The sequence below is a fragment of the Micromonospora gifhornensis genome (assembly GCF_016863515.1).
GTDB lineage: Bacteria > Actinomycetota > Actinomycetes > Mycobacteriales > Micromonosporaceae > Micromonospora > Micromonospora gifhornensis.
In genome coordinates this window covers 1-112,003 of sequence record NZ_BOPA01000028.1, presented here as the reverse complement: position 1 = coordinate 112,003, position 112,003 = coordinate 1, and the positions used below count along the sequence as shown (strand labels likewise).

General features: G+C 71.1%; 111 protein-coding genes, 1 tRNA gene and 1 riboswitch (1 of these 113 cut by a window edge). Of the genes, 66 read left to right on the top strand and 46 right to left on the bottom strand.

All coding sequences use genetic code 11. From position 1 onward, the window contains the following. From Vgi01_RS20670 to sftH, 4 genes are all read right to left on the bottom strand, one after another. Positions 1–309, bottom strand: the 5' portion of a protein-coding gene (locus Vgi01_RS20670) for a hypothetical protein (protein WP_239089087.1). Its footprint begins 108 nt before the window's first position; the window shows 309 of its 417 coding nt (coding positions 1–309); the start codon lies at positions 307–309; its stop codon lies beyond the left edge, outside the window. 187 nt (positions 310–496) lie between these two features. Beyond that, complete coding sequence (locus Vgi01_RS20665) at positions 497–1,075, bottom strand: LURP-one-related family protein (protein ID WP_204292084.1); 579 nt, start codon at positions 1,073–1,075, stop codon at positions 497–499. 91 nt (positions 1,076–1,166) lie between these two features. Continuing rightward, the gene (locus Vgi01_RS20660) at positions 1,167–1,373 is read right to left on the bottom strand and encodes a hypothetical protein (protein ID WP_013731062.1); all 207 of its coding nucleotides are present in this window, start codon (positions 1,371–1,373) and stop codon (positions 1,167–1,169) included. A gap of 131 nt (positions 1,374–1,504) precedes the next feature. After that, a complete protein-coding gene (gene sftH / locus Vgi01_RS20655) occupies positions 1,505–3,955 on the bottom strand; it encodes a DEAD/DEAH box helicase (protein WP_204292083.1) in 2,451 nt (816 codons plus the stop codon). A 133-nt stretch (positions 3,956–4,088) separates the two neighbouring features. Here sftH and Vgi01_RS20650 point away from each other — a divergent pair, with 133 nt between their 5' ends. From Vgi01_RS20650 to topA, 6 genes are all read left to right on the top strand, one after another. After that, positions 4,089–4,430, top strand: a complete 342-nt coding sequence (locus Vgi01_RS20650; RefSeq protein ID WP_013731064.1) for an STAS domain-containing protein — start codon at positions 4,089–4,091, stop codon at positions 4,428–4,430. Next, the gene (locus tag Vgi01_RS20645) at positions 4,430–4,864 is read left to right on the top strand and encodes an ATP-binding protein (protein WP_204292082.1); all 435 of its coding nucleotides are present in this window, start codon (positions 4,430–4,432) and stop codon (positions 4,862–4,864) included. The genes Vgi01_RS20650 and Vgi01_RS20645 overlap by 1 nt, the downstream gene beginning before the upstream one ends. Positions 4,865–5,188: 324 nt before the next feature. Then, entirely contained in the window at positions 5,189–7,570 is a 2,382-nt protein-coding gene (locus tag Vgi01_RS20640) for a sodium-translocating pyrophosphatase (RefSeq protein WP_204292081.1), read from the top strand. Between the two features lie 120 nt (positions 7,571–7,690). Continuing rightward, a complete protein-coding gene (locus Vgi01_RS20635) occupies positions 7,691–8,233 on the top strand; it encodes a hypothetical protein (protein ID WP_204292080.1) in 543 nt (180 codons plus the stop codon). After that, positions 8,224–8,976 carry a hypothetical protein gene (locus Vgi01_RS20630; protein WP_204292079.1) on the top strand — a complete coding sequence of 251 codons (753 nt, stop codon included), beginning with the start codon at positions 8,224–8,226 and terminating at the stop codon, positions 8,974–8,976. The genes Vgi01_RS20635 and Vgi01_RS20630 overlap by 10 nt, the downstream gene beginning before the upstream one ends. A 376-nt stretch (positions 8,977–9,352) precedes the next feature. Next, positions 9,353–12,172, top strand: a complete 2,820-nt coding sequence (gene topA / locus Vgi01_RS20625) for a type I DNA topoisomerase (protein WP_204292078.1) — start codon at positions 9,353–9,355, stop codon at positions 12,170–12,172. 61 nt (positions 12,173–12,233) lie between these two features. Here the strand turns inward: topA and Vgi01_RS20620 are convergent, their stop codons facing one another. Beyond that, on the bottom strand, positions 12,234–13,154 hold the full coding sequence (locus Vgi01_RS20620) for a DUF559 domain-containing protein (RefSeq protein ID WP_204292077.1): 921 nt from the start codon (positions 13,152–13,154) through the stop codon (positions 12,234–12,236). Between the two features lie 292 nt (positions 13,155–13,446). Continuing rightward, complete coding sequence (locus tag Vgi01_RS20615; RefSeq protein WP_204292076.1) at positions 13,447–14,760, bottom strand: D-arabinono-1,4-lactone oxidase; 1,314 nt, start codon at positions 14,758–14,760, stop codon at positions 13,447–13,449. Positions 14,761–14,982: 222 nt separating this feature from the next. Here Vgi01_RS20615 and Vgi01_RS20610 point away from each other — a divergent pair, with 222 nt between their 5' ends. Then, complete coding sequence (locus Vgi01_RS20610; RefSeq protein ID WP_204292075.1) at positions 14,983–15,627, top strand: TetR/AcrR family transcriptional regulator; 645 nt, start codon at positions 14,983–14,985, stop codon at positions 15,625–15,627. 91 nt (positions 15,628–15,718) lie between these two features. Here the strand turns inward: Vgi01_RS20610 and Vgi01_RS20605 are convergent, their stop codons facing one another. Then, positions 15,719–16,927, bottom strand: a complete 1,209-nt coding sequence (locus Vgi01_RS20605; RefSeq protein WP_204292074.1) for an amino acid deaminase/aldolase — start codon at positions 16,925–16,927, stop codon at positions 15,719–15,721. A gap of 313 nt (positions 16,928–17,240) precedes the next feature. Between Vgi01_RS20605 and tmk the strand changes: the two genes are divergently transcribed. The 7 genes from tmk to Vgi01_RS20570 all read left to right on the top strand — a co-directional run bounded on the left by tmk (position 17,241) and on the right by Vgi01_RS20570 (position 23,467). Beyond that, positions 17,241–19,337, top strand: coding sequence for a dTMP kinase (tmk, locus tag Vgi01_RS20600; RefSeq protein ID WP_204292116.1), 2,097 nt, complete (start codon positions 17,241–17,243; stop codon positions 19,335–19,337). After that, the gene (locus Vgi01_RS20595; protein ID WP_102657932.1) at positions 19,337–20,545 is read left to right on the top strand and encodes a DNA polymerase III subunit delta'; all 1,209 of its coding nucleotides are present in this window, start codon (positions 19,337–19,339) and stop codon (positions 20,543–20,545) included. The genes tmk and Vgi01_RS20595 overlap by 1 nt, the downstream gene beginning before the upstream one ends. A gap of 132 nt (positions 20,546–20,677) precedes the next feature. After that, a complete protein-coding gene (locus tag Vgi01_RS20590; RefSeq protein ID WP_013731077.1) occupies positions 20,678–21,007 on the top strand; it encodes a YbaB/EbfC family nucleoid-associated protein in 330 nt (109 codons plus the stop codon). Position 21,008: 1 nt separating this feature from the next. Beyond that, on the top strand, positions 21,009–21,311 hold the full coding sequence (locus tag Vgi01_RS20585) for a hypothetical protein (RefSeq protein ID WP_102657931.1): 303 nt from the start codon (positions 21,009–21,011) through the stop codon (positions 21,309–21,311). Beyond that, entirely contained in the window at positions 21,311–22,006 is a 696-nt protein-coding gene (locus Vgi01_RS20580) for a hypothetical protein (RefSeq protein WP_204292073.1), read from the top strand. The genes Vgi01_RS20585 and Vgi01_RS20580 overlap by 1 nt, the downstream gene beginning before the upstream one ends. A 105-nt stretch (positions 22,007–22,111) precedes the next feature. Then, a complete protein-coding gene (locus tag Vgi01_RS20575) occupies positions 22,112–22,978 on the top strand; it encodes a PSP1 domain-containing protein (RefSeq protein WP_102657929.1) in 867 nt (288 codons plus the stop codon). Positions 22,979–23,026: 48 nt separating this feature from the next. Beyond that, positions 23,027–23,467, top strand: coding sequence for an Rv0361 family membrane protein (locus Vgi01_RS20570; RefSeq protein ID WP_204292072.1), 441 nt, complete (start codon positions 23,027–23,029; stop codon positions 23,465–23,467). A 42-nt stretch (positions 23,468–23,509) separates the two neighbouring features. On the opposite strand, the gene Vgi01_RS20565 is transcribed toward Vgi01_RS20570, so the two are convergent. Continuing rightward, positions 23,510–25,360, bottom strand: a complete 1,851-nt coding sequence (locus tag Vgi01_RS20565) for a metallophosphoesterase family protein (RefSeq protein WP_239089086.1) — start codon at positions 25,358–25,360, stop codon at positions 23,510–23,512. A gap of 125 nt (positions 25,361–25,485) precedes the next feature. On the opposite strand from Vgi01_RS20565, the gene Vgi01_RS20560 reads away from it, so the two are divergent. Continuing rightward, positions 25,486–25,559 (top strand) — tRNA-Thr (locus Vgi01_RS20560). 17 nt (positions 25,560–25,576) lie between these two features. On the opposite strand, the gene Vgi01_RS20555 is transcribed toward Vgi01_RS20560, so the two are convergent. Next, a complete protein-coding gene (locus Vgi01_RS20555) occupies positions 25,577–25,771 on the bottom strand; it encodes a hypothetical protein (RefSeq protein WP_199180186.1) in 195 nt (64 codons plus the stop codon). Positions 25,772–26,131: 360 nt separating this feature from the next. Here Vgi01_RS20555 and Vgi01_RS20545 point away from each other — a divergent pair, with 360 nt between their 5' ends. Next, on the top strand, positions 26,132–26,572 hold the full coding sequence (locus tag Vgi01_RS20545; RefSeq protein WP_146017525.1) for a DUF6228 family protein: 441 nt from the start codon (positions 26,132–26,134) through the stop codon (positions 26,570–26,572). Between the two features lie 709 nt (positions 26,573–27,281). Next, positions 27,282–28,247, top strand: a complete 966-nt coding sequence (locus tag Vgi01_RS20540) for a hypothetical protein (protein ID WP_204292071.1) — start codon at positions 27,282–27,284, stop codon at positions 28,245–28,247. A 197-nt stretch (positions 28,248–28,444) separates the two neighbouring features. On the opposite strand, the gene Vgi01_RS20535 is transcribed toward Vgi01_RS20540, so the two are convergent. Further along, positions 28,445–28,645: a hypothetical protein gene (locus Vgi01_RS20535; protein WP_146017523.1), complete on the bottom strand. Its 201-nt coding sequence runs from the start codon at positions 28,643–28,645 to the stop codon at positions 28,445–28,447. On the opposite strand from Vgi01_RS20535, the gene Vgi01_RS20530 reads away from it, so the two are divergent. The 6 genes from Vgi01_RS20530 (at position 28,644) to Vgi01_RS20505 (ending at position 32,724) form a co-directional block, all read left to right on the top strand. Continuing rightward, complete coding sequence (locus Vgi01_RS20530; protein WP_204292070.1) at positions 28,644–28,844, top strand: hypothetical protein; 201 nt, start codon at positions 28,644–28,646, stop codon at positions 28,842–28,844. The genes Vgi01_RS20535 and Vgi01_RS20530 overlap by 2 nt on opposite strands. 78 nt (positions 28,845–28,922) lie before the next feature. After that, a complete protein-coding gene (locus tag Vgi01_RS20525; RefSeq protein ID WP_204292069.1) occupies positions 28,923–29,570 on the top strand; it encodes a 2'-5' RNA ligase family protein in 648 nt (215 codons plus the stop codon). A gap of 248 nt (positions 29,571–29,818) precedes the next feature. After that, complete coding sequence (locus Vgi01_RS20520) at positions 29,819–30,424, top strand: MFS transporter (RefSeq protein ID WP_204292068.1); 606 nt, start codon at positions 29,819–29,821, stop codon at positions 30,422–30,424. A gap of 165 nt (positions 30,425–30,589) precedes the next feature. Beyond that, the gene (locus tag Vgi01_RS20515) at positions 30,590–31,075 is read left to right on the top strand and encodes a DUF2231 domain-containing protein (RefSeq protein WP_102657923.1); all 486 of its coding nucleotides are present in this window, start codon (positions 30,590–30,592) and stop codon (positions 31,073–31,075) included. A 14-nt stretch (positions 31,076–31,089) separates the two neighbouring features. Continuing rightward, complete coding sequence (locus Vgi01_RS20510; protein ID WP_204292067.1) at positions 31,090–31,608, top strand: Hsp20/alpha crystallin family protein; 519 nt, start codon at positions 31,090–31,092, stop codon at positions 31,606–31,608. Positions 31,609–31,614: 6 nt separating this feature from the next. Further along, positions 31,615–32,724 carry a glycosyltransferase family 9 protein gene (locus tag Vgi01_RS20505; RefSeq protein WP_204292066.1) on the top strand — a complete coding sequence of 370 codons (1,110 nt, stop codon included), beginning with the start codon at positions 31,615–31,617 and terminating at the stop codon, positions 32,722–32,724. 45 nt (positions 32,725–32,769) lie between these two features. Here Vgi01_RS20505 and Vgi01_RS20500 read toward each other — a convergent pair whose 3' ends face one another. Beyond that, a complete protein-coding gene (locus Vgi01_RS20500) occupies positions 32,770–33,639 on the bottom strand; it encodes a glycosyltransferase (protein ID WP_204292065.1) in 870 nt (289 codons plus the stop codon). Next, a complete protein-coding gene (gene rfaE2 / locus Vgi01_RS20495) occupies positions 33,636–35,522 on the bottom strand; it encodes a D-glycero-beta-D-manno-heptose 1-phosphate adenylyltransferase (RefSeq protein ID WP_204292064.1) in 1,887 nt (628 codons plus the stop codon). Before rfaE2 ends, Vgi01_RS20500 begins: the two co-directional genes overlap by 4 nt. Before the next feature lie 156 nt (positions 35,523–35,678). Here rfaE2 and Vgi01_RS20490 point away from each other — a divergent pair, with 156 nt between their 5' ends. Continuing rightward, positions 35,679–36,227, top strand: a complete 549-nt coding sequence (locus Vgi01_RS20490; RefSeq protein ID WP_013731092.1) for a type 1 glutamine amidotransferase domain-containing protein — start codon at positions 35,679–35,681, stop codon at positions 36,225–36,227. Positions 36,228–36,353: 126 nt separating this feature from the next. Further along, a complete protein-coding gene (locus Vgi01_RS20485; protein WP_204292063.1) occupies positions 36,354–38,030 on the top strand; it encodes an MDR family MFS transporter in 1,677 nt (558 codons plus the stop codon). A 51-nt stretch (positions 38,031–38,081) separates the two neighbouring features. On the opposite strand, the gene Vgi01_RS20480 is transcribed toward Vgi01_RS20485, so the two are convergent. From Vgi01_RS20480 to ku, 6 genes are all read right to left on the bottom strand, one after another. Further along, on the bottom strand, positions 38,082–38,573 hold the full coding sequence (locus tag Vgi01_RS20480) for an NUDIX domain-containing protein (protein WP_102657916.1): 492 nt from the start codon (positions 38,571–38,573) through the stop codon (positions 38,082–38,084). A gap of 284 nt (positions 38,574–38,857) precedes the next feature. Beyond that, positions 38,858–39,868: an NADPH:quinone reductase gene (locus tag Vgi01_RS20475; protein ID WP_102657915.1), complete on the bottom strand. Its 1,011-nt coding sequence runs from the start codon at positions 39,866–39,868 to the stop codon at positions 38,858–38,860. A gap of 80 nt (positions 39,869–39,948) precedes the next feature. After that, positions 39,949–40,602, bottom strand: coding sequence for an HAD family hydrolase (locus Vgi01_RS20470; protein WP_204292114.1), 654 nt, complete (start codon positions 40,600–40,602; stop codon positions 39,949–39,951). 93 nt (positions 40,603–40,695) lie between these two features. Continuing rightward, a complete protein-coding gene (locus Vgi01_RS20465) occupies positions 40,696–41,559 on the bottom strand; it encodes an SCO6745 family protein (RefSeq protein WP_204292113.1) in 864 nt (287 codons plus the stop codon). 48 nt (positions 41,560–41,607) lie between these two features. Beyond that, a complete protein-coding gene (locus Vgi01_RS20460) occupies positions 41,608–42,252 on the bottom strand; it encodes an FKBP-type peptidyl-prolyl cis-trans isomerase (protein WP_239089085.1) in 645 nt (214 codons plus the stop codon). 172 nt (positions 42,253–42,424) lie between these two features. Next, the gene (ku, locus tag Vgi01_RS20455) at positions 42,425–43,444 is read right to left on the bottom strand and encodes a non-homologous end joining protein Ku (protein ID WP_204292061.1); all 1,020 of its coding nucleotides are present in this window, start codon (positions 43,442–43,444) and stop codon (positions 42,425–42,427) included. An 85-nt stretch (positions 43,445–43,529) separates the two neighbouring features. Between ku and ligD (Vgi01_RS20450) the strand changes: the two genes are divergently transcribed. The 3 genes from ligD (Vgi01_RS20450) (at position 43,530) to Vgi01_RS20440 (ending at position 46,219) form a co-directional block, all read left to right on the top strand. Further along, entirely contained in the window at positions 43,530–44,471 is a 942-nt protein-coding gene (gene ligD, locus Vgi01_RS20450) for a non-homologous end-joining DNA ligase (RefSeq protein WP_102660497.1), read from the top strand. After that, the gene (gene ligD, locus Vgi01_RS20445) at positions 44,461–45,375 is read left to right on the top strand and encodes a non-homologous end-joining DNA ligase (RefSeq protein WP_204292060.1); all 915 of its coding nucleotides are present in this window, start codon (positions 44,461–44,463) and stop codon (positions 45,373–45,375) included. Before ligD (Vgi01_RS20450) ends, ligD (Vgi01_RS20445) begins: the two co-directional genes overlap by 11 nt. Before the next feature lie 91 nt (positions 45,376–45,466). Beyond that, positions 45,467–46,219: a TIGR03089 family protein gene (locus Vgi01_RS20440; RefSeq protein ID WP_102660482.1), complete on the top strand. Its 753-nt coding sequence runs from the start codon at positions 45,467–45,469 to the stop codon at positions 46,217–46,219. 180 nt (positions 46,220–46,399) lie between these two features. On the opposite strand, the gene Vgi01_RS20435 is transcribed toward Vgi01_RS20440, so the two are convergent. Continuing rightward, entirely contained in the window at positions 46,400–47,503 is a 1,104-nt protein-coding gene (locus tag Vgi01_RS20435; protein WP_275412575.1) for an esterase-like activity of phytase family protein, read from the bottom strand. 84 nt (positions 47,504–47,587) lie between these two features. Between Vgi01_RS20435 and Vgi01_RS20430 the strand changes: the two genes are divergently transcribed. Continuing rightward, a complete protein-coding gene (locus Vgi01_RS20430) occupies positions 47,588–47,833 on the top strand; it encodes a toxin HicA (RefSeq protein ID WP_233197040.1) in 246 nt (81 codons plus the stop codon). Then, positions 47,833–48,177 (top strand): type II toxin-antitoxin system HicB family antitoxin, encoded by a 345-nt coding sequence (locus tag Vgi01_RS20425; RefSeq protein ID WP_204292059.1) that lies wholly within the window; start codon positions 47,833–47,835, stop codon positions 48,175–48,177. The genes Vgi01_RS20430 and Vgi01_RS20425 overlap by 1 nt, the downstream gene beginning before the upstream one ends. A gap of 18 nt (positions 48,178–48,195) precedes the next feature. On the opposite strand, the gene Vgi01_RS20420 is transcribed toward Vgi01_RS20425, so the two are convergent. After that, a complete protein-coding gene (locus Vgi01_RS20420; RefSeq protein WP_204292058.1) occupies positions 48,196–49,875 on the bottom strand; it encodes a DNA repair helicase XPB in 1,680 nt (559 codons plus the stop codon). 429 nt (positions 49,876–50,304) lie between these two features. Between Vgi01_RS20420 and Vgi01_RS20415 the strand changes: the two genes are divergently transcribed. Further along, a complete protein-coding gene (locus Vgi01_RS20415; RefSeq protein WP_204292057.1) occupies positions 50,305–50,544 on the top strand; it encodes a hypothetical protein in 240 nt (79 codons plus the stop codon). 15 nt (positions 50,545–50,559) lie between these two features. Here the strand turns inward: Vgi01_RS20415 and Vgi01_RS20410 are convergent, their stop codons facing one another. Then, positions 50,560–53,034, bottom strand: a complete 2,475-nt coding sequence (locus Vgi01_RS20410) for a helicase-associated domain-containing protein (protein ID WP_204292056.1) — start codon at positions 53,032–53,034, stop codon at positions 50,560–50,562. An 87-nt stretch (positions 53,035–53,121) separates the two neighbouring features. On the opposite strand from Vgi01_RS20410, the gene Vgi01_RS20405 reads away from it, so the two are divergent. After that, positions 53,122–53,745, top strand: coding sequence for an HAD family hydrolase (locus Vgi01_RS20405; protein ID WP_102660487.1), 624 nt, complete (start codon positions 53,122–53,124; stop codon positions 53,743–53,745). Positions 53,746–53,773: 28 nt separating this feature from the next. Further along, entirely contained in the window at positions 53,774–54,160 is a 387-nt protein-coding gene (locus Vgi01_RS20400) for a cold-shock protein (RefSeq protein ID WP_013731110.1), read from the top strand. Here the strand turns inward: Vgi01_RS20400 and Vgi01_RS20395 are convergent. The 3 genes from Vgi01_RS20395 to Vgi01_RS20385 all read right to left on the bottom strand — a co-directional run bounded on the left by Vgi01_RS20395 (position 54,121) and on the right by Vgi01_RS20385 (position 57,434). Further along, positions 54,121–54,969 (bottom strand): 1,4-dihydroxy-6-naphtoate synthase, encoded by an 849-nt coding sequence (locus Vgi01_RS20395; RefSeq protein WP_204292055.1) that lies wholly within the window; start codon positions 54,967–54,969, stop codon positions 54,121–54,123. The two genes, Vgi01_RS20400 and Vgi01_RS20395, sit on opposite strands and share 40 nt — an antisense overlap. A gap of 168 nt (positions 54,970–55,137) precedes the next feature. Continuing rightward, positions 55,138–55,791, bottom strand: coding sequence for a futalosine hydrolase (locus Vgi01_RS20390; protein ID WP_102660489.1), 654 nt, complete (start codon positions 55,789–55,791; stop codon positions 55,138–55,140). Further along, positions 55,788–57,434 (bottom strand): MFS transporter, encoded by a 1,647-nt coding sequence (locus Vgi01_RS20385; protein WP_204292054.1) that lies wholly within the window; start codon positions 57,432–57,434, stop codon positions 55,788–55,790. Before Vgi01_RS20385 ends, Vgi01_RS20390 begins: the two co-directional genes overlap by 4 nt. Before the next feature lie 87 nt (positions 57,435–57,521). Between Vgi01_RS20385 and Vgi01_RS20380 the strand changes: the two genes are divergently transcribed. Then, entirely contained in the window at positions 57,522–58,358 is an 837-nt protein-coding gene (locus Vgi01_RS20380; protein ID WP_102660490.1) for a DUF3027 domain-containing protein, read from the top strand. 37 nt (positions 58,359–58,395) lie between these two features. On the opposite strand, the gene Vgi01_RS20375 is transcribed toward Vgi01_RS20380, so the two are convergent. Continuing rightward, positions 58,396–58,680 (bottom strand): DUF2530 domain-containing protein, encoded by a 285-nt coding sequence (locus Vgi01_RS20375; RefSeq protein WP_102660491.1) that lies wholly within the window; start codon positions 58,678–58,680, stop codon positions 58,396–58,398. A 47-nt stretch (positions 58,681–58,727) separates the two neighbouring features. Between Vgi01_RS20375 and Vgi01_RS20370 the strand changes: the two genes are divergently transcribed. The 5 genes from Vgi01_RS20370 to thpR all read left to right on the top strand — a co-directional run bounded on the left by Vgi01_RS20370 (position 58,728) and on the right by thpR (position 63,442). Next, positions 58,728–60,203, top strand: a complete 1,476-nt coding sequence (locus Vgi01_RS20370; RefSeq protein ID WP_102660492.1) for an NCS2 family permease — start codon at positions 58,728–58,730, stop codon at positions 60,201–60,203. A gap of 109 nt (positions 60,204–60,312) precedes the next feature. Further along, positions 60,313–60,762 carry a MarR family winged helix-turn-helix transcriptional regulator gene (locus Vgi01_RS20365; RefSeq protein WP_043719449.1) on the top strand — a complete coding sequence of 150 codons (450 nt, stop codon included), beginning with the start codon at positions 60,313–60,315 and terminating at the stop codon, positions 60,760–60,762. A gap of 78 nt (positions 60,763–60,840) precedes the next feature. Next, the gene (locus tag Vgi01_RS20360) at positions 60,841–62,118 is read left to right on the top strand and encodes an MFS transporter (RefSeq protein WP_204292053.1); all 1,278 of its coding nucleotides are present in this window, start codon (positions 60,841–60,843) and stop codon (positions 62,116–62,118) included. A gap of 96 nt (positions 62,119–62,214) precedes the next feature. Continuing rightward, on the top strand, positions 62,215–62,718 hold the full coding sequence (locus Vgi01_RS20355) for a hypothetical protein (protein WP_204292052.1): 504 nt from the start codon (positions 62,215–62,217) through the stop codon (positions 62,716–62,718). Between the two features lie 151 nt (positions 62,719–62,869). Beyond that, positions 62,870–63,442: an RNA 2',3'-cyclic phosphodiesterase gene (gene thpR, locus Vgi01_RS20350; protein ID WP_204292051.1), complete on the top strand. Its 573-nt coding sequence runs from the start codon at positions 62,870–62,872 to the stop codon at positions 63,440–63,442. 331 nt (positions 63,443–63,773) lie between these two features. Here the strand turns inward: thpR and sepH are convergent, their stop codons facing one another. The 3 genes from sepH to Vgi01_RS20335 all read right to left on the bottom strand — a co-directional run bounded on the left by sepH (position 63,774) and on the right by Vgi01_RS20335 (position 67,722). After that, the gene (sepH, locus tag Vgi01_RS20345) at positions 63,774–64,856 is read right to left on the bottom strand and encodes a septation protein SepH (protein ID WP_102660389.1); all 1,083 of its coding nucleotides are present in this window, start codon (positions 64,854–64,856) and stop codon (positions 63,774–63,776) included. A gap of 291 nt (positions 64,857–65,147) precedes the next feature. Next, positions 65,148–66,275 (bottom strand): phosphoserine transaminase, encoded by a 1,128-nt coding sequence (serC, locus tag Vgi01_RS20340; RefSeq protein ID WP_102660388.1) that lies wholly within the window; start codon positions 66,273–66,275, stop codon positions 65,148–65,150. Between the two features lie 340 nt (positions 66,276–66,615). After that, positions 66,616–67,722, bottom strand: a complete 1,107-nt coding sequence (locus Vgi01_RS20335) for a citrate synthase 2 (protein WP_102660387.1) — start codon at positions 67,720–67,722, stop codon at positions 66,616–66,618. Positions 67,723–68,001: 279 nt separating this feature from the next. Between Vgi01_RS20335 and pdxH the strand changes: the two genes are divergently transcribed. The 6 genes from pdxH (at position 68,002) to Vgi01_RS20305 (ending at position 72,969) form a co-directional block, all read left to right on the top strand. Continuing rightward, entirely contained in the window at positions 68,002–68,628 is a 627-nt protein-coding gene (gene pdxH / locus Vgi01_RS20330; RefSeq protein ID WP_102660386.1) for a pyridoxamine 5'-phosphate oxidase, read from the top strand. A 2-nt stretch (positions 68,629–68,630) separates the two neighbouring features. Next, the gene (locus Vgi01_RS20325) at positions 68,631–69,920 is read left to right on the top strand and encodes an MFS transporter (RefSeq protein ID WP_204292112.1); all 1,290 of its coding nucleotides are present in this window, start codon (positions 68,631–68,633) and stop codon (positions 69,918–69,920) included. A 38-nt stretch (positions 69,921–69,958) separates the two neighbouring features. After that, on the top strand, positions 69,959–70,885 hold the full coding sequence (locus Vgi01_RS20320) for an aldose 1-epimerase family protein (RefSeq protein WP_102660384.1): 927 nt from the start codon (positions 69,959–69,961) through the stop codon (positions 70,883–70,885). A gap of 98 nt (positions 70,886–70,983) precedes the next feature. Beyond that, positions 70,984–71,586: a nitroreductase family protein gene (locus Vgi01_RS20315; RefSeq protein ID WP_102660383.1), complete on the top strand. Its 603-nt coding sequence runs from the start codon at positions 70,984–70,986 to the stop codon at positions 71,584–71,586. Positions 71,587–71,775: 189 nt separating this feature from the next. Next, the gene (locus Vgi01_RS20310; RefSeq protein WP_093404142.1) at positions 71,776–72,081 is read left to right on the top strand and encodes a type II toxin-antitoxin system VapB family antitoxin; all 306 of its coding nucleotides are present in this window, start codon (positions 71,776–71,778) and stop codon (positions 72,079–72,081) included. A 144-nt stretch (positions 72,082–72,225) separates the two neighbouring features. Then, positions 72,226–72,969, top strand: a complete 744-nt coding sequence (locus tag Vgi01_RS20305; protein ID WP_102660382.1) for a DUF4230 domain-containing protein — start codon at positions 72,226–72,228, stop codon at positions 72,967–72,969. A 311-nt stretch (positions 72,970–73,280) separates the two neighbouring features. On the opposite strand, the gene Vgi01_RS20300 is transcribed toward Vgi01_RS20305, so the two are convergent. After that, the gene (locus tag Vgi01_RS20300) at positions 73,281–73,487 is read right to left on the bottom strand and encodes a PspC domain-containing protein (protein WP_043719459.1); all 207 of its coding nucleotides are present in this window, start codon (positions 73,485–73,487) and stop codon (positions 73,281–73,283) included. Between the two features lie 475 nt (positions 73,488–73,962). Here Vgi01_RS20300 and Vgi01_RS20295 point away from each other — a divergent pair, with 475 nt between their 5' ends. The 9 genes from Vgi01_RS20295 (at position 73,963) to Vgi01_RS20255 (ending at position 87,057) form a co-directional block, all read left to right on the top strand. Next, positions 73,963–75,390, top strand: a complete 1,428-nt coding sequence (locus tag Vgi01_RS20295) for an L-serine ammonia-lyase (protein WP_204292050.1) — start codon at positions 73,963–73,965, stop codon at positions 75,388–75,390. A gap of 59 nt (positions 75,391–75,449) precedes the next feature. After that, a complete protein-coding gene (locus Vgi01_RS20290) occupies positions 75,450–76,277 on the top strand; it encodes an ABC transporter permease (RefSeq protein ID WP_043719464.1) in 828 nt (275 codons plus the stop codon). Continuing rightward, positions 76,277–77,023: an ABC transporter ATP-binding protein gene (locus Vgi01_RS20285; protein ID WP_013731133.1), complete on the top strand. Its 747-nt coding sequence runs from the start codon at positions 76,277–76,279 to the stop codon at positions 77,021–77,023. The genes Vgi01_RS20290 and Vgi01_RS20285 overlap by 1 nt, the downstream gene beginning before the upstream one ends. Then, entirely contained in the window at positions 77,020–79,017 is a 1,998-nt protein-coding gene (locus Vgi01_RS20280; protein WP_373307004.1) for a DUF5941 domain-containing protein, read from the top strand. Before Vgi01_RS20285 ends, Vgi01_RS20280 begins: the two co-directional genes overlap by 4 nt. Positions 79,018–79,031: 14 nt before the next feature. After that, positions 79,032–81,221: a bifunctional glycosyltransferase/CDP-glycerol:glycerophosphate glycerophosphotransferase gene (locus Vgi01_RS20275; RefSeq protein ID WP_204292049.1), complete on the top strand. Its 2,190-nt coding sequence runs from the start codon at positions 79,032–79,034 to the stop codon at positions 81,219–81,221. Positions 81,222–81,369: 148 nt separating this feature from the next. Beyond that, positions 81,370–82,671 (top strand): ABC transporter ATP-binding protein, encoded by a 1,302-nt coding sequence (locus Vgi01_RS20270; protein ID WP_102660390.1) that lies wholly within the window; start codon positions 81,370–81,372, stop codon positions 82,669–82,671. Between the two features lie 135 nt (positions 82,672–82,806). Further along, positions 82,807–83,559 (top strand): HAD family hydrolase, encoded by a 753-nt coding sequence (locus Vgi01_RS20265; protein WP_204292048.1) that lies wholly within the window; start codon positions 82,807–82,809, stop codon positions 83,557–83,559. Then, a complete protein-coding gene (locus tag Vgi01_RS20260; protein WP_102660377.1) occupies positions 83,556–85,934 on the top strand; it encodes a glycoside hydrolase family 65 protein in 2,379 nt (792 codons plus the stop codon). The genes Vgi01_RS20265 and Vgi01_RS20260 overlap by 4 nt, the downstream gene beginning before the upstream one ends. Positions 85,935–86,388: 454 nt before the next feature. Further along, entirely contained in the window at positions 86,389–87,057 is a 669-nt protein-coding gene (locus tag Vgi01_RS20255) for a dienelactone hydrolase family protein (protein ID WP_204292110.1), read from the top strand. Between the two features lie 80 nt (positions 87,058–87,137). On the opposite strand, the gene Vgi01_RS20250 is transcribed toward Vgi01_RS20255, so the two are convergent. The 4 genes from Vgi01_RS20250 to Vgi01_RS20235 form a co-directional block, all read right to left on the bottom strand. Then, positions 87,138–88,319, bottom strand: a complete 1,182-nt coding sequence (locus tag Vgi01_RS20250; protein ID WP_204292047.1) for an AI-2E family transporter — start codon at positions 88,317–88,319, stop codon at positions 87,138–87,140. Positions 88,320–88,619: 300 nt separating this feature from the next. Next, a complete protein-coding gene (locus Vgi01_RS20245; protein ID WP_239089082.1) occupies positions 88,620–89,441 on the bottom strand; it encodes a hypothetical protein in 822 nt (273 codons plus the stop codon). A 204-nt stretch (positions 89,442–89,645) separates the two neighbouring features. Continuing rightward, positions 89,646–90,143, bottom strand: coding sequence for a hypothetical protein (locus tag Vgi01_RS20240; protein ID WP_204292045.1), 498 nt, complete (start codon positions 90,141–90,143; stop codon positions 89,646–89,648). 101 nt (positions 90,144–90,244) lie between these two features. Further along, entirely contained in the window at positions 90,245–90,577 is a 333-nt protein-coding gene (locus tag Vgi01_RS20235; RefSeq protein ID WP_102656764.1) for a helix-turn-helix transcriptional regulator, read from the bottom strand. 201 nt (positions 90,578–90,778) lie between these two features. On the opposite strand from Vgi01_RS20235, the gene Vgi01_RS20230 reads away from it, so the two are divergent. Then, the gene (locus tag Vgi01_RS20230; RefSeq protein WP_199180090.1) at positions 90,779–91,477 is read left to right on the top strand and encodes a carbonic anhydrase; all 699 of its coding nucleotides are present in this window, start codon (positions 90,779–90,781) and stop codon (positions 91,475–91,477) included. Between the two features lie 93 nt (positions 91,478–91,570). Here Vgi01_RS20230 and Vgi01_RS20225 read toward each other — a convergent pair whose 3' ends face one another. The 3 genes from Vgi01_RS20225 to Vgi01_RS20215 form a co-directional block, all read right to left on the bottom strand. Next, positions 91,571–92,584, bottom strand: a complete 1,014-nt coding sequence (locus Vgi01_RS20225) for a coiled-coil domain-containing protein (protein ID WP_204292044.1) — start codon at positions 92,582–92,584, stop codon at positions 91,571–91,573. 4 nt (positions 92,585–92,588) lie between these two features. Further along, positions 92,589–92,719: riboswitch (cyclic di-AMP (ydaO/yuaA leader) on the bottom strand. Between the two features lie 166 nt (positions 92,720–92,885). Next, a complete protein-coding gene (locus Vgi01_RS20220) occupies positions 92,886–94,247 on the bottom strand; it encodes a YibE/F family protein (RefSeq protein WP_102656766.1) in 1,362 nt (453 codons plus the stop codon). A gap of 331 nt (positions 94,248–94,578) precedes the next feature. Next, positions 94,579–94,875, bottom strand: a complete 297-nt coding sequence (locus tag Vgi01_RS20215; RefSeq protein ID WP_043719477.1) for a metal-sensitive transcriptional regulator — start codon at positions 94,873–94,875, stop codon at positions 94,579–94,581. A gap of 120 nt (positions 94,876–94,995) precedes the next feature. On the opposite strand from Vgi01_RS20215, the gene Vgi01_RS20210 reads away from it, so the two are divergent. The 4 genes from Vgi01_RS20210 to Vgi01_RS20195 all read left to right on the top strand — a co-directional run bounded on the left by Vgi01_RS20210 (position 94,996) and on the right by Vgi01_RS20195 (position 98,699). Next, on the top strand, positions 94,996–95,205 hold the full coding sequence (locus Vgi01_RS20210; RefSeq protein ID WP_102656767.1) for a heavy-metal-associated domain-containing protein: 210 nt from the start codon (positions 94,996–94,998) through the stop codon (positions 95,203–95,205). Between the two features lie 32 nt (positions 95,206–95,237). Then, the gene (locus Vgi01_RS20205; RefSeq protein WP_204292043.1) at positions 95,238–96,197 is read left to right on the top strand and encodes a DUF8832 domain-containing protein; all 960 of its coding nucleotides are present in this window, start codon (positions 95,238–95,240) and stop codon (positions 96,195–96,197) included. Positions 96,198–96,208: 11 nt separating this feature from the next. Beyond that, a complete protein-coding gene (locus Vgi01_RS20200; protein WP_204292042.1) occupies positions 96,209–98,455 on the top strand; it encodes a heavy metal translocating P-type ATPase in 2,247 nt (748 codons plus the stop codon). Positions 98,456–98,525: 70 nt separating this feature from the next. Next, the gene (locus tag Vgi01_RS20195) at positions 98,526–98,699 is read left to right on the top strand and encodes a CsbD family protein (RefSeq protein WP_204292041.1); all 174 of its coding nucleotides are present in this window, start codon (positions 98,526–98,528) and stop codon (positions 98,697–98,699) included. Here Vgi01_RS20195 and Vgi01_RS20190 read toward each other — a convergent pair. Beyond that, on the bottom strand, positions 98,677–99,723 hold the full coding sequence (locus Vgi01_RS20190; protein ID WP_204292040.1) for an anti-sigma factor RsbA family regulatory protein: 1,047 nt from the start codon (positions 99,721–99,723) through the stop codon (positions 98,677–98,679). The genes Vgi01_RS20195 and Vgi01_RS20190 overlap by 23 nt on opposite strands. Beyond that, positions 99,720–100,547, bottom strand: coding sequence for an MEDS and STAS domain-containing protein (locus Vgi01_RS20185; RefSeq protein ID WP_204292039.1), 828 nt, complete (start codon positions 100,545–100,547; stop codon positions 99,720–99,722). Before Vgi01_RS20185 ends, Vgi01_RS20190 begins: the two co-directional genes overlap by 4 nt. 105 nt (positions 100,548–100,652) lie before the next feature. Between Vgi01_RS20185 and Vgi01_RS20180 the strand changes: the two genes are divergently transcribed. Then, complete coding sequence (locus tag Vgi01_RS20180; protein WP_102656854.1) at positions 100,653–101,231, top strand: sigma-70 family RNA polymerase sigma factor; 579 nt, start codon at positions 100,653–100,655, stop codon at positions 101,229–101,231. Between the two features lie 41 nt (positions 101,232–101,272). On the opposite strand, the gene Vgi01_RS20175 is transcribed toward Vgi01_RS20180, so the two are convergent. Next, on the bottom strand, positions 101,273–102,109 hold the full coding sequence (locus Vgi01_RS20175) for a zf-HC2 domain-containing protein (RefSeq protein ID WP_204292038.1): 837 nt from the start codon (positions 102,107–102,109) through the stop codon (positions 101,273–101,275). 58 nt (positions 102,110–102,167) lie between these two features. Then, complete coding sequence (locus Vgi01_RS20170; RefSeq protein WP_204292037.1) at positions 102,168–103,967, bottom strand: glycoside hydrolase family 15 protein; 1,800 nt, start codon at positions 103,965–103,967, stop codon at positions 102,168–102,170. Between the two features lie 90 nt (positions 103,968–104,057). Here Vgi01_RS20170 and Vgi01_RS20165 point away from each other — a divergent pair, with 90 nt between their 5' ends. Together Vgi01_RS20165 and Vgi01_RS20160 are read left to right on the top strand one after the other, a co-directional pair. Further along, complete coding sequence (locus Vgi01_RS20165) at positions 104,058–105,278, top strand: D-arabinono-1,4-lactone oxidase (protein WP_204292036.1); 1,221 nt, start codon at positions 104,058–104,060, stop codon at positions 105,276–105,278. After that, on the top strand, positions 105,275–105,673 hold the full coding sequence (locus Vgi01_RS20160) for a sensory rhodopsin transducer (protein WP_204292035.1): 399 nt from the start codon (positions 105,275–105,277) through the stop codon (positions 105,671–105,673). The genes Vgi01_RS20165 and Vgi01_RS20160 overlap by 4 nt, the downstream gene beginning before the upstream one ends. A 34-nt stretch (positions 105,674–105,707) precedes the next feature. Here the strand turns inward: Vgi01_RS20160 and crcB (Vgi01_RS20155) are convergent, their stop codons facing one another. Beyond that, entirely contained in the window at positions 105,708–106,082 is a 375-nt protein-coding gene (gene crcB / locus Vgi01_RS20155; protein ID WP_204292034.1) for a fluoride efflux transporter CrcB, read from the bottom strand. Then, the gene (gene crcB, locus Vgi01_RS20150; RefSeq protein WP_204292033.1) at positions 106,079–106,567 is read right to left on the bottom strand and encodes a fluoride efflux transporter CrcB; all 489 of its coding nucleotides are present in this window, start codon (positions 106,565–106,567) and stop codon (positions 106,079–106,081) included. The genes crcB (Vgi01_RS20155) and crcB (Vgi01_RS20150) overlap by 4 nt, the downstream gene beginning before the upstream one ends. 76 nt (positions 106,568–106,643) lie before the next feature. On the opposite strand from crcB (Vgi01_RS20150), the gene Vgi01_RS20145 reads away from it, so the two are divergent. From Vgi01_RS20145 to Vgi01_RS20130, 4 genes are all read left to right on the top strand, one after another. Then, a complete protein-coding gene (locus Vgi01_RS20145) occupies positions 106,644–106,979 on the top strand; it encodes a YnfA family protein (protein ID WP_102656857.1) in 336 nt (111 codons plus the stop codon). 120 nt (positions 106,980–107,099) lie between these two features. Then, positions 107,100–107,414 (top strand): DUF998 domain-containing protein, encoded by a 315-nt coding sequence (locus tag Vgi01_RS20140; RefSeq protein ID WP_239089081.1) that lies wholly within the window; start codon positions 107,100–107,102, stop codon positions 107,412–107,414. Positions 107,415–107,437: 23 nt separating this feature from the next. Continuing rightward, positions 107,438–107,809 carry a YciI family protein gene (locus Vgi01_RS20135; RefSeq protein ID WP_204292032.1) on the top strand — a complete coding sequence of 124 codons (372 nt, stop codon included), beginning with the start codon at positions 107,438–107,440 and terminating at the stop codon, positions 107,807–107,809. A 22-nt stretch (positions 107,810–107,831) separates the two neighbouring features. Further along, positions 107,832–109,115: an RNA polymerase sigma factor gene (locus tag Vgi01_RS20130; RefSeq protein ID WP_204292031.1), complete on the top strand. Its 1,284-nt coding sequence runs from the start codon at positions 107,832–107,834 to the stop codon at positions 109,113–109,115. A 71-nt stretch (positions 109,116–109,186) separates the two neighbouring features. On the opposite strand, the gene Vgi01_RS20125 is transcribed toward Vgi01_RS20130, so the two are convergent. From Vgi01_RS20125 to Vgi01_RS20110, 4 genes are read right to left on the bottom strand one after another with little or no spacing between them, the layout of a single operon-like run. Then, complete coding sequence (locus Vgi01_RS20125) at positions 109,187–109,816, bottom strand: copper resistance CopC family protein (RefSeq protein ID WP_204292030.1); 630 nt, start codon at positions 109,814–109,816, stop codon at positions 109,187–109,189. 17 nt (positions 109,817–109,833) lie between these two features. Beyond that, entirely contained in the window at positions 109,834–111,054 is a 1,221-nt protein-coding gene (locus Vgi01_RS20120; RefSeq protein WP_204292029.1) for a Dyp-type peroxidase, read from the bottom strand. Continuing rightward, positions 111,051–111,674, bottom strand: coding sequence for a copper chaperone PCu(A)C (locus Vgi01_RS20115; protein ID WP_102656781.1), 624 nt, complete (start codon positions 111,672–111,674; stop codon positions 111,051–111,053). The genes Vgi01_RS20120 and Vgi01_RS20115 overlap by 4 nt, the downstream gene beginning before the upstream one ends. A gap of 52 nt (positions 111,675–111,726) precedes the next feature. Then, complete coding sequence (locus Vgi01_RS20110) at positions 111,727–111,984, bottom strand: hypothetical protein (protein ID WP_204292109.1); 258 nt, start codon at positions 111,982–111,984, stop codon at positions 111,727–111,729. Positions 111,985–112,003: the final 19 nt, after the last annotated feature.

Genomic DNA, 112,003 nt, shown 5'->3' with positions numbered 1-112,003 from the left:
TGCGGCACCGGGATCGCCCAACCGTTCGTGCGCCAAGGCCACGCTCACGTGCAGCGACGGGTACAGGGCGCTGACTGCGGTGTCACCGACGGCGTCGGCCTGCCGCAGGGCCTCCTGGTTCCAGCGCAGGACCTCCTCGGGGTCGTCCTGTTGCCGGGCCAGGTAGTGCGCCGCCACGCAGGCGTCGTAGCTGTCGGTACGCCTGGACCAGGCCTGTTCGAACAACGCCCGCGCGTCGGCCGGTCGGCCCTCCGCCTCCGCCCGCATCCCGTCCTGGCACAGCTTGAGCACCGGATTGTCGAGGTCCATCATCGCTCCCGTTGATCGCCACCTGGCTGACGCGACGATCCTCAGGGCTCAACCAACATGAGGATCAAGCGGCAACCTCGCCGAGGCACGACGGGGCGGGTGCCGAGGCGACTCCGTCGGTGCGCAGGCGGGACCGGGCAGATCGCCCGGGACTGTGCGCGGCGAAGGAGCCGCCCCGGTAAACGGGTCAGCGGCTCTGGAGGGCGTCCAGCGCGATCGCCATGGCGATCACCAGGCGACGGTCGATCTGCGGGTGCTGGATCTCCACCACGTAACGGTCGCGCAGACCCCACTTCTTGATCACCGAGAAGACCGGCTGGCCCCCGGCGACGAAGTCGAAGTGGTACGGCAGCCAGGACAGCGAGTCGACGAAGCGGCGCAGCAGGGCCACCGGCATGCTGCGCTCCTGGCCGGTGACGGCGGGCAGGCCCGCCTGCTCGACGTGCCAGGTGGACCGGAGCAGCGACTGCGCGAAGTCCTTGCGGAACAGGCCGATCGGGTTGCCGGCGTGGTCGGTGACGTCGTACGTGGCGGCGAGGTCGAGGCGCTGGCGGGCCTTGAACCCGAGCAGCGGATGCTGCTTCGAGTCGTCGGTGTAGATCGTCACCTGCTCCTTGAAGGCGAGCCGCTTCTGCTGGGCGAACGCCAGCAGGCCGCCCTCGGTGCCGTCCGGGGCCACGCTGTGGACCTCGTACTGGTTGACCATGAGGCGGATGCGCTGGCGGACGTGGAACTGGTGCTGCGACTGCAGGCTGTCGAGCTGCATGAAGTCTCCTCAACTGTGATGCGCCGGAGTGTCGCACAGCCCGGCAACGGCGACATCGAGTGGGCGCGATGCGGACGCGCTGAGGGGTGACTCAGCGAATCCCGTCGACGGTCGACCGGTGCGTCGCGTTGGTGAGCAGCTGCTGGATGCTGCGCAGCCGTTCGTTGATCTGATCCAGCCGCTCGGCCTGCGCCAGGGTGGCGAGCGCCGTGCTCAGGGCGATCTGCTGATCGACGCTGAGCTTCTCCTGGTCGATGGTGTAGAGCAGGTCGACGGTCTCGGCGATGGTGTCGGCCACGGCCCCTCCTCACGTACGCGGGCAAACAGCGAACAGCGAACAGCAAAGCGAACGGCGAGCACAGCCCAACGAGCTTCGATGGAAGCGCTCCCACCGTTCTTGCCCGTACGCCCGGGGTTTTATGCCTGATGTCAGTGCGGCAGGTTGTTCAGCACCACGTCGAGCACCCGGACGGCGCCCGGCTTGGACAGCGGGTTGTTGCCGTTGCCGCACTTGGGTGACTGCACGCAGGACGGACAACCGGCCTCGCAGCCGCACTCGTCGATGGCGTCGCGGGTGGCCTGGAGCCAGGCGGCGGCGGTGCCGTACGCCCGCTCCGCGAAACCCGCCCCACCGGGGTGACCGTCGTAGACGAAGACCGTCGGCGCCTCGGTGTCCGGATGTACCGCGGTGGACAGCCCACCGATGTCCCAACGGTCGCAGGTGGCCAGCAGCGGCAGCAACCCGATCGCGGCGTGCTCGGCGGCGTGCAGCGCCCCCGGCACGTCGGCCGGATCCACGCCCGCCTCGGCCAGCGACTCCGGCGAGAGGGTGAACCAGACCGCGACGGTACGCAGCTCCCGGGTCGGCAGGTCCAGCGGCCGGGTGTCGATCACCTCGCCGGTGGCGATGCGTCGCCGCTGGTACGACACCACCTGGCTGGTCACGTCCACCTCGCCGAGGAACAGCCCGACCGGCCCGGCGTCGACGTACGAGCGCACCGACACCACCGACAGCGAGGTGACGTCCCGCGCGTGGGTGGACCAGTCCGGCTCCTCGGGGTGGACGAGGGCGCAGCCGTCTTCCAGGTCGAGGGAGTCGACCACATAGGACACCCCCTGGTGCAGGTAGACCGCGCCGGGGTGCAGCAGGAAGTGCGACGAGCCGCCGTCGACGGTGCCGAGCAGCCGGCCGGTCGCCGCCTCCACCACGCAGACCGGGGCACCCCCCTCGCCGCGCAGGTCCACCTCGGGCCGTTCCCGGTGCCGCCAGTACCAGCCGGTCGGGCGCTGCCGCAGCGCACCCGCCTCGACAAGCGCCTCGACGGTCTCCTTCGCGCTGTCGCCGAAGAGTTCCAGATCGGCGACGGTCAGCGGGGCCTCGGCTGCCGCGCAGGCCAACTGGGGGCCGAGCACGTACGGATTGGCCGGGTCGAGCACGGTGGCCTCCACCGGCGTCCCGAAGAGCGCCTCCGGATGGTGCACCAGGTAGGTGTCCAGCGGGTCGTCCCGCGCGACAAGCACCGCGAGAGCCTCCTGCCCGGAGCGTCCGGCCCGGCCGGCCTGCTGCCACAGCGACGCCCGGGTTCCCGGGTACCCGCAGATCAGCACCGCGTCCAGGCCGACCAGGTCGACGCCCAGCTCCAGAGCGTTTGTCGAGGCCAGACCGAGCAGGTCGCCGTGCAGCAGCGCCCGTTCCAGCGCCCGCCGTTCCTCGCGCAGATAGCCGCCGCGGTAGGCGGCCACCCGGTCGCCGAGTCCGGGCACCGCCTCGTCGAGGCTGCGCCGGGCGCTTGTCGCCACCACCTCGGCACCCCGCCGGGACCTGACGAACGCCAGCGTCCGCACGCCGGCAGCGACGCTGTCCGCGAGCAGGTCGGCGGTCTCTCGCAGCGCCGACCGACGGACCTGGGTGAGGTCGCCCGGCTCGGCCTCGGGGCCGGGCGCGGTGGGTCGGGGGGCGTCCGGAGCGCGGCGCGGCGCGGGCGCGGCGGTGGACGACGACCCGGACGCCTCGGCGGGCAGCAGCGGCGGCTCCCAGAGTGCGAAGGTCACCCCGGCCCGGGGCGAGGTGTCCTCGGTGACCGCCGTCACCGGCAGGCCGACCAGTCGACCGGCGGTCGCCGCCGGGTCGCCCGAGGTCGCCGAGGCCAGCACGAACGTGGGGCCGGCGGTGTTGCCGTACCGGGCGCCCTGGCGGCGCAGCCGACGCAGCACGTGGGAGACGTGCGAGCCGAACACGCCCCGGTAGACGTGACACTCGTCGATCACCACGTACCGCAGCCGGCGCAGGAATCCCGACCACTGCGCGTGGCCGGGCAGGATGCCGTGGTGCAGCATGTCCGGGTTGGTCAGCACGAACCGGGAATGCCGGCGGATCCACTCCCGCTCGGCGCGGGGGGTGTCACCGTCGTAGCAGGCCGGGCGTACGCCCTCGATCTCCAACTCGGCGACGGCGCGCAACTGGTCGGCGGCGAGCGCCTTGGTCGGTGCCAGGTAGAGCACGGTGGCGCGGGGGTCGGCGAGCAGGGTGGCCAGCGCGGGCAGTTGGTACGCCAGCGACTTGCCGGAGGCGGTGCCGGTGGCGACGACGACGTGTCGCCGGTCGTGGGCCAGCTCGGCCGCCTCGGCCTGGTGCCGCCAGGGCGCGCTGACCCCGCGTCGGGCGTACGCGGTGCGCAGTTCCTCAGGGGCCCAGCCCGGCCACGGTGCCGGTGTGCCCGCCCGGGACGGCACCCGTTCGACATGGGTGACCGGATCGGTGGCGTGCCGTCGCCGCAGCTGGCGTAGCAGGTCGCCGGGCGCGGCGGCCGGAATCGGGGCGGGGCCCGGCTCACGGTCCCGGCCGGCGGATACGCTGGCTGCCGAGGTCACGTCCTGCACTCTCGCACTGGTGTTCGGAAATGGGAAATTGACCCACCGATGCGGTGAGTCCGGCCCCCGGTGAGTCGTCGGGGGGCCTCGGGGGTAGTGGTTAGATGCCCAATGAGCTTACGGCCGCGTCGAGGGAGGACCGATGGAGCTGTCGCTGGCGACCCGCACCGTGGGGGAGCACACGGTGCTCGAGGTCGGCGGTGAGGTGGATGTCTACACCGCCCCTCGGCTGCGCGAGCGGCTGCTGGAGTTGATCGACTCCGGTGCCCGGCACGTGGTGGTCGACCTGGGACGGGTCGACTTTCTCGACTCCACCGGGCTGGGCGTGCTGGTCGGCGCGCTGAAGCGACTGCGTACCGCGGACGGCACCTTCTCCCTGGTCTGTGACAAGGAACCGCTGCTCAAGATCTTCCGGATCACCGCGCTGGACCAGGTGTTCCCGCTGCATCCGACGGTCGAAGCGGCGACCGGCGCTGGCGCGTGATGGCGACGGTACGGCTCTCCTTCTCCCCGGCACCGGTGCACGTGCGTACCGCCCGCCTGGTCGGGGTGGCGGTCGCCCGGCGGGCCGGGGTCCGCGAGGATCTGCTCGACGAGGTACGCCTGGCCATCGGTGAGGCGTGCACCCGCGCGGTCGCCCTGCACCGCCAGTACGGAGTGGCCGAACCGGTGCTTGTGGAGATGTCCGACTCCGGGACGTACGCGGTGCGGGTGGTCGACCGGGCACCGATCGAGGCGAGTATCGGCCTGGCCGCGCTCGACGCCGACCAGTTGGCAAACGAGTCGCTCAACGAGGACGAACTCACCACCGGGGTGGGCTTCGCCCTGCTCGCCGGTTTCGTCGAGGACCTCCAGGTACGCCCCGTCGACGACGGCATCGGCACCGAGGTCCGGATGGTCTGGCCGCTGCACCGCTAGCCGAACTGATCCGCTGACGCCGCCGCCTTCCCTGAGCAGGGAATGCGGCGGCTTCGTCATGGATCCGGCCCTATATCAGATTCCGACTCATAACACAGCGACGAAGATCATCGCGGCGCGCCGCCACCTTCCTGTGACCTCGGACACTGCGGAGGGCTAGAGTACGCGGGTTGTCAGCAAGTGATCCCTCGGACAACCAGCGTGGCTGGGCCTGGCGGCGCGGGTCCACCGGGGGTGGCCCAGCGCGCACTTGCGAATTCGCATCCAGGCGCAGGTCGGTGCGTCTCCACCGGCCGGCGCGTTGTTCGGCACAGGAGGACACAGATGTCCGACAGCTTGGCCGCCGAGGGCGGCGGCGCGATCTCCCTCACCGGAGCCAATGTCACGTACGTCGTCATCGCCGCGGTGATCGCGCTGGTAGCGCTCGCCTTCGCCGCCGCGTTGACGAAGGCCGTGCTGGCCGCCGGCAAGGGCACCGACAAAATGCAGGAAATCTCCGGGGCCGTGCAGGAGGGCGCTTCGGCCTACCTGATCCGGCAGTTCCGGACCCTGGCGATCTTCGTGGTGATCGCCGTAGTACTGCTCTTCCTGCTGCCGGTGCACCAGACCGACGGCAGCGAGACCGCGGTGAAGATCGGCCGTTCGCTCTTCTTCGTGGTCGGTGCGCTGTTCAGCGCCTTCATCGGCGGCGCCGGCATGTGGCTGGCCACCCGGGCCAACCTGCGGGTGGCCGCCGCCGCCCGGGAGCGGGAGGGCGGCCGGGAAGCGGCCATGAAGATCGCCTTCCGGACCGGTGGTGTGGTCGGCTTCCTCACCGTCGGGCTGGGCCTCTTCGGTGCCGCGCTGGTGGTGCTGATCTTCCGGGGTGACGCGCCGACGGTGCTGGAGGGCTTCGGCTTCGGCGCCGCGCTGCTGGCCATGTTCATGCGGGTCGGCGGCGGCATCTTCACCAAGGCCGCCGACGTCGGCGCCGACCTGGTCGGCAAGGTCGAGCAGGGCATCCCCGAGGACGACCCACGCAACGCGGCCACCATCGCCGACAACGTCGGTGACAACGTCGGTGACTGCGCCGGCATGGCCGCCGACCTGTTCGAGTCGTACGCGGTCACGCTCGTCGCCGCGCTGATCCTGGGTCGCGCCGCCTTCGGCACCGACGGCCTGGTGCTGCCGCTGATCATCTCCACCATCGGTGTGCTGGTCGCCATCATCGGCGTCTTCATCACCAAGCTGCGGGCCTCCGACCGCAACGGTCTGACCGCCATCAACCGGGCCTTCTACCTCTCCGCGCTGATCTCGGCGGTGCTGGTCGGGGTGGCCACCTTCGCCTACCTCCAGCCGTCCTGGGCCGCGCAGCTCGGCGACGACTGGCGGACCGCGCTCGGCGTGGACGGCGGCGACCCGCCGTTCGGCCCGCGTGGTGTGGTCATCGGCGCGGTCGTCATCGGCATCGTGCTGGCCGCCGCCATCCAGGCGCTGACCGGCTACTTCACCGAGACCAACCGCCGTCCGGTGCAGGACATCGGCAAGAGCTCGCAGACCGGCGCGGCCACCGTCATCCTCGCCGGCATCAGCGTCGGCCTGGAGTCGGCGGTCTACTCGGCGCTGCTCATCGCCGCCGGTGTCTTCGGTGCCTTCCTGCTCGGTGGCGGCTCCATCACCCTGTCGCTGTTCGCCGTGGCGCTGGCCGGTACCGGTCTGCTCACCACCGTCGGCGTGATCGTGGCGATGGACACCTTCGGACCGATCTCCGACAACGCCCAGGGCGTGGCCGAGATGTCCGGCGACATCGACGAGCACGGCGCCCGCACGCTCACCGAGCTGGACGCGGTGGGCAACACCACCAAGGCGATCACCAAGGGCATCGCGATCGCCACGGCGGTGCTGGCCGCGACCGCGCTGTTCGGCTCGTACACCGACACCCTGCGCATCGCGTACGCCGACGCCGGGGTGACCGACGTCGGTGCCGAGATCCTGAACGCGCTGAACGTGTCCAACCCGCAGAACCTGGTCGGTCTGATCATCGGTGCGGCGGTGGTGTTCCTCTTCTCCGGCCTGGCCATCAACGCGGTCTCCCGCTCGGCCGGTGCCGTGGTGATGGAGGTCCGCCGGCAGTTCCGTGAGCTGCCCGGGATCATGGACGGCACGCAGCGCCCGGAGTACGGCAAGGTCGTCGACATCTGCACCCGGGACGCGCAGCGCGAACTGATGACCCCCGGTCTGCTGGCGATCATGGCACCGATCGCGGTCGGCTTCGGCCTCGGGCCCGGCGCGCTGGCGTCGTACCTGGCCGGGGCGATCGGGGCGGGCACGCTGATGGCGGTCTTCCTGGCCAACTCCGGTGGCGCCTGGGACAACAGCAAGAAGATGGTCGAGGACGGCGCGTACGGCGGCAAGGGCTCCGACGCGCACGCCGCGACGGTCATCGGCGACACCGTCGGTGACCCGTTCAAGGACACCGCCGGCCCGGCCATCAACCCACTGCTGAAGGTGATGAACCTGGTGTCGCTGCTGATCGCGCCGGCCGTGGTGGCGTGGAGCATCGGCGACGACCGCAACGTCGGTCTGCGGGTCACCATCGCGGTGGTGGCGACGCTGATCGTGGTCGCGGCGGTGGTGTTCAGCAAGCGCAAGAGCATCGCGCTCGACGAGGGCTCCGACAGCGGATCCGGCACCTCGGACCCGCGCCCGGCGGAGATCAAGGCCTGACCCTGCGGTCAGCATCACCGGTCCCCGGGCGGCGACACCGTCGCCCGGGGACCGGCCGTCGCTGCGGGGCGGTCCGCCTGACCGGTGCCGACCGGCAGCAGAGGCCGTACGCTGCAACGCATGCGTACGTGCCGGGCGGACGCCGCCAGAATGTTGACGGTGGTCCTGGCGACGTCGGTCCTGTTGGCCGGCTGTGGGTCCAGCGGTCCCAGTCCCCGGGCGTGGGCCGCGTCGGTGTGTTCGGCGTTGACCCCGTGGCGGGCCGAGATCAGCAAACTGACCAGCAGCACCGACCAGCAGATGACCGCGCAGACCACTCCCGCGCAGGCCAAGGAGAACCTGGTCCGGCTCTTCGGCGGCGCCGAACAGGCCAGTGAGGACGCTCGTCGCAAGGTGGAGCAGGCCGGGGTGCCCACGGTCGAGAACGGCGCGGAGATCTCCGAAGGCTTCCGGGCCTCCCTCGCGTCCATGCGCGACGCCTACGGCCGGGCCCGGGCCACGATCGACGGGCTGAGCACGGGTGAGCCCAAAGTCTTCTACGACGGCGTGCAGACGGCGGTGGAGACGCTGCAACAGGACTACGACGCCAGCGCGCTGGACACCAGCCGGCTGAACTCGGAGGAGTTGAAGCGCGCCTTCGACGAGGTGCCCGAATGCCATTGAGCGGCTCCGGTGAGACATCGGCGGCGCAACCGCTGCCGATGTCCTTCCCGCTGCCTGCTGCGGCACCACCGACCGCCCGGCGAACCCGCGCACGGGCGGTCGCTGCCGATCCGGACGAGGAGACGCCGGCCGAGGAGACACGGACCCGGGAGACGCCGGTGGGGGACCGGCAACTGGTCTTCTTCGGGGCGGAGACCGCCGAACCCTCGGTCGCCGACCTCGCCGGCCTGCTCGCCGGGCCCGGCGAGGTGCACCGGATGGGCGGTACCGCCCGGTTGTCGGTGGTGGTGGACGCCGGGTGGCGGGTGCACGTGCTCGTCGCCGAACTGGCCCAGCGCGGGGTCCGGGCCACCTGGACGCCGACCGAGGACCAGCGGTACGCCGTGCGGACCGCGTACACCCGGGCGATCGTGCCGCTCGCGGCGGCATGGCTGCGCGGCCCGACGCAGCAGCCACCGGCCGGCTTCCAGTTGGACGGCCGGCGGCTGCGGCTCTGGCTCGCCGCGGCCGGGGTGGTCGACCCGCCGGAGATCCTGCTGCACCTCGGGGGCGTCGATCCGGGCCGCTGGTCGGTGGTCGGGGCGGCCCTGATCGCGGCCGGGCTGGTCGGCGAACTTGTCGAACCGGGCGCGGGCGGTCCCGCGTACCGGATCAGCGGTCGACGCCGGGTGCTGCGGCTGGCGGAACTGGTCGGCGAACCTCCACCCGCCGCGCCGCCCGGCGCCTGGCCGGTCCGCGACTGACCGTCCGTGGGTCCCGGCCGGGACCCAACGTCCCGGGCCTGACCGGCTTCTCGAAGTCCGCCCGGTCCGGACCGGGCGGGCGACAGCTGTCCGATCTGGGACAGCCGGGCGTCAGCGCACACCGGGAGAAACGGCCGGGTTCCACCTCCACCGAGGGGCTGCCATGGTCACAGTGGCACGCTTTAGACCCTACCCAGGGTGTACGGTGACGCCGTTCGGCGTGAGCATGGATCGTCCGTAGCGGATTGCCGCCCGCGAAACCCGAAACACGGACGGCGCGTTACGTTGGACATCCGGACCGCCGGGTATCGGGGGGTCGAGCGTGCCCCGAACCGGACAGGCGCGGCCATCGAGTGGGAATGAGGTCGAAACCGAAGTGCCGAGCAACGCTGGAACCACCCGTCTGGTCATCGTCGAGTCGCCGGCGAAGGCCAAGACGATCTCGGGCTACCTGGGCCCGGGGTACGTCGTGGAGGCCAGCTTCGGGCACGTCCGCGACCTGCCGCGCAACGCCGCCGATGTGCCCGCGAAGTACAAGGGCGAGCCGTGGGCCCGGCTCGGCGTCGACGTGGACAACGGCTTCCACGCCCTCTACGTCGTCTCCGCCGACCGCAAGCAGCAGATCAGCAAGCTGACCAAGCTGGCCAAGGAGGTCGACGAGATCTTCCTGGCCACGGATGAGGACCGCGAGGGCGAGGCGATCGCCTGGCACCTGGTGGAGACCCTCAAGCCGAAGGTGCCGGTCCGGCGGATGGTCTTCCACGAGATCACCAAGCCGGCCATCCAGGCGGCCGTGGCCAACCCGCGCGAGATCGACCGCAGCCTGGTCGACGCCCAGGAGGCCCGCCGCATCCTCGACCGGCTCTACGGCTACGAGGTCTCCCCGGTGCTGTGGAAGAAGGTCATGCCGAAGCTGTCGGCGGGCCGGGTGCAGTCCGTGGCGACCCGGATCGTGGTCGAGCGTGAGCGGCAGCGGATGGCCTTCCGCACCGCCGAGTACTGGGACATCCTGGCCACCCTGGCGGTGGCGAACGCGGGCGAGGGCCCGCGCACCTTCAACGCCACCCTGGTCGCGCTCAACGGCGACCGGATCGCCACCGGCAAGGACTTCGAGCCCACCACCGGCAAGGTGCGCGCCGGGGCGGGCGTCGTCCACCTGGACTCCAGCGGAGCGCGAGGGCTGGCCGCCCGCCTCGAAGGGCGACAGTTCACCGTCACCCGGGTCGAGGAGAAGCCCTACCGTCGCCGCCCGTACGCGCCGTTCATCACCTCCACGCTCCAGCAGGAGGCGGCCCGCAAGCTGCGGTTCTCGTCGCAGCAGACGATGCGCACCGCGCAGCGGCTCTACGAGAACGGCTACATCACCTACATGCGTACCGACTCGGTGAACCTGTCGGAGACCGCCATCGCGGCGGCCCGCCGGCAGATCGTCGAGTTGTACGGCGAGCGCAGCGTGCCGCCGGAGCCGCGCCGCTACACCGGCAAGGTGAAGAACGCCCAGGAGGCGCACGAGGCGATCCGCCCGGCCGGGGACAACTTCCGCACCCCGGGCGACGTGGCCAAGGAACTCTCCGCCGAGGAGTACAAGCTCTACGAGCTGATCTGGCGGCGCACCATCGCCTCGCAGATGACCGACGCGGTCGGCTCCAGCGTCTCGGTGCGGATCCGGGCGACCACCACCGCCGGTGAGGAGGCCGACTTCGGCGCCACCGGCAAGACCATCACCGACCCGGGCTTCCTGCGGGCGTACGTCGAGTCCAGCGACGACGAGAACGCCGAGGCCGAGGACGCCGAGCGTCGACTGCCCAACCTGGTCAAGGACCAGCCGCTGACCGCCGACGAGCTGGCCGCCCAGGGCCACCACACCCAGCCGCCCTCCCGCTACACGGAGGCGTCGCTGGTCAAGGCCCTGGAAGAGCTGGGCATCGGGCGTCCGTCCACGTACGCCTCGATCATGCAGACCATCCAGGACCGGGGGTACGTCGTCAAGCGCGGCCAGGCGATGATCCCGTCGTTCCTGGCGTTCGCGGTGATCGGGCTGATGGAGCGGCACTACCCGCGCCTGATCGACTACGACTTCACGGCCAGCATGGAGAACGAGCTGGACGAGATCGCCGGTGGTGACCACGCGGCTGTCGACTTCCTCACCGCGTTCTACTTCGGCACCACGAACGGCGCCGGCGACCAGGACATCGCCCGCTCCGGTGGGCTGAAGAAGCTGGTTACCGAGAACCTCAGCGACATCGACGCGCGCAGCGTCAACTCGATCCCGCTGTTCACCGACGACGAAGGTCGTGAGGTCGTCGTGCGGGTCGGCCGGTTCGGGCCGTACCTGCAGCGGGCGCTGCCCGGCGAGCAGCCGGCCCCGAAGGCGGAGGGCGAGGAGGGCGGCACCCCGGGCGACCGGGCACCGATCCCCGAGGGCCTCGCGCCGGACGAGCTGACCCCGGAGAAGGTGCACGAGCTGTTCCTCGGCGGTGGGGGCGAGCGCAAGCTCGGCGACGACCCGGCGACCGGGGAGCCGATCCTGCTCAAGTCCGGCCGCTTCGGCCCGTACGTGGCCAGCGGGGAACGCAAGTCGTCCCTGCTGCGCTCGCAGTCACCTGATTCGCTCACCCTCGACGAGGCGCTCAAGCTGCTCAGCCTGCCGCGCCTGATCGGCGTGGCACCGGACGGTGCCGAGGTGTTCGCCAACAACGGCCGCTACGGCCCGTACGTCAAGCGGGGCGACGAGTTCCGCTCGCTGGACTCGGAAGACAAGATGTTCACCGTCACCCTCGACGAGGCGCTGGCCCTGCTGGCCGCCCCGAAGACCCGTCAGCGTCGGGCCGCCGCCCCACCGCTGCGGGAGATGGGTGCCGACCCGCTGACCGAGAAGCCGCTTGTCATCAAGGACGGCCGGTTCGGCCCGTACGTCACCGACGGGGAGACCAACGCCTCCCTGCGGCGCGGCCAGACTCCGGAGGAACTGACCCTGGAGGAGGCCTCCGAGATGCTCGCCGAGAAGCGAGCCAAGGGCCCCGCCCCCAAGAAGACCGCAGCAAAGAAGACCGCAGCCAAGAAAACCACCGCGAAGAAGACCACAGCCAAGGCCACCGCGACCAAGGCCACCAAGGCCACCGCAGCGAAGGCCGCAAAGGCCACCCCCGCCAAGAAGGCCGCCCCCAAGAAGGCCACCTCCGCGCGCTCGGAGTAACCACTGGCGATCTTGGTACGAAAGTGCCCTCCCGAGGGCGGTTTCGTACCAAGATCTCCCGTCAAGGGCGCCAGCCGGCGGCGAGCAGAGCGGCGCGGAGTTGGGCGATGACGTCGGCGGGGTGGTGGCGGATGGCCCAGGCGGGGAAGCGGAGCACCCGGTCGCCGCTGCGCCACAGATCGTTCTGTCGGCGCATGTCCGCCCAGGCGGTCGCCGGGTCGAGGTGCTGGCTGCCGTCGATCTCCACATGCACCCGCCACTCCTCGAACAAGGCGTCCAGGTAGCGGCGTCGACCAGTGGCATCGTGTCGGACAGCCTGTCTGGTGGGCTCGGGTAGCCCGGCGCGCCGGACGAGGCGCAGGAAGTCGAGTTCGGGCAGGGAGTGCGCACCGCCCACCGCATCGGTGGCGGTCTGCGCGATCAGGGCGCGGCGGCGGGCGCGGGGAAGGCGATCCAGCACCTGGCGTACGTCGTCACCACCGACGAGGCGCTGCTGGAATCCGGCGGCGATGATCGCCCGAGCTTCCTGGTCGCTCGGTGCCCACTGCGCCGCGTCCACCAACGATCGAGCCGGCATCGTCCGGCGGGGCTGCCCGACATCGAGGACGTCCGCGGCCGGCAGCAGGGTGGTGCGGTGTACGCGGACACCGGGCGGCATGGCCCGGGTCCGGTGGTGCGCCGGCAGCAGGATGTGCACGAACTTGTCGTCGTACCTGCGCAGGCCCCACGCACGGGCGGCGCTCAGACCGCCGAGCACCGCCGCCGGTCCGGCGGAGAGAACGCCGATCCAGGGCAGTTGCGCCGGCACGATCGGCCCGTTGTGTGTGACGTAGACAGCCCGGTGCACCTGCTGCCAGCGGCCGACGTCGACCCGGTGCCGAATCGCCTTCGGCGACAGGTACCGCCGGGCCTGGTCGAGGCTGAGCACCTGCTCCTGATGAAACAACAGCCAGGTCAGCTCACCCGCCTCATCCCCCGGCAACCCACCCCCCACCCACCCGCGCCCCGCCGCCCACCTGCTTCCTGCCGCCCCGCCCCCTGCCGCTCCGGGCCCCGCCGCCCCGCGCCCCGCCGCCCCAGGCCCCGCCGCCCCGCGTCCTGCCGCCCCGGGCCCACGCCTCGCCCATCCGGCCCCACTCCCACCCCGCTGCTCACCCTGTCCCCACACACCCCCACCCTGCCCACCCACCCTCCGCCGCGCTGCCCCTGTGGACAGCCACGAGATCTTGGTACGAAAGTGCCCCTCCAAGGGCCGTTTCGTACCAAGGTCGGATTCAGCCGAGGAGTGTGGTGAGGTGGGGGGTGGTGAAGGTGTGGTGGGGGTCCAGATGGGTGCGGATGCGCTGGAAGTCCTGCCAGCGGGGGTAGGCGTCGGCCAGGGAGGCGGCGTCGCGCCAGTGGAGCTTGCCCCAGTGGGGGCGGCCGCCCAGCTCGGTCGCCACCTGCTCGAAGGCGCGGAAGTACGGCTCGTAGGGCATGCCGACGTACTGGTGCAGGGCGACGTACGCCGACTCGCGCCCGTACGAGTGGGACAGCCAGATCTGGTCGGCGGCGGTGAAGCGCACCTCGACCGGAAAGAGCACCCGGAACGGCAGGCGGTCGATGATCCGGCGCAGGGCGTCCAGCGCCTCGGGCAGGGCGTCGCGCGGTAGCGCGTACTCCATCTCCACGAAGCGGACCCGGCGCGGGGTGCAGAAGACCGTGTCGGAGCGGCCGGTGTAGATGCGTTCGCTGAGCGCGCGGGCGGAGACGGCACTGATCGTCGGGACCAGGGCCGGCATCGCCCGGCCGAGCCGGCAGGCGCCGGCGAAGACGGTGTTGGCCAGGAAGTCGTCGTCGAGCCAGCCGCGCCAGCGGGGCAGCGGGCGATCGTCGTCGGGTACCCGGTCGTTGACCTTCAGCTGGGCCTGGCTGCTGTACGGGAACCAGAAGAACTCGACGTGATCGTGGGTGCCGATCAGCTCGGGTAGGTCGGCCAGCACGGCGTCCAGGACGGCCGGGCGTTCGTGGGCCCGCAGCACGAAGGCGTCCACGCAGCGCAGCGTCACCTCGACCAGTACGCCGAGCGCGCCGAGCGAGATCCGGGCCGCGTCGAACACGTCGGGGTGCTCGTCGGCGGAGCAGTGCAGCACCTCGCCGGTGCCGGTGACCAGGGTCAGCGCGGCGACGAAGGTGGCCAGCCCGCCGTACGCCGCGCCGGTGCCGTGGGTGCCGGTGGAGATCGCCCCGGCCACCGTCTGCGCGTCGATGTCACCGAGGTTGGGCAGCGCCAACCCGTGACTCGCCAGTAGCGCGTTGAGCTGCCGCAGAGTCATCCCGGCCGGTACGGTGACAAGGCGCCTATCGACGTCCACCTGTACGTCGATGGCGAGTCCGGCCAGGTCCATCCGGCTACCGTCGCCGACCGCGACGGGCGTGAAGGAGTGGCCGCTGCCGATCGGGCGAATCCGGGCACCGGCCTCGGCGGCGGAGCGGACCTGCTCGACGACTTCGGTGACGGTGGTGGGGCGCAGAACCGTCGCCGTGCTGTGCTGGTTGCCGGCCCAGTTCGACCAGGCGGTGGCGTCGCTGACGCTGCTTCCCCGCATCGGCGCTCCTTCAGATGGATATGAACCGAGTTCATATCAGGAACGTTGTTCCTGGTAAACACCGCAATCGAGATTCGCTCGTTGTACCGGTAGTCACGAACCGGTGACTTGTAGATATGTTCATCCGTCGAGAGGGGGTGGCGAGTGTCCACTTCAGCCGCCACGACTGGGCCGCTGCGCCGGGTTCCGGTGCAGGGTCGTAGTGTCGCGCGGGTCCAGCGGATGCTGGACGCTTGCGCCGAACTCGTCGACGAGGTGGGGTACGAAGGGCTGACCACCACCCTGCTCGCCGAGCGGGCAGAGGTGGCGATCGGGTCGGTCTATCAGTTCTTTCCGGACAAGCGGGCGATCGTGCAGGCGTTGACGCTGCGCACGATGGAGGCGTACCTCCAGCGGCTCGACGAGCGCTTCGCCTCGGACGACCTGACCCACTGGTGGGACGGGGTCGACGCGGGCATCGACGAGTACATCACCATGCACCGCACTGTTCCCGGATTCCGTACCTTGCACTTCGGCGACGTGGTCGACCTGCATCTGCTCGATGAGCAGCGCGACAACAACGGGGTGATCGCGGACCAATTGGCACGCGTGCTCACCGAGCGCTTCGGCCTCGCCGACGTGCCCGACCTGCAATTCCATCTGGAAATCGCGGTGGAGGTGGCCGACGCGCTGATCAAGCTCGCGTTCCGGCGTACGTCCGACGGCGACGAGCGGGTGCTGGTCGAGGCGAAGGCGCTCATCCGCGACTACCTGCACCGCCAGGTGGACGCTCGGGGCGATGCCGGGCACCGGCCGGTCGTGCAGCCCGCGAAGCCGGCCGACGATCAGATCATCGATTCCGCGGAAACCGCGGCACAGCCCGCCTGACACCAGCCCTCCCGTCCGGCGCGGCCCTGCGGTCACCCCGCTCCGCCCGCCGAACCCGTCAGGTGCGTACCCCAGCGGCTGGCGGCGGGTTTCACAGGAAGGCGTGGCCCTCGCCTCGGTAGGTCGGCACGGTGGCCACCACCTCGTCGCCGTCCACCAGGTGCAGTTCGTTGACGTGTTCGCACAGCTCGCCCGACTTCGCGTGGCGGAACCAGACCCGGTCGCCGATGCGCAGCGTGGCGGCCGTGCGGCCGGCCAGCGGGGTCTGCACCTCGCCGGCCCCCTCGGTGCCGACCAGCTTGAGTCCGGTGGGCAGCCACGGTCGGGGCAGCCGGCTGCGGCTGGCCGATCCGGAGGCGATCCAGCCGCCGCCGAGCACGGTGGCGAGCCCGGGTGCCGGCCGGCGGACCACCGCACAGGCGAAGAAGGCCGCCGGGGTGGGACGCCAGTCGCGATAGGCGTCGAACAGCGTCGGCCCGTACAGCCCCGATCCCGCGGTGACCTCGGTGACCGCGGGATCGGCGCTTGTTGCGGCCACGCTGCCGGTGCCGCCGCCGTTGACGAATTCCAGGTCGGCGTGGTCGCGCACGGCGGCCACCGCCGCGGCGCGGCGCGCCAGCAGTTCGCGGTACGACCCGCGCTGGGCCAGCCGGATCACCGCGCCGAGCGCCGTCTGCCCGGGTGGCGCGTCGCCGACCCCGGCGATCTGTGCCTCGTACGACATCAGGCCGACCAGCCGGAAGCCGCGCCGAGCGGTGATCGTGGCGGCCAACCTGCCGGCGGCCCGGGCACTGTGCACCGGTGAGCGGCGGACGCCGACGTGCACCCGGCCGCCCAGCAGTCGCCACGAGGCGTCCAGGTCGAGACAGATCCGCAGCTCCGGCCGGCTCTGCGGCGACTTCACGGTGTCGTAGAAGTCCAGCTGATCGGGGTCGTCGACCATCAGGGTGACGGCGGCGGCCAGGGCCGGATCGGCCGCGAGTTCGGTTAGCGCGCCCCTGTCGACGGTGGGGTACGCCACCAGCACGTCGTCCGTGACACCGGTACGCACCAGCCAGATCGCCTCGGGCAGGGTGAACGCCATCACCCCGCGCCAACCGGGGCGGGCCAGCGCCCGGGCGATCAGCTCGCGGCTGCGCAGCGACTTGCTGGCGACCCGCAGGGGCTTTCCGCCGGCCCGGTCGACGAGCGCGGCGGAGTTCGCATCGAAGGCGGTCAGGTCGACCACGGCGTACGGGGGATCGAGATGCCGGGTCGCCCGGTCCAGCCGGTGGCGCAGATTCTCGCTGTCGGTGGCCACGTGTGCACGCTAACTGTGAAACGGTGAATGCGAAACACCCTCGCGTCCGGCCTGCGCACCATGAGTTGGCCACAGCGGCCTAGGCTCGGCGGGCAAGGCGAGGCGTGACGGGGGTAGGTCCCCGCAGGTCTAGAGTGTTCCACCGGGGGTGCCCAGTGATGGGCCGGCACGTGGAGGTACGGCCATCGAAAGCCAATTCAACGGCGAGTCGTCCGGCGTGTCGCCGTCCACGAACCAGCCCACCGGCCAGGCCGGCCGATCCGGCGGCACGACCGGCCAAGCTGACCTGACCGGTTACCCCGCCATCCGCTCGGTGCTGCGCATCCGCCCCTTCCGCCGGCTCTGGATCGTGCTCAGCGCTGCCTCCTTCGGTGACTGGCTCGGCCTGCTCGCCACAAGCATCTTCGCCGCCGCCCAGGTGGAGGGCAGCACCGCCAAGGGCGCCGCCTTCGGTGGCGTGATCGCCATCCGGCTGCTGCCCGCGTTGCTGCTCGGGCCGATCGCCGGCGTGTTCGCCGACCGGTTCGACAGGCGCTGGACCATGGTCATCTGCGACCTGCTGCGGTTCGTGCTGTTCGCCTCCATCCCGCTGTACGCGCTGACCGGTGCCAGCGGTGCCCGGGTGGTCAGTTGGGCGGCCATCGCCACCTTCCTGATCGAGACGGTCACGCTGCTCTGGATCCCGGCCAAGGAAGCGGCGGTACCGAACCTCATCCCGCGCGCCCGGCTGGAGACCGCCAACCAGCTCACCCTGATCACCACGTACGGCCTGACGCCGATCTTCGCCGCGATAGTGCTCGCCTCGCTCGACGGCATCGTCCGGGGTGCCACCGGCGGTGAGATGCCGTCCTGGGCCGAGCCGGCCCAACTCGCGCTCTGGTTCAACGCGTTCTCCCGGCTCGCCACCGCCCTGGTCGTCGCCTTCGGCATCAAGGAGATCAGCCAGGGGCAGCGCCAGCGGCAGGAACAGTCCGAGCAGAGCATGCTGCGCCAGTTCAACGAGGGCTGGCGGTACATCGGGAAGACGCCACTGGTCCGTGGCCTGGTGCTGGGCATCTTCGGTGCCTTCGCCGGCGGCGGCATCGTGATCGGCACTTCCCGGTTCTTCGCCAACTCGCTCGGTGCCGGTGACGCCGCCTTCTCCCTGCTCTTCGGGGCGATCTTCTTCGGCCTGGCGATCGGCATCGGGCTCGGCCCGATGATCGTGCGGGACATGTCCCGGCGTCGCTGGTTCGGCATGAGCATCGTGCTGGCCAGCGCCTCGGTGATGACCCTGGCCTTCGCCATCCACCTGTCCATGGCGCTGGTCGGCGCGGTCCTGGTCGGCGCCGGCGCCGGAATGGCCTTCCTCTCCGGCACCACCCTGCTCGGCGGCGAGGTCGCCGACGAGGTACGCGGCCGGGTCTTCGCCGTGGTGCAGATCGGCACCCGGCTGGTGCTGATCCTGGCGATCGCGCTGGGCAGCCTGCTCGCCGGTGTCGGTGGCTCCCGGAAGCTGGAGATCGCCGACCTGGGAATCTCGATCTCCGCCACCCGCCTGCTGCTGCTCGTCGCCGGCGCGGCCGGGATCTTCGCCGGAATCAGCGCGTTCGGCCAGATGGACGACAAGAAGGGCGTCCCGGTCCTAGCCGACCTGTGGGGTTCGATCCGGGGCCGTCCGCTGATGCCGGCGGAACCGTTCGTCTCGGCGGGACTCTTCGTGGTCTTCGAGGGCGGCGAAGGCGCCGGCAAGTCGACCCAGCTGGCCCAGCTCGCCGAACGGCTGCGCGCCGAAGGGCGGGACGTGGTGGTCACCCGCGAGCCGGGCGCAACCGGCGTCGGCACCCGCATCCGGTCCCTGGTGCTGGACAACAACACCGACGACGAGGCACCCTCACCACGCGCCGAGGCCCTGCTCTACGCCGCCGACCGGGCGCATCACGTGGCCACCGTGGTCCGGCCCGCCCTGTCCCGGGGTGCCGTCGTGATCAGTGACCGGTACGTCGACTCCTCCCTGGCCTACCAGGGCGCCGGCCGTACCCTGCCGGTCGACGAGCTTTCCTGGCTCTCCTCCTGGGCCACCGGCGGGCTCAAGCCCGACCTGGTGGTGCTGCTGGACATCGACCCGCGTGCGGGGCTGACCCGGGTGGCCGAGCGCAGCCGGACCGCCGACCGGTTGGAAGCCGAGTCGCTGGCCTTCCACGAGCGGGTTCGGTACGCCTTCCTCGACCTCGCCGCCGCCGACCCGAAGCGCTACCTGGTCCTCGACGCCGGCCACCCGGTCGACCAGATCGCCGAGCGGGTCGCCGACCGGGTGACGGAACTGCTCGCCCCCGGCGGTGCCGACCACCCGGGGCCGGCAAGTGGCCCGGACACCTCGGTGCAGCCTGAGTTATCCCCAACAGAGCTGGTGACGACGGAGCGGACTTGATGCCGGACGCCTTCGCCGACCTGGTCGGCCAGGACGAGGCGGTGGACACGTTACGTCGGGCTGCGGCCGCCGCAGCCGCCGTGCTGCGCACGCCACAGGAAGCGGTGGGCGGAGCAGATCCGGGTGCCGGGATGACGCACGCCTGGATCTTCACCGGGCCACCCGGCTCGGGACGGTCGGTGGCGGCGCGGGCCTTCGCCGCCGCGTTGCAGTGCGTGCACGGCACCGGGTGCGGGCAGTGCCCCGGTTGTCACACCACCCTGGCCGGCACCCACGCCGACGTACGACTGGTGGTCCCCGACGGGCTCTCCATCGGGGTCAACGAGATGCGGGCGCTGGTGCTGCGCGCGGCCAGCACACCGTCCGGCGGCCGATGGCAGGTCGTGATCATCGAGGATGCCGACCGGTTGACCGAGGCGGCCGGTAACGCACTGCTCAAGGCGGTCGAGGAGCCCCCACCCCGAACGGTCTTCATGCTCTGCACGCCCTCCACCCACCCGGACGACATCTCGGTGACCATCCGGTCGCGCTGTCGGGTCGTACCCCTGGTGCAGCCGGCAGCGGACGCGGTGGCCGAGGTGCTGGTCCGGCGGGACGGGATCGCGCCCGATGTGGCCCGATGGGCGGCGGCGGCCACGCAGGGTCACGTCGGACGGGCCCGGCGGCTGGCCGGCGACCCCCAGGCCCGGGCCCGGCGGGAGGCGGTGCTCGCCGTACCGCGCCGACTGACAAGCGTGGGTGCCGCCTTCGACGCGGCCTCCGCGCTGATCGAGGCGGCCGAGGCCGAAGCCGAGGCGGCGGTCGTGGAGATCGACGCGGCGGAACGCGCGGCGCTGGAGACGGCGCTCGGCGCGGGCGGTACCGGTCGGGGCGCGGCAAGCGCCGCCCGGGGTTCCGCCGGCCAGCTCAAGGACCTGGAGCGGCGGCAGAAGTCCCGGGCCACCCGGGCCCAGCGGGACGCGTTGGACCGGGCGCTCGTCGACCTGGCCGCCTTCTACCGGGACGCGCTGACCATGGCGATGGGCGCACCGGTGCCGCCGGTGCACACCGACACCGCCGAACTGGCCGATGCCGGCGCGCGCAGCTGGCAGGCGGAGGGAGCGCTGCGGCGGCTGGAGGCCGTACTGGCCTGCCGCACCGCCATCGAGGCGAACGTCAAGCCCCGGATCGCCGTCGAAGCCATGATGCTCGCCCTCTGGAAGGGCTGACCGCGGCAGGTCTTGTCGGCCGGACCGTTATCCACAGGCATCGACACGCGCAATTCACGTGCGGTACGGTCCGGTGTGCCGTGGTGACGGCGGCGGCACGCAGAGTGAGGGCAGCCGGGGAGGAGTCCGCTGATGCCGCGGGGCGAGATCGACGAGGCATGGATCGAGGAGGCGGTCCGGCGTTACCGCCGGATCGAGTCGCTCCAGGCCGAGTTCGACCAGGCCGTGGCGACGGTCGAGGTCACCGTCCGGTCGCCGGACGGCCTGGTGGAGGTGGTCGTCACCGCCAGCGGCCGGATCACCGACGTACGCTTCCTCGGCCCGCTGCACAACCGTGCGCCGCGTGACGTGGCCGGCTCGGTGCGGGCTGCGGTCACCGCCGCAGCGGACGCCGCCCAGTGGGCCCGGGAGAAGCTGCACAACGAGACCTTCACCGCCTACCGGCCACTGACGGGGGCCTGAAATGGACCTGCGTACCCTGGCCAGCCGGCTCGACGACGCGAGCGCCACCCTCACCGCGCTCTCCCGTTCGGTCACCGCCAGTGACCCTGCCCAGGGGGCCTTCGGGGCTGACGCCCCGGGCCGACCCGGCGAGATCGGCCGGGCACTGCTGCGGCAGTGGACGACGGCCACGGGCGACCGGGCCCGGGAGGCGTACGCCGCCGCCGGTCACCTGGCGGCCACCGCGGACGCCCTACGCCGGGCTGCGGACCAGTACGCCGACACCGACGTCGCGGTGAGCCGCCGGCTGGCCGGAGAGTCCTGATGGACGCCCTCGACCGGCTCGCCGAACCGGGCCTCGACCTGCTGCGCCGGGTCGACACCCTGCTCGCCGCAGGCGCACCCGAGGGGCACCGGGTCTGGCCGCTGCTGCGGCGGATGCAGGTGCTGCCGGGCGAGGCGCTGCGGCACTTCCTCGACCTGCGTCCCGGGCCGCTGGCCGCTGCCGGGCAGGCGGTGCGCCGGCACGTCCACGGGTACGACCGGGCGTGCGCCGCGCTGACCGACCCGCTGCTCTGGTCCGGGCCGGCCGCGGCGGCGTACGGCGAGACCCGGGCGGTGCTGCTGCGCCACCTCGACGAAGGCCCCGAAAGTCTGGTGGGAAGGCTGGAGGCTACCGCTGGTTACGCCGAGGCGCTCGCCGACTGGGTGGAGGGCAGCCGGTTGGCCGTCGCCCGGGCCCTGGCCGAGGTGATCGGCTCGGCCGAGGCGGTAACTGTCGTCACGGCCACCTCGGTCACCCGGGCGGTGAGCCACTCCGGGCCGTCGTCGCCGGGTGCCGTCGCCGCTGCCGAGATCGCCGCCCGCCTGCTGGCGGTGCTCGGTGTGGCGTACGACGGGGCGGAGACCCTGGTACGCCAGTGGGGGCCGAGCATGGCCGAGTCGGTGCTGCGCCCGTCGGCCGCCCGGGCCCGCCCCGACTTCCACGACGGCACCCGCACGATCCGTGCCAGTTGGTAGGCGGGGCGCGTCGGCCGGGTTCGGCCGGACATGGATGGTCGTACCGGGTGGTCGAACGCGACTCCGAACCGGCACGGTCCCGCCGAAGCGTCGTAGGGTGATGACATGGGGATGCTCTGTGCGGTCAGCTTCCAGCGCTACGGGCGCCTCTACTACCTCGATCCGGGCGAGTTGCGCCCCCAGGTGGGCGACAAGGTGTTGGTGCCCACCGACGACGGGCCCGAGGTGGCGGAGTGCGTGTGGGCGGCGCAGTGGGTCACCGAGGACACCGACGGTTTCCCCAAGCTCGCCGGGCTGGCACAGGATGAGGACCTGCGCCGCGACGAGGACCTGCGCCGCCGCAAGGCCGAGGCGAAGGTCGCGGCCAAGCGGCTGATCCGTGCCCACGGGCTGCCGATGAAGGTGGTGGCGGTCGACCACGTGCTCAGCAGGGGCGACGACGGCGGGGAGCGGAGCACCATCTACTTCACCGCCCCGCACCGGGTGGACTTCCGCTCACTCGTCCGCGACCTCGGCGCGACCCTGCACTGCCGGGTGGAGTTGCGGCAACTCTCCGCGCGCGACTCGGCACGGGTGCAGGGCGGCATCGGCTCCTGCGGGCGAGACCTGTGCTGCGCCACCTTCCTGAACGACTTCGAGCCGGTGACCATCCGGATGGCCAAGGAGCAGGACCTGCCCCTCAATCCGCTGCGCATCTCCGGCGCCTGCGGTCGACTGATGTGCTGCCTGAAGTACGAGCACCCGCTGTACGCCTCAAGCGGCACGTACCCCGCGACCGGGCAGCGCGTCGAGACCCCCTCCGGCCTGGGCAAAGTCGTGTCACGGCATCCGCCGAGCGAGACCGTCACCGTCCGACAGCTCAGTGACGGGGCGGTCAAACGTTGCTCGCTGGCCGATGTCTGTGGCCCTCGCATCGCACACGACGAAAGGCACTCCTCCGCCGAGCCGGGTCTGTCGCCGCAAGGGGAGTGACCGGGCCGCTGCGATCTTGGGCTTGTCCGGGGTTCCTACCCTGCCCGCATGGCATATCAGCCGGCCATGGTGCCGCCGAAGAAGTCCAAGCGGGTTCTGTTCATCGTGTTGGGTGTGGTGCTCGCACTCTGCTGCTCAGGTGGGGCGGTCGGTGCCTACCTGATCTACCGGGTGGCGATGGACGCCACCGGACCGGTCCGCTCCACAGTGAACACATTCGCCGGCGCGCTCGTGGAACGCGACTATCCGACCGCCTATCAGCAACTCTGCACCCGGATCCGGGACCGGGTCAGCGAGGCGGACTTCACGCAGCAGCAGGAAAACCAGCCGGACCTCACCGGACACAAGATCGTCGGGCTGAACCTCTCCAACCAGAACGGCCATGTCAGTGGCAGTGCGACCGTCCGCTACACCAGGAGCGAGGGCGGCGCCACCAACCAGGTCTACCCGCTGATCAAGGAGGAGGGCAACTGGCGGATCTGCGAGTGAGTCGCAGGCCGGCAGGCCCCGGATGAGCTGTCGGGCCGGCACCTACGGGTGCCGGCCCGCGGTCGCCCAGGTGCAGGTGAGGGAGACGGGCGGCTCGGCCAGCCGGGGAGTCAGGGGCGTGGTGGGGGTCAGCCAGGAGGCTTCCGGCGTGTGGTCGGGGTTGACCTGCCAGCGGCGGGCCACCCGGTCGACCACGATGGGGTAGAGCGTGAGGGTGCCGTCCGGATCGATACGCATCCGGACGAAACCCTTGGCATCCTCGATGCCCTGACCGGCGAACAGTTCGTTGACGTTCACCCCGAACGCGCTGGCGATCAGCAGGTACCCGGCCACCAGTTGACTGGCCACCAGCCCGATCACCGGCAGGTAGAGCACCGCCGCCGCAGCCGCCGGCAGCGGCCAGGACCAGTTGTGGAAGGGCAGGGCCAACCAGACCCAGGTGCCGGCCGCGCCCAGCCCGACGTGGGCCAGACCGTGCATGACGCCGAGAACCCAATGTCGCACGTTGCGTTTCCCGGTGGTGCTGGGTGGCTTGGCGAACAGGGCCGCCGCGAGCACGGTCACCAGCACCATCAACACCAGCGGAACGCTGAACAGGCGCTGCTCGGACGCCTCGATCCGGAAGTCGGCCACGCCGGCGATGGAGAGCATCAACAGGGTGTGCAGGACGCCGAGCAGGGTGGCGAACCCCGGATTGCGGCGAGGCAGCCGGCCGAAGATCCCCCAGCCGTACCGGCGGGAGCGGGCCGCGTCGGGGTAACGGGCGGCCAGCGCGTACGACCGGGACGGGCTGGACCGCCGGGCCAGGGTGTCGCGCGGCGGCACCTCGATCTGCTCGGGCAGCTTGTGTGTGGGGTAGAGGTACGCGCCCCCGCTGCCGCAGGTGACCAGCTGCCGGTCGTCCGGGCCGGTGTACCGGGCGTAATGGTGCAGGTCGCCGGAGATCAACACCCGGACCCGGGCCCCGGTGGGCGCGATGATGGTCCGGATGAAGTAGTCGATCGAGTCGTACGCCGAAGGGTTGTCGACGGTCTTGACCCAGGCGGGTGCCGGCACCGCCAGGATCACCTTGCTCTGCGGCCCCAGCTTCTTGGCGACCGTGTCGAAGTAGGTCAACTGCGGATCGTCGACGTACGAGCCGGACTGGTCGTCGAGGCCGAGCAGCCACCAGTCGGCGGGCAGCTCGGCGGCGAAGTACGAGCGTGACTGCCCGGTACGCCAACCGCCGAAGTGCCGGTCCCGAGTACGCACGAACAGCCGCAGGAACGCGGTGAGTCCGTCGTACCAGTCATGGTTGCCGGGGACCGCGAAGACACTGGGCTGCTCCGGCGGAGTGGCCGGCAACGCGGCCTGGTACGGCCCCTTGCACCGGTCCTCGTACGCCTCGTAGGCGGCCGACGGGTACACCTGGTCGCCGCCCATCACCAGGGTCTGCGCCCGCGGCAGCCGATGCCCGTCCACCGCCAACTCCGGCTGGGCGAGCAGGTAGGCGACCGAGTACGTGGCATTGAACCCGTCACCCAGGTCGGCGACATAATCCAGCCAGAGCCCGCCGTCCGGCCCGACCTGCCTGGCGATCTCCGAGTCGAGAGCCTTCTGCAACTCCCGTTTGTCCAGGTACGCCCCGAACAACATCGCCAGCAGCGTACGCAGACCGGTGCTGATCAGCAGCAGCGGCGCGAGCCACGGCACCGGCTTGCGCGGCGTGAACCCCAACTCCAGCGGATCGGTGCTACGCGGTCGCCGCGCCGCCCGCCCACCGGCCGCCTCCTCGGCGTACGGACCCAGCGGCGCGGCACGCCCGGTGGCGGCGGCCGGGTCGGCCGGAGGTTGCGGGATACCGCCCGGCGGGCTGTCGACCGGTTCGTCGCGGGGGATGTGATCGTCGGCCATCCATCGCAGCGTAGCGGGCGATGATTCGCACCTGCCGAGCCGCAAGGGCCGCGCTGTCCGGTATGCCGACTCGGGTACTCCCGCTCCGCTGGGCGTCGGCGCGTGCCGTACACTAGGCGATCGTTGCCGCCTTAGCTCAGTCGGCTAGAGCGACGCACTCGTAATGCGTAGGTCGACGGTTCGATTCCGTCAGGCGGCTCGGTGAAGAAGCCCAGGTCATTGGCCTGGGCTTCGCCGTTTCCCAAGGTCGACAACCTCACCGCCAGCCTGTCGAGTCCTTGAATAGTCCTTGTCCCGCGCCGCGACCGCCTCGTCCAGCCGGGTGGCGACGGCGTCCAGGTCGTCACCGAACAGGCCCGCGTACACGTTCAACGTCATCGACGCCGAGGCGTGCCCGAGCGACCGCTGCACCGCCTTCCACGTTCGCCCCGGCTGCCACGGCCAGACTCGCCGCCGTGTGTCGCAGGTCGTGAGGCGTGAGCCCGGCCAGCCCGACCGATGCCGCCGCCGGTCCGAAGACCCGCGTCCGGAAGTTCGTGTTGCGTAGCGGACCGCCGTTGGGGGCGGTGAACACCAGTTCGTCGCGGCGCTTCCCGGCGACGTGGTTGTGATCAAGGCGGCCCGCAAGCGGGCCGCGCCGGCCCGGCCCCGGCCTGCTGGCGACCTCCGGCCGGCTGGCCACGCTTGGGGGCGACCAGGTCTACGGAGACCTCGGGGCTCTGCCGCGGACCCCGGCCCTCCTCAGAGATCCGCCAGCCATAATGCGGCGTCATGAACGACGCACTGATCATCGGCTCTCCACCCGCAGGGAGCATGTGGGTGCTTCATCCACCGAAAGATCCTTGGGGTGACGGTTACGTCGTCGTGTTGCAGGTGGAGATGCATGACCAAGGACTCGACGCCCGGCGCGGAGTAGAGCTTGCATGGCCTACTCATGCCCAAGAGCCGGACCTCGTGGACTTCTTCCAGCATCTGGCCAACGACTGGCGCGGCTGGGACGGTGAACGTAGTTGGCGATCATTGGACGCCACCATGCGGATCACCGCCCGTCACGACGGCAAGGGGCACGTCACTCTAGGCGGCACCCTTCAACAGGACTCTTACTCACCTGACGGATGGCTCGCCCGAGTCTTCATCACCGTCGAGGCGGGAGAACAGATGATGTCGCTTGTTGCCGATCTTCGTGCCCACTTTGAGGGACTGGCGAGGTGACGCGTACATCAATCCGTACAGCCAAGCCCGCCCGCTGACACTGACGCCGGCCGACAGCGACGGACCGACTGACCAGGTGTGCAGTCACCTGACCAGCCATCCGCGATCTTCTTCCAACCCAGGTTCACCGCCCCAGTTAGGGTCCTCCGTGTGGCAGCAGGTGGCGACTCCGGCATGAACCAAAGAATTGACGTGAGGTAAGTGATCCGTGAAATGAATGGAAAGGTCAGCGTATTCCAGCGTGACGACGGCAGGATTTATGTGGCTAGCTATTCTCGTGTCGCTCAGGGTCCGACGGTCCTAAACGGATGGTGCGACGCGGTCTCCGCTGACGTTGCTGACAACCACCTTGGCGTGCTCGTTCAAGAAGGGCTCCGTATCGGTCAGGAGCCAGAGCGGGACATTTCACCGGAGAATGGGGAGGAACACTTGCGTGGGCTCCTGAAGCTGGCGAAAGTCAGGTCCTTTGCGGCGTTCGCGCGGGGTAGCCGGGCAGTGGGCGTCAGGCGTGATGACTCCGGTGCCTACTTCGTCTTTTACACGGAGAACAGTGGTGTTCGCACGGGGTTCTCGTACACGGGAAACAAGACCGTCGTGCCGTCAGAATCCAGCGCTGACGAGATAGGTAGGGCTGTTCGGGCCGGGCTGGCATCCTCTTCCACATAGTTCAGGCTGCTCGCCCGCGCCTGCCGGCGCTGGGCCGCGGCGAATGAACGACAGCGGCGACGCGTGCCCGCGGAGCCCTGGTTATCGTCTGACGATGACGATCTCCGCAGGGCACAGCGGTCCGCCGTTGGTCCAGTTACGTGCGCACGGGCGGTTGGCGTCCCCGGTCGCTGACGACGTCCTGGTGACGGCATCGGTGGGCCCATCCGGCGAGGTGATCTCGCTGTGGGCTGATCCCGCCAGCCGGAAGGCGCTGCTGGCCGGTGCAGGCTTGGCCGAGTCCTGCGCCCGACAACCCGTCTCCGCCCGGGTGGTCGTCCAAGGCGCGAGCACGACGACGGTCACCACCATCGCCGCTCTGCACCTCCCGTTCTGCAAGCTCCAGCCGCTACCCGACGGACGGATTGTGGTGGTCGCGGGCAGGGGTGGCAAGGCCGTGGTCTTCGACGCCGACGGCACGCCTGTGCTCCAAGGCGATGTCGGCGATGGCATTGAGCATGCGCTGGCCACGCCGACCGGGCAGCTGTGGATCGGCTACTTCGATGAAGGTGTCTACGGCGACGGTTCCCCACACGGCATCGTCCGCCTCACCGCCGGCCTCGAACCAAATTGGAGATACCCCTTCGGGGTTGAGTTCGGCCGGATCGACGACTGCTACAGCCTGAACGTCGAGGGGGAAACCGCTTGGGCGTGCTACTACAGCAGCTTCCCGATCGTGCGGATTTCCGACGGGACGGTGACCGGCTGGCACAACAAGATCAGGGGAGCAAAGGCGCTTGTCGCCCACGGCGACACCTGCGCCTTGTTCGGCGGCTACAGCGGCGAGCGCAGCCGAGTGGTGATCGGCCGTCTCGCTGACACTCAGCACGAGCCGGTCAGCGAAGGATTGCTTGTCCTACCCGGCGATCGGCCCCTCCCCGACCGAGTCCAAATGGTCGGACGAGGCCCGGAGCTGCACGTCTTCGCGAACACGGAGTGGTACCGAATCAGCCTCGACGATCTGCCCTGACCTCGTCCGGCGTTGCCGCGATGCGCGCTCCTGAGAACCTGGATGGCCTCCGTCTGACATTGACGCCCGCCGCCATCCGTACAGCCAGGGCTACCGTGAGACGCCGACGCAGCCCGACAACGACGGACGGGCTGATCAGGCGTGCGGATACCTGACCAGCCATCCGTGATCTTCCAGCCCCAGCCCCAGGCCGTGGCTCAGTCGAGCAGTCCCGGAACCCGCTCCTGAAGCTCGGCCAGCACCCGTGACAACCCGGCGTTCAGGTCGTCGCCGTCCCACCGTACGGATTCCCCGCCGAGCGGACTGCCTGACACCAGCACCGTCCAGCGGCCCCGTTGGCGAATCTCCCGGTCGTCGGGACTTGTCGCTTGGCGGAATCGAGCCGATGCTGTGGTCATGGGCACAGCCAGGAAGCGGCGGCCGGTCCACCGTGAGCAGGCTGACCGCCTCACGCTTGTCGATCAATGGCATCACTTCGTCCTGGATCGACCGGTTCTGGTGCAACCCGGCGAGACCATCTGGGTCGAGGACGGCCACCTTCTGGTGCAGAGGAGCATGGGGGTAGTTGATGCCTGTCCCGGCTTCATGAACCGCTGACCACCGGCTCGTCGTTGCCCGGCGACAGCAAGGGTGAGGGAAGTAGCCGAAGACGCCGACAGGCATCCAGGGAGCCACATGTCCGACCTGGTCGAGCACGCCGACAACATGCAGGACCACTGGTGGTGGCGGCCGGGGTGGCGGGTTGGCCGCCATTTCCACGCCTGCCACTTCACCATGAGTCCGCACACCGAGTTGGTGAAGCTGGCGCAGCTCTACCAGCAGGCATTGCGGCCGTTTTCCGGCCTCGATCTCATTCCGACGCCTTGGTTGCACCTGACCATGCAAGGCGTCGGCTTCCTGGACGTTCTCAGTGAGGACCAGGTCGCCGATCTGGAGCATGCCATCCGACAGCGGCTTGCCCGCGTGCCTACGCCGATCGTCACGTTTCACCGACCTGTGGTGCGCCGGGAAGCCGTGTACCTGCCAGCGACGCCATCTGAGCCCATCGCCTCCGTGCGGAACCAGGTCAGGGCCGCCATCGCAGAAGTCCTCGGGCAGGACCATGTCGAGTTGGCACCCGGGCAGGTGGGGGCGTACCGACCACATGTGAGCGTCGCCTATTCCAACTCGACACAAGCCGCAGGGCCGATCGTCGACGCGGTGACCCAGGTGGACGCGCCAGCGGTCACGATAGTCCTCGATCACGTCGGTCTGATTGAGTTCCATCGTGACAACCGCATGTACGAGTGGACTCGCGACGTGCAGGTCCCGATCGGTCACTGAGGTCTGACAGCTCGGAGAGACGAGGCCGGCCGGCCTGCCGGCGACGCCCTGCGGCTGGTTTCCGACGGTACGAACCCGGACATCATCACCGGTGACCGTACGGTGTCGATGCGTTTCGTCGCCGACGAACTGTGAGCGGCCGAGGCAACCCTGGGCCGACCGGATGGCCCCGCCCTGGCGGCCACACGCCGGTATTGAGCGGGTCAGTGTCGGTGCCGTCCGGGACGTCCAGACCGGCGAGGTCACCCATGTGCTCCGGGTTCCTCGCCGTGCAGCGGTCGGTGGCCGTTCCGCTGGTGCCGCCCTGGGTGTGGACGGTGCCGTCGCTGGTGCTGGGTGCCCTGGTGGCGTTGGTGCTGACCTTCACCACCAGCGGTGCCAGTGTGGTGGGCACCCTCTTCCTGCAACAGGTGCTCGACCTGACCGCGGCGGTGAGCGGCGCGGTGTTCCTGGTCTTCAGCGCGGCGGTGGCCGCCGGCTCGGCCGTCGCGTCGGGGGTGGTCCGCCGGTTGGGGCGGGTGGCGGCGATGGTGGCCGGGCTGGTGGTGGTCGGGGGCGCGATGTCGGTGAGCGCGCTCGCGGTCGACCGGCGGTCGCTGGTGCTGTTCCTGGTCGGCCTGTTCGTCTCCGGGTCCGGTCTGGGCGTGGCATCGGTCGCGTCGACCGCACATGGCACCAGCACCACGGCCGACGACAACGCAGGCCTGTTCGGCGGCATCCTGAACGCCGCCGCGCAGATCGGCACCGCCCTGCTCACTGCGGCACTCGTCGCGTTGCTCGCGTGGCGGTGGCCGGACGGGGCGGCCAGCCGGCCGGCTTCGTCCGCCCGACCGGAACACGCCCAGGCACCGTGACACCCGCCGTCACCGTCACTGCGCGCTACCGGTGACGTTGACCATGACGGCGGCTGCCACGGTCGGTGCATCGTGCCTGTCGTCAGGTTTGTCCCATGGTGACCGGGGTACCGCCCACGGATGCGGCGACGGTGCGTCGACGAGTGAAAGCAGTGGAGGCCGGAGATGGAGAGTCGACTCAAGGTGTTGGGTCACCCCGTCCATCCGATGCTTGTGATGTTCCCGGCAGCGCTGCTCATCACGGCGGTGCTGTTCGACATCATCGACACCGTCGGCGGGCCGGACTTCCTCGGCGAGGTGGCGTACTGGAACATCACCGTCGGGCTGATCGGTGGCCTGCTGGCCGCGGCGGCGGGCCTGTTCGACCTGCTGGCCATCCCGGCCGGTACGCGGGCAAAGCGGGTGGCGCTCACCCATGCCGCCGCCAACGTGGCGGTGATCCTGCTCTTCGCCGCGGTCTGGGTGGTACGCCTCAACGCCGACTCGCGGGCCGCCGGTGGCGCACTGATCGCCATCGAGGTGGTGGCGCTCGGCATCCTCAGTGTCAGCGCCTGGCTCGGCGGGGAACTGGTCGACCGGCTCGGTGTCGGCGTCGACCGCGACGCCCACCTGGACGCGCCGAGTTCCCTGCGTACATCTGGCAGCCAGTGAATGGGAGATCAGCGATGACCGGACCAGGGCGTGGTTGGCGTGCGGGCCAGCAGGGTTGGGACCCGCTGGGCGAGTTGCAGTCCCTGCGTACCGAGCTGAGGCGGTTGGTCGGTGGTCGGCCGGGGCCGCCCGAGGTGGAGTTGGGGGAGACCACCGACGGCTGGGAGGTGATCGTCCGGCTGCCCGGCGTCGCTCCCGAGGAGGTCGCGGTGGAGGTGGACGACCGTGAGCTGTGCGTACGCGCCCGGACCGAGGCCGAGGTCAACGCCGACCACGGGATCACCGGTGGCTTCGAGACCCGGGGCTTCGACTACCGGGTGCCTTTGCCGGCACGGGTGGACCCGGACGCGATCGACGCGGTGATGGATCACGGCCTGCTCCGGGTGCGGTTGCCGCGACCGAACCGCCCCAGCCCTCGCACCATCCCCGTCGGTCGGGGCGGGCCGTACAGCGGCACGTCCAGCAACATCGACCCGGCCGCCGACCGGGAACTGCACCATCCGGACGTCGCCACCGGCGAAGCCGACCGGTAGCCGAGGATGAGCGACCCGGCCCTGCTCACGTCGGCCGCCGGGCTGGTACCGGACGTGGCCCGGATCGCCGTGCTGCGCGCCAACGCGCTCGGCGACTTCATCTTCATCCTGCCGGCGCTGGACGCGCTGCGGTCGGCGTACCCGCAGGCGGAGATCGTGTTGCTCGGTGCGCCGTGGCACGCGCAGCTGTGGCGCGACCGCCCCGGCCCGGTGGATCGGGTGCTTGTGGTGCCGCCCGCGCCGGGGATCCGCACGGCGGGCCCCGGTGAGGGCGAGGCCAGCATGGTCGACTTCCTGGCCGCCGCCCGCACCGAGCGTTTCGACCTGGCACTGCAACTGCACGGTGGCGGCGCCAACTCCAACCCGCTGGTGGCCGCGCTCGGTGCCCGGGTCAGCGCCGGTCTGCGGGCCGAGGACGCCCCGCCGCTGGACCGCTGGCTGCGCTACGTCTACTACCAGCCCGAGGTGATCCGCTACCTGGAGGCGGTGGCGCTTGTCGGTGCCCCGGCGACCACGATCACCCCGACGTTGACTGTCACCGACGCGGACCGGGCCGAGGCCCGGTCGGTGCTCGGTGAGCCGGAACGGCCCCGGGTGGTGTTGCATCCGGGGGCCACCGACACCCGCCGTCGCTGGCCCGCCGAGCGGTTCGCCGAGGTGGCCCGGACGCTGCACGCGGACGGGTACGAGGTGCTGGTCACCGGCACCCCCGCCGAGCAGGACGTGGTGGACCAGGTGGTCGCGGCGGCCCGGGTGCCGGTGCGACCGCAGGTCGGCACGTTGAGCCTCGGTGGGTTGGCCGGCTGCTACGCCGACTGCGAGCTGGTGGTCTCCAACGACACCGGCCCGCTGCACCTGGCCGCCGCCGTGGGCACCCCGACGGTCGGCATCTTCTGGGTCGGGAACCTGATCACCACGGCCACCCCGCTGCGTGCCCGGCACCGGCCGATCACCTCGTGGACGGTGCACTGCCCGGTCTGCGGGGTGGACTGCACTCCGGGCATCTACCCGCATCGCCCGGGCGACGGCGAGTGCCCGCATCGGGACTCGTTCGTCATCGACGTGCCGGTGGCCGAGGTTGTCGAAGCCGCGCGCGAGTTGCTGTTCCGGTCGTAAGGAAGGGCACCTTCTTAACGTCTGCGGTAGAGCAGGGGCCCCTTGTTAACAACCAAGGTCGTCGGCGAGGACGACCTCCCACGCCTCCACGTCCCGGTCGGTAACCGTGGTCGGTGACTCCAGGTGGTAGGCGCCGCTGGGCAGGACGCCGGCGCCGCCGTGGCGCGCCAGCACGGCGAGCTGGGCGGCGACATCCTCGCCCTGGTGGCGTGGCGGCACCCGACGCCAGAAATCGAAACCGCCGGAGTCGACGAGTTTCGCCCGGTCGTACAGCACACAGCCGCCGATCCAGGAAATCCGGTACGCCCGCCAACTGCCCTCCGGCAGCGCCAGCGCCTCGGTCACGTGCAGCAGGTTCGCCGCCGAGTGGATCTGCGCCCGGTCCCACTCGGGGGTGTCCGGCCCGATTCGCTCCGGCACCGGTCGGCCGCGCCACTCCTGGTAGTGCCGGTGGGTATCCGGCCGTACGTCGTGCAAATAGGACAGTCCGTGCACCGCGTTGCCGACGAACCCGCAGCCCAGCTCCTCGATGGCGGTCACCAGCCGACGCAACGTGCCCGGTTCCAGCCAGACGTCGTCGTCGAGGCAGAGCACGTACCGGGCGGCGGAGGCGGCGAGCAGCGAAGCACGGTGTTCGGCCAGGCCACGGCGGGGCAGCCGGCGGGTCAGCAGCACCGGATGCCCCCGGTGGCGCAGCGCCCGGACCATTGTGGCCGCCGCCGGGTGGGCGTACCCGGGCTCGTGGTCGGACTGGTCGCTGACCATTACACCGAACCCCGGCACCCCCTCCTGGGCGGCGAGCCCGGAGAGGGTGACGGCCAGTTCGGCAGGCCGGTCGCGGGTCGGGATCAGCACGTCGAGCAGCCGTTCGGCGCGGAAGTCGGCGTGCGTACCGGTGTCGAGCGGTCGGTTCACGGTGCCTGACCGGTCATCGGCGGCGCGGTCGACCCGGTCATGTCGTCCGTCGGGTCGGGCAGCGTCACCCCGAGCGCCCGGTCCGCGTCGACGGCCTGATCAACGTCGGGGTCGGGTCGCGTCGGTGGGCCGCCGGCCACCACCTCCGGCGAGCCTTCCTGGCCGTACGCCCGGATCCGGTCGATGATCGCCGAGGTGGACCGGTCCGGTACGTAGCCGAGGGTGCGTACCTGCCCGCCCAGCCGCTGCACCAGCGGTGCCTCCGGCACCATGTCGGGCGGGTAGTCGCCACCCTTGACGTAGACGTCGGGCCGGATCGCCTCGATCAGCGCGGTCGGCGAGTCCTCCTCGAAGACCACCACATGGTCCACGCAGGACAGCGCGGCGAGCAGCGCGGTCCGGTCCTCGACCGGGTTGACCGGGCGGTCGGGCCCCTTCAACCGCCGGACGCTGCCGTCGGAGTTGACCGCCACCACCAGCAGGTCACCGAGCGCGCGGGCCTGCTCCAGATAGCGCACATGGCCCCGGTGCAGCACGTCGAAGCAGCCGTTCGTGAAGACCACCGACCGGCCGGCGCGACGGTGCTCGGCGACGAGGGCGTCCAGCCCTTCGGTGCCGATCAGCACCTGCCGGGCGTCTGCGCTCAGCGCCGGTTGTCCGAGCGCGGTCAGCAGATCCTCGCGGCGGCACACGCAGGTGCCGGTGCCGGCGACGGTGCTGGTGGCGGCGAGCTGCGCCAGGTGGGCCGCGGTGGACAGCGGGGCGTCGGCGGCCAGCGCGAGCGTCATGGCCGCCAGGTACGCGTCCCCGGCACCGACCGCGTGACTGGCCGGTACGGGCGTGCTGTGGCTGCGGCTGGGCTGCCCGTCCGCGCCGCCGACCACCGCACCGTCGGTGTCCAGCGTCACCGCGACCACGTCCGCGCCGGTGTGTGCCCGCAGCTCGGCCAGCCGGGACTCGGCAAGCACCGCCCGGTCCACACCGGCCCCCGCGTCGGCGTTCACGGTCACCCCGGTGCCGGTGACGCTGAGCCCGTCATGGGTCATCGCCACCCGGTCCTCGCCCGGCGTCGGCTCCCCGGTCGGCCCGCCGGCACGCTGTCCCGCCCCGCCCGGCGCGGCACCGACGGTCAGCTCGGACGGGCCGTCGCCCGCGTCGACCTCGGGATGTTCCAGTTGGAGTTCACCACTGCCGCGACCGGCGCGGGCGAGCAGGCGGGTGGCCTCCGCGAAGCTCGGGGTCACCACGGTCGGGGCGAGGCCGCGCCAGTCGGCGAGGTCGTGCGCGTCGAGGGCGACGGTGGCGTACCGGTCCCGTTGGGCGACCAGCCAGGCCCGTACCCGGGCCGGCAGCGCGCCCAGGCCGTAGTCGCAGATCACCAGGGTCGGTGCCACGCCGTCGGCAGCGGCCTGCAACTCGCGGGTCGCGCAGTCCAGGGCGGTGAGCAGCCGGTCCACCCCGTCCTCGCTGAGCGGGTCGTCGGGGTCGCCGGAGTCCTCCCGCAGCAGGATCTGGTCACCGGCGAGCATCCGGCGCTTGACCGGGGTGTGCCGGCCCGGCTGGCTGACCGTACGGTCCCAGACACCGGCCCGATCCAGGCAGTCGTGCAGTTCGTCGCCGGCCACGTCCGCGCCGACGGGTGCCACCAGCACCGACCGGCCGCCCAGCGCGGCGATGTTGACTGCCGTGTTGGCCGCCCCACCCGCTGCGGAGATCCGACGGCGCAGAGTGAGTACGGGTGCCGGGGCTTCCCGGCACAGCCGGTCCGAGTCGGCGAACCGCCATTCGTCGAGCATGGCGTCGCCGAGTACCAGGACGGGGCGTCCGAGCCAGCTCTGCACGACCTCGGCGAGCCGGAGCTGTTCCGCTGCTGCTCGTGCCATGCCGGCGGATCCCCCTGCCCGACGGGGTCAAACCTGCCGCGTGGAGCAGGTGCGGATGCGGCGTGCGCCACCACAGGCGCGCGTTTCGGTGCTCCCGGGTCGGGAAGGGTTTTCTTCGAACCCCCGGATTTCGAACCCCCGGAGAGGAGTAGCAGCATGGCAGCCACATTGCAGGGCAAGCGAGTCGCGTTCCTGGCCACCGACGGCGTGGAGGAGGTCGAGTACGTCCAGCCGCGCCAGGCGGTCGAGCAGGCCGGCGCCACCGCCGAACTGGTGTCGATCAAGCCCGGGAAGATCACGTCCTTCCAGCACCTGGACCCGTCGCAGACGTACGAGGTCGATGTGAGCGCCGCCGACGCGGACCCCGACCGGTACGACGCCCTGGTGTTGCCGGGTGGGGTGGCCAACCCGGACTTCCTGCGGACCGACCCGGACGCGGTGCGTTTCGTCAGGTCGTTCTTCGACGCGGGTAAGCCGGTGGGGGTGATCTGCCACGGCCCGTGGACGCTTGTCGAGGCGGACGTGGTGCGGGGTCGCCGGATCACGAGTTGGCCGAGCCTGCGTACCGACCTGGTCAACGCCGGAGCGAACTGGGTCGACGAGCAGGTCGTCACCGACAACGGTCTGGTCAGCAGCCGTAAGCCGGACGACCTGCCGGCATTCTGCGCCAAGATCGTCGAGGAGTTCGCCGAGGGTCGGCACTGAGCCGACAGCCGACGCCGAAGCGGTGGTGGCCCGTCCGGCTGTCACCGCTTCGGCGTGCGTGCGCCGGGTCCGCCACCGCGTACGAGACGTGCGGCATGTTTTCGGTGATCGGGGAAAGCAGGCGTAATGACCACGGAGGGCCGTTCCGAGCCGGTACTGAACAAGAGGCAGCTTCGCCTGCTGATGTTCGGCCTGATGACCGGCATGCTGCTGGCCGCACTCGATCAGACCATCGTCGGGACCGCCCTGCCGACCATCGTCGGTGAGCTGGGCGGCATCAGCCACTACTCGTGGGTGGTGACCGCGTACCTGCTCGCCTCGACGGCGTCGACTCCGCTGTACGGCAAGATGGCCGACCTGTACGGCCGCCGTCCGGTGTTCCTCTTCTCCATCGGGACCTTCCTGCTCGGCTCGCTGCTGGCCGGGTTGTCCCAGGACATGACCCAGTTGATCGTCACCCGCGGGGTGCAGGGCATCGGCGCGGGTGGCCTGATCACACTGGCCTTCACCATCATCTCGGACGTGGTCCCGCCCCGCGAGCGCGGCCGGTACCAGGGCGTCTTCGGTGCCGTCTTCGGCATCTCCTCGGTGGCCGGTCCGCTGGTCGGTGGCTATTTCGCGGAGACGAACTGGCGTTGGATCTTCTACGTCAACGTGCCGCTGGCGATCCTCGCCATTCTGGTCTGTTCCCGGGTGCTGCGGCTGGTGCCGTTCACCCGGCGCAAGCACGCGATCGACTGGCTCGGCGCGACGCTGCTGGTCGCCGGGGTGAGCTGCCTGCTGCTCGCGTTGAGCTGGGGTGGCGAGACCTACCCGTGGGGTTCGGCACTGATCATCGGGTTGTTCGTCGCCGGGACGGTGCTGGGGTTGCTCTTCGTGCTCCAGGAGGCCCGGGTCACCGAGCCGATCCTGCCGTTGCGGTTGTTCCGCAGCGCCACCTTCGCCCTGGCCAACGGTGCTGGGTTCGTCATCGGCCTGGTGATGTTCGGGTCGATCATCTTCATCCCGCTCTACCTCCAGATCGTCAAGGGCGCCTCGCCGACGCGCAGCGGTCTGCTGATGCTGCCGATGATGGCGGGTGTCATCGTCACGTCGGTGCTCACCGGCCGGGCCATGAGCCGGCTCGGCCGGTACAAGTGGTTCCCGGTGGCCGGGGCGGCGTTGCTGCTGGTCGGGATGCTGCTGTTCACCCGGCTGCGGGTGGAGACCTCGCTCTGGGTGGCGTTCGGCTTCATGGTGGTGATCGGCGTGGGGCTGGGGCTCTGCATGCAGTCGCTGGTCCTCGCCGTGCAGAACGCCGTCTCCATGCGGGACCTGGGCGCGGGCACCTCCTCGGCGACCTTCTTCCGGTCGCTCGGTGGCTCCTTCGGGGTGGCCATCCTCGGCGCGGTGCTCTCCTGGCGACTCACCGCCGAGTTGGCCGACCGGCTGCCCGGCGCGATCGCTCAGTTGACGCCCGAGGAACAGGCCGCGGCCGGGGCCACCGGCGGCGCGGGTGTCTCGATCAACGATCCGGCGGCCATCCTGGCGCTACCCGCCCCGGTGCGGGCGGCCGTTCAGACGGCGTTCGTCGAGTCGCTGCACCTGGTGTTCCTGACCACCGGGCTGATCGCGATCGTGGCGCTGCTGGTCACCCTGGCGCTGCCCAACGAGCAACTGCGGGGTGCCGGCCCGCAGGGCGCCACCGGCGGGACGGACGGGCTCGGTGGGGAAGGCCCGGCACCGGGCGGCAAGCCGCTGGACAAGGGGTCCAAATCGGAGGCCGCCGCCGACATGGAGGCGAAGTCCCAGACGATGCTCTGACCCGCTACGGCGTCCGGCCCCGGCGGTACGTGACTCGTCCGGTCCAGCGCGTCACTTGAGGATCAGGCGGTTGGTCTGCTCGAAGACATCCAGGTCGGCGAGGGTCTCCGTAACGCTGGCGGAGAGCGGGTGCGGCATCGCCTCGCGGTGGAAGAAACCCGCGTCGGTGGTCTCGTCGGTGACCCGGGCGAGCTGGCCGTCCCACTCCTCGACCCGGAACGCGGTGGTGAAGATCTGGTACGTGTGGCCGTACATGTTGGTGTGGGTGCGGTCCGCGCCGGTGTAGAGGGCGAAGGCGCTGACCCGCAGGGCGCGCAGGCCGGTCTCCTCACGGACCTCCCGTACGGCGCAGTCGGCGATCGACTCGCCCAACTCCATCGCCCCGGCCGGCAGCGCCCACTGCCCGTTGTCGGACCGGCGGATCAGCAGGATCCGCGCCGAGCTGTCGCGAACCACGGCGCGGGCGCCCACGAACATCAGCGTCCGGTCGCCGGCGAGCGCGCGCAGCTGTCCGACGTACGAATCAGCCCAGGAAATGCTCACCCGGCGACTGTACGCAGGGATGTCGGGGGTGTCCGGGAGACCGGCTTGTTACCCACTCGTAGGGGCGATGTGCGGGAACTGGCACCGCCGTAACACTTCTCGGCGCATCATCGCCGTTAGGGATAGCGGGCTCGCGCAGACCTCTACTCCCGGAGGGCGGCCCCGGCGTTCGCACCGCGCCGGGGCCGCCCGTTTTTGCGGGGGTTACCCGCAACGCCAGTATTGCGAGAGTTGTTCGCATCTGTCCCGCCGATGGGGAAATCCGCCCGGAACAGGCCCCCGCACTAGTCGGCGGCGCTGATCAACACCTTCCCCACGACCGCGTCCTCGACCGCCTGATGCGCGGCGGCGGCCGCCGACAGGGGATAGCGGTGCAGCGGCAGCCCCGCCTCCTCGCCCACCCGGATACCGCCCTGCGCGGCAGCCGCCGCGACATCCATCACCGCCTGCCCCTTCGCCGCCTTCGGCAGCGTGTAGACGAGCACGAACTGCCAGCGCGCGTTCGGTGCCATCAGCGGCCGGATCGGCAGGGTCACCTCGTCGCCGCCGTCGTCGGCGTAGACACAGACCACCCCGCCGGGATGCAACAGTTGGACGTCGGTGGCGGCGTTGCTGGCGGCGGCGACCTCGACGATCCCGTGCACCCCGTCGGGCGCGACCTTGCGTACCTCGGCAACCACGTCCTGCTCCCGATAGTTGATCACGAAGGAGGCGCCGGCTGCCGCCGCCAACTGGGCCTTCTCGGCGCTGCTCACCGTGGCGATGACGCAGGCGTCCGCCCAGGCCGCCAGCTGGATCGCCGCGTTGCCGACCGCGCCCGCACCGCCCTGGACCAGCACCGCGTGGTCGCTCAGCGCACCGGGGCGCAGACTGTCCGGCAGGTACTCCCCGGCGGTCAGGCACCGGTGTGCGGTCAGGAACGGGATGCCCAGGCTGGCCCCCAGCTCGAAGGAGGCGTCGCCGAGGCGTACCACCTGGCGGACCGGGACCACGGTGTACTCGGCGGCGGTGCCCCAGGGCCGCTGCCAGGCAGCCTCCCAGATCCACACCCGCTCACCGATCAGATCCTGGGCGACGCCCGCGCCGACCGCCTCGATGATCCCGGCGCCGTCCTGACCGGGCGTCTGCCAACCGGCCGGCAGCGGCCACTGCCGGCGGGCCTTCCAGTCCGTCGGGTTCACCCCGGAGAACACGATCCGCACCAGCACCTCGCCCGCACCGGGCTCCGGCAGCGGCCTGTCGACCAGTTGCAGCACCGAGGGATCGCCGGTGCGCTCGTACACGATGGCCTTCATCGCCGTCCCCTCCCGCCCAGCCCACTGGCGGGCGTCCTTGTCACCGACCGTAGGCGGGCCGGGGGTCGGCCGGTGGCCGTTCAGGCCAGCCGGTCCACGACCTGCGGGGTCAACTCGTCGATCGAATTCAGCACCGTCGCCGCCAGCTGCTGCGCGTCCGGATCCAGCGGGTACGACAGGTGTGGCACCGCCACCACGGTCATTCCCGCGGCGGCGGCCGACCGAACCCCGTTTGAGGAGTCCTCCACCGCCACGCACCGCGTCGGGTCCACCCCGAGTTGCCGGGCGACCGCCAGGTAGACGTCCGGGGCCGGCTTGCCGCGCTCGGTCTGCTCGGTCGACAACGTGGCCTGGAACTCGTCGGTCAGGTCGGTGGCGGCCAGCGCCGCCGCGATCAGCCGGGTCGGGGACGAACTCGCCAGCCCCAGCGGCCACCGCGCGGCCAGCCGGCGTACCACCTGGTCGGCCCCGTCGATCACCGGTACGCGCTGCGCGTACCGCTGGGCCATCTCCTCGACCACCTCGGCGGCGACCTGCTCGGCGCTCCGCCGTACGCCCAGTTCGCCGCTGAGGTACCGGGCCCACTCCCCGGTGCTCATCCCCATCAACCGCCGCTGGGTGTCCGCCTGCCACGTCCCACCGTGCGCCGCGATGTACGCCCGCCGCACCTCCTCCCAGACCGGCTCGGAATCCACGATCACGCCGTCAAGGTCGAAAACCACCGCTCCCACCATCACCCCCTCATCCTCCCCCAACCAGTCGCAGACCCAAGTTGACCAAGAAGTTCTGGTCGGCGAGAGCGACACATCTCGACCGGAACCTCTTGATCAACCCTGTTGGGGGGTGGGGAGGCCGATGGGGTTGGTGGAGGGGATCACCTGGTGGGCGGCCTGGGCGATGGGGAGGAGGAGGGTGTGGAGGCGGGTGAGGGTGTCGGGGGTGAGGGAGTGCCAGGGGCGGGCGGCGGCGCTGTCGGTGGCGGTCTCGATTGCCTGGAAGGCGGCTCGGCCCTCCACGGTGGGGGTGGCAGAGGGCAGGGCGGTGGGGGTGGTGGAGGGATCAGTGGGGGTCAGCCAGCCACGGGTGGTCAGGCGGGACTGGGCCTGTGCCCACTCGTGGTCGGACCAGCCTCGGCCCTGCAGGGACTGTGCCGCCATTCCGTCCGCCACCCGCCAGGCCAGCGCCTCGACCGGGTCCAGGTCGGCAGCGACCAGCGCGGCCACATGCCCGTCGCCGCGATGCTCACGCAGCGTCGTCGCCGCCTGCCAGAGCCGGGCCAGCGGATAGTCGCCGCGCGGCAGGGCGGCATTGGCCGCCCCGAGCACCCGCCCGGGGGCCGTACCGACCCCCTCGGCGGCGGCTTCGAGCAGCTCCGCGGCCTCCGCCAGGTGCCGCTCGGGCAGCTCGTACGTCAACTCGGCGAGCGCCTGCACCGCACCGGTCAGCCGGGCCCGCAGCGCCTGCTCCGGGTCGGCCAACTGCCAGATCGACGGCAGGGCCCGGGCAACCATGTGCGGGGCGAAGGTGTAGAAGGCGGCCACCACCGGCGCCGGGCCGACCGGCCCCAGCGGTGCGGCCCGGCCCGCGAAATAACCACGCCAGTACCCGCGCAGCCCGACCGCCTCGTACGCGGCCCGGGCGCGCGGATGGAAGTAGGTGACGGCATGCACCGGCTCGAAACAGGTCCACATCAACCGAGCAGCCTGTGCCGGGTCGTCCCACGCCGTCACCGCTACCCCCTACTGGGCGGCGAGGATGTCGACCACGAAGCGCAGCGGGCCACCCGGACGTCCACCGGCACCGTCGCCGTACGCCTGCTCGGCCGGGATGTCCAGCTGCACCCGGCTGCCCACGGTCACCCCGACCAGGCCCCGGTCCCAGCCCTCGATGACCTGTCCGACACCGATCGGGAAGGTGGCCGGCTCACCCCGGCTCCACGAGGAGTCGAACTCCTCGCCGTTCTCGTAGAACACCCCGATGTAGTTGACGGTGATCGACTGGCCCGCCTCGACCTTCGGGCCGGTGCCCTCGATCAGCGGAGTCACGACGAGCTTGTCGAGCTTGCCCTCGCCGGCCTTAGCCTCCGGCTGGGTGCCCAGCGCTGGGTCGGCCCCCTCGGGCAACTGCGGGACGGGCGGCGCGTCCTGGGGGGCACCCTGCGTCGGCGTGGCCGACGGCTCACCGGCGACCTGCTCGGGCTCGTCGCCGCCGCGCTGGCCGATCATCACGAACACGGTGATCAGCACCGCGACCACCGCCACGGCGGCGAACGCGCCGGCCCAGGCCTGCTTGCGGCGTTTGGCCTCGGCTGCCTTCTGTTCGGCCAACTGTTCGGCCAACCGCCGCCGTGCCTTGCTTTCCTGCCCGCCCGCGTGCTCGCTCACGTCCTCGACTCCCTGCGCAGAGGTGGATGCGTCCGGCCACGGACGCCGTCGCCGACACACGGTACCTGGTGGCCGGCGCGGTTCCGACGGTCGATCGTGACCAGTGGGACCGCAGAGGGTCGTTGGGACGCATGTGGGGCCTGCGGGCCGCACAGATCACGGCCGGAGCGGGTCAGGCGGTCTTGCGGGCAGCCTTCTTCGGAGCGGCCTTCTTGGCGGCCTTCTTCTCCGCCGCCTTGGGGGCGGCCTTCTTCGTACCCTCGGTCTTCTTGGCGGTCTCGGCCTTCTTCGGAGCGGCCTTCCTGGTGGCGGCCTTCTTCGCCGGGGCCTTGGCCGCCGCCTTCTTCTGCTGGGCGGAACGCGCCGAGGTGATCGGGGTCGGCTCGCCGGCGCCACCACCGGCCGGTTCCTCGCCCCGGGCCGCGCGGGCCCGCTCGACCGACGCCTTCAGCGCGGCCATCAGGTCGACTGCGGCGGCCGGGGCCTCCTCGGCCTCCTCCGGCTGCACCACCTCACGGCCCTCCACCTTGGCGTCGATGACCTCCTGCAACGCCGCCCGGTAGTCGTCGGTGAACTCGTCCGGATGGAAGTCACCGGCCATCGAGTCGATCAGCGAGGTGGCCATGGCCAGCTCCGGCGGGCGGATCTTCAGGTCCTCGTCGAGGAAGCCGAAGTCCGGCTTACGGATCTCGTCCGGCCAGAGCATGGTGTTCAGCAGCAACACCCCGTCACGGACCCGCAGGGTGGCCAACTGCTCCCGCTGGCGCAACGCCACCTTGACGATCGCCACCCGCTCCGAGTCGGTCAGGGCGTCGCGCAGCAGCAGGTACGGCTTGGTTGCGGTGCCCTCCGGCTCCAGGAAGTACGCCTTGTTGTAGAGGATCGGATCGACCTGCTCGGCCGGTACGAACTCCAGCACGTCGATCGCGTGCGAGGTGGTCAACGGCAGATCGGCGAAGTCCTCATCGGTGAGAATGACCATCTCCCCGCCACCGATGTCGTAGCCCTTGGCGATGTCGTCATAGCTGACCTCCTCGCCGCAGACCTGGCAGGTCCGCTTGTACCGGATCCGTCCGCCGTCCTCCCGGTGCACCTGGTGGAACCGGATGTCCTTCTCCTCGGTCGCGGAGTACAGCTTCACCCCGATCGAGACCAGACCGAACGACACGGCTCCCTTCCAGATGGCCCGCATCCCGTACTCCCTTCGCCGGTATCGACCATGCTCGCACCCGAGCGAACGTGACGCGAGGTGTTCGGCCTGGTACTACAGTCGGATGGTGCCCGGCGCGCCGCTCAAACCGATGCTCGCGATGACCGGGCAACTCCCGGTCGGTGCCGGCTGGGCGTACGAGTTCAAGTGGGACGGCGTACGCGCCCTGGCGGACATCGCCGCTGGTCGGCAGCACCTGTACGCCCGCTCCGGTGTGGAGATCACCGCCGCCTACCCGGAACTGATCACGCTCGCCGAGCAGGTCGACGACGCACTGCTCGACGGTGAGGTGGTCCTCTTCGACCAGGCGGGACGCCCGTCATTCACCGCACTCGCGGAGAGGATGCACGTGCGGGACCGGGCGAAGGCGGCCCGCCTGGCGGCGACCGTCCCCGTCACGTACATGATCTTCGACCTGCTCCGGTTGCGGGGCGAGGACCTCACCGGCTGGCCGTACGCCCGCCGCCGGGAGGCCCTCGACGAGCTGGGCCTGGGTGCGGCGCGGTGGGCGGTGCCACCTGTCTTCTTCGACGGCGCGGCCACCTACTCCGCCGCCGGTGAGCACGGCCTGGAGGGGGTGATGGCCAAACGGGTCGACTCGACCTACCGACCCGGGGTGCGCTCACCGGACTGGGTGAAGGTCAAACTGGAGGTGACCGGCGACTTCGTGGTCGGTGGCTGGCGGCCCGGCGCCCGCAAGATCGGTGGATTGCTGGTCGGGGTGCCCGGTGCCGACGGACGACTCACCTACCGGGGTCGGGTCGGCGGCGGCATCGGCGCGGCGATCGAACGGGAACTGCTGCGCGAGCTGGAGCCGCTGCGCACCCCCACCTCGCCGTTCGCCGCCGGTGTGCCGCGCGAGGATGCCCGGGGCGCGATCTGGGTAACCCCACAGGTGGTGGTGGAGGTGAAGTACGGCCAGCGCACCCCGGACGGGCGGCTGCGATTCCCCCGCATCCTGCGGCTGCGACCGGACAAGCCGGCCGAGGAGGTCGACGATGCCAGCTGACCGGTTCCGGGTCGAGGTGCAGGGCCGCACCCTGGACCTGTCCAACCTGGACAAGGTGCTCTACCCGCAGGCCGGCTTCACCAAGGGCGAGGTGATCGACTACTACACCCGGATCGCCCCGGTGCTGCTGCCGCACCTGGCGGACCGGGCGCTGACCCGGATTCGCTACCCGAACGGGGTCGACGGCAACTCGTTCTTCGAGAAGAACGCCCCGGCCGCAACCCCCTCCTGGGTACGCACCGAGAACGTGCCCGCCCCCGGGTCGAGCAAGGGTCGGGAAACCATCGACTACGTGGTCGCCGACGACCTGCCCACCCTGGTCTGGTTGGCCAACCTCGCCGCGCTGGAACTGCACACTCCGCAGTGGAAGATCGGCGAACACCCCGACCTGATGGTGGTCGACCTGGACCCGGGTGCCCCGGCGTCGCTGAAGCAGTGCTGCCAGGTGGCGCTGCTGCTGCGCGACCGGCTCGCCGCCGACGGGGTGGACGCTTACCCGAAGACCTCCGGCAAGAAGGGCATGCAACTGAGCTGCCCGATCGCCGGTACGCAGTCCTCCGACGACGTGTCGGGCTACGCCCGACGGATCGCACAGGAGTTGGAACGTGAACACCCGAAGCTGATCGTGTCGAAGATGGCCAAGAACCTCCGACCCGGCAAGATCTTCATCGACTGGAGCCAGAACAACGCGGCGAAGACGACTGTCGCGCCGTACTCGCTGCGCGCCCAGCCGGTGCCGTCCGTCTCCGCGCCGTTGACCTGGGACGAGGTCGCCGCCGGTGCGGCCGGCAAGCGCCCGTCCTCCCGGCCGTACACCGCCGGTGAGGTGCTCAAGCGAGTCGACGAGCACGGCGACCTGCTCGCCCCCCTGCTCGACCCCGGCCCTGCACTGCCCGAGCGGTAAGGAAGGGCACCTTATTAACGCCTCCGGTAGAGGAAGGGCCCCTTGTTAACGCCGCTGGACAGGTCGGCGCGGTAAGAGTAGGAAGTGCGGTATGTCTGCTGCGCTGCCCGTGCTGTCCGCCGTCGGCCTCGCCGAGCGGGACCAGCCGCTGATCACCTACCTCGATCACCGGACCGGGCAGCGCCAACAGCTGACCGCCGCCGAGCTGGGCGAGTGGTCGGCGCGGGCCGCCGGGCTGCTGCGTGACGGCTGCGGCCTGACGCCGGGTAGCCGGGTGGCGGTGCTGCTGCCGCCGCACTGGCGTACGGCCGCGGTTCTGCTGGGTGCCTGGGCGGTCGGGCTGGAGGTGTCGTTCCGGCCGCGCGCCACCGCCGGGCTACCGGTGCTTGAGCCCGGCGGCGACCGACCGTACGACGCGGTCCTGGTCACCCCGGAACGGCTCGACGACTGGCTGGAGGACGTACCGGACGGGCTGCACCGCTACCTCGTCGGCACCGCCCCGGAACCCCTGGCCGACGTGCCGGCCGGCTGGCTCGACTGGTCGACCGAGGTGCTGCGGCACGACGCCGCCCCGACCGACCGCCCCCTGCTGCAGGCCACCGACCCGGTCAGCCCGGACGGCACCACCTACAGCCAGTGGGGCGGGCTGGCGCGGGAGCTGGCCGACAGCTGGGACCTGCGGGTCGGTGACCGCCTGCTGGTCGACGTCGCCGAGCACGACCTGCCGCTGAAGTGGCTGCTAGCGCCACTGTCGGCCGGAGCGTCGGTGCTGCTCTGCGCCAACCTCGACCCCGCCGACCGGGACGCCGTAGCCGCCGCCGAGCAGGTCACCCGCATCCTCTAGATCCGCCGCCGCGCCCACCATGCCCCGAATCAGGGGCCGACCAAACCCGCCCCACCTCCGCTAACCGGGCCGGATCACCGCCACCGTTACGGCGTAACGGCGGTATCCAGGCTGGCAGGAAACCACCATTACGCCGTAACGAAGTTGATCAAGCGGATTGCCGAACCGCGCCTCAAGCCGTCAGCGGCGGCCGAAGACCTTCGCGCTGGGGCCGAGGCGGAGCAGTACCGTCTCGCCGGTCGCGTCCTGCACACCGTCGTTGTCGGTGATCGCGTACACCTGGCCGTTGCCGGCCACGGTCAGACCTTCCAGCTTCTCCTGCGCCCAGCCGTTGTCGGCCCGCAGCGCGGGGAGGACGTCCAGGGCGAGCCGCTTCGGCAGCACCCGCAGCGGGCCGGGGGCGGCCGGGCCGGTGGGCAGTTCCACCGTGTAGATCCGCTTGACCGCGGCGGCTGGGCCGTTGAGCTTGTCGCGTTCGATCACGGCCAGCCGATCGCCGACCACTGTCACCTCGGACAGCCCCATCCAGTCGCCCGGCACCGAGGTGCGCTCCAGCCGGTAACCGAACCAGCTCCACGTGCCGGTGCTGACGTCGTACCGGCCGATGCGGACCACGCCCGCCGGGTCGATGGCGACCTCCCGCTGCAGCACCGCCCAGACGATCTCCCGGCCCCGCTTGTCGGTGGTCGCGGTGACCCCCTCGAAGCCCTGCTTGCCCAGGCCGGCGGCGACGTCGGCGGGCAGCGGCACGACCTGCCGGGTCACCCCGGCGGCGTCGACCCGGACCAGCTTGTTGCCGGGACCGGTGGCACCCTCGACGGCCAGCCAGAAGCCGCCCTGCGGGCGGGCGAAGATGCCTTCGGCGTCGTAGCCGACCGGCTCGCCGCGCTCGTCGCGGACCGGCAACGCGTTGATGATCACCGCCGGGTTCCTGCGGGCGTCGATGGTGAAGATCTGGGTCTTCGCGTACGCCGCATCGGCCACGCTGTAGAGCAGGTGCGGCTGCTTCGGGGCGGCGGAGAGGGCGCCGAGCGCACCCCAGCCGATCGGCGCGCCGGTGGCGTCCGGGCCGGAGACGATGCTCGGGAACCCGGGCGCAGCCTTGCCGAGCTGGTACAGCGTTGCGCCCCGGCGTGGGCCGTGCCGGTGATGGCGAGGGCGGCGACGGTCGCGCCGGCCACCGCCAGCACGGGCAACGTCTTGTTGCTGGTCACTGGTCCTCCGTCTGTGCAGACACGGGACGGAGGTTGGCAGCCGAGGCCGAGCACCGCCTGACGCACACATGAACGACGGACGAACATCCCCAGGCCGCAGGAGGAGCCGGTTGAGTGGTTGAAGACATGGTACCGCTGGTAGTACCATGGTGCTGTGCCGTCCATAGACAAGCTCGTTGCAGCGATGCGAAAGAGTCAGCAGAACATCGCCTACAACGATCTCTATAGGGTGTGCGAACACTACTTCGGGAAGCCACGGCAAGCCGGCACCTCCCATGCAGTGTTCAAGATGCCCTGGGCGGGAGATCCACGCGTCAACATCCAGAACGACAAAGGCAAGGCAAAGGTGTACCAGGTCCGGCAGGTACTCAGGGCGATCGACAAGAAGGAGGCCATGTGATGCAACCCGATCCCCACCCCGAGATCACCCACTACACCTACCGCGTCACCTGGTCCGCCGAGGATCGCGAGTTCGTTGCCACCGTTGCCGAGCTTCCCTCGCTGTCCTGGCTGGCTCCCTCGCAGGTCGAGGCTCTGCAAGGGCTTCAGGAGCTGCTGCGTGAGGTTATCGAGGACATGCAGGAGCAGGGTGAGCAGGTGCCGCTGCCGTTCGCGGAGCGCAGCTATTCGGGCAAGTTCAACCTGCGCGTCGGGGAGAGCCTGCACCGGGAACTCGCCATCCAGGCCGCAGAGGACGGCCTGAGCCTCAACCAGTATGTCCTGCGCAAACTCCGAGCCGCCTGACCGGCCGAGCCCTGCCGTTCAGTCGAACGAGGGCAGCGTCGGGCCGAGGACGTCGTCGGCGTCGACGATTGTGTACGCGTACCCCTGCTCGGCGAGGAAGCGCTGGCGGTGGGCGGCGTACTCGGTGTCGATGGTGTCCCGGGAGACGACCGTGTAGAAGTGCGCCTGCCGGCCGTCGGCCTTCGGCCGCAGCACCCGTCCCAGCCGTTGCGCCTCCTCCTGCCGCGAGCCGAAGGTGCCGGACACCTGGATCGCCACCGCCGCCTCGGGCAGGTCGATGGAGAAGTTCCCCACCTTGGAGATCACCAGGGTACGCAGCGACCCGGAACGGAACGCGTCGAAGAGCCGCTCGCGTTCCTTGTTGGTCGTCGAGCCCTGCACGATCGGCGCGTCCAGGTATTCGCCCAGTTGGTGCAGCTGGTCGATGTACGCGCCGATGACCAGGGTCTGCTCCTCCGGATGCCGGTCCACAAGTGCCTTCACCACCGGCAGTTTGGTGCGGGCGGTCGCCGCCATCCGGTAACGCTCCTCGGCCTCGGCGGTCGCGTACGACATCCGCTCGGCGTCGGTCAGGGTCACCCGTACCTCGGTGCACTGAGCCGGGGCGATCCAGCCCTGCGACTCGATGTCCTTCCACGGGGCGTCGTAACGCTTCGGGCCGATCAGGCTGAACACGTCGCCCTCCCGGCCGTCCTCACGGACCAGGGTGGCGGTCAGGCCCAGCCGGCGGCGGGCCTGGAGGTCGGCGGTGAAGCGGAAGATCGGCGCGGGCAGCAGGTGCACCTCGTCGTAGACGACAAGGCCCCAGTCGCGGGCCCCGAACAGGTCCAGGTGGGTGAACGCGCCGCCGCGACGCGAGGTCAGCACCTGGTACGTGGCGATGGTGACCGGCCGGATCTCCTTGCGCTCGCCGGAGTACTCGCCGATCTCCTCCTCGGTCAGCGAGGTACGGGCGATCAGCTCGCGTTTCCACTGTCGACCGGCGACGGTGTTGGTGACCAGGATCAGGGTGGTCGCCTTCGCCTCGGCCATCGCCGCCGCACCGACGAGCGTCTTGCCGGCGCCGCAGGGCAGTACCACCACGCCCGAGCCGCCGGCCCAGAATGCCTCCACCGCCTCGCGCTGGTACGACCGCAGCGTGAACGGCTTGCCCCCGTCCTTGCCGGACTCGGCCAGCTCGATCGGGTGCGCCTCGCCGTCAACGTACCCGGCCAGGTCCTCCGCCGGCCAGCCGAGCTTGAGCAGGGCCTGCTTGAGTCGGCCACGTTCGGACGGATGCACCGCGATGGTGTCGTCGTCGAGCTTGGCGCCGAGCATCCCGGCGAGCTTCTTGCTCTTGGCGACCTCGATCAGCACCATCCGGTCCAGGGCGCGCAGCACCAGCCCGTGCACCGGGTCGTTGGCGAGTTGGAGTCGGCCGTACCGGTCCATGGTCTCGGCCACGTCGACCAGCAGGGCGTGCGGCACCGGGTAGCGGGAGTACTTGATCAGGGCGTCCACCACGCCCTCGGCGTCGTGGCCGGCGGCGCGGGCGTTCCACAACCCGAGCGGGGTCAGCCGGTAGGTGTGCACGTGCTCGGGGGAGCGTTCCAGCTCGGCGAAGGGCGCGATGGCCATCCGGCAGACCTGCGCGTCGGGATGGTCGATCTCCAGCAGCAGCGTCTTGTCCGACTGGACGATCAGGGGTCCACCGCTCACGCCGAATCTCCTCCTCCGTACGGCCGATCGGGTCGGCACGGTAGGTGCCTGACCTGCCACCGGGCGACCATCCAGTGTTACACGCAGAAACCGGCACGAAGAATGCGTACGCGGGCTGCAACCTTTTCCGATCGGAACCACGTCTTGCTACTGGGGAGACGACTGTCGTGACCGGTTGGTCACTCGTCTCCCAGGTCGGCGCGGTGCGTGCGCGTTCGATCCGCGATCAGGCGGGCCAGGAAGCGGGGGCCCTTGCCGCCGTCGCGGACAAGCCAACGGGGGCGAGCGGCACGCCCGGGCCGACCTTCCGCCGGATTCGGCGTACTCGTCGACGGGTAGAAGCCGCCGGGGCCGGTCGGCGCGGTGCTGGCCGGTTGCCGCCCGGGATGACACTCTGGGATGACAGGCCGGACCGTACGGGGAGGGCAGATGTCCGTTGACCAGGAACTGATCCTTGAACGCGACAAGGCCGAGTCCGCGGAACCCGTCTCCACCGCGACAGTGGTGGCGTACGCGGTCGTCGGGGCGCTGCTGTTCGGCTGGTTCCTGTTCGGCTGGCTCGTGCTCCAGCAGGGTTTCATCGATTCGGTAGGCGAAGCCGCCGGCACCGGCTTCGCCCTGCTGCTGATCGTGGCGATCATCGGTTCGGTGCGCCGCAGCCGGCGCTGACCGGCGCCCCGGAGGTCACTTCTCCAGCACTGCCGCAGTGATCCGGTGCAGCGCGAAGGTGTGGAGCATCTCCGTCCGCTCGTCCTCGGCACGCAGGTAGCCGGCGCCGAGGGAGACCGGGCGGACCAGCCGGGACGCGGTCGCCCCGTGCGCGTCGACGTAGCCGACCCAGACCAGCGCCTTGTCGCGGATCGCCTGTTGCAGCACGGCCAGGGCGTCGGCGTGACTGTGTGCGGGGGCCGGACCGGTCGAGGCTGCGGATCCGCGTACCGCTGCGGGAGCCCGCCGGGCCGCCCGGGCCGTGGCATCGCCCCGGCGGATCTGCTCGACCACCCCGAGCAGGCGGGGCAGCGGCAGGCGCGCGGTGGTGAGCGGGTCGATCGCCCGGGTCGCCACCGACACCCGCGCGGCGGCCCGTCGGGCCCTGGCCCGGGTCAGTACGGCCGTGCCGGTGGCGTCCTCGGCGACCGGCGCGTAGCCGGCCTCCCGCAGCACCGCCAACATGCGGCCGCTCTGGTACGGGGTGACGAGCACCGTCGGCGCGAGTCGACGCAGCGTCAACTCCTCGACCCGCCGGTCGGCAAGCAACTCGGTCAGCAACGCCTCGTCGTCGCTGCGCAGGTACGCCCCGGCCGAACCGACCCGCAGCCCACCGTGCCGGCGGGCCACGTCGTCGACCAGGTACGTCAACCCCTGCGGGATCGGGGTGCGGGAGCGGCGACGGAACAGCTCGTGCAGGTCGTCGGCCGAGTAGCCGGCGTCCAACGCCCGACGCACACTGCCCGAGGTCACCCGGTACACGCTGGCCCCACCGGCGGACTCGGGTTCGGCTATCGCGTCCAGTTCGGCGGCGAGCGCCGGCTCCGCCGGCCCGGGAACCACCACGGTCAGGTCCGCCTGCACCAGGAAGTGATCCACCGGGGCGGGCAGCAGGCCGTCCAGCACCCGTACCGCGGTGCCACCGGCGTCCTCGCTCTCGTTACGCAAGCCGAGCGGGTCGTCGCTGTCCCGCTCCTCGGCCGCGGTCGCCTCGGCCACCAGCAGCCGCCCGTACGAGGTGAGCGCCCCCAGCCCGGTCACGCCCAGCGTGGCCGCCTCGGCGAGCACCTCCCGGTGGGCGGCCTCCCGGCCCCGGCTGCGGCGCGGGGCCCGCCAGTCGAGCAGCGCCAGCACCTCGTCGACGGTGGGTGCGGCGGCCGGTTCCAGGTCGGCGAGCACGCCGAGTACCGCCCGTCGGGCGGCCGGCGCACCGGCCCGTTCCGCCTCGGCGGAGAACACCGTGATCGGCCGGTCCCGGTCGTCGCGCTGGCCGATGAGCCCCACCTGGCGGGTCATGGTCAGCCAGGCGCGGGCCAACTGCTCCCAGCGTTGGGCCAGCGAACCGGCCCGCCACAACTCGTATCCGGCGGTGGGCAGCACCTGCTGGTCCGCGCCGTACCGGCCGGCGCTTGCGGACAGTTCCATCTCGCCGGCCAGACCGGCCGCGTACGCCACCTCCAGCAGCAGCGCCGCCGTCGGTTCGTCAAGCCCGGTGACGCGGGCCAGTCGCCGCAGATCACGGACGCCGATGCCGCCGGAACGCAGCACCGGCGCCGGTTCGGCGGCCAACTGCTCCAGCAGCGCCTCGGTGTGGCGTACCACCTCCATGGTCTGCCCGGCCCCGGCGGAGTCGACGGCCTTCGGTTCGCGTGGCGTGCTGGCCACCGGCGGCGGGCCGGCGCTCAGCGGTCCCAGCGGGCCGGTGTCGCGGCGCAGCAGCAACCCGATCTCCCGGGGCAGCTCGACCATGCCGCTGGTGCCGCCCTTACCGCCGGCGACCCGCACCAGCAGTCGGTGGTCGACCAGCCAGCGCACCGGAGAACCGGTGGGTGCCCCACCGTTTGTCTCGTCGGGAGGCAGATCGTCGTCGCTGCCGGTCGCCGGGGCCTGCAACGCGCCGGGCGGCACGCTGCCGACCGGTGGCCCGGCCGCCAGTCGGTCCAGGATCGCCCGCGCCGACGGCGGTGCGGCAAGCAGGGTCCGGCGCAGCTTCGCCGGGTCCGCGCAGAGTGCGGCCGTGCGTGCGTCCAGCTCCGCCGCCGGTCGGCCGAGCCCCGCCGGGTACGGGGAGATCTCGTCGATGCCGCCGACGAGCTGCAACTGATGGTCGGGGCCGTACACCAGGAAACGCGCCCGCAGCCGGTCGATGGCGGCCCGGACGGAGGTGGGCGCGGGTGGGTGGGGGCCGGTGGTGGCCAGGGCGAGGACCCCGTCGACCGAGGTGGTGCCGTCGACCGGATCACGGGTCAACCGGGCGGCATCCATGATCTGGAGGGTGAACTGGTCCAGCCCGTCCAGGGCGCGCGACACCGAAACCCGTGACTGGGCCCGGATGGCCAGCGCGGCGACGTCGGCGGGGACCGGCACGACGAGGTCGGGCCGCAGTTGCAGCAGCGCGGCCAGGGACTCGTCGGGCAGCGACCGTAGGTGGTCGGCGAGTGAGGTGCTCATCGTCGTTCCACGCTAGCCCGGCCGGGCCGGGTTGCGCCCACCGGACGACCGGGCTGCCCTGGGGGCCGACCGGGTAGCTTTCCCAGAATGCCCCTTCTGACAGTCGGGTTCGACCTCGACATGACACTGGTCGACTCCCGTCCCGGCATCGCCGCGACCTATCGTGCGCTGACCGCACAGACCGGTGTTCCCGTCGACGCCGAGGCGGCGGTGTCCCGGCTCGGTCCGCCACTGCGCACCGAGATCGCCCGCTGGTTCCCGGCCGAGCAGGTCGACGAGGCGGTTCGCATCTTCCGGGAGCTCTACCCGGCGTACGCGATCACGCCGACGGTGCCGTTGCCCGGCGCCCGGACCGCCCTGGACGCGGTACGCGAGCGCGGCGGGCGGGTGGTCGTGGTCACCTCGAAGCTCGGTCGGCTGGCCAGGCTGCACCTGGACCATCTCGGGCTGGCCGTGGACGAGCTGGCCGGGGACCTGTTCGCCGAGGAGAAGGCGGCGGCGCTGCGCGAGCACGGTGCGACATACTATGTCGGCGATCACGTGGCGGACATGGTGGCCGCCAAGGCTGCGGCCGTGCCCGGAATCGCGGTCGCGACCGGCCCGTGTTCCGTCGATGAGCTGCGCGCGGCCGGCGCCGCGGCGGTGCTGCCCGATCTCACCGGATTCCCGGCGGCACTCGACGGCATGATCCGGCTAGCCTTGACGCAGTAGACGTCTCAAGCGAAGCAGGGGATTTCAGGTGCCTACGGGTCGAGTGAAGTGGTACGACGCGACCAAGGGATACGGGTTCGTCACCAGTGACGAGGGTGGCGACGTGTTCCTGCCAAAGGCCGCGCTACCGGCGGGTGTCACCGACCTGAAGGGCGGCCAGCGCATCGACTTCAGTGTGGTCGACAGCCGGCGCGGCACGCAGGCGATGGGTGTCAAGCTGCTGGAGGCCCCGCCGTCCGTGGCGGAGCTGCGCCGCCGTCCGGCCGAGGAGCTGCACGGCCTGGTCGAAGACATGATCAAGGTGCTGGAGGCGAAGGTCCAGCCGGACCTGCGCCGGGGTCGCTTCCCGGATCGCAAGACGGCCCAGAAGATCGCTCAGCTGGTCCACGCGGTCGCCCGCGAGCTGGAGGTCTGAGGCACGAGCCCGGCGTCGGCGGCCCGGCCGAGCAGCGCCTCGACGGCAGCGAACCCGGCGGATCCCAGGTCGGCGGTGAACTCGTTGACGTAGAGGCCGATGTGCCGGTCCACCACGTCGGGCTCCATCTCCTGGGCGTGCTCCAGCACGTACGCCCGACTGGCCGCCGGATCGGCCCAGGCCTGCCGGACCGACTCCCGGATCCATCCGGCGGCCTGCTGCGGGTCGACCACCCCGCGTCGGGCCAGGATGGCCCCGAGCGGGATCGGCAGGCCGGTGTCGCCTTCCCACCACTCGCCCAGGTCGACAAGCGCGGTCAGCCCGTGGCGCGGGTAGGTGAAGCGGGCTTCGTGGATCACCAGCCCGGCGTCGTACCGCCCAGCGGCGACGCCGGGCATGATCTCGTGGAACGGCACCACCTCGATGCGCCGGGGGGTTCTTCCGGCCGACCAGAGCCGGAAGAGCAGGTACGCCGTGGTCCGGTCGCCGGGCACCGCCACTGTGGCGTCGCGCAGATCGGTGCGGTCCGGCCCGCCGTCGCGATCCGCCCGGGTCAGCACCAGCGGCCCACAGCCACGCCCCAGCGCACCGCCGCAGGGCAGCAGGTGGTAGTCGTCCAGCAGCCACGGCAGCGCCGCGTAACTCACCTTCACCAGGTCGAACGCGCCGCGCTCGGCGGCCGTGTTGGTCACGTCCACGTCGGCGTACGTCACCTCGACCGCCGGCGCCCCGGGCACCTGCCCGTGCACCAGCGCATGGAAGACGAACGTGTCGTTGGGGCAGGGCGAGATCGCCATCGAGAGCGCCACGTCCCCACCGTATCCCCGCCTGGTCGGACGACGTCGAGTGGCAGGCGGGCCGCGCCTGCCCGGTCACATCCCACAGCCGGCTGTCCACTTGTCCACAGGGTTGTCCACAGGTGGACGGGTGGGGCGAGTGGCCTGGTGGCAGCGGACCAGGCCCAGCTGATCGACCGGTCAGCGTAGGGCGAGGGTGGCGGCGGTGGTCAGGGCGGCGAGGGCGTCGCCCAGTCGCCAGGCGTCGCGGTCGCGCGGGCCGATCGGGTTCGAGATGGTACGCAGTTCGACGAAGGCAATGCCGGCATGACGGGCCGCGACGGCCACGCCGTACCCCTCCATGGCCTCGGCCACCGCGTCCGGGTGCCGTCGGCGTAGCGCCTCGGTGCTGGCCGCGGTGCCGGTCACGGTGTTGACGGTAAGCACCGGGCCCACGGTGGCCGACGGCAACGCCGTACGCAGGGTGGTCAGCAGTTCCGCGTCGGCGGACACGGCCGGGCCGCAGCCGAGAAGCTCGGCCGGCATGCCCAACTCGTCGATGGGGATGAAGCCGTCGGGTGACTCCGCGCCCAGGTCGGCGGCGACGGATCGGCTGCCGAGCACCGTGTCGCCGACCGCCACCCGGTCGGCGAAGCCGCCGGCCACGCCCGCGCTGACCACCCCACGGTACGGTCGGCCGGCAGCCTCGGCGAAGGCGAGCAGTCGGGCCGTCGCCGCACCGGCGACGGCCGGTCCCACGCCGACCGGGACCACCACGACTGTCGAACCGTCGAGGCCGGCCTGGATCGCCTCGGCCTCGGCGGGTACCGCGGTGACCACGAGCAGATCGGTCACGACACCGACCCTGGCGAGCTGCGCCGCGGCTCGTCCTCACCGCTGCCGGACCCGGTCACCGTCGAGGAGGGCCGGTAGATGTGGAAGCCCGGCGGCGCCAGATCCGGCTCCGGCGGGGTCGAACCGCCCTGGACGGGAGCGGGGGAGGTGGGCGCGTTGTCCTCGGCGTTCTCGGCTGCCTTCCGGTCCCGGTCGGCCTGCTCCTTGGCGGCCCGGGCGTCGGCGTCCCGCTCCGTCTCCGTCAGTTCCTCGTCGGTCAGCGGCCGGCCACAGAGCCGCTCGGCGCGCAACCGGTGCGCCATCAGCAGCCCTCGCGCGGCGGCCAGCACCCCGACCCCGGCGGCGACGGCGATGCCGATCCGACCATGGAAAGGTACGAGTCCCAGCCCGCCGCCGGCCACGAAGGCGAGCATCAACACCGTCTCGGAGTGGGCGAAGGAACTGGCCCGGAGCCGTTCCGGGATGCGTTCCTGGATCGAGGCGTCCACGGCGAGCTTCGCGATGCCGCTCATCATCGCGGCGACCACGCAGAGCAGGGTGACCATCAGCAGGGAGAAGTACAACGTGGCGAAGACGGCCACCCCGGCCACGATGATCATGCCGCTGGACTGGAGCGCGGTCGGCCGGTGGATGCGTAGTCGGGTGCCGAGCGCGGTGGCCAGGAAGGTGCCGACGGCCAGTGCCCCGCCGACCAGGCCCAGCGCACCCTTGTCACCCAGGTCGCGGCCGAACAACACAGTGGTCAGGTCGCCGGCCTTGATGGTGAAGGCCAGGAAGAGCAGCAGGAAGCCGTAGAGCGCGCGTAGTGTCGCCGCCCCGATCAGGTTCGAGATCACCAGGCGGCCGGCGGGACGTCCCCGTCCCAGCGGGCGGTCGCCGGTGGCTCGTCGCAGCGCCCGCAACGGTCGGGGCACCCGCTCGGGTGGTTCGGAGTCGGCCCTGGGCGGCAGCCGCAGGGCGATCACCATGCCGACCAGGAAGATGACCGAGGCGACCCGTAACGGCCACTGCGCCCCGAACCAGAACGCGGCCAGGCCGATCGGCGCGACCAGGGCACCGGCGACCGTGCCGTACACGCTGGCTCGGGCACCGACCTGGGACAGGCCGAGCCCTTCGGGCAGGAGCCGGGGAACCGCCGCGGAGCGGGCCACCCCGTACGCCCGGGACAGCGCGAGCACCCCGAAGGCCGCCGGATAGAGCCCGAAGCCGTGGATGTAATCGGAGATCATCCAGGCCAGGAACGCCCGGCCGAGCATCGTCGTGGCCAGGGCGTACCGCCGGCCGTGCCGGAAGTGGTCGAGCAGTGGCCCGACCACCGGGGCGAGCATGGCGAACGGCACCATGGTCACCAGCAGGTAGAGGGCGACCTTGCTGCGGGCCTCGCCGAGCGGAACGTTGAAGAAGATCGTGCCGGCCAGGCCGATGGCGATCAGGGTGTCCCCGGCGCAGGAGACCGCATGCAGATCGAACAGGCGGACCATGCCGGTCTCGCCGCCGGCACCCCGGGCCCGGGCGCGGGCGGCGCTGCGCGTCACCCAGCGGCCACCGTTGACCGACCCGCGGAACAGCAGCCGAATGGCACGGATGCCGGTGCCGACGGTCCGCCCCAGGAGGGACCGCTCGGAGTGGGAGGACAGCGGCATGGCACCCATCCTGACCTATCGTCTGGCCGGATGCCGCACCACCGTCGGAGAACACCTCTGGGGAGTGCCTCACGGTCGGCCCCACCCATGGGGAACAATGGTTGGGTGACCAGGCCTGTCTCCGCCCGCGCCGCTCGTCTCGACCAGGTCTGCGCCGCCGCCGTCGAGGTGGCGCGTGCCGGCATCACCGAGGTGGACGCCACCGAAGTCGGTGAACATCTCCAGGCTGTCGCCGAGGGCGATCGGCTCGTCACCCACTACTTCGAATGCCTGCTTGCCGGCTATCGCGGCTGGCGGTGGGCGGTCACGGTGACCCGGGTGCCGCGCAGCCGTACCGTGACGATCTGCGAGACCGTGCTGCTGCCCGGGCCGGACGCGCTGCTCGCGCCCGGCTGGCTGCCGTGGCAGGAGCGGCTCAAGCCCGGTGATCTCGGTCCGGGTGATCTGCTGCCCACGCCCGCCGACGACGATCGGCTCGCGCCCGGCTACCTGCTCTCCGACGACCCGGCGGTGGAGGAGACCGCCTGGGAGTTGGGCCTGGGCCGGGCCCGGGTGTTGTCGCGGGAGGGACGGGCCGAGGCGGCCCAGCGCTGGTACGACGGCGACCACGGCCCGTCGGCGCCGATCTCCACCTCCGCCCCGGCCGCCGCGCGGTGCGGCACCTGCGGTTTCTACCTGCCGCTCGCCGGGCAGTTGCGGCAGTGCTTCGGTGTCTGCGGCAACTTCTACGCCCCGGACGACGGCCGGGTGGTCAGCACCGACCACGGCTGCGGTGCGCACTCGGAGACGCTTGTCGAGGCCGAGACGGCGGTGGAGGAGGTGCCCGCCGTCTACGACGACAGCGCGGTGGAGCCGATGTCGGTATCCCGGGCACCGGGGTCGGTCGAGTCGGGTGAGCCTGCGGAGCCGTACGGCCACTCCTGATCAACCACGCTCGGTCGTCCGGCCGGGATGGTGGCGGTCAGTTGGCGGCGCGGCGGCGGCGTCGGTGGGCGTCGTGCCGCATCATCACGGCCAGACCGGGGAAGCCCCACAGAAAGCCGGCAAGGCAGATCCAGAGCCAGTCCTCGTTCCCGCTCGCGGCCAGCCGGTCCCGGAAGAGGAGCAGCACCACCCCGGCCACCGCCCACGCGACAATGCCGGCCAGCGCGAACGGCACCATCGGCGGATCGAGTGGTTCAGGACGCGGCTGCTGCTTCGGCACCTGCTCAGAGTACGCGACAGAACTTCCGGGACCGCCTGCCATCTGGGACGATGCGCGCGACGACCTGATCATTCGCTGTGAGGTTCCTGATGTCAGTAGCGCCGCTCGACAACACACCGCCCGACCCCAGTCGGCCGGTCAGCCGCTTCGACCGGTACTTCGAGGTCACCGCGCGTGGCTCGACGATGACCCGCGAGCTACGGGGTGGTCTGGCCACCTTCTTCACGATGGCGTACATCGTGGTGCTCAACCCGCTCATCCTCGGCGGTGCCGTCGACGGTGACGGCAAGGCCCTCGCGATTCCGGCGATCGCCGCGGCCACCGCGCTGGTCGCCGGTCTGATGACCATCCTGATGGGCGTGGTCGGCCGGTTCCCGCTGGCCGTCGCCGCCGGCCTCGGCGTCAACGCCCTGGTGGCGTACGAGATCGCGCCGCAGATGACCTGGGCCGATGCCATGGGCCTGGTGGTGATCGAGGGTGTGATCATCGCGGTGCTGGTGCTGACCGGCCTGCGTACCGCCGTGTTCCGCTCGGTGCCGACCCAGATGAAGACGGCCATCGGCGTCGGCATCGGCCTGTTCCTGACCATCATCGGTCTGGTCGACGCCGGTTTCGTCCGCCGCATCCCGGACGCGGCGAACAGCACCGTGCCGCTCGGTCTGGGCATCGGTGGCAAGCTCGCCAGCTGGCCGACGCTCGTCTTCGTGCTGGGTCTGCTGCTGACCCTGGTGCTTGTGGTACGCCGGGTCAAGGGCGCGATCCTGATCGGCATCTTCAGTTCCACCGCGCTGGCCATGGTGGTGGAGGCGCTCGGCAACGTCGGCCCGTCCTTCGTCAACGGCGTGCCGAACCCGAAGGGCTGGTCGCTGAACGTCCCGACCCTGCCCAGCAACCCCGTCGACCTGCCGGATCTGTCGCTGCTCGGTCAGTTCAACGTGCTCGGCTCCTGGGGGCGGGCCGGCTGGCTGGTCGTGTTGATGTTCATCTTCACCCTGCTGGTCACCGACTTCTTCGACACCATGGGCACGATGGTCGCGGTCGGGCAGGAAGGGAGCATGCTCGACGAGCAGGGCACCCCGCCGCGTACGAAGGAGATCCTGCTTGTCGACTCGATCGGCGCGGCGGCCGGCGGCGCGGCAAGCGTCTCCAGCAACACCGCGTACATCGAAAGTGCCGCAGGTGTCGCGGAGGGTGCCCGGACCGGCGTGGCGAACCTGGTCACCGGCGCGCTGTTCCTGCTGGCCATGTTCCTGGCCCCGCTGGTGGTGGTCGTGCCGTTCGAGGCGGCGTCCGTCGCGCTTGTGGTGGTCGGCTTCCTGATGATGACCGCGGTACGGACCATCGACTGGTCCGACTACGAGATCGCCATCCCGGCGTTCCTCACCATCGTGTTGATGCCGTTCACCTACTCGATCTCCAACGGCATCGGTGCCGGCCTGATCACCTACGTGGTGATCAAGCTGGCCAAGGGCAAGGCCCGCGAGGTCCACCCGTTGCTGTACGCAGTGGCGGCACTGTTCGTGGTGTACTTCCTGCGCGGTCCCATCGAGGCGCTGGTGTTCTGACGTTCTTCCGAACCCGGGCCAGGTGTGATCCGCTCATACCTGGCCCGAGTCGGGTGAGAGTGGTCATATTCGCTGCGGTCCGGCAAGCTCATTAGTTAGGCTAACTATCGTGACGGAGCGGACGGTGACGGCGCAGAGCATGCCACCGGCGCAGCTGGCCCATCAGCTGCGTGATGCGATCACCCGGCTCAACCGGCGGGTCCGCCAGGCCCGGCCGGTAGGTGACCTGACGGTCACCCAGTTGTCCGCGCTCACCAGCATCCGGCTGGGTGGAGCGCTCACGCCGCGGGAACTCGCCGACGTCGAACGGGTGCAGCCACCGACGATGACCAAGATCGTCGCGAAGCTGGAGGAGCGCGGCCTCGTGCAGCGCACCCCCCACCCGACCGACGGCCGGCAGGTGATCCTCGCGGTGACCGCGGGGGGCCAGGCCGTGCTCGACCAGTTCGAGCGGGTCCGAGATGAATGGCTGGCCCGCCGGCTGACCGAGCTGAGCGATGCCGACCGGGAGACTCTGCAACACGCCGCAGAGATTCTCCAGCAGATCTCCCGCGCCTGACGCCGCACACCCGAGTGTGCTTCGCGCCGCGCCGTCCGTTGTCGACGACGCGTACCACCGCGAGGAGGCGCACCGAGAGTGCAGGCACGGTTGAGCACGATGTTCCAGTCCTTACAGGTCCGCAACTACCGGCTTTTCGCATCCGGGCAACTGGTCAAACTGATCGGCGTCTGGATGATGTTCATCGCCCAGGACTGGCTGGTCCTCGAGCTTTCCGACGACTCGGCCACCGCGCTCGGTGTGGTGGTCGCGCTTCAGTTCACCCCCGTACTGCTGCTCACGCTGATCTCCGGCCGGCTCGCCGACCGGTACGACAAGCGGATGCTCCTCTTCGTCGCCAACGCCTTCTGGACGGTGCTGTCGCTGGCGATGAGCGTGCTTGTCATCACCGGCCTGGTCCAGCTCTGGCACGTCTTCGTCTTCGCTGCCCTGCTCGGTGTGGCCAACGCGGTGGAGACCCCGGTCCGGCAGGCGTTCGTCTCCGAACTGGTCGGCACCCGGCTGCTGCCCAACGCGCTCTCGCTCAACGCGGCCGTCTTCAACTCCGCCCGGATAGTCGGACCGGCCGTCGCCGGCCTGGCCATCGCGGCGTTCGACGTCGGGCCGGTCTTCATGGTCACCGCGCTCAGCTCGATCGCACCCCTGGTCACGGTGATCCAGATGCGGTCGTCCGAGCTGTACCGCCCTCCGCTGCCCCCGCGTGAGGAACGGGCCGCCGCGACCGTGATGGACGGGCTGCGTTACGTGGGCCGACGCCCCGACCTGCTGCTGCCGATGGTGGTGATGTCGGTGATCGGGATGGCGCTGTTCAACTTCCAGCTCACCCTGGCAGCACTGGCGAAGACCGTGTTCAACACCGGCGCGGCCTCGTTCGGCCTGTTCAGCACCACCCTTGCGGTCGGTGCGCTGGCCGGTGCGCTGGCCGGTACGGGGCGACGTAGTCGCCCGTCCGTCTGGTTGGTGCTCGGTGCCGCGATCGCCTGTGCCGTCTTCGGCACCCTCGTCGGGCTCGCGCCGACCTACTGGACGGTCGTGGCGCTGCTGCCGCCGACCGGCTTCTTCATGGTCTACTTCGCCCAGGCTGCCAACCAGCGGGTCCAGCTCGGCACCGACGCCGCGTTCCGGGGCCGGGTGATGGCGCTGTGGGTGCTGGTGTTCCTGGGCACCAATCCGATCGGTGCGCCGCTTGTGGGTTGGGTCGCGGAGACCTTCGGTGCCGGTGTCAGCATCTGGGCCGGCGGCCTGCTCTCCCTCGCCACCGCCCTGCTCGCGCTGGCCTGGCAGCTCCGCCGCGACGGTGCCCGGGTGCGGTTCCGGGTCCTGCCGATGCCCCGCTTCTACGTCACCGAGGCCTGAACGGGGGCACCACGGTCGAGGCGGCCGGCTCGCGCCGGGACGGTCAGATACTGAAAATCAGCAACGTGACGCTCCGCGACAGCATAACTTCGTTGGGTGGAGTTCCTGCGCTTGCTGCTGCTGTCCCTGGCGCTGGCCGCCGTGGTCTGCGTACCGGCGCTTATCGCACTCGTGGTCTGTGCCGACGAGGTCCTCGACCGTGTCACCTGCCGATTCGCCGAATGGCGGGAACGGGGACGGGAACGGCGCCTGATCACCCGGCTGAATCAGGCGGTGGCCGTCGAGGATCTCGCCGACCCTGACGTTCTCGGCGCCCTCGACCGGCCCGACCGGCGACCGTTGGAGCAACTCGCGGCGGACCTGCGCTGCCTGCGTCGGGACCGGGTCGGTGGTGCGGCCGTGGTGTGGCACAGCAGCGTCCTCGACGCGTACGACGACCGGCTCCGGTTGGCGTGCCGGGCGCTGGGCATCCCCGAACACCTGGCCGAGTTGACCGGCATCGACCAGCAGATCGAACGGGTCCGGATCGAGGGCGAACTGGATGCCGCCGGCCTGCGCCTGCCGGCCACCCGGCCCGGCCAACACCAGCGCCACTCCTGAACAGGTGCGGGCGGATGCTCAACTCCTGAACGGGTGCGGGTTGGATGCTCAACTCCTGAACGGCTGCGGCTGGCTGCTCACGTCGGCTGGTGTGCGCCGAGGCCGCTGCGGCCGGTCATCGCGTTCTCGTCCCAGCTGACATCCTGCGTCGGTGCGACTCTTCATCGCGGTATATCCGCCCGCCGAAGCGATCGGGCACCTGTTCAGCGAGGTCGCCGCGTTGCGGCTCAACGCGGCGGCAGCCGCCGGAACGAACGTACGGCTGGCCGACCCTGGTAAGGCCCACCTCACGCTCGCCTTTCTCGGCGAGGTCGATCCCACCCGGTTGACCGCCGTGCAGCAGGCCCTACGGCTCGCCATGGCGACGGCTCGCGGCGGCCCGCCGCCCCTGCTGCGGCTGGGTGGCGGTGGTCGATTCGGGCGGGGCCGCAGCACCGTACTCTGGGTCGACGTGCACGGCGACGTCGATCGCCTGGCGACGCTGGCCGGGAACGTTCGGAGCGAACTGGCCGCGATCGGGGTGCCAAGCGACGACAAGCCGTTCCGCCCGCACCTGACCATCGCCCGCCCCGGCGACCGGATGCCACCCGACGACGTCGAAGCCGACCTGGCCGTACTCGACAACTACCTCGGCCCACCCTGGCCCGCTACCGAACTGGTACTGGTCCACACCCACCCCGGCCCCCCACCCACCCACCACCCCCTGACCACCCACCCCCTCTAAACCCCACCCTGCCCCGCCCCCGCCCCGTCCCCACAACCCCCACCCACCCCACCCTGCGCCCCGCGCCACACCCCACGCCCACACCCCACGCCGATCTTGCACTTCTGGTCGCATAGATGCCCCAGATTGCCGTCTTTGTCGCGACAAGAAGTGCAAGATCGAGCAAAGAGGGTCGGGGCGGCGTGGCGCGTAGGGCGGGCGCGCGGGGGCAGGGTAGGGCGCGCGGAGGGCAGGGTGGGGCGCGTGCGGGCAGGGCAGGGCAGGGCAGGGCAGGCGCGGGCAGGGTGGGGGGCGGTGCGGGGCAGGGTGTGGCGGGAAGGGCCCGGGGGGGTTAGGAGGATTCGCGGGCGGCGGGGCCGGTGCCGAAGAGGACGTCGTCCCAGCTGGGCAGGCGCTTGCGGGGCTTGCTGCCGGGCTCGGTGGAGTCGGCTGCGGCTGCGGCCGGCGTGTTGGTGCGGCGAGGGCGCAGCACCGCCAGCGACGGCACGGCCGGCACCTCCTTCGGCGCGTCCGCGTCGTCGTCGAAGGCCGAGCCCTGACCACCGCCGAGCAACGCCGCAGCGCCACCGGAGACGGCCCGCTGCCGGGGCGAATCCGGCGGTCCGGCAAGCGCGGCCGGAGTACGCGGCTCGAGACCGCGACCCGACGTCGAGCCGAGCGGCCGATCGAGCGAGGCGAGCAGGGCGTCCCGGCCGGCCCGGATCGGGTCACGGCCGGTACGGCCCGACTCGGCCGGCGTCGGCAGCCCGTGGCCACCCCGACTCGGCTCGCCGCGCGAAGGACCGGGCAGCGCGTGGCCACCCCGCTCCGGCGCCGGCTCCTGGCCGAGGATCGGCGTGGGGCGTTCGGCGCAGAGGTACTGCGCCATGTCGTCGTGCGGCGTCACCGACTGACGGGTCTTGTCCAGATTCCAGACCGCCTGCGCGGTGGCCTTGCCGGACGGCCAGGTGGCGACGATCCGCCAGGTGCCGTCGTCGCGACGCCACGCGTCCCAGGAGATCTTCTCGGTGTCGATGCCGTGCTGGGCGAGCCGTCCGTTGACCACCTCGGCCAGCGGGGTCGGCTTCTCGGCACCCTTGAGTCGGGTACGCCGAGCGTGCTGGGCGAGCATCGCCCGCTCCTGAAGCACGGGGCCGGCGTAACGGAGCACCCGGTCGACCGGAACGCCCGCGATGCGGGCGACGTCCTCAGCGGACTCGCCGGAACGGATCCGGGCCTGAATGTCCCGAGGGGACAGCGACGGCACCGGGTCGGCGGTGGTCGGTGCCACCGCGAGCGTCGGTGCACCCGGCTCGGCGTGCAGCACTCCGGCGACGCGCTCGTCGATGGGCAGGGCGAGCAGGCGCCCGACCTCGTCGGCGAGCACCAGGGCCTGGCCGTCCTCGGAGAGGGCGACGAAGCGTACTGGGCGCATCGCGTTGCCTCCGTCCCGCTTCGCTGGCCGTACGCCACGAGCCGGCCACCCGGGGCGTTGAGGACCACGGTACGCCCATCCGGGTCCAGGTGGGAGACGCCACGCCCGGGCAACTCGTGCTGAGCAGCCTTCTTCGGTGCTGGTGAGAGCTGTGTGGCCGGTCAATCGCCGACCGCCGACCGCAACGGTACGACAGCGCACGGCACTGCCGCAGCGCGGCCGGTCCGCTCAGCGTAATGGGCCCGGCGACCACACGGGGTGGTCGACCGGGCCCATTGTCTCAACGTCGGGTCAGAGCCGCTCGACCACGTAGTCGATGGACGCGGTCAGCGCCTCCACGTCGGCCGGCTCGACGGCCGGGAAGAGCGCGATGCGCAGCTGGTTGCGGCCCAGCTTGCGGTACGGCTCGGTGTCCACGATGCCGTTGGCACGCAGCGCCTTGGCGATCGCGGTGGCGTCCACCCCGTCAGCGAAGTCGATGGTGGCGACCACGTTGGAGCGCAGCGCCGGGTCGGCGACGAACGGGGTGGCGACGGCGGAGCGCTCGGCCCAGCCGTACACGATGCCGGCGCTCTCGGCCGTGCGCTTGGCCGCCCAGGCCAGCCCACCCTGGGAGTTCATCCAGTCGGTCTGCTCGGCGGCCAGGAAGATGGTGGCCAGCGCCGGGGTGTTGTAGGTCTGCTCCAGCCGCGAGTTGTCGATCGCGGTGACCAGGTCCAGGAAGGCGGGGATGTACCGGCCGGAGGCCTTGACCTCGGCGGCCCGCTCCAGCGCGGCCGGCGACATCAGGGCCAGCCACAGGCCACCGTCGGAGCCGAAGCACTTCTGCGGCGCGAAGTAGTAGACGTCGGTCTCGCCGACGTTGACCTCCAGGCCGCCGGCGCCGGAGGTGGCGTCGACAAGCAGCAGCGAGTCCGGGTCGGCACCGGCCACCCGGTTGATCGGCACCGCGACACCGGTCGAGGTCTCGTTGTGCGGGGTGGCGTACACGTCCACGCCGGCCTCGGCGACCAGGGTCGGCGCGCTGCCCGCGTCCGACTTGCGGATCGTGGGCTCACCGAGGAACGGGGCGTCCTTGACGGCCTTGGCGAACTTCGCGCCGAACTCGCCGAAGTTGGCGAACTGTGCCCGGTCGCGGATCAGGCCGAAGGTCGCCACCTCCCAGAACGCGGTGGTGCCCCCGTTGCCGATGATCACCTCGTAGCCCTCGGGCAGGGAGAAGAACTCGGCGATGCCGGAGCGCAGCCGGGCCACCTGGTCGCGGACGGTCTTCTGCCGGTGCGAGGTGCCCAGGTAGCTGGTGGCCACCTCGGCGAGCGCGGAGACCGCCGCCGGACGGACCTTGGACGGCCCGCAGCCGAATCGGCCGTCGGCGGGCTTGATCTCGTCGGGAATCCGGATGGTCGGAGCGTCAGCCACGGTTTTCAAGATCCTTCCGCATGGGTCGGGGCCCGGTTGAGCAGGTGGGAGTGGACCGATCGGCGTGCGCGTGTGGGTGCGTGATCGCACCCTCCGGCGGCACTGCCGCCTTCATCCTCGCACCCGCTGGTACCCCTCCGGGCGCTCGTCTCACCCCGAACCGTGAGTCGTCCGCCACAGCCCGTGGCCTGGCCCACATCGGTGTCGGCCACGGGCGTACGCCGACGATCCGCCCGCCCACGACCCGGCCGGCCGCTGCGGCGCCACAAGCCGGGAACGGGGTGTTAAGAAGGGGCCCCTCCTCTACCGGAAACGTTAAGAAGGGGCCCTTCCTTACACCTCAGACGCCGTGGGGGACGGCGTCCCAGCCGTCGACCTCGTGCGGCTTGCGCGGGCCCGGCCCGACGTAGCGGGCGGAGGGGCGGACCAGACGCTGGAGCTTCTTCTGCTCCAGGATGTGCGCGCTCCAACCGCCCATCCGGGCGCAGGTGAACATGGAGGTGAACATGTGCGCCGGTACCTCGGCGAAGTCGAGGACGACCGCGGACCAGAACTCGACGTTCGTGGCGAGCACCCGGTCCGGTCGGCGGGCCTGCAACTCGGTGAGCGCCGCCTTCTCCAGCGCCTCGGCAACCTCGAACCGGGGGGCACCCAACTCCTTGGCGGTGCGGCGCAGCACTCGGGCGCGCGGGTCCTCGGCCCGGTACACCCGGTGGCCGAAGCCCATCAGCCGCTCGCCCCGGTCGAGGACGCCCTTGACGTAGCTCTCGGCGTCACCGCTGCGCTCGACCGCCTCCAGCATGCTGAGCACCCGCGAGGGCGCGCCGCCGTGCAGCGGGCCGGAGAGCGCGCCGATGCCCGAGGAGATGCAGGCGGCGGCGTCCGCGCCGGTGGAGGCGACGATCCGGGCGGTGAAGGTGGAGGCGTTCAGGCCGTGCTCGGCGGCCGAGATGAAGTACGCGTCGACGGCCTTGACGTGCCGGGGGTCGGGCTCGCCACGCCACCGCTTCATGAAGCGCTCGACCACCGTCGAAGCCTTGTCGATCTCCTTCTGCGGCACCGCCGGCAGGCCGAGACCCCGGGCGGACTGGGCGACGAAGGACAGCGCGGTGACCGAGACCCGGGCGAGATCCTCGCGGGCCTGCTCGTCGGAGATGTCGAGCATCTGCTGCAGACCCCAGTACGGGGCGAGCATCGCCACGGCGGACTGCACGTCGACCCGGATGTCGCCGGAGTGCACCGGCACCGGGAACGGCTCGGCCGGCGGCAGGCCGGGCCCGAACCGGCCGTCGACAAGCAGGGCCCAGACGTTGCCGAAGGAGACCTGGCCGATCAGATCCTCGATGTCGACCCCGCGATAGCGCAGCGCACCGCCCTCACGGTCGGGTTCGGCGATCTCGGTTTCGAACGCTACGACGCCTTCGAGTCCGGGTTTGAAATCGGCCATCTCACTACTCCTGGTGTGTGGTCGGTGCGCCCGCCCTGGGCTCGATACCCGGCCCCGGCCGGGTGAGCGCCTTCGGCGACCCTCTCCGGATGTGTTCGTGACATCTTGCCTGCTGGTAACCGGGTGTGCGACCCACTGTCGATGTGCTGCACGCGACATCCCCGGATGAGCCGCCCGTCATCGGTTCGGCGAGACTTGACCGTACGGGCTGGTCGGGGGCGGATCCGCCGGACGGACAGGGGAGGACACGTGACGGGGGACACACCACCGCCATCGGGCATGCGCCACGAGTACACGGCCGGCTCCGGGCTGGTCGAAGCCGACCTGGCCGGCGACTGGTGCACCCAGTTCGATCGCTGGTTCGCCGAGGCGGTGGCCGCTGAGCTGCCGGAGCCGAACGCCATGGTGGTGGGCACCGCCGACGCCGCCGGTCGGCCGAGCGCCCGCACCGTGCTGCTGAAGGGGTACGACCACCAGGGCTTCGTCTTCTTCACCAACTACCGGTCCCGCAAGGGCGCCGAGGTGGCTGTCAACGCGTACGCCAGCCTGGTGTTTCCCTGGTTTCCGATACAGCGGCAGGTGATCGTGACCGGGTCGGTGGAGCGGATCGACCGGGCCACGACCGAGGAGTACTTCGCCAGCCGGCCGCGTGGCTCGCAGCTCGGCGCGTGGGCCAGCACCCAGTCGTCGGTGCTGCCGGACCGGGCCGCGCTCGACGACTCCTACCGGGCGGCGGCGCAGCGCTTCGCCGAGGTGGAGCCGATCCCCGCCCCGGAGCACTGGGGTGGCCTGCGGGTACGCCCCGACTCGGTGGAGTTCTGGCAGGGGCGGGCCAGCCGGCTGCACGACCGGCTGCGGTTCCGCCGTACCGACACCGGCTGGGTCGTGGAGCGGCTGGCCCCGTGACCTTGAAAGACACCTCCCGGCCGCGTGAGCAGCGCCGCTGGGCGATCGACCTGCGCCCACTGCGGGTGCCGGCGTACCGGCGACTGTGGGTCGGTAACGCCATCGCGATGTTCGGGTTCCAGTTCACCGCGGTCGCTGTACCGGTGGAGATGTACGCGCTGACCGAGGACTCGCTCTGGGTCGGGCTGCTGGGCGTGGCTGCCTTCGTACCGTTGCTGGTCTTCGGGTTGTGGGGCGGCGCGGTGGCCGACGCCCTCGACCGGCGTCGGGTGCTGCTGGGCGGCTCGGTGCTGCTCTGGGTGTCCGTCCTGGGGTTGTTGGTGCAGGCCCTGCTGGGTGTCGGCAGTCCGATGCTGCTGCTGGCGCTTGTGGCGTTGAGTTCGGTGTCGTTCGCGATCGCCAGTCCGGCCCGCGCCGCGCTGGTCGGCCGGCTGGTACCTGTCGAACTGGTGCCCGCCGCCACCACGCTGAACTTCACCACGGCGATGGCCACCTCGGTGCTCGGCCCGCTGGCCGCGGGTCTGATCCTCGCCGTCTTCGAGCTAGGGATCGCGCTGCCCGTCGCGTACGGCCTGGACGCCACCCTGCTCGTCGCGCTGGTCTGGGCGGCGCTGCGACTGCCCGCGATGCCGCCCGAGCCGGACCCGGACGGTGCTCCCCGGCAGGCCGGGCTGCGCAGCATCGCCGACGGCGTCCGCTACCTGGCCGGCGCGCCGGTGCTGCTGCTCTCCTTCGCGATCGACCTGATCGCGATGGTGTTCGCCTTTCCCCGGGCGCTCTTTCCCGAGGTGGCGACCGAGCGGTTCGGTGGCGGCGCGGCGGTGGGCTGGCTGTACAGCTCGATCGCCATCGGGTCGCTGCTCGCCGGCCTGTTCTCCGGCTGGATCGGTCGGGTCCGCCGGCAGGGGCTGGTGCTGGTGCTGGCGGTCGTCGGCTGGGGCGTCGCGGTGGCGTTGGCCGGGCTGGCCCGCCAGCTCTGGCTGGTCGTCGCGCTGCTGGTGCTGGCCGGCGCAGCCGACCTGGTCAGTTCGGTGGTACGGCAGTCGATGCTGATCGTGTACGCCCCGGACCGGATGCGTGGGCGGCTGCAAGGGGTCAACACCGTCGTGGTGGCCGGCGGGCCGCGCCTGGGTGACCTGCGGGCGGGCGCCATGGCGGCCGGTTTCGGCAGCGGTGTGGCCTGGGTGGGCGGTGGTCTGGCGGCGGCGGTGCTGGCGGTGCTGCTCGCCGTGGCGTTCCCCGCGCTGACCCGCTACCGGGCGTCGGTTCAGACCGGTGACCGCCGACCGTAGTGAGCGCAGAGCCCACCTGGGAGCTAGGGTCTGGCGACATGGATAGCCCTGAGCCGCGTCCCCTCTCCGGGGCACAGTGGACCATTGCCGCCGCCGGTCACGAGGCGGTCATCGTCGAGGTGGGTGGCGGGCTGCGCACCTACCGCCAGGACGGCGTCGAGCACGTCGACGGGTACGCCACCGACGAGATCTGCCCCGGTTCGGCAGGTCAGGTGCTCGCGCCCTGGCCCAACCGGATCCGGGACGGGGCCTACACCTTCGACGGGCAGTCGTTGCAGCTCAACATCACCGAGCCGGAGCGGAACACCGCCATCCACGGCCTGGTCAACTGGTCGTCCTGGCACCTGATCGAGCAACGGCCGGACGAGGTCACGATCGGCTTCGACCTGCCGCCGCAGCCGGGATACCCGTGGCCGCTGCGACTGCGTACCCGCTGGAGCGTCGGGACCGAAGGGCTGCGCGGTGAGCACGAGGTGACAAACATCGGTGTCGAGCCGGTGCCGTTCGGCTTCTCGGTGCATCCGTACCTGCGCCTGCCCGGGGTGCCGGTGGAGGAGATCGCGTTGCAGGTGCCCGGGCGGACCCGGATGCTTGTGGACGGGCGGTTGCTGCCGGTCGGCGTTACCCCGGTGGCCGGCACCGAGTACGACTACACCGAGCCGCGGCGCATTGGCGACGCGGTGCTGGACCACGCCTTCGGTGAGGTGACCCGGGACGACGACGGTTCGGCGGTGACGCTGCGCGGCCCGGACGGGTCCAGCGGGCTGAGCATCTGGGCGGACGCCCAGTTCGGCTGGTGGCAGGTCTACACGGGCGACACACTGACCGGTGAGCGGTTCCGGCGGTCGGTGGCGGTGGAGCCGATGACCTGCCCGCCGGACGCGTTCCGGTCCGGTCGGGACCTGATCGTCCTGGCACCCGGCGAGACCTGGCGGGGTGCCTGGGGAATCCGGCCCGGAGTCTGAACGGACGTCGACCGGCCGTCCCGACGTCGACCGGCCGTCCCGACGTCGACCGGCCGTCCCGACGTCGGTCGGCCCGGCCCAGCATCGAGGAGAGACAGGTGGAGTTCGCGGACGTCGTCCGGCGACGCCGGATGGTGCGTAACTACGACCCGGACCGCCCGGTCCCGCCGGAAGTCGTGGACCGGTTGCTGGACCACGCCGTGCGGGCCCCGTCCGCCGGGTTCTCCCAGGGCTGGGGATTCCTGGTGCTGGAGGAGCCGGCGGACCGCGAGCGGTTCTGGGCGGCCACCACCCCGGAGGACGGCGGTACGGGCCGCTGGCTGGCCGGGATGCGCCGCGCTCCGCTGATCGTGGTGCCGCACGCCAACCGCTCGGTCTACCTCGATCGGTACGCGGAAGCGGACAAGGGCTGGGCGGACCGCTCGACGGACCGCTGGCCGGTGCCCTACTGGTACATCGACACCGGGTTCGCCGCTCTGCTGATGATGCTGACGGCGGTCGACGAGGGACTGGGTTCCTGCTTCTTCGGGATTCCGCCGCAGCGGCTGGAGCCCTACCGGGAGGCGTTCGGTGTGCCGGAGGAGTACCACCCGATCGGGGCTGTCACTGTCGGTTATCGCGCACCCGACCATCGGTCACCCTCACTGCGTCGAGGTCGTCGTCCGGTGGACGAAGTGGTCCGCCGCGGACGGTGGAGCTGACCCGTACGGGTGGTTTCGTCCTGTTGGGAACCGGACTACCGGTAGCGAAACTGGCACCAGGGAGCAGAACGTGAAGTGCGGGGGGCCGCTACGCTGGCACCGACATCGGCGCCGCGGGTCGCGGCACCGTGCCGCGACCCGCGTCGGCGTCGTGGTACGACCCGGGCAGGGGGAGGGGAGCGTGCCGTCGTGATCTTCAGAGCGGTCCGGGACGGGCGTCCCTACCCGGAACACAACCTGACACTCAAGCAATGGGCCGAGATCCCACCTCGCCCGCTGCGTCTCGACCAGCTCATCACCACCAAGCGCGAGTTGGCGCTGGACAAGCTCCTCGCCGAGGACTCGACCTTCTACGGTGACCTGTTCCCGCACGTGGTGCAGTGGAACGGTGGTCTCTACCTGGAGGACGGCCTGCACCGCGCGCTGCGCGCCGCGCTGCAACAGCGCAACCAGATCCACGCCCGGGTGTTCGTGCTGGCCGAAGCGGTGGAGTGACCCGTCGGTCTCCCAGCGTCGGGCAGCTGTCATTCATGCGGCCTGACCTGCGCAGACACGCGATCGGGTGACTCGGCGAGCGGCTGTCGTACGGGGGGCTTACCGTCATCACAGACAACGCGTCTGACAAGGACGGTGAGGGCGATGGCACGCGACGGCGACATCAACGAGCCCACCAGCAGGTTCCCCGACTCTGACCTGCACCCGGACGACCGGTCCGATGTTCCGCCCCCGCCGCCGTCGAGCGGCGGTGCCGCACGGGCACTGCTCTGGGTGCTCGGCGCGGCGGCGCTCGCCGTGGTGGTGCTGCTCGGCGTGCAGACCACCGGGATCCTGCCCGAGTTCCGCAATCCCTTCAGCAAGGAGCAGACCGACCGCAGTCAGCCGGCGCTGCTGGAGTCGATGCAGGATCTCAGCCGTTACGTGGCCGCCGAGGGCAACTTCCAGGTCGTCGTCGACCTTCAGAACGACCGCCGAAACGTGCCGGACTGGCTGCTCAACCAGCGCACGCTCTTCGTCGGAGCGGGCAGCGTCGAGGCGTACGTCGACTTCGGCACCCTCACCGAGGGGGCGATCGTGCAGTCGGCCGACGGCAAGTCCGTCGAGATCAAGCTGCCCGCGCCGCAACTCGCCAAGACCAACCTCGACCTGGACAAGAGCTACGTCTTCGCGGAGGAGCGGGGCCTGCTCAACCGGGTCGGTGACCTGATCGGCGGTGACCCGAACCGGCAGCAGCAGGTCTACCAGCTCGCCGAGGACCGGATCACCGCCGCGGCGCGGGACAGCGGGTTGGCTGCCCGGGCCGAGGAGAACACCCGCAAGATGCTGGTGGGCCTGCTCGGTTCCCTCGGCTTCGAGCACGTCACCGTCACCTACGTGGCCCCCTGACCCCCTGACCCGCTGCCCCACCGCCCGACTCATCCGGCCGGAGGCAGCAACGTCGGGGGAAGTTGTTGGCAGCAACGTCGGGGAACCGGAGGCAGCAACTCCGGGGAAGTTGTTGCCTCCGGTCCCCGTTTGGCGGCACTTTCCCCGAAGTTGCTCGTGCCCCGCGTGTTCGTGCCCCCGCGTGTTCCTGCCCCGCGTGTTCGTGCTCCGCGTGTTCGTGCTCCGCGTGTTCGTGCCCTGCGGGTGGGTGCCTCGCGGGTGGGCACCCTGCGGGTGGGCGCCTCGGGGGCGAGAGCCCGGCGTGGGGGAGGTCAGCGGGCGGTTGCCAGGTAGCGGTCTTCGTTGGGCATGATGATCCACAGTGCCAGGTAGATGATCACCTGGGTGCCGGGCAGCAGTAGCGACAGCAGGAACAGCAGCCGGACCATCCCGGCCGACATGCCGAAACGCTGGGCCAGGCCGGCGCAGACACCGGCGAACATGCGCCCCTGCCGGGGCCGAACAAGCTTGCGACTCATCGTGGTAGTTCCCCTCTGCGGCGATCCGCCGCTCTTGGCATCAACGCTAGGGCCAGGACCTGCCCCCGCCCTCCGTCCCCAGAACGAACCTTCCCCAGCCCACCCGTAGGTACATACCCGCGCCCTCCTCCCTATCCCCACCCCTACCCGCGCCCCCCTCCCAGCACGCCTCTCCCCGCACCCCGCGCTCCCCACCCCTGCTCGTCGATCATGGAGTTCTGGTCGGGGCATAAGGGGTGTAGCGGGTGGAATCGGCGACCAGAAGTGCAAGATCGACGGGGAAGGTCCCCGCCTGTGGCCGCCCGCTGCGTGTGGGGTGTGAGGGTGAGGGGAGGGAGGCTGGGTGGGTGGGGGTTAGGGTCGGTGGGTTGGGCGTCCGTATCGGGGCGCTGGCGGCCGGCCTTGGGAACGAGGGCGGTGACGATCTTCATCGTCTGTTGACCGGTGATCCCGGCGCAGGGCGAGAGGTGTGGGCATGATCAGTGTGTTCGATCTGTTCAGTGTGGGCATCGGGCCGTCCAGCTCGCACACGGTGGGGCCGATGCGGGCGGCGCGTACGTTCGTTCACGGGCTCAAGGCCGATGGTCGGCTCAGCGAGGTGAGTCGGGTACGGGCCGAGCTGTTCGGGTCGCTCGGCGCCACCGGGCACGGCCACGGCAGCGACCGGGCGGTCCTGCTCGGCCTGGCCGGTGAGGTGCCGGAGACGGTGGACACCGACACCGTCGACACTCGTGTGACGGAGATTCGGGCGCAGCGGCGGCTGGCGCTGCTCGGCACGCACGAGAGCGACTTCGACCCGGATCGGGATCTTCTGCTGCATCGTCGCCGGTCACTGCCGTATCACCCGAACGGGATGATCTTTTCGGCGTACGACGGGAGCGGAACAGAGGTCAGGACGCGCACCTACTATTCGGTTGGTGGTGGGTTCGTCGTCGACGAGGCGGCGGCGGGTGCCGACCGGATCAAGCCGGACAGCACCGAGGTCCGCCATCCCTTCGTCACCGGAGCGCAACTGCTCGACGTGACCGCCTCGACCGGGCTGTCCATCAGCGAGGTGATGCTCGCCAACGAGTTGTCCTGGCGGTCCGAGGCGGATGTGCGGGCCGGGCTGTTGGACATCTGGCGGGTGATGCAGGAATGCGTCGAGCGTGGCTGCACTCGCGACGGCACGCTGCCGGGCGGGTTGAAGGTCCGCCGTCGCGCCGCCGAACTACGCCGCAGCCTGGAAGCAGACGCCGCCACCGGGCAGCCAGTCGCCGAGGGTCCAGCAACCCCGCAGGCGGGGGTGACGGTGCGGGCAGTCGATCCGCTGTACGTGATGGACTGGGTGACCCTGTTCGCCTTGGCGGTCAACGAGGAGAACGCGGCTGGTGGGCGGGTGGTGACCGCGCCGACCAACGGCGCGGCGGGGATCATTCCGGCGGTGCTGCACTACTACACGCGGTTCGTGCCGGGGGCCAGCACCGACGGGGTGGTGCGGTTCCTGCTCGCGGCCGGCGCGATCGGGGTGTTGTTCAAGGAGAATGCCTCGATCTCCGGCGCGGAGGTGGGCTGCCAGGGCGAGGTCGGCTCGGCCTGCTCGATGGCTGCCGCCGGGTTGGCCGAGGCGTTGGGTGGTACGCCGGCGCAGGTGGAGAACGCCGCGGAGATCGGCATGGAACACAATCTCGGGTTGACCTGCGACCCGGTGGGCGGCCTGGTGCAGATACCGTGCATCGAACGTAATGCGGTGGCTAGCATCAAGGCGATCACCGCTGCCCGGCTGGCCCTGCGCGGTGACGGGGTGCACGCCGTATCGCTCGACAAGGTCATCAAGACCATGCGGGAGACCGGCGCCGACATGAAGGTCAAGTACAAGGAGACGGCGCGCGGCGGTCTCGCGGTAAACGTGATCGAGTGCTGAACGGACGAAGTTTCATCGACTGCTAACCTGTCGTCCGTTCAGTAGGCGGGAGAACGACGGTGACCTCTGGCGTGGGGGCGTTGTGGTCGCACCGCAACTCGCTGCGCATCCTGGTCCGGCGTGATCTCGCGGTCAAGTACCAGCAGTCGGTGCTTGGCTACTTCTGGTCGTTGATCGAGCCGCTGGGGATGGGCGCGATCTACTGGTTCGTCTTCGGCGTGCTGTACTCCCGGGACACCAACCGACACCTGGGCGAGGCCGCCGGGTCGTACCCGCTGTTTTTGATCACTGGGATCTTCGCCTGGATGTGGACCAGCTCGGCGTTGAGCGAGGCGACCAACGCGTTGACCGGCCAGTCCCGGCTGATCACCACGATGAACGTGCCTCGGCAGGTGTTTCCGATCGGCCGGGTGGTCGGTCGGTTCGCCGAGTACGCCGCCGGCCTGCCGATTCTGGCCGGCATCGCGATCTGGTACGCCGCCGACGGCAAGATCCATCCGGGTTGGTCGCTGCTGGCCCTGCCGTTGGCGGTGCTGGTGCAGGCCACCCTGCTGATCGGGGTGGCGTTGCTGCTGTCCGCGTGGAACGTGCTGATGCGCGATGTGGAGCGGTTCATGCGGCTGGTCATCCGGGTGCTGTTCTACGCCAGCCCGATCATCTATCCGCTGAGCCTGGTCCAGGGCTCCGGCCTGCCGGGCTGGCTCAAGCTGGGCTACGAACTCAACCCGCTGGTCGGCATCTTCCAACTGCACCACTCGGTGTGGTACCCGGACGAGTTCCCGTCAGCCCGGATGCTGGCCACCACCGTCGGCATCAGTCTGCTGCTGCTCGTCGCCGGCTGGTGGTCGTTCCGTCGGCTCGAACCCGCCGTGCTCAAGGAACTCTGATGGGCGAATCGATCATCGAGGCGGAGGGTCTCGGCATCCGGTTCGTCCGCAACCGTCGGCGGCAGCTGCGGCTGCGGGAGCTGCTCATCCACCGGGGTCGGCGCAGCGCGAGCGACGGCCAGTTCTGGCCGCTACGCGACCTGACCTTCTCGATCGCGCCCGGCGAGACCGTCGGCGTGATCGGCCGCAACGGCACCGGCAAGAGCACCCTGCTGCGGCTGATCGCCGGGGTGCTGATTCCCGACGAGGGGCGGATCAGGGTTTCCGGCGACGTCGCGCCGCTGCTGGAACTCTCCGCCGGCTTCTCCAACGACCTCACCGGGCGGGAGAACCTGTACCTGGTGGGCGGGCTGCACGGGCTGTCGTCGGGCTACCTGAAACGGCACTTCGACGAGATCGTCTCGTTCGCCGGTGAGCAGGTGGAACGGGCCATCGACACGTCGGTGCGGCACTACTCGTCCGGAATGAAGGTCCGGCTGGGTTTCGCCATCATCTCCCACCTGCCGCACCCGATCCTGCTGATGGACGAGGTGACGGCGGTCGGGGACGCCGAGTTCCGCGCGAAGTGCTACACGACAATCGATCGTCTGCTCGGGGAGGGGCGCACTCTGGTGCTGGTGTCACACAACGAAAAGGACCTGACCCGGTTCTGCCGTCGAGGACTCTTCCTCGACGCGGGCCGGCTGAGCGTGGACGGCACGATCGCCGAGGCGCTGGCCGCGTACCACGACGCGGTTCCCCGGTGACGCTCGCGATCGTGCTCGCCGCCGGCTCGCCGGCCGCGAGCCTGCCGGCGGGCGATGATACGGCGCTTGTCGACCGGCTTGCCGCACAGTGGCGGGCGGCCGGCGTCACCGACGTGCGGTTCGCGGCCGACCTTGACGAGTTGGCCGACCTGGCTGGCGGGTCGACGGGCCCGGTGGTGGTCAGCGGTGCCGACCTGGTCGCGCACACCGCCGTACTGCGGCATCTGGTGACCAGCCCGGTCGGGCCGACGGTGGCGTTGGTGCTCACCGACCCGCCCGCCGGTGGCCGCACGACGGTCCGCGAGGAGCGCGGCCAGGTGGTCGACGCGGGGCCGGCGCACCGGCTCGACGGCGAAGCCACCGGCATCTTCGGTGGCGCGGTGCGGGTCGGCCGGGACGACCTGCCGGCGCTGGTGGCCGCGGCCCGGGCCGCCGCCACCGGCCGGCTGGCCGACGTGGCCGCCGGGCACGGGGACGGTGGCGGTCCGCGCGTCGAGCCGCCGGGGCCCGCCGTGGACCAGGTCTTCACCGGGCTCACGGCCCAGGGTGTGCTGGTCTTCGCCCAGCGGGTACGCCTGCTTGTGGCGCACCGGGTCGACGACGAGAGCGGGCTGTCCGGGGCGCGGGCCGAGGTTGCCGAGGTGGACGAGGACCGGGCCGAGTTGCGGCTGTCGGTCAAGGAGAAGGACGACTTCTTCACCACGTACTTCGTCAGCACCTGGTCCCCGTACGTCACCAAGGCGGCGGCCCGGTTGGGGTTGAGCCCGACCGGGGTGACGATGCTGTCGGTGGCGTTCGCGGTGGCCGCGGCGGCGTTGTTCGCCAGCGGCGGCCGGCTCGCCCTGGTCACCGGCGGGGTGCTGCTCTATCTCGGGTTCGTGCTGGACTGCGTGGACGGCCAGTTGGCCCGCTACACCCGCAACTTCAGCGCCTGGGGCGGCTGGCTGGACACCATGGCCGACCGGGCCAAGGAGTACGTGGTCTACGCCGGCCTCGGGTGGGGCGCCACGGCGGCCGGAGTCCGGTACGGGTGGGCTCTGGCGATCGCCGCGATGACGTTGCAGACCGTACGACACATGACCGACGCGTGGTACGGCGTGCTGCACGACGAGGCGGCCCGCCGGCCGAAGGCGGTCGGCACCGGCGGTGGCGGCATCGGTGACCGGCTCAACGCCGCGTCCACCAAGGTGCAGGCCGACACCGGTTCGCTGTCGTACTGGCTCAAGCGCACGGTGGTCTTCCCGATCGGGGAACGGTGGGCGCTGATCGCGCTGGCCGCGGCACTGTTCAACCAGCGGATCGCGCTGCTGACGGTACTGACCTGGGGTGTGCTGGCGTTCGCGTACACCGGGGCGCTGCGTACGCTGCGGGCCCGGTGGATGTGGGTGCCGGTGCTGGACACGCTCGACGCCACCCTGCACCGCGACGACGGCCCGCTGGCCGCCCGGTTCCCGGTGGCCCGCCGGCCGGGACCGTTGGTGCTGGCGCTGCTGGCCGTGTTGCCGACGATTCTCGTGCTGCTGGCCACCTGGGGCTACGGCGAGGCGTACCCGAGATGGACCGTGCTGCTCGCGTTGGTGGGGTTGCTGCTCGCGGCCGGCGGTGCCGGTGCGGCGCACAACGGGCCGCTGGACTGGCTGGTGCCGGCGGCGCTACGGGCCGGTGAGTACCTGTTTGCCATCGCCGTCGGGGTGATCGGTCAGGCGCCCGCCTGGCTGATCTTCGGGTACGTCTTCGTGCTGACCCTGCACCACTACGACCTGGTGGCCCGGCTGGAGAAGCGGCAACCGGCACCGCCGCTGCACCCGGCGACCCTCGGCTGGGAGGGGCGGTCGGTGCTGCTGGCGGTGGCGGCGATAGCCGGAATTGCGAGTACTGGTCTGGCTACACTCGGTATCTACCTGTTGGTGCTTTTCGTGGCAAGTGTGGTGCTGGCCTGGTTCGTCCGACCGGCGCGGGTGCCGGCGGGTGCCGGGAGGAGCACGACAATCTGACGGAGGCCGGGACGATGACGCTCATCAGCTTCGTCGTCCCGGCCTACCGCGTCCAGGGCTACCTGCGGGAGTGCCTGGACTCGATCCTCGCCCAGCCGGTCACCGACATCGAGGTGATCGGGGTCGACGACTGCTCGCCCGACGCCAGCGGCGACATCCTCGACGAGTACGCGGCCCGCGACGACCGGGTACGCGCCGTCCGGCTGGACCGCAACCTCGGGCTCGGACCGGCCCGCAACGCCGGGTTGGACCGGGCCGTCGGCGAGTACGTCTGGTTCGTCGACGGAGACGACTGGCTGGTGCCCGACTGCCTGGTCGAGGTGGCCGAGCGGCTGCACACCACCCGGCCCGACGTGCTGCTGGTCGACCACGTCCGCACGCACTGGGACGGCACGGTCACCCGCAGCGCGATGGCCGAGGTGTTCCCGGAGCCGACCGGGCCGATCACCTTCCGGCTGCGGGACCGACCGGAGACCCTGGAACTGCTGCACACCGCCTGGAACCGGCTGGTCCGGCGGCAGTTCCTGGCCGAGATCGGGCTGCGCTTCGCCCCCGGCTGGTACGAGGACGTCTCGTTCAGCTATCCGGTGCTGCTGGCCGCCGACCGGATCGGCGTGCTCGACACGGTCTGCGTGAACTACCGGCAGCGGCGGGCGGGGGCGATCACCAAGACCCAGGGTGAGCGGCACTTCGAGGTCTTCGAGCAGTGGCACCGGGTGTTCCGGGAGGCCGACCGGTTCGACGCCGGGCAACTGCGGGCGGCGCTGTTCGAGCGGATGATGTGGCACTACCTGACGGTGCTCGGCAACGAGAACCGGGTCCCGGCGGAACTGCGGCCGACCTTCTTCGCCCGGGTGACGATCGACCACGCCCGTTTCCGGCCGCCGGGCGGCCACCGGATTCCCCCCGGGGTGGAAGGGCTCAAGCACCGGCTGGTGGCGGCCGGGCAGTGGCGGACGTACTCGGCGTTGCGCGCCACCAGCCGGACGGGGGAGAAGGCCCGCCGGGCCGCCGGGCGGGTCAAGCGCCGGGTGGTGCCGCCGGCCCGGGCCACCGTACGGGCGGCTCGGGACGTCGCGCTGTACGGCTACCACCGCGCCGAAGCGCGTCGCCCGTTGGACGAGAACCTCGCCGTCTATGCGGCCTACTGGTATCGCGGTTACGCCTGCAACCCGGCGGCGATCTACGAGGCGGCCCGGCAACTGGTGCCGGAGATCCGAGGTGTGTGGATCGTCCGCCGGGACCGGGTGCACACGTTGCCCGAGGGCGTCGAGTACGTGGTGGCCGGCACTCCCGCGTACCACCGGGTGCTGGCCCGGGCGAAGTGGCTGATCAACAACGTCAACTTTCCTGACTCGGTGCGCAAACGGCCGGGTTCGGTGCACGTACAGACGCACCACGGCACCCCGGTCAAGGTGATGGGCCTGGACCAGCAGCGCTATCCGTTGGGCGCGGTCGGGATGGACTTCGCCGGCCTGCTGCGCCGGGTGGACCGCTGGGACTACAGCATCACCGCGAACAGCTTCTCCACCCAGATGTGGGAGCGGGCCTATCCGGCCGCGTACACCACATTGGAGGTGGGTTACCCGCGCAACGACCGTCTGGTCACCGCGCCCCCCGAGGAGGTGCTGCGGCTGCGCGCCCAGTTCGGCGCCGGCCTCGGCGAGCTGGTCGTGCTGTACGCCCCGACGCACCGGGAGCACCTGCCCGGCTATCGGCCACCGTTCGACCCGGAACGGGTGCTCGACGCGATCGGCCCGTCCGGGCTGCTACTGATGCGCAGCCACTACTTCCACGACCGCGACCGGCGAGCGTGGCCGCCCGCGGGTCGGGACCGCATCATCGACGTCAGCGCCCATCCCGAGGTCGAGGAGCTTTACCTCGCGGCCGACGTGCTGGTCACCGACTATTCCTCGGCGATGTTCGACTACGCGGTGCTGGACCGGCCGATCGTCATCTACGCGCCGGACTGGGACGCGTACCGGCTGACCCGGGGGGTCTACTTCGACCTGCTCGCCGAGCCGCCCGGGCCGGTGGCGCGGACCTTTCCCGAGTTGCTGGACGTGTTGCGGGCAGGGCAGTCCGACTCCGTCGCGGCCGACCACACCCGGGCGCGGTTCCGGGACAGATTCTGTGCGTTGGAGGACGGGCAGGCCGCGCAGCGGGTGGTTCGTCGGGTTTTCCTCGGTGACATCTCCGGCTGAGTCTGGAAAATTCAGTCGATAGCCGCTACTCGATGGAACGTAATACGTCTGTCACGACCGGAACATCACACGTTTACCCGATGTGCGACCGACATGATCCTGGTCACAGTCATTGCCGGGTTCGGCAGACGAGGTGGGGGAGGAGACGGTGAGCACCGTCGCGCTCAAGGATGTCACGAAGGTCTTCCGAGACGGCACGGTCGCGGTGGACAGCATCAATCTCGACGTCAACGACGGAGAGTTCATGGTGCTGCTCGGGCCCTCCGGCTGTGGCAAGTCGACGGTGCTGCGCATGGTCGCCGGGTTGGAGGAGCCGACCTCGGGGGCGGTGATGCTCGACGGGGAGGTGTCCAACGACCTGCCGCCCCGGGAGCGCGGGATTGCCATGGTCTTCCAGGACTTCGCGCTCTACCCGCACATGAGCGTCGGTGACAACATCGCCTTCCCGCTCAAGCTCGCCGGCGTCGAACCGGCCCCGCGAGGCGAGCGGGTCACCGACGTGGCAAGCGCCCTCGGCATCGGTGACGTGCTGGCACGACGCCCGAGCCAGCTCTCCGGCGGGCAGCGGCAGCGGGTCGCGATGGGCCGGGCCATCGTGCGTCGTCCGAAACTGTTCCTGATGGACGAACCGCTGTCCAACCTCGACAGCGGACTGCGCGCGGAGTTGCGGGCCGAGATCTCCGGCCTGACCCGCGAGCTGGGGGTCACCACCATCTACGTGACGCACGACCAGGCCGAGGCGCTGACCATGGCCGACCGGGTCGCCATCATGCGCAAGGGCGTCCTCCAGGACGTGGGCACCCCGACCCAGGTGTACGGCCGCCCGGCCACCCTCTACGTCGCCGCCTTCCTGGGCAGCCCTCGGATGAACCTGCTGGAGGCGTCGGTCTACGTCCACCTCGACCGGTACGTCACCCTCACCCTCGGGGAGCAGGCGCTCTACCTGCCGTGGGACGACATCCGCAGCCGTGCGGTGGCGCACTACCACGGCGAGCGGATCGTGGTCGGTATGCGGGCCGAGGCGCTCACCCCGGTCGCCCCCGACGCACCGGGCGACGTCCTCCAGGGCCGGATCCGCTACCTGGAACACCACGGGCACGAGTCGCTGGCCTTCCTCGACATCGGCGCGACCGCGATCGTGGTGGACGAGGTCGGCGCGCCGCCGGACAGCGACACCCCGCTCGGTCAGCGCGGCCTGCGCCGCTTCGGCCAGGTGATGCAGCGGTTCACCGGCCGGGCCCCGGTGCCGGAGGCGAACCCGAACAGCGGCGGCCAGGCCAGCGTCCTTGCCGATCCCGGCCGGCACCACCGCCGCCCGGCCGAACTGGCGGTCCGGCTCGCGCCGTACCCCGCCGTCTCCGCCGGTCACCCACTGGCCATCAAGGTACGCATGGACGCCCTGCACTTCTTCGACGAACGCGGCGCCCGCATCGACGTCGGCTGGCGCTGAGGGTGCAAGGAAGGGCACCTTCTTAACGCCTGCGGTAGAGGAAGGGCCCCCTGTTAACACGGCTCGATGACCGGGCGGCGCGCCGGGTTGGGCGAAGTACGTTTGCCGGGCGGTGACCGTGGATAGATTGGTGCGGTGCTCGGCCTGCCGGATCATGTGACCGCGTGTCTCTTCGACCTGGATGGTGTGCTCACGCAGACCGCCCGGGTGCACAACGCCGCGTGGACCGAGACGTTCGACGACTTCCTGCACCGGCACGCCGACGCCAGCGGCGAGCCGTACCAGCCCTTCGACCCGGGACCGGACTACCACCGCTACGTCGACGGGCGGCCCCGCCTCGACGGCGTCCGCACCTTTCTCGCCTCGCGGAACATCACCCTGCCCGAGGGGACGGCCGAGGACCCGCCGGGCGCGCAGACCGTGCACGGGATCGGCAACCAGAAGAACGCCCTGGTGGTGGAGCGGATCCGCAGCGTAGGTGTCGACGTCTACCCCGGTTCGGTGGCGTACCTGAAGGCGGTGGCCGCGGCCGGGCTGCGTCGCGCGGTCGTCACGGCCAGCGCCAACGGCCGGGAGGTCATCGCCGCCGCCGGGCTCGAACCGCTGCTGGAGGAACGGGTGGACGGACTGACAGCACGCGCCGAGGGGTTGCGCGGCAAGCCGCATCCGGACACCTTCCTCGCCGGTGCGAAGCTGCTCGGCGTCGAGCCGGAGCAGGCGGCCGTCTTCGAGGACGCGCTCGCCGGAGTCGAGGCCGGTCGGGCCGGCGGCTTCGGGTACGTCGTCGGGGTCGACCGGGCCGGGCAGGCCGACGAGTTGCGCGCCCACGGCGCCGACGTGGTCGTCACCGACCTGGCTGAACTGCTCGAAGCCGGACGGCCCGAGTGATCCGGGAGCGGGCGTACCCGGTCGAACCGTGGCACGTCCGGGAGACCCAACTCGACGTGGACGTGCTCGCCCAGTCCGAATCGGTCTTCGCGCTCTCCAACGGGCACGTCGGGCTGCGCGGCAACCTGGACGAGGGCGAGCCGCACGGGCTGCCCGGCACGTACCTCAACTCGTTCTACGAGCTGCGTCCCCTGCCGTACGCGGAAGCGGGTTTCGGTTTTCCCGAGTCCGGTCAGACCATCGTCAACGTGACAAACGGCAAGCTGATCCGGCTGCTTGTCGACGACGAGCCGCTGGACGTGCGCTACGGCGAACTGCTCGCCCACGAACGGGTCCTCGACCTGCGGGCCGGCACCCTGCACCGGACCCTGCACTGGCGCTCGCCGGCCGGCCGGGAGGTGCGGGTGCACAGCACCCGACTGGTCTCCTTCCGACAGCGGTCGGTGGCCGCCATCCGCTACGAGGTGGAGGTCGCCGACGACCGGCCGCTGCGGCTGATCATCCAGTCGGAGCTGGTGGCCAACGAGGCCCTGCCGCCGCAGAGCCGGGACCCCCGGGTCGCCGCCGTGCTGGAGTCGCCCCTGCAGGCCGAGGAGGAGCTGACCACCTCCGACGGCGGGCTGCTCATCCACCGCACCAAGGTCTCCGGGCTACGGGTCGCCGCGGCGATGGAGCACGAGGTCGACTCACCGTCGCGCACCACGATCGAGTCCGAGGGGTACGAGGACTGGGTGCGGACCACCGTCGGCTGCGTGCTGGAGCCGGGCCAGCGGCTGAGTGTGGTGAAGTACCTGACCTACGGCTGGTCCAGCCGGCGCTCGCTACCCGCCCTGCGCGACCAGGTGGGTGCTGCTCTGGCCGCCGCGAAACTCGACGGCTGGGACGGGCTGGTCCGCGAGCAGCGGGAGTACCTGGACGAGTTCTGGGACGCCGCCGACGTGGAGATCGACGGCGATCCGGAGGTCCAGCAGGCCGTCCGGTTCGGGCTGTACCACGTGCTCCAAGCCGGCGCCCGCGCGGAACGCCGGCCCATCGCCGCGAAGGGTCTCACCGGCCCGGGGTACGACGGGCACGCGTTCTGGGACACCGAGATGTTCGTGCTGCCGGTGCTGACGTACACCCATCCGGCGGCTGTGCGCGACGCGCTGTTCTGGCGATTCTCGACCCTGGAACAGGCGCACGAGCGGGCCCGCACACTCAACCTGGCCGGGGCGGCCTTCCCCTGGCGGACCATCGAAGGTCCCGAGTCGTCGGGCTACTGGCCGGCCGGCACGGCTGCCTTCCACATCGCGGCCGGCATCGCCGACGCGCTGCGACGCTACGTGCTGATCAGCGGCGATCAGGAGTTGGAACGCGAGATCGGGCTGACCCTGCTGGTGGAGACCGCCCGGCTGTGGCGCTCCCTCGGGCACCACGACCGCAACGGTCAGTTCCACATCGACGGCGTGACCGGCCCCGACGAGTACACGGCCGTCAAGAACGACAACATCTACACCAACCTGATGGCACAGCGGAATCTGCGCGTCGCCGCGGACGTGGCGATGCGCTACCGCGACGACGCCTTCCACCTCGGGGTCACCGACGAGGAGGCCGCCGCGTGGCGGGACGCCGCCACGGCCATGCACATTCCGTACGACGACGAGATCGACGTGCACCAGCAGGTCGAGGGCTTCACCCGGTTGCAGGAGTGGGACTTCGCGCACACCCCGCAGGACAAGTACCCGTTGCTGCTGCACTACCCGTACTTCGACCTGTACCGCAAGCAGGTGGTCAAGCAGGCCGACCTGGTGCTGGCCATGCACTGGCGGGGTGACGCGTTCACCGACGAGGAGAAGCTGCGCAACTTCCTCTACTACGAGCGGCGTACCGTCCGGGACTCGTCGCTGTCGGCCTGCACCCAGGCGGTGCTGGCGGCCGAGGTCGGCTACCTGGAGTTGGCGCACAGTTATCTGCGCGAGGCAGCGCTGATGGACCTGCACGACCTGAACGAGAACACCCGCGACGGCGTGCACATGGCGTCGCTGGCCGGCGCGTGGATCGCGTTGGTCGCCGGCTTCGGTGGGCTACGGGACCACGACGGCGTACCCTCGTTCGCCCCGCGTCTGCCCACCCGGATCGGCCGGTTGGCGTTCTCGCTCGAGTGCCGGGGACTCCGGCTACGGGTGACCGTACGACCGCACGAGACGACGTACGTCCTGCACCACCACACCGATCCGGACGCCACCATGGAGGTACGCCACCACGGCGAATCGGTGCAGGTCACCTCCGGGGAGCCGGTGACCCTGCCGATTCCCCCGCCGCCGGAGAACCTGCCCCCGGTGGAGCAGCCCCCCGGCCGGGCCCCGCTGCTCCGCCTGCCCGAGCACCTGCCCTGAGCCTCTGCTCCGAGCGCCTGCTACGAGCCCTTGCCCTGAGCGTCTGCTCTGAGCAGAGGGCCGTCCGCGCGGCAGGTCAGATAGGTTCACCCTGCGAAGGGCGTCCGGTGGGATCGTGGGGCGTTCGGGCCCGAGGGTCGTCGGCCGACCGCGCCTGGGCAGCCTTGTCCGCCCAGTCCTGACCACGCGGGGCGTCCTGCTTCTGCCGCTTACGTTCGGCGGCCTGGTCGACGGGCTCACGGTGATGATGCGGCATGACGGTCCTCGCGATCTGATCGCCGGTACCCGATGGCACCGGTCCGTCTGCGGTCCCGCGACGGCTACCCGACCCGACCCCCGGCAAACGCTCGCGAGCGACAGCGGTCAGCACGCTGTCGCTCGTGAGCGACGGCGTGGTGACCGCCGGGCGGGGTATGCCGGGGGGATCGGGTCGGCCGTGATCGGGAGGATGACGATGGACGTTCGGGGCAACGCGGTGACGATCCCGGCTGGTGGGGCCGACCTGCCGGCGGACCTGCTGATTCCGGCCCAGCCGGTGGGCGCGGTGCTGTTCGCGCACGGTAGCGGAAGTTCGCGGCACAGTCCCCGCAACGTCGCCGTGGCCAGGTCGCTGAGTGCGGGCGGGCTCGGCACCGTACTTGTCGACCTGCTCACCCCGGCGGAGGCCGAGGCGGACGCCGTCACCGCCGAACTACGCTTCGACATCGACCTGCTGTCCCGCCGACTGGCCACGATCGTGGACTGGCTGGCCTCGGAGCAGCCCTTCGACACGGCCCGGATCGGCATCTTCGGTGCCAGTACGGGTGCCGCCGCCGCCCTCGTCGCGGCGGCCCGACGGCCCGAGCAGGTGTACGCCGTGGTGTCCCGAGGCGGTCGTCCGGATCTGGCGGGAGCCGCGCTCGGCCAGGTGCGCGCCCCCACCCTGCTGCTCGTCGGCGGCCTCGACGAGCCGGTGATCTCGCTCAACCGGCACGCGCTGGACCAGCTGACGGCCCCGGCCGACCTGCGGGTGATCCCCGGTGCGACGCACCTCTTCGAGGAGCCCGGCACCCTGGAACAGGTGGCCGAGGCTGCGGCCGACTGGTTCCACGACTACCTGCACCCTCAGCTCTCCCCGGCCTGACACCATCGCGGCCCCCGTGCCCGTCGTCGACAGCGTGTCGTCCCACTTGACGCTTGCGCGGCGACGGGAGTGCGGGCGTCTCAGCCGGGTGCGGGATCTGCGGTGGCCGGGGGGTCGTCGGGTGCCGGAGGTGCCGGTCGGGCTGCTGCGGCGGCCTCTCGTTGGCGCTGCACGCTGTCGATGATCCGCCAGGCGACGGCGGCGATCGGCACCGCGACGAAGGCCCCGGCTATGCCGGCGATGAGGGTGCCGGCGGTGACCGCCAACAGGATCACCACCGGGTGCAGCCGTACCTGACGCTTCATCACCAGCGGTTCCAGCAGGTTTCCCTCGATCTGCTGCACGGCGATCACCGCAGCCAGGGTGAGCAGCGCCGTGGTGGGACCGTTCGCGGCGAGCGCCACCAGCACCGCGACCGCGCCGGCCACGGTCGCGCCGATGATCGGCACGAACCCGCCGATGAACGTGATCAAGGCCAGGGGAAAGGCCAACGGTACGCCGAGAAGGACCAGTGCCAGGCCGATGCCGATCGCGTCGATGGCCGCGATCAGCATGGTGCCTCGGGTGTACGACCCGAGCGTGCGCCAACCGACCCGGCCCGCCTCGGCGGCGACGTCCCGGTTCGGCCCGGTCATCCGGCGCAACGTCCAGTGCCACATCGCCCGGCCGTCCTTGAGCAGGAAGAACAGCAGCACCAGGGCGAGCAGGGCGGAGCCGAACACCTCGGTCACGGTGCGGGCGCTGGCGACCGGGTCGACCTCCTGCTCGGTGGCCGCCTTGCGTAGCTGGTCGAGAAGACCGTCGAGCTGTTGATCGGTCACCGGCAGGGTGGAGGTGATCAGATCCCGGGTGCGCCCGAGGCCCTGCTGCAGTTCATCACCCAGTTCGCTGAACTGGTTGGCGGTCAGGTTCCACACAAGTACCCCGAGACCACCCAGGATGCCGAGCAGCAGCAGGACGGTGAGCAGGGCGGCCAGCGAGGCGGGCAGCCGCAGCCGGCGGAGCGCGAGTTGCACCGGGTCGAGCAGCGCGGCGAGGAAGAAGGTGGCGGCCAGCGCGATGGCCAGCGGTGTGACCAGCAGGGTGATCCGCGCCAGCAGGTAGAGCCCAGCGGCGATCACCACCAGGCAGGCGCTCCACACCACGGCGGTACGTACCAACCAGGGCAGGGCCGCCCACGTCTGCCGCGGTCCGGCTGCTGCCGCTGCCGCCCGGTCCGCCGCCTCATCGGGCCTGCGCCCGGCACCCCCCGCTGCGACCACGTCGCCCTCCTCGCGTCCGCGAGGTCCTACCCACCCACCCTCCCCCCAACACCCCCGTCCCACCCCGCTCCGCCTTCGCCCGGCCTTCCCCACCCCCCGGCCCTTCGCGTTGATCAAGAGGTTTTGGTCTGCCTCAGCACGATTCCCGACCAAAACCTCTTGATCAACGCGGGCTGGTGGGCGTTGGCGGGTGGGGGCGTCAACGGTGCCTTGGCGCTTGCTCAGGCTGGGCGCGGTGGGGTGGGTGGCTGGGTGGTGAGGCTGGGGTGGAGGGAAGGCGGGGTGGAGGGCTGGGGTGGGTCAGTAGGCGGGGGCTGGGGGGCGGGCTATGGGGTTGGGGGGGATTTCCCGGGTTTGTTCGGGGTTGGGGTGTTCGGTGGTGGTGGGCGGAGTGGGTGGTGGGGTGGGGTCGGGGAGGGGGGTGAGGGGGAGGAGGGAGCCGTGTTGTTCGGCTGTCAGGAGGGCGGTGGTGGTTTCGGCTCGCAGGTTGCGGGCGGCTGCGGCGGCGACCTCGGCGGCGTGCCAGGCTTCCTGCTCCCGTTCCCGGGCCACCCGCTGTTGGGCGAACAGGTGGTCACGTATCGCCCGGCGTAGCACCAACTCCTGCTGGACCGGGTGCAGGCGGGGGTCCCAGCCGCGGTGCGCGAAGACATCGCTGAGCTGCTCCACCGACAGTTCCCGCCGCCAGTACGCCTCCAGCACCGCCCGGTGCAGCCAGCGCTCCCGGTCGGCGTACTCGGCCGGGGTGCGTGGGGTGTGCGGCAGTGGCATGTTCGCGGCTTCGGCCAACCGGCGTACGTCCGCCTCCGCCGCCTGGTACGCCTCCCACGCCTGCTCGGCCTCGTCCTGTGCGGCGAGCCATTCGTCGCGTCGGCGGCGAGCCGTCGCCTCCGCGCGGTCGGCGGCCACCATGACCTCTTCCGCCCAGCGATCCTCGTCCCGCTCCTCCGGCGGGGTCGGCAGGGCAGCTTCCCGGATCCGGGCACCCACGTCGAACCGAAGTCGCCGGGGACGCAGCAGCAGGCCGGAGACGGCGAGTACGACGATGCCCAACAGGCTCAGCCAGATCACGGCGGCCCGGGACACGTCGGGCAGGACGGCGGAGAGAGCGATCTGCATCATCAGCACCTCGTGGCGGATGGGGTTCGTCGAACTGTGCTGGGAAACGGAGGAACAGGGCCGCAACCCGTGACCGTGACCTTGGTCGTGGTCGGGAGGGGGCCTCACCGGCGGGTGGCGTGTGGGTGCCGACTCCGTCAGGTGGTGCGAGCCCGGCCCGGCCAGGAGAGGGCGCAAAGCCAGCCAGTGGTCGTGAGCCTGCCCAGGTCAGGCGGTCGGAGGGCCGCGCCGGGTCGGTTCACCGGGACCGGCGGCGAGGCGTACGGCGGCAGGCCGGGTGCTGACGGGGGCGACGGCCCCGGCGTCGGTGCGCTCGGAGTGCGGCACCGCGGCTGCGGCATGCACAGCGCTCACGGGCGAGACGAGCGCCGACTCGTTCCAGGAGGAGGGCAGCGCTGACTCGTTTCGGGACGAGTTGAGCGTCGACTCGTCGTTCCCGGGCCGGGTGCGCGCCGGCTCCACACGTTGCGCTGACTCGTTGTTGCCGGGCCGGAAGGCTGGGGCGGTCACGTCGCCGGCGCGGCTGGACACAGCGGCGGCGGGTGGGGCGGCCGGGAGGTCTGCTGTGCCGTCCGGCAGGCCGGCGGCCGTGACGCCGCCGAGGCCGACGGCCAGGATGAGTGCCGTCAGCGCCAGGCGGGTCAGATCCGCCAGCGGGCAGCGCGTCACCGACCACAGTGGACGGGAGAACGCGAGACTCGGCACGCGGTCAAACCTATCGCCCTTGCGCAGCAACCGCAGCGGCCCGTTCGTTCAGGGGTGGTGAAGGCCACCACGCGCGGGCCGGATGGGCGGCGGGGTGCGGGCTACGACGTGGTGCCGGCCACTGGCTCCTCGGCGAACAGCGCCAGCAGGTCGCCGACCTGACGATCGGCCTCGGCGGGGTGCCGGAAGCGACCGGCCGGGTTGAGGGTGTACTCGTTGCGTCGCCCGACGCGGGTGCGCTGGAGGTAACCCTCGGCCTCCAGGTCGGCGACGATGGCCTGGGCGGCCCGTTCGGTCACGCCCACCTCGTCGGCGACGTCGCGGAGCCGGGCGGTGGGGTTGCGTGCGATGGCGAGCAGCACATGCCCGTGGTTGGTGAGAAAAGTCCAGTTACGGGCGTTCTCCCGCTCGCCTGTCGTTGCCATGTCGCCCATCGTATGGGCCTTTCAGCTTTTTCGGGCTATGCCGTCGGGCCCTGCACCCGCTCGCCCCGGAGCGCAAGCGTCCAGGGATACCTGAAATCCATATCACGCATTCCTTGACGCGGCTTGCGCTGCGTGTGACCGTTGGACCAGCCCGTGACCAGCGTCGGCCCGGGATGACCAGGCATCGCATGAGTAGCGAGGGGGCGCCGGATGAGTCGACCCGGACCGATCGGAACAGAGCTGCGGCCGGAGCGGGAACTGCTCACCGCGGATATTCCGGGCGCGCCGCAACTGGCGCTTGCCGAACTGATGGCCGGTAATCGGCGGTTCGTCACCGACACGGCGTGGCATCCCAATCAGAACGCCGGACGTCGCGCTGCCGTGGCCGGGGAGCAGCATCCGTTTGCCGTGATCGTGGGCTGCTCCGACTCCCGGCTGGCCGCCGAGATCATCTTTGATCGCGGGCTGGGTGACCTCTTCGTGGTCCGGACCGCCGGGCACACCGTCGGCCCGGAGGTGCTGGGCAGCGTTGAGTACGCGGTGTCGGTGCTGCGTACGCCGCTGGTGGTGGTGCTCGGGCACGACTCCTGCGGTGCCGTGCAGGCGGCCCGCGCGGCACTGGCCACCGGCGCTGCCCCCGCGGGTCACCTGGGTGCGGTGGTGGACGCCGTGGTGCCCAGCCTGCGCCAGGCCCAGGCCGCCGGGGTGGACGACCTGAACTCGATCGTCGACATTCACATCGCGCAGACCGTGACGGCGATGCTGGGTTCGTCCGCGATGCTTGCCGCCGAGGTCTCCGCCGGGCGTTGCGCGGTGGTCGGCATGTCCTACCGGCTGGCCGCCGGCGAGGTCCGTGCGGTGGCTGCGGAACCGGCGGAGCTGGTCGCCGAGCTCGCGTCCGCCGCCTGACGGCGCGCCCGAGCCGCCGAGGGCATCAGCCGACGGACCGAGGGCCGCCCCACCGGACGGCGGGACGGCCCTCGAAGTGCTGCCGGACGTGCGCTAGTACATCGAGACGTGCACGTGGTCTGTGTGGTTCGACGGGCCGCTGTAGGAACTCCAGCCGGTCGCCGGGAACCAGATCTGCCGGTTCCAGATCACGTAGTAGACACCCAACCGGTCGGCGTTACGGACCAGGAACGCGGCCAGGTTGTTGCCGTAGATCCGGGTGTCGTCGTTGTACCAGGGCCGGAAACCGCTGTTCTGCAACGACCAGTCACATGCTCGGCCCTTGGGGTGCTCCCACTTGTCACCCGGTCGGTAGCAGCCGACGAACCTGTTGAAACCGGCGCGCTTGACCTCCTTGTACATGTGCAGGGTACGCGCCGTGATGCAGCCGGAGGTGGTCGGGTCGTTCTGGTTGCACGACTCGGCCTTCCAGCCGCCGTCGGCTGACCGGTTCGGGCCGGGCCGGGCGACCGGAGAGGTGGCGGCCACCAGGCCGCCGGTAAGACCGACGCCACCGACCAGGCGGAGTGACTTCTCCGCGTCGCTCTTCTTGCGGGCCATGTCGTTGGTCAGCTTCTGCTGCTCGCCTACCTCGGCGTCGAGCGCCAGCTTGGCCGTCTCGGCGCGGCGCTTGACCGCGTTGACCTCACCCAGCTTCTTGCTGTTGACCAGGTTCAACTCGTCGAGCGCGGCGGCGCGGTGGATGAACGAGTCGGGGGCGTTGCTCTGCAACAGCATGGCGATCGCGCCCACCCGGCCGGTCCGGTACGACTGGGTGGCGATCTCGGCGACCTGTGGGGCGAGGGCGTCCAGGTCAGCCTCGGCGCGGCGGACCTCGACGGCGAGCTTGAGCTGCTTCTTCTTGGACTTTTCCAGCTTCGACTTGGCCTTGGTGTAGTCCCGGTTCGTCGCCTCGATCAGCTCGTTGAGCATCGGCGGGTCGTCGTCGTGACCGGCTGGTTTGGGGGGCTTCGGCGCAGCCGTCGCCGGCAGCGGGCCGGCGAAGACGGCGAACGCGGCGAACACGGCCACCACGGGCGTCAACCAGCGGCGTAGGGGTGCCGTCACTGTCTTCCCTTCCATCGACCGCCGACCGGGTTAGCTGACGGGTTCGGGACGGAAGTGGCCCCTACCGCTGGTGCGGATTCACCCCACGTACCTGGGTTCCCGGCTCGCCTGGTGGCGATTGGGCGGTGGCACCGCAGGCGCCGGTGCGCGCCTTCGGCGGTGACCGGCAGTGAGGTTACCCGACGGTCGGTCTGGTCCTCTACGTGCCGAACCCGGCAAGATGTGTCATTTCGTAATCGCACTGGGTGACGAGTGACACGCTTGTCGATCCTTTCGGTCGGCGTGCTCACGTTGAGGAGTGTCACCATGGGGTGTCGGTGCTCCTGTCCGGTTCGGGCCACTCCGAACGGGTGGCGGGGGGCGTGTGACGGGTACGCGGTGTGCTGAGGGCCTGGAGTGTCTCGGCCCGGTCCGTCGCCGGTCGCGGCAGGGCGACGGCCACGTCGTCGGGTGCTCCGGGCGCGGCGTTCGCCCCGGCACGGCGTCGTCCGGCGGTGGTCACCACCGTGGCCAGGGCGGTGGTCAGCGGTACGGCGGCGATCAGCCCGAGCGTGGCCACCACGCTGCGGACGATCTCCTGAGCGAGGAACTCGCTTGTCACGATCTGACCCAGCGCGCGGGAGTCGGCGGTGAGCAGGAGCAGCAGCGGCAGCGACGCGCCGGCGTACGCCAGCACGATGGTGTTCACCACCGAGGCGATGTGCGCCCGGCCCACCCGGGTCGCCGAGCGGTACAACTCGCGGCGGGACATGTTCGGGTTGGCGTGGGCCAACTCGGTGACCGCCGCGGCCTGGGTGACCGTGACGTCGTCCAGGACGCCCAGTGACCCGATGATGATGCCGGCCAGCAACAGGCCGTGCAGGTCGACGTCGCCCCGGAACATCGACAGGGTGGTGGCGTCCTCGCTGCCGAAGCCGGTCAGGTGGGTCGCGTTGGTGGCGGCCAGGCCGAGTAACCCGGTGAGCACGAGCGCGCCGAGGGTGCCGAGTACGGCCACCGAGGTCTGCGCGGACACCCCGTGCGTCAGGTACAGCACCACGAACATGATCAACGCGGCGCCGACGATGGCGACCACCAGCGGCGGCTGGCCGGCGCTGATGCCGGGCAGCACGAAGGTGAGCAGGATGGCGAAGCTGGCCGCCAGGCCGGCCAGGGCGGCCAGCCCACGCAGTCGTCCGAAGGCGACGATGGCGGCGGCGAAGAGCACTCCCAGCCAGATCAGTGGCGTACCGCGCTGGTGCTCGGCGATGTTGTAGGTGCTGATCGCCGGGTCCTCCGGGTCGATCAACGAGACCAGGATGACGTCGTCGTCGACGCTTACCGAGGGTGCGCCCGGCCCGGCCGGGATGGGGGTGTCGACGTGCTGGCCGGCGTCCGGGCCGTCCTGCACCCGTACCGTGACGGTGCCGCACGGGCCACCGGCCGTCGTCGGGGTGCCCTCCGGCACCGCGGGGTTGGGCGGGCAGGGTTCGGTCACCACCCGGGTGACCGTGCCGTGGTACCGGGGCAGGTCGTCGCCGGCCTCCGGGCGGGGGGCGTCGCGGGGCCAGAGCACCAGCGCGGCGACAAGCGTGGCGAGGAAGAGGGGGACCACCGTCACGATGAGGATCCGCCGCACCCCGGGTGGGGTGGGCGGAGCGGCACGGCTGTGATCGGCGCCCATTCGATAGTCTCCCAACGATTTCTTCAGCGGAGTACGTGTCGGCGGGCGAGTCGGTTCAGTCCGGCCGTACGACTCTCGCGGTGGGCGGCCGAGGCGGCCGGAACGTGGCGGAATCGCTGCGTACGGTGAGTGTCGGGGCGGCCGTCGTCGTCGCCGGGCAGCGGCGGCGGTGCGGGTGCGCGTCCGGCGGCGCGGTGGGCCGGAAGGCGCGGATGTCGGCAGGCCATCGTGTGCGAATGGTAGCCAGCCCCGGAACGGATCGCAGGGTGCGTGGGGTCCGTCGGCGGTTCGTGAGCGCGGGCGGTGGTCGACGGGTGGCCCGGAGAGCGGGTCAGCCGCGCTTCATCAGGCGGCCGACGGCGGCCATCATCTCGGTGGCCATCTCGTCGGCGCGGCCCTCGGCAGCTCCCTCGTGCATGCAGTGCCGGGCGTGCCCGTCGAGCAGGCCGAGGGCGACCTTGTCGAGTGCGGCCTGGATGGCGGAGATCTGGGTGAGCACGTCGATGCAGTAGCGATCCTCGTCGACCATCTTCTCGACGCCGCGCACCTGGCCCTCGACGCGGCGCAGCCGGGCGAGCAGTTGGTCCTTGCTGGCGGTGTAGCCGCGGATCGGCGTCGGTGTGGTCATGAGCACGAGGATAACCTACCCCCTGGGGGTATGCTACGGTCGCGTTGGAGATACCCCCCTCGGGTATGTTCGTGGCACCGGCCGCCCCTCGGCCGGGCCAGGCGGAAAAGGAGAAGCCCCATGGTCACCACGACCTACCAGGTGCAGGGCATGACCTGCGGACACTGCGTCAGCGCGGTCAGCGGCCAGGTCGGCGCGCTGTCCGGCGTCACCGACGTGACGGTCGACCTGCCCGCCGGCCGGGTCACCGTCACCAGCGAGCAGCCGCTCGACGAGAACGCGGTACGCGCGGCCGTCGACGAGGCCGGATACGAACTGCTCGGCGCCTGAGGCGACCGGCGGCGGAAAACCGAGGTGCAACGATGAACACAGCGACGAAGCTCACCGGCTTCGCGCTCGGCCTCGCGGCGGTGTTCGGTGCCGCGTACGGCGTCGGCCAGGTGACCGGTCCCGCCGCCCCGGTCGTCGCCGACGGCCATGACACAGGCCCGCACGGAACCGCCGCACCCGGGCAGGAGACGGGCGGGCACGACGCGTCGGGAGCCGCCGGGCACCTGCCCGGCGGGCTGCTCGTCTCCGACCGGGGCTACACCCTGGTCCCGGTCGCCGCCACCGAGGGTGAGTTCGCCTTCCGGGTCACCGGCCCCGAGGGCAAGCCGGTGACCCGGTACGAGGTGACGCACGACAAGCCGATGCACCTGATCGTCGCCCGGCGTGACCTCTCCGGCTTCCAGCACGTGCACCCGGAGTTGGCCGCCGACGGCACCTGGCGGGTCGCCTCACCGTTGAACTCGCCCGGTGTGTGGCGGGCCTTCGCCGACTTCACCCCGACCGGCGGCGAGCCGCTGACCCTCGGCGTCGACGTGACCGTGCCCGGCGAGTTGACCGAGCAGGCCCTACCGGCCCCGGCCAGCAGCACCACGGTCCACGGCTACACCGTCGACTTCCACGGCACACCCCAGCCCGGCCAGAGCACCACCCTGACCTTCAGCGTCAGCCGCGACGGGGTGCCGGTCCGCGATCTCGAACCGTACCTGGGGGCGTACGGCCACCTGGTCGCACTACGCCAGGGGGACCTGGCCTACCTGCACGTGCACCCCGAGGGCGGGCCGGGCGACGGGCTGACGGCACCCGGGCCACAGGTGCGCTTCGGCGCCGAGTTCCCCTCGGCCGGGGCGTACCGGCTCTATCTCGACTTCCGCCACGACGGGGTGGTACACACCGCCGAATTCACCGTGCACGTCGGTGCCCCGGGCGCCATCCCCAGCCCGAACGGCGTCATCGCCGACGAGCACGGCACCCCCGGACACGAGCACAACTGACGGGACCAGCGATGACCACCAACAGACCGCTGCGCACCGCGACCGGCCGGATCGAGCTGTCGATCGGCGGGATGACCTGCGCCTCCTGCGCCGCTCGCATCGAGAAGAAGTTGAACCGGCTGGACGGCGTGCAGGCCAGCGTCAACTACGCCACCGAGAAGGCGACCATCTCCTACGACGCCCCGGTCACCCCGGACGACCTGATCGCCACGGTGGAGCAGACCGGCTACCGGGCCAGCCTGCCCGCGCCGGCCACCCCGGCGGCAGGCACCGACGAGCCGGTGGACGAGTTGCGCAGCCTGCGTAGCCGACTGTGGGTCTCCGTGGCGCTGACCGTGCCGGTGATCGCGTTGGCCATGGTGCCGGCCTGGCAGTTCACCTACTGGCAGTGGCTGTCGCTGGTGCTGGCCGCCCCGGTCGTGGTCTACGGCGGGCTGCCGTTCCACCGGGCCGCCCTGGTGAACCTGCGGCACGGTGCCGCGACCATGGACACCCTGGTCTCGGTGGGCACCCTTGCCGCCTTCGGCTGGTCGGTGTGGGCGCTGTTCCTCGGCACCGCCGGCACGCCGGGCATGACGCACCCGTTCAGCTTCGACATCGGCCGTACCGACGGTGCCGGCAACATCTACCTGGAGGCGGCGGCCGGGGTGACCGCGTTCATCCTCGCCGGCCGGTACTTCGAGGCACGCTCCAAGCGCACCGCCGGGGCGGCCCTGCGCGCCCTGCTCGAACTCGGTGCCAAGGACGTCTCCGTGCTCCGCCACGGGGTGGAGACCCGCATCCCGGTCGAGCAACTCGCGGTGGGGGACCGGTTCGTGGTGCGGCCCGGCGAGAAGATCGCCACCGACGGGACGGTGGACGAGGGTTCCTCCGCGGTCGACGCCAGCCTGGTCACCGGCGAATCGGTGCCGGTCGAGGTCGGGGTGGGCGACGCCGTGGTCGGCGGTTGCGTAAACGCCGGCGGACGACTGGTGATCACCGCCACCCGGGTCGGTGCCGACACCCAACTGGCCCAGATGGCCCGGTTGGTCGAGCAGGCGCAGTCCGGTAAGGCCGCCGCCCAGCGGCTCGCCGACCGCATCTCCGGGATCTTCGTACCGATCGTGCTGCTACTGGCGGCCGGCACGCTGGGCTGGTGGCTGGGCTCCGGCGCCGGACCGACCGCCGCGTTCACTGCCGCGGTGGCGGTGCTGATCATCGCCTGCCCGTGCGCCCTCGGCCTGGCCACCCCGACCGCGCTGCTTGTCGGTACGGGGCGCGGCGCGCAACTCGGCGTCCTGATCAAGGGACCGGAGATGCTGGAGTCCACCAGGCGGGTGGACACCGTGGTGCTGGACAAGACCGGCACCGTCACCACCGGCCGGATGACCCTGCTGGAGGTGATCCCGGGCACGGGTGAGCAGCGCGACGAGACCCTCCGGATGGCCGCCGCGCTGGAGGCCGGCTCGGAGCACCCGGTGGCTCGGGCGGTGGTGGCCGGAGCCGCCGAGGTCGGCGAGTTGCCGCCCGTCATCGGCTTCGCGAACGTCGCCGGGTTGGGCGTCAGCGGCAGCGTGGACGGCCGCGAGGTGCTGCTCGGCCGGCCCCGGCTGTTGCGCGAGCGCGGTCTGGTCGTACCGGACGATCTGGCGCGGGCGTCGACCGACGCGCAGGCGGCGGGCCGTACGGCGGTGCTTGTCGGTTGGGAAGGCCGGGCCCGCGCCGTGCTCGCGGTGGCCGACCAGGTCAAACCGACAAGCCGGGAGGCGGTACGCCGACTGCGGGCTCTCGGCCTGACCCCGGTGCTGCTCACCGGCGACAACGCCACCGTCGCCAGTGCCGTGGCCGCCGAGGTGGGCATCGACGAGGTGATCGCGGAGGTGCTGCCGGCGGAGAAGGTCGACGTCGTCTCCCGGCTCCAAGCCGAGGGACGGGTGGTGGCGATGGTCGGTGACGGTGTCAACGACGCGGCGGCGCTCGCCCAGGCCGACCTCGGACTGGCCATGGGCACCGGTACGGACGCAGCGATCGAGGCGTCCGACCTGACCCTGGTCCGGGACGACCTGCTGGCCGCCGTGGACGCCATCCGGCTCGCCCGCCGCACGCTGGGCACCATCAAGGGCAACCTGTTCTGGGCCTTCGCGTACAACGTGGCGGCGCTGCCGCTGGCTGCCGCCGGCCTGCTCAACCCGATGATCGCCGGGGCGGCGATGGCCTTCTCGTCGGTTTTCGTGGTGGCCAACAGCCTGCGGCTGCGACGGTTTCGTCCCGCTACCTGACTCGGTGATTCGCCGAGGCTCGGCTGGGTACTTGATGGACGTAGCAACCGAACGAACCACGGAGGCTGACATGGGTGTCGAGGACAAGTTCAACAACAGCGCCGAGAACACCACCGGCAAGGTCAAGGAGGGTGTCGGCCGGGTCACCGACAACGAGCAGTTGGAGGCCGAGGGCCGCGCCGATCAGAGCCGCTCCAACATCAAGCAGGCCGGCGAGAAGATCAAGGACGCGTTCCGGAGCTGAGCTGCGGATCCCCCGAACCGCCGGGCCGGCGCTCGCCGCCCGGCGGTTCGCTCTGCGTAACGGCGGTCAGGCCAGGTGGCTGACCAGCGGTGAGCCGGAGGGTGAAGCCGTTGGCGTCACGGTGCTGGGTGACGTGGTTGCACGACTGGTAGGTGATCCACAGGCCCAGCCCACCGGGCGTGCTGTCGGCGGGTGGCAGCAGACCTGCGTACGGATCGTCCGGCCCCTTGCCGGTGTCGCTGACGGTGGCCACGATGCGGTCCGGTGCCGTCCACAGGCGCAGCCGCACGGGCGGAGAGCCGTGCCGCAGCCCGTTGGTCACGGTTTCGCTGACCGCGATGACGAAGTCGTCGAAGTCCTCCGTCGACAGTTGCCCCAGACCGGCCTGGTGCACTGCCGAGCGGGCCTGCGCGGCGGTCGGATCGGTCAGTTCGAGCAACGGTGGGTACGCCTGGATCGGGTCGGGTGGCGCCGGCCGGTTCTGCCGCAGGAAGGACTCCGGGGCGAGATAGTCCGGGCTGGGCAGATGCCGCTGCCCGGCGGTGGCGATGTGCGGGTGGGTGGCGGCGACATCGGCCAGCACGTCGGGGGGCGTGATCCGGGTGTCGTACGCACACATGCTCCACAGCGGCCAGTCGTCGTACGCGCGGTTGATCGCCGCTTCGTACCGGGCCCACCAGTCCCAGGTCGACCCGAGAGAGGGCGGCGGCACCTCGCCGATGATCCGGATCTGATCCGCGCCGCCGGCCGTCAGGTCGGCGAGAAGTTTGCGGTACATCCGGATGGCGGCGGCCGGTCGGGCGTACACCCCGGCACCGGTGAGGAACTCCACCCCGCTGTCGACCGGCAACGCCGAGCGGACCAGGCCGCCGGTGCGCTCGCCGAGCGCCACGAAGGTCGGCTCGCCGGCCGTGACCCCGTCGAGCAGGAACGGCACCGCGACCGCGAGCAGCTCGTCGTCCGAGGCGTAGCACAGGGCCTCGTGCAAGTATCCGGATTCGGCGGCGGCGGGACCCGTCCTCACCGGGTCACCTCCATACTCACGCCAGGCAGATCCAGCAGGGCGGCGAGCCGTACGGTGCCGGCAGAGCAGCCGCGCAGCACCAGTCTCGCCTCCCGTTGCTGGGCGTACTCACTCAGGTGGACCAGCGTACGGTGATCGAGAAAGCGGAGCCCACTTGCATCCAGTATCAACTCATCGTCGACCGGGCGCAGCTCGGAATGCTCCAGCGCGGCGCGGAACAGATCGTGGTTGGCCGGGTCGAGTTCCCCGACGAGCACGGCGTGACCCTGGTGGGCCGTCGGCGCGTACAACCGGAACAGCAGGTCGGTGACGTTGTGCTCCGGGTGCAGACAGGCCAGCTCGGCGACCGCCCGATCACCCAACGTCGGCCGGTGGTACCCGCACATGCCCTGGAACGCCTCGCCCCGCATCATCCGGTTGATCTGCTGCTCGTAGCTGGCGAACACCGCCCGCTGAGCCGGCGTACGGACCAGATCCGTGCAGGCCGCGGCCACCCGCAGGCCGCTGTAGCCGGCGGCGAGCGCCATCCGGGTGGCCATCTGGTACGCCGACACCTGGCCGGCCGGGTCGATCACCTCGACGCCGGAGTAGGCCGCGTCGAGGGTGAGTACCTCGGCGGCACCGGAGGACAGCGCCTCGGCGAACAGATCCAGATCGCGCCACCGGTCCCGGACCGCTCCGGCCTCGCTGCCGGCGACGACGTACCAGACCTGCTCGCCGGCAGCGAGGCCGGAGCGCAGGAAGTCCTCCGCCCGGGGGGTGAAGCCGGCGGGATCGTCGTAGGCCCAGCACTGGTGTCCGTACGGTAGGGCCTGCCCACTCACGTCACGCGCCTCATCGTCGCAGTGTACGACTGCCCCCGGCCAATCGACTTCGTCAATGTCGAACTGCCGGGAACCAACCCGCCGCGTCGAGCGACCAATACGGCGATGACAGCCGCGACCGACGAGATCACCGGGTACGCGTTCGCCGCGGGCCGGGGCGACCAAGCCGCCGCCGCGGCGTTCGTCCGTGCCACACAACACGACGTACACCGGTTCCTGGCGCACCTACCCGGCACTCGCGACGTCGACGACCTGGTCCAGGAGACGTACCTGCGGGCCTGGCGCGCCCTGCCGTCGTTCGCCGGCCGGTCCACGGCACGGACCTGGCTGCTCGCCATCGCCCGCCGGGTCGCGGTCGACCAGGTGCGGGCCGCCGCCGCCCGCCCCCGCACCGCAAACCTCGCCGACTGGCAGGCCGCCGCCGAGGCGACCTCGGCCGGGGTACGGGCCGGAGTGGACGACGAGGTGGTGCTCTACCGGATGCTCGACGGCCTCACGTCCGACCGCCGGGAGGCGTTCGTCGCCACCCAACTGCTCGGACTGTCGTATGCCGAAGCCGCGCAGGTGTGCGACGTGCCGGTGGGCACCATCCGGTCCCGGGTGGCGCGGGCCCGGGAAGACCTGGTCGCGGCCATGCGCCCGGCCACCCGCCGACGCGGCGCCCGCCCCGACGCCGTCGGCTGACCCGTCTCCGCCGTCCTCAGCCGGGAAGCAGGGTGGGCTGGTCAGGCGGCGTGGCGGGAGGCGTGCCGGCGGCCCTGGTGGGCCTTGACCGGGTGGTGGGCCTGGGCCGGGTAGTGGGCCTGGGCTGAGTAGGGCGGCAGGAGGCGGAGGGTGGCCGGCTCGTCGGTCTCGTCGAGGCGGAGTCGCCAGCGGGATCGCTCCGGGCGCTGCCGGTCGTTCGGGTCACCTGGTTGCCGCATGCTGCGCGCCAACAGCACGGTGATCAGATAGCCGACCACCAGGAAGCCGTGACTGACCAGGCGTTCCACGGCGACCTGGGAGGCGACGAGGTCGTTGATCGACAACAGGACGAGCGTCGCCACGAAGGCGCTGAGCATCGGCAGCATCCCGGAGGGGCGGGTCCGGCGCAGCGCGACGAAGAGGAAGCCCGCCCCGACGGCCACGTTCCAGGCGGCCGACTCGTGCCACAGGTGCTGCCCGTTGGCGTGCACGTGCTGGGCCACCTCGGCCCGGCCGACCTGGGCCAGCCCGAGGACCAGCTGCACCGCGCCGAGCAGTCCGAGCGCGGCCCGCAACGCGGTGACCGCGGTGATCCGTCCGGCGAACGCGGCGAACCAGCGCTGACGCCGCAGGGCGGCGATCGGCGTACGGGCGCGGCGGCGAGGCGGCGGCGCGGCGCTGAGAATGGCCTCGGTCAGATCCGGTAGCGCGGACACCACCTGGGTACGCGCCCGCCGGGTCACGGTGGCGGCCCGGCTGTACCAGCCCTGGCAGGCCGTGCAGGTCTCCAGGTGCCCGTCGGCCGCACGTTCCTCGTCCGGCGTCGCCTCACCGTCCAACTGTGCCGACAGAATCTCCCGCCACTGCTCGCACCCCATGTACCGATAGTCGCTCGTCAGGTCGACGTGGTTCCCGGCGGGGCGGCCCGGTGCCTGGTCAGCGGCCACCCCGGTCGGCCCACTCGTGCAGCGCGTCCCGGTCACCCGCCGCGTCGAGGTTGAGCGCCGCCTCGATCAGGGCGAGATGCGTGAACGCCTGCGGGTAGTTGCCCAGGGCGGTGCCGTCCGCGGCGAGTTGCTCGGCGTACAGACCCAGCGGACCGGCGTACGCGCTGAGCTGGTCGAAGAGTTTGCGAGCCTCGTCCCGCTGACCGGCCAGGACCAGCGCCGAGACCAGCTCGAACGAGCAGAGCAGGAAGGCGCCCTCCTCCCCGGGCAGCCCGTCGTCGGCCCGGTAACGCCGCAGCAGCGCAGGGCCGATCTCCAACTCCTGCCGCACCCGGTCGATGGTGGAGAGCATCCGAGGGTCGTCGCCGGGCAGGAAACCGACAAGCGGAATCCGCAGCAACGAGGCGTCCAGCTCGGTCGACCCGTACGCCATCACGAAGCTGCCGACCTGCGGGTCGAAGCCGCGGTCCAGGACCTCGGCGTGCACCGCGTCGCGGGCCGTGCGCCACCGCTGCACGTCGGCGGTCCGGTCGTCGAGCAACTCGGCCAGGCGGATGCCCCGGTCCAGGCAGACCCAGGTCATCACCTTCGCGTTGACGTAGTGCCGGCGCGGACCCCGCACCTCCCAGAGACCGTGATCCGGCTCGTGCCAGCGGTCGGCCATCACGTCGACGTGCTTGCGCAGCAACGCCCACTGCTCGCCGGTCAGGTCGCCGGTGAGCTGCTGGTACACCAGCGCGGCATCCAGAATGTGGCCGTACGTGTCGAACTGCACCTGTTCGGCGGCCTCGTTGCCGATCCGTACCGGCCGGGAGCCGGCGTAACCCTCCAGGTGGGGCAGCTCCTGCTCCTCCGCAGTGCTGCCGAGGATGTCGACGAGCGGGGTGAGCAGGTCACCGTTGCAGACGGAGATCAGGAAGTGCAGGTACCGCCTGCCTTCCTCGGCGTGCCCGAGCCGGAACAGGGCGAGCAGCAGCAGCGCGGCGTCCCGGTGCCAGGCGTACCGGTAGTCCCAGTTGCGGACCCCGCCGATCTCCTCCGGCAGGCTGGTGGTGGGCGCGGCGATCAGTGCCCCGGTCTCGTCGAAGGAGAGCCCCCGCAACACCAGCGCGCTGTGCCGGACGGCGTCGGAACCGAAGCCGGTGTAGTCGCTGCGCGCCGACCACGCCTGCCAGGTCCGGCAGGTACGCGCCAGCAACTCGTCCGGGTCGACGACGTCGGTGGCGTCGTCGTCGTAGCCGACCAGCAACGCCACAGTCGTACCGGCGGACAGCTCCGCCTCGATCCGCAGTGCCCCGCCGGACGCCTCGGCGGGCAGGTCACCGCCGACCCACAGATCGGTGCCGACGGCCCGCCAGCGGCGGCCCACCCGCTCCCAGGCGACGTCGCGGGCGCCGTACCCGACTCGGGGCGCCACCCGCATGGTCAGCTGGATCGTGCCGTGCTCGACGGTCACCCGGCGTACCAGCATCTTGTCGGCGCGCAGCGGCTGGGCACCCTCGCCGGGCGCCACCGCCAGGAAGTCCTGCACCACCGCCGACCCCTGCGGAGTCGACAAGCGACTCTCCAGCACGAGGGTGTCCGGCAGATACCGCCGGGTCGGCTCGGCGCAGCCGGCCACGGTCAGTTCGAGGACACCGCCGCGGTTGCGGTCCAGCAGGCGGGCGAAGACCGCGTCACCGGCGAAATGCGGCACGCAGAACCATTCGACCGCGCCGTCGGCGGCGACCAGCGCGGCGGTGTGGGTGTCGGAGAGGAAGGCGTACGAGTCGATGGGGGGACAGGTCATCGCGGCTCCAGTAGGGGACGTCGGTGCCTCCAGGACTACCCCGTGACGTGCGGGGTAAGCGCCTGCGCCCGTCAGTAGAGGAGAAGGTGGGTGTCCCGTCCGTTCGTGAACTGGTCCGGCAGCCTGTCCTTCACCCCGGCCGAGCGCGTCGAAGCGGCCGACGAGGACGAGGTGCGGGAGGTGATCCTGCGCGCCCGGGAGTCGGGCCGCACCGTGCGGCCGGTGGGTTCCGGACACTCGTCGAGCCCACTGGTGCGTACCGACGGCATCCTGCTCAGCCTGGACGGGATGGTGGGGGTGGTCGACCAGGCCGGCGAGCGGGCCACCGTCCGGGGCGGCACCCGGCTCAAGGCGCTCGGCGAGGGTCTCTACGAGGCCGGTCTGGCGATGGACAACCTCGGCGACGTCGACTACCAGTCGATCGCCGGTGCCACCGCGACCGGCACCCACGGCACCGGTCTCGGCTTCGGCAACCTGTCCACCCAGGTGACCGAGGTCCGGCTGGTCACCGGGACCGGCGAGACACTGGACATCTCGGCGGAGTCCCACGCCGACCTGCTGCCCGCCGCCCGGCTGTCGCTGGGCGCGCTGGGTGTGGTCACCCAGTTGACGCTCGACGTGCAGTCCCGCTACGAGCTGCACCGACGGGCCTGGTGCGCGCCGGTCGACTGGACCCTGGACCACCTGGCCGAGTTGCAGCACACCAACCGCAACATGGATTTCTACTGGTATCCGCGCAGCGACCTGACCCAGGTCCGGACCATGAACCGGGCCGACGAGGCACCGGACGATCAGCGGTGGGCGACGCGGCAGGTGTTGGAGGCCGGCCCGGAGGGTCAGCTTCGGGAGGTCGACGTGGGGCCGACCCACCAGACCATCCCGCAGAACCGGGAACTGCGCTTCGAGGAGATCGAGTACATGCTGCCGTCGGAGGCGTTCCCGGCCTGCTTCGCCGAGGTGCGGCGGCGCATCCTGACCCGGCACCGCCGCTACGTGGGTTGGCGGGTGCTGGTCCGTACGATCGCCGCCGACGACATCTGGCTGAGCAACGCGTACGGCCGTCCCACCACCACCATCGCCTGCCTGCAGAACACCACCCTGCCGTACGAGGACTACTTCCGGGACATGGAATCGGTCTTCCTGCATTACGGTGGCCGACCACACTGGGGCAAGAAGCACTGGTTGACCGCGCGGGAGCTGCGCCCGCTGCTGCCCCGGTGGGACGACTTCCAGACGGTACGTCGTCGCCTCGACCCGGACGGCGTGTTCCTCACCCCCGATCTGGCCCGGCTGCTGGAGGAGACCCGATGACGCAGCTCGGGGCACGGGTGTGGGTGGTGCCGGGCGGTCGCATCCCGTTCGGCGGCACCGGCCCCGAGCCCGAATACACCAGCTTCGACCAGTTGTGCGTGCTGAACACCGGCGACGCCGAGGCGGACCTGCGGCTGGACTTCTACTACGAGGACACCGAGCCGGTCGGGCCGTACCGGCTGGTCGTCGGCGCGCGGCGGATCCGGCACGTACGGGTCAACGACCTGATCGACCCGGAGGCCGTCCGCCTCGACCGCCCGTACGGCTGCGTGCTCCGCTCCCCGGTGCCGGTGGTGGCGCAGTTCCTGCGGCAGGACACCCGCCGGTCCGGGGCGGTGGCACTCGCCACCACGATGGCCTACCCGCTCGACGAGTCCCCTGCCGGTGCTTCGTGACCGCTTCGGCGCGGCACCCGAACTACGGATGGGGTCACCCCCAGAGCACCTCGGCCAGGGTGACGCCGAGAAACGCGGCACCGAGCGCGGCGGCGACACTGACCACGGCGTTGACCAGGGCGTACCGGCGGGCACCCGTCTCGACGAGGCGGACCGTCTCGTAGCCGAAGGTCGAGTAGGTGGTCAGCGCCCCGCACAGACCGGTGCCGAGCAGGGCGACCAGGGAACCGGGCACCGCGCCGGCTCCCGCGCCACCGATCAGCACCCCGAGGATCAGCGAGCCCAGCACGTTGACGGTGAGGGTGCCCCACGGGAACGCCGAGCCGTGCCGGGCCTGCACCGCCCGGTCGAGCAGATAGCGCAGCGGTGCGCCGACGGCCGCGCCGAGCGCCACGAGCAGGACTGTCACCCGCTGCTCCGCAGGCGTCGCACGCCGGTCGCCAGCCGGGTGAGCGTGAGGCCGACCCGGACGGCGACGAGCGCGGCGACCAGGGTGCCGGCCAGGTACAGCAGCGCGGTGCGTGCCGCGCCGACCGCCATCGCCTGCTGCACCTCCACCGCGTACGCGGAGAAGGTGGTGTATCCGCCGAGTACCCCGACGCCGAGGAAGGGTCGGACCAGTCGAGGCGCGGTCCACGCCTCGGTGATCAGCACCATCAGTACGCCGATGAGCAGGCAGCCGGAGACGTTCACCGCGAAGGTGGCCCACGGAAAGCCGGTGGGGGAGTGTGGGACCGCCACCGCCAACCCGTGCCGCAGGACGGCGCCGATCATGCCGCCGAGGGCGATCGCCGCCAGCAGGCTCGGGGTGCCGCGGCGCAACTCGGCACGCTGGCGCGGGACGCGGAGGTCGACGTCCGGATCGACGGGTGGCTGTTCGGGCGGCACGGTCACCACCTCCTCAACGGGGGACCGAGAATAGCTCCGGCAACTCGTCGCCGCCTCGGCGACGCGCAGTAGGGTGCGGCAGGTGACCGTGCTGCGTTCCGTCCTGCTGTTCGTGCTGGCCGCCATCGCCGAGATCGGTGGGGCCTGGCTGGTGTGGCAGGGCTGGCGTGAGCATCGCGGGCTGTGGTTCGTGGCCGCCGGGGTGCTCGCGCTCGGCGCGTACGGGTTCGTCGCCACCTTCCAGCCGGACCCGAACTTCGGGCGCATCCTGGCCGCGTACGGCGGGGTCTTCGTCGCCGGTTCGCTGGCCTGGGGAATGATCTTCGACGGTTTCCGGCCGGACCGCTGGGACCTGGCCGGAGCGGCGATCTGCCTGCTCGGGGTGGCCGTCATCATGTACGCCCCGCGCGGCGCCTGACTCCCGCCCGAGAAATTTCTCGAAAAAGTTGGGCCGTGGTGTCGAATCCCGGTCTTCCCGTTCGAGCTTCCTGGTAGCGGGGCCGAACGGCGCGCCCCGGACAGCGAAGGGAGCCGGGAGATGTCCCGCACCACAACGGCTGACACCGGCACCATGAGTTGGCACGGACTGCTGCACTTCGGGGCGGGAGCGGTCGGCTTCGGCTGCCTCGTCGCCGCGTGCCTCGGCCTGGCTCGCCGCTTCGCCGCTGACCGGCGGCGCGGTTGGGCGGTCCTGTCGCGTACCACAGGGGTGTTGTTCCTGGCCGGGTTCGTCGCGATGGCCGCCGGCGGCGGGCGCGTCGCCGCGAACCTGGCGTTCACCGCCGCCATGCTGCTGGCCTGGGCCTGGCTGTCGTCGACGATGTGGCACCACCGCAGCAGCACGACCCACTGAAATCCGTCAAAGAGGAGATCGACATGCGGTACCTGGCACTGCTCAAGGCCCTCCAGCCCGACACCCCGGCCCCGCCGGAGCTGATGGCAGCGATCATGAAGCTCGGCGAGGAGGCCACCAGCGCCGGCGTCCTCCTCGACCAGGGCGGGCTGCTGCCGAGCGCAGCCGGCTGGCGGGTCGACGTCTCCGCCGGGAAGCTGGCGGTCACCGACGGGCCGTTCACCGAGGCCAAGGAGATCATCAGCTATGCGGTCTACGAGGTACGCGACCGGGAGGAGGCGGTGGAGTGGACGTCGCGGTTCATGAAGCTGCACCGGGACATGTGGCCCGGCTGGTCGGGTGAGACCGAGGTGCGCAAGGTGTTCGGGCCGGAGGACTTCCCGCCGGCAGCCTGACTTCGATGGTGGAATCGGTACCGTGACGGCTACCGATTCCACCCCGGACGACGCGAGGCGGGCCACCCACCGGGCGGTCGAGGCGGTCTGGCGGATCGAGTCGGCCCGGCTGATCGCCCGCCTGGCCCGGCTCGTCTCCGACGTCGGGCTGGCCGAGGAGTTGGCCCAGGACGCGCTGGTCGTGGCCCTGGAACGGTGGCCGCAGACCGGGGTGCCGGAAAATCCCGGGCCGTGGCTGCTGGCGACCGCCAAGCATCGGGCCATCGACCGGCTGCGCCGCGAGGAACGGTACGCGCGCAAGCTCGCCCTGCTCACCCGGGACATCCAGATCCGGCAGGAGTACGCGGAGGCCGACCGGGACGCCGAGTTGGACGACCACATCGGTGACGACCTGCTGCGGCTGGTCTTCACCGCCGCCCATCCGGTGCTCTCCGGCGAGGCCAAGGTCGCGTTGACGTTGCGGCTGCTCGGCGGCCTGACCACCCCGGAGATCGCCCGGGCGTTCCTGGTCTCCGAGTCCACCGCCGCCCAACGCATCGTCCGGGCGAAACGGACCCTAGCCGCAGCGAACGTGCGGTTCGAGCTACCCACCCGCGCGGAACTGCCGGAGCGGCTCGCGGCGGTGCTGGAGGTCGTCTACCTGATCTTCAACGAGGGGTACGCGGCCACCAGCGGCCCGGACTGGGCGCGTCCGGAGCTGTGCCACGAAGCGCTGCGGCTGGGACGGCTGCTCGCCGGGCTGCTTCCCGCCGAGCCCGAGGTGCACGGCCTGCTGGCCCTGATGGAACTCCAGGCATCCCGGCTGCGCGCCCGGGTCGACGCCGCCGGTCAGCCGGTGCCCCTGCTCGACCAGGACCGCCGGTCGTGGGACCGGCTGCTGATCCGGCGCGGACTGGACGGGCTGGCCCGCGCCGAGGCGCTGGGCATCGGCAGCTACACCCTGCAGGCCGCGATCGCGGCGTGCCACGCCCGGGCAACCCGCGCCGAGCAGACCGACTGGCCCCGCATCGTGGCCCTGTACGAGGTCCTCGCCCACCTCCAGCCGACCCCGGTGGTGCTGCTCAACCGGGCTGCCGCGGTGGGTCTGGCGGGTGATCCGAAGCGAGGGCTGTCGCTTGTCGACGAGCTGGCGCAGGAACGGTCGTTGCGTGACTACCCGCAGCTGCCCGCGGTGCGCGGCGAACTGTTGGCCCGACTGGGCCACGCCGGGCCGGCCCGCGACGAGTTCCTCCGGGCCGCCGAACTCACCCGCAACGACGGCGAACGCGCGCTGTTCCGACGCCGCGCCGACGCGCTGGCCGGCTGACCGGCGCGCGGCACGCCCGGTGTGCCGGGCACACCGAGGCGCGCACGGCACCGGTCACGCCGGTGTGCCCGCTACGCCGCGCTGTCACCGGAGCGGCGGCGGCGCAGCAGGACGACCACCGCACCGATCGCCAGGGCGGCCAGTACGGCGGCGCCGGTCAGCAGCGCGGCCGTACCCGCACCGCCACCGGAGGAGTCGCTCGCGGCGGGGCTGGCGGGCGCGACGGAGGTCTGCTCGGCGGTCGGGCTGGGGCTCTCCGTCGGCTCGGTCGGCTCCGGGCTCGGGCTCGGGCTCGGCTCGGCGGTGGCGGTCGGGTCGGCCACGGTGAACTTGTACGACCCCTGCACCGGGTGCCCGTCGTTGGAGACCACCCGGTACGCCACCGTGTAGACGCCGTTGGGCAGCGGCGAGTCGATGGTCACGGTGGCCTTCGTGCCGTCCACCTCCGGCTCGCTGGTGGCCACCGGCTGCTTGTCGGCGTCGCTGAGCGTGACCGTGGTGAACGCCGGGTTCAGCTTCTGGAGGAAGTCCAGGGTGACCTTGGTCGGTGCCTTGGTCAGCTCGGCGTCCTGAGCCGGCGTTGCCTTGCGCAGCACGTTGTGCGCGTAGGCAGGGGAAGCCGGCGCGGCCAGCAGGGCGGTGGCGGCCAGCAGGACGGCGGCCAGGCCCAGGGCGGACAGGTGGCGGAGTCGGGTGCGCATGATGACGATTCTCCTCCTCAGCCGAGCAGCTGCTGGCCGACCCAGCCGCCCTCGGGACAACCGGGCGGGATGGCGAAGACGGCGGAGCCGATCGGGGTGGTCCATTCGTTGAGCAGGTCCCGCTCGGCGAGCCGCTGCTGGATGGGCAGGAACTGTCGGGCGATGTCGGCCTGGTACGAGGCGAAGATCAATCCGCTGTCGGCGGTGCCGTCGGCCGCCGGCACCCCGTCGTAGTTGTAGGGGCGACGCAGGATCCGGAACCGGTCGTCGCCGACGTGGGCCCGGGTGAGGTGGGAGAAGTCCGGAATCACCGTCAGCCCGTCGGGGCCGACGGCGGCGAAGTCCGGCTCGTCGTGTTCGGCGGTGCCGGTCAGCGGGGCGCCGGTGTCCAACCGCCGGCCGACGCTGAACTCCCGGTCGGTGCGGCCGAGCAGGTCCCAGGTCTCCAGGTTCATGCTGATCCGCCGGAGCACCAGCGTGGTGCCGTCGCGCAGCCAGTCCGGCCCGTCGGGAATCCACACGGCCGTCTCCAGCGGCCCACCCGGCTTCGGATTGGCGGTGCCGTCGAGTTGGCCGAAGAGGTTGCGCTGGGTCCGGCCCGGCTCGGCCCCGGCGGCTCGCCGGAAGCCCTGCTGCACCCACCGCACGGTGGCGAAGGGGCGGCTGTCCTTGACCAGGACCCGCTGGGCGTGAGCGACCGTGATCGGGTCGTCGGCACAGATCTGCACCAGCAGGTCTCCACCGGACCAGCGCGGCTGCAACCGGTCGATCGGGAACGACGGCAGGTCGACCACCGACGGGGGCCGGCGCTCGTCGAGGCCGGCCGCGGTGAACAGGCCGGGACCGAAGCCGAACGTCACGGTCAGCCGGGCCGGCAGCAGGCCCAGTTCCGGCTCGGTGTCGGCAAGCGCCGGCCGCCCCTGGGTGAGGCGGGCGGCGTCGTCGGAGAGCAGGCGCATCATCCGGCCGAGCGCCGCGCGGTCGGTGCCGGGACGCAGGGTGAAGGCGACGAACGCCGCGTGCGCCTGCGGTTCGGTGGCGACACCGGACTGGCGTACGCCGTGGAACGGCTCGATCGCCTCACCGACGGTCGCCACCGGCACCTGCGCGGGCGCAGCGGTGGTGTCCTCGCTGCGGGCGGCGGCGACCGCGACGGCACCGACAAGCGTGCCACCGGCGGCCAACGCGCCTCCGGTGAGCAGACCGCGCCGGCTCACCGGCGATTTCGCCGAGGTCATGGTGTCGGGCTGTGGCTGGCCGACGGGGCGTGCGACGGCTCACCGTGCGGTGCGTGCGAGGGCTCACCGTGACCGGGGGCGTAGCTCTCCTGGGCGCCGGTGAACGGCTTGGCCACGGCGGTGAACGTCTGGGTCCGGCCGTCGGCGAAGGTGAGGGTGAAGCTGACCTCGTCACCGGCCCGTACCGGCTGGGCGAGGTTCATCAGCATCAGGTGGTCGCCGCCGGGTTCCAGCCGGTACTCGCTCCGGGCCTTGACCACCACACCGCCCTCCTTGGCCTGCATGACCATCTGCCCGTCGCGCATGGTCATCTCGTGCACCTCCATCGGCGAGACGGAGGAGGTCGCGCCGGTGATGGTGACGTCGGCGTCGGTGTTGTTGACAAGAGTGACGAACGCCCCGGTCATCCCCGAGTCGGCCGCCTTGACCCACGGATCCTGGACGGTAAGCGCACCGTCCGCCGCAGCCGGGTTGGCGGAGGGGACGGCGGTGGCCGACGGGCTGGGGGCCGCGGTCGAGTCGTCGTCGGAGGAACCGCAGCCGGCGAACAGACCGGCGAGGAGAACCCCGGTCAAGAGTACGGCCGGGCGGGTGAACCGACCCGAGGTGGCGCTGAACATAGGTTTCCTCTCAACGGGCGACGTCGTGAAGTTGGTCGCCCGTGATCACCCACTAGTTCCAGCGACTCCGAAAGTGCGTTTGCCCGACCACCACGGGTGCCGGGGCGGTCCGCAGTCCGGCCTGCATCACGAAGATGGACCGCCGCGCCACGGCGTCACCTCGGGAGTCGAGCTGGTAGCCCTCCAGCCAGATCCACCCGTCGTAGGTAGCCCAGTCCAGCACCCGGATCACACGGAACATGATCGGCTTGTGGAACTGAACGCTGGCAGATCGGGTTACCTGCACCAGGTCACCGGCTCGGAGCGTGATCACCGCAGGTGCCTTACCT

Coding starts and splice junctions, on each gene's coding strand:
- Vgi01_RS20170 (WP_204292037.1), bottom strand. CDS start 103,967: ATGACCTGTCCCCCCATCGACTCGTACGCCTTCCTCTCCGACACCCAC.
- Vgi01_RS20210 (WP_102656767.1), top strand. CDS start 94,996: ATGGTCACCACGACCTACCAGGTGCAGGGCATGACCTGCGGACACTGC.
- Vgi01_RS20540 (WP_204292071.1), top strand. CDS start 27,282: ATGAACGACAGCGGCGACGCGTGCCCGCGGAGCCCTGGTTATCGTCTG.
- Vgi01_RS20610 (WP_204292075.1), top strand. CDS start 14,983: ATGCTGGACGCTTGCGCCGAACTCGTCGACGAGGTGGGGTACGAAGGG.
- Vgi01_RS20180 (WP_102656854.1), top strand. CDS start 100,653: ATGACAGCCGCGACCGACGAGATCACCGGGTACGCGTTCGCCGCGGGC.
- Vgi01_RS20640 (WP_204292081.1), top strand. CDS start 5,189: ATGTCCGACAGCTTGGCCGCCGAGGGCGGCGGCGCGATCTCCCTCACC.
- Vgi01_RS20440 (WP_102660482.1), top strand. CDS start 45,467: ATGTCTGCTGCGCTGCCCGTGCTGTCCGCCGTCGGCCTCGCCGAGCGG.
- Vgi01_RS20475 (WP_102657915.1), bottom strand. CDS start 39,868: ATGAAGGCCATCGTGTACGAGCGCACCGGCGATCCCTCGGTGCTGCAA.
- Vgi01_RS20530 (WP_204292070.1), top strand. CDS start 28,644: ATGGGCACAGCCAGGAAGCGGCGGCCGGTCCACCGTGAGCAGGCTGAC.
- Vgi01_RS20590 (WP_013731077.1), top strand. CDS start 20,678: ATGCCGCGGGGCGAGATCGACGAGGCATGGATCGAGGAGGCGGTCCGG.
- Vgi01_RS20410 (WP_204292056.1), bottom strand. CDS start 53,034: ATGAGCACCTCACTCGCCGACCACCTACGGTCGCTGCCCGACGAGTCC.
- Vgi01_RS20370 (WP_102660492.1), top strand. CDS start 58,728: ATGTCAGTAGCGCCGCTCGACAACACACCGCCCGACCCCAGTCGGCCG.
- Vgi01_RS20565 (WP_239089086.1), bottom strand. CDS start 25,360: ATGGCCGACGATCACATCCCCCGCGACGAACCGGTCGACAGCCCGCCG.
- Vgi01_RS20405 (WP_102660487.1), top strand. CDS start 53,122: ATGCCCCTTCTGACAGTCGGGTTCGACCTCGACATGACACTGGTCGAC.
- pdxH (WP_102660386.1), top strand. CDS start 68,002: ATGCGCCACGAGTACACGGCCGGCTCCGGGCTGGTCGAAGCCGACCTG.
- Vgi01_RS20485 (WP_204292063.1), top strand. CDS start 36,354: ATGACCACGGAGGGCCGTTCCGAGCCGGTACTGAACAAGAGGCAGCTT.
- ligD (WP_204292060.1), top strand. CDS start 44,461: ATGCCAGCTGACCGGTTCCGGGTCGAGGTGCAGGGCCGCACCCTGGAC.
- Vgi01_RS20215 (WP_043719477.1), bottom strand. CDS start 94,875: ATGACCACACCGACGCCGATCCGCGGCTACACCGCCAGCAAGGACCAA.
- Vgi01_RS20415 (WP_204292057.1), top strand. CDS start 50,305: ATGTCCGTTGACCAGGAACTGATCCTTGAACGCGACAAGGCCGAGTCC.
- sepH (WP_102660389.1), bottom strand. CDS start 64,856: ATGCGCCCAGTACGCTTCGTCGCCCTCTCCGAGGACGGCCAGGCCCTG.
- Vgi01_RS20425 (WP_204292059.1), top strand. CDS start 47,833: ATGCAACCCGATCCCCACCCCGAGATCACCCACTACACCTACCGCGTC.
- Vgi01_RS20245 (WP_239089082.1), bottom strand. CDS start 89,441: ATGATGCAGATCGCTCTCTCCGCCGTCCTGCCCGACGTGTCCCGGGCC.
- Vgi01_RS20255 (WP_204292110.1), top strand. CDS start 86,389: ATGGACGTTCGGGGCAACGCGGTGACGATCCCGGCTGGTGGGGCCGAC.
- Vgi01_RS20205 (WP_204292043.1), top strand. CDS start 95,238: ATGAACACAGCGACGAAGCTCACCGGCTTCGCGCTCGGCCTCGCGGCG.
- Vgi01_RS20635 (WP_204292080.1), top strand. CDS start 7,691: ATGCGTACGTGCCGGGCGGACGCCGCCAGAATGTTGACGGTGGTCCTG.
- Vgi01_RS20515 (WP_102657923.1), top strand. CDS start 30,590: ATGGAGAGTCGACTCAAGGTGTTGGGTCACCCCGTCCATCCGATGCTT.
- Vgi01_RS20195 (WP_204292041.1), top strand. CDS start 98,526: ATGGGTGTCGAGGACAAGTTCAACAACAGCGCCGAGAACACCACCGGC.
- Vgi01_RS20665 (WP_204292084.1), bottom strand. CDS start 1,075: ATGCAGCTCGACAGCCTGCAGTCGCAGCACCAGTTCCACGTCCGCCAG.
- Vgi01_RS20320 (WP_102660384.1), top strand. CDS start 69,959: ATGGATAGCCCTGAGCCGCGTCCCCTCTCCGGGGCACAGTGGACCATT.
- Vgi01_RS20375 (WP_102660491.1), bottom strand. CDS start 58,680: ATGGCAGGCGGTCCCGGAAGTTCTGTCGCGTACTCTGAGCAGGTGCCG.
- Vgi01_RS20575 (WP_102657929.1), top strand. CDS start 22,112: ATGGGGATGCTCTGTGCGGTCAGCTTCCAGCGCTACGGGCGCCTCTAC.
- Vgi01_RS20520 (WP_204292068.1), top strand. CDS start 29,819: ATGTGCTCCGGGTTCCTCGCCGTGCAGCGGTCGGTGGCCGTTCCGCTG.
- Vgi01_RS20630 (WP_204292079.1), top strand. CDS start 8,224: ATGCCATTGAGCGGCTCCGGTGAGACATCGGCGGCGCAACCGCTGCCG.
- Vgi01_RS20615 (WP_204292076.1), bottom strand. CDS start 14,760: ATGCGGGGAAGCAGCGTCAGCGACGCCACCGCCTGGTCGAACTGGGCC.
- Vgi01_RS20510 (WP_204292067.1), top strand. CDS start 31,090: ATGACCGGACCAGGGCGTGGTTGGCGTGCGGGCCAGCAGGGTTGGGAC.
- Vgi01_RS20160 (WP_204292035.1), top strand. CDS start 105,275: ATGACGCAGCTCGGGGCACGGGTGTGGGTGGTGCCGGGCGGTCGCATC.
- Vgi01_RS20650 (WP_013731064.1), top strand. CDS start 4,089: ATGGAGCTGTCGCTGGCGACCCGCACCGTGGGGGAGCACACGGTGCTC.
- Vgi01_RS20115 (WP_102656781.1), bottom strand. CDS start 111,674: ATGTTCAGCGCCACCTCGGGTCGGTTCACCCGCCCGGCCGTACTCTTG.
- Vgi01_RS20140 (WP_239089081.1), top strand. CDS start 107,100: ATGTCCCGCACCACAACGGCTGACACCGGCACCATGAGTTGGCACGGA.
- Vgi01_RS20125 (WP_204292030.1), bottom strand. CDS start 109,816: ATGCGCACCCGACTCCGCCACCTGTCCGCCCTGGGCCTGGCCGCCGTC.
- Vgi01_RS20235 (WP_102656764.1), bottom strand. CDS start 90,577: ATGGGCGACATGGCAACGACAGGCGAGCGGGAGAACGCCCGTAACTGG.
- Vgi01_RS20120 (WP_204292029.1), bottom strand. CDS start 111,054: ATGACCTCGGCGAAATCGCCGGTGAGCCGGCGCGGTCTGCTCACCGGA.
- Vgi01_RS20335 (WP_102660387.1), bottom strand. CDS start 67,722: ATGGCCGATTTCAAACCCGGACTCGAAGGCGTCGTAGCGTTCGAAACC.
- Vgi01_RS20135 (WP_204292032.1), top strand. CDS start 107,438: ATGCGGTACCTGGCACTGCTCAAGGCCCTCCAGCCCGACACCCCGGCC.
- Vgi01_RS20465 (WP_204292113.1), bottom strand. CDS start 41,559: ATGTGGACCTGTTTCGAGCCGGTGCATGCCGTCACCTACTTCCATCCG.
- Vgi01_RS20570 (WP_204292072.1), top strand. CDS start 23,027: ATGGCATATCAGCCGGCCATGGTGCCGCCGAAGAAGTCCAAGCGGGTT.
- Vgi01_RS20380 (WP_102660490.1), top strand. CDS start 57,522: ATGGGGAACAATGGTTGGGTGACCAGGCCTGTCTCCGCCCGCGCCGCT.
- Vgi01_RS20295 (WP_204292050.1), top strand. CDS start 73,963: ATGATCAGTGTGTTCGATCTGTTCAGTGTGGGCATCGGGCCGTCCAGC.
- Vgi01_RS20220 (WP_102656766.1), bottom strand. CDS start 94,247: ATGGGCGCCGATCACAGCCGTGCCGCTCCGCCCACCCCACCCGGGGTG.
- Vgi01_RS20580 (WP_204292073.1), top strand. CDS start 21,311: ATGGACGCCCTCGACCGGCTCGCCGAACCGGGCCTCGACCTGCTGCGC.
- Vgi01_RS20200 (WP_204292042.1), top strand. CDS start 96,209: ATGACCACCAACAGACCGCTGCGCACCGCGACCGGCCGGATCGAGCTG.
- ku (WP_204292061.1), bottom strand. CDS start 43,444: ATGCGGGCCATCTGGAAGGGAGCCGTGTCGTTCGGTCTGGTCTCGATC.
- Vgi01_RS20230 (WP_199180090.1), top strand. CDS start 90,779: ATGAGTCGACCCGGACCGATCGGAACAGAGCTGCGGCCGGAGCGGGAA.
- Vgi01_RS20585 (WP_102657931.1), top strand. CDS start 21,009: ATGGACCTGCGTACCCTGGCCAGCCGGCTCGACGACGCGAGCGCCACC.
- Vgi01_RS20525 (WP_204292069.1), top strand. CDS start 28,923: ATGTCCGACCTGGTCGAGCACGCCGACAACATGCAGGACCACTGGTGG.
- Vgi01_RS20175 (WP_204292038.1), bottom strand. CDS start 102,109: ATGGGGTGCGAGCAGTGGCGGGAGATTCTGTCGGCACAGTTGGACGGT.
- Vgi01_RS20490 (WP_013731092.1), top strand. CDS start 35,679: ATGGCAGCCACATTGCAGGGCAAGCGAGTCGCGTTCCTGGCCACCGAC.
- rfaE2 (WP_204292064.1), bottom strand. CDS start 35,522: ATGGCACGAGCAGCAGCGGAACAGCTCCGGCTCGCCGAGGTCGTGCAG.
- Vgi01_RS20385 (WP_204292054.1), bottom strand. CDS start 57,434: ATGCCGCTGTCCTCCCACTCCGAGCGGTCCCTCCTGGGGCGGACCGTC.
- Vgi01_RS20535 (WP_146017523.1), bottom strand. CDS start 28,645: ATGACCACAGCATCGGCTCGATTCCGCCAAGCGACAAGTCCCGACGAC.
- Vgi01_RS20305 (WP_102660382.1), top strand. CDS start 72,226: ATGGCACGCGACGGCGACATCAACGAGCCCACCAGCAGGTTCCCCGAC.
- Vgi01_RS20645 (WP_204292082.1), top strand. CDS start 4,430: ATGGCGACGGTACGGCTCTCCTTCTCCCCGGCACCGGTGCACGTGCGT.
- Vgi01_RS20275 (WP_204292049.1), top strand. CDS start 79,032: ATGACGCTCATCAGCTTCGTCGTCCCGGCCTACCGCGTCCAGGGCTAC.
- Vgi01_RS20545 (WP_146017525.1), top strand. CDS start 26,132: ATGAACGACGCACTGATCATCGGCTCTCCACCCGCAGGGAGCATGTGG.
- Vgi01_RS20595 (WP_102657932.1), top strand. CDS start 19,337: ATGCCGGACGCCTTCGCCGACCTGGTCGGCCAGGACGAGGCGGTGGAC.
- Vgi01_RS20470 (WP_204292114.1), bottom strand. CDS start 40,602: ATGGTGGGAGCGGTGGTTTTCGACCTTGACGGCGTGATCGTGGATTCC.
- Vgi01_RS20285 (WP_013731133.1), top strand. CDS start 76,277: ATGGGCGAATCGATCATCGAGGCGGAGGGTCTCGGCATCCGGTTCGTC.
- Vgi01_RS20300 (WP_043719459.1), bottom strand. CDS start 73,487: ATGAGTCGCAAGCTTGTTCGGCCCCGGCAGGGGCGCATGTTCGCCGGT.
- Vgi01_RS20505 (WP_204292066.1), top strand. CDS start 31,615: ATGAGCGACCCGGCCCTGCTCACGTCGGCCGCCGGGCTGGTACCGGAC.
- Vgi01_RS20435 (WP_275412575.1), bottom strand. CDS start 47,503: ATGTGTGCGTCAGGCGGTGCTCGGCCTCGGCTGCCAACCTCCGTCCCG.